The organism is Nocardia shimofusensis NBRC 100134 (assembly GCF_001613125.1).
Taxonomy (GTDB): domain Bacteria; phylum Actinomycetota; class Actinomycetes; order Mycobacteriales; family Mycobacteriaceae; genus Nocardia; species Nocardia shimofusensis.
In genome coordinates this window covers 1-115,343 of sequence record NZ_BDBT01000018.1, presented here as the reverse complement: position 1 = coordinate 115,343, position 115,343 = coordinate 1, and the positions used below count along the sequence as shown (strand labels likewise).

The 115,343-nt window shown below is 70.1% G+C and carries 84 protein-coding genes, 5 tRNA genes and 2 pseudogenes (1 of these 91 running past the window's edge); 32 read left to right on the top strand and 59 right to left on the bottom strand.

Annotation, left to right across the window (positions count from 1 at the left end; translation table 11 throughout):
• Positions 1 to 441: the beginning of an erythromycin esterase family protein gene (locus tag NS3_RS18440; protein ID WP_067861280.1), read on the bottom strand. The gene continues 720 nt to the left of window position 1, outside the view; 441 of the gene's 1,161 nt are visible here — the first part of the coding sequence; it begins with the start codon at positions 439 to 441; the stop codon falls past the left edge of the window.
• A gap of 82 nt (positions 442 to 523) precedes the next feature.
• Between NS3_RS18440 and NS3_RS18435 the strand changes: the two genes are divergently transcribed.
• Complete coding sequence (locus NS3_RS18435; protein ID WP_067861279.1) at positions 524 to 1,273, top strand: TioE family transcriptional regulator; 750 nt, start codon at positions 524 to 526, stop codon at positions 1,271 to 1,273.
• Between the two features lie 324 nt (positions 1,274 to 1,597).
• Here the strand turns inward: NS3_RS18435 and proB are convergent, their stop codons facing one another.
• The 9 genes from proB to NS3_RS18390 form a co-directional block, all read right to left on the bottom strand.
• Positions 1,598 to 2,698 carry a glutamate 5-kinase gene (gene proB / locus NS3_RS18430; protein ID WP_067861356.1) on the bottom strand — a complete coding sequence of 367 codons (1,101 nt, stop codon included), beginning with the start codon at positions 2,696 to 2,698 and terminating at the stop codon, positions 1,598 to 1,600.
• 155 nt (positions 2,699 to 2,853) lie between these two features.
• The gene (obgE, locus tag NS3_RS18425) at positions 2,854 to 4,314 is read right to left on the bottom strand and encodes a GTPase ObgE (protein ID WP_067861278.1); all 1,461 of its coding nucleotides are present in this window, start codon (positions 4,312 to 4,314) and stop codon (positions 2,854 to 2,856) included.
• A 156-nt stretch (positions 4,315 to 4,470) separates the two neighbouring features.
• Positions 4,471 to 4,752: a 50S ribosomal protein L27 gene (gene rpmA / locus NS3_RS18420; protein WP_067861277.1), complete on the bottom strand. Its 282-nt coding sequence runs from the start codon at positions 4,750 to 4,752 to the stop codon at positions 4,471 to 4,473.
• Positions 4,753 to 4,774: 22 nt separating this feature from the next.
• Positions 4,775 to 5,086 carry a 50S ribosomal protein L21 gene (gene rplU, locus NS3_RS18415; RefSeq protein ID WP_040795043.1) on the bottom strand — a complete coding sequence of 104 codons (312 nt, stop codon included), beginning with the start codon at positions 5,084 to 5,086 and terminating at the stop codon, positions 4,775 to 4,777.
• Between the two features lie 311 nt (positions 5,087 to 5,397).
• The gene (locus NS3_RS18410) at positions 5,398 to 8,823 is read right to left on the bottom strand and encodes a translation initiation factor IF-2 N-terminal domain-containing protein (protein ID WP_067861276.1); all 3,426 of its coding nucleotides are present in this window, start codon (positions 8,821 to 8,823) and stop codon (positions 5,398 to 5,400) included.
• 506 nt (positions 8,824 to 9,329) lie between these two features.
• A complete protein-coding gene (ndk, locus tag NS3_RS18405; protein ID WP_067861274.1) occupies positions 9,330 to 9,746 on the bottom strand; it encodes a nucleoside-diphosphate kinase in 417 nt (138 codons plus the stop codon).
• A 10-nt stretch (positions 9,747 to 9,756) separates the two neighbouring features.
• A complete protein-coding gene (locus tag NS3_RS18400) occupies positions 9,757 to 10,218 on the bottom strand; it encodes a DUF4233 domain-containing protein (protein WP_084495723.1) in 462 nt (153 codons plus the stop codon).
• Positions 10,215 to 11,585: a bifunctional tetrahydrofolate synthase/dihydrofolate synthase gene (folC, locus tag NS3_RS18395; protein WP_067861351.1), complete on the bottom strand. Its 1,371-nt coding sequence runs from the start codon at positions 11,583 to 11,585 to the stop codon at positions 10,215 to 10,217. Before folC ends, NS3_RS18400 begins: the two co-directional genes overlap by 4 nt.
• Before the next feature lie 104 nt (positions 11,586 to 11,689).
• Positions 11,690 to 14,371 (bottom strand): valine--tRNA ligase, encoded by a 2,682-nt coding sequence (locus tag NS3_RS18390; RefSeq protein WP_067861272.1) that lies wholly within the window; start codon positions 14,369 to 14,371, stop codon positions 11,690 to 11,692.
• A gap of 530 nt (positions 14,372 to 14,901) precedes the next feature.
• Here NS3_RS18390 and NS3_RS18385 point away from each other — a divergent pair.
• Positions 14,902 to 15,687, top strand: a complete 786-nt coding sequence (locus tag NS3_RS18385) for an AAA family ATPase (protein ID WP_245649681.1) — start codon at positions 14,902 to 14,904, stop codon at positions 15,685 to 15,687.
• A gap of 54 nt (positions 15,688 to 15,741) precedes the next feature.
• On the opposite strand, the gene NS3_RS18380 is transcribed toward NS3_RS18385, so the two are convergent.
• Both NS3_RS18380 and NS3_RS18375 read right to left on the bottom strand, forming a co-directional pair.
• Entirely contained in the window at positions 15,742 to 16,704 is a 963-nt protein-coding gene (locus tag NS3_RS18380; RefSeq protein ID WP_067861270.1) for a YegS/Rv2252/BmrU family lipid kinase, read from the bottom strand.
• Complete coding sequence (locus NS3_RS18375; protein ID WP_067861348.1) at positions 16,704 to 18,278, bottom strand: FAD-binding oxidoreductase; 1,575 nt, start codon at positions 18,276 to 18,278, stop codon at positions 16,704 to 16,706. Before NS3_RS18375 ends, NS3_RS18380 begins: the two co-directional genes overlap by 1 nt.
• A gap of 161 nt (positions 18,279 to 18,439) precedes the next feature.
• On the opposite strand from NS3_RS18375, the gene NS3_RS18370 reads away from it, so the two are divergent.
• Together NS3_RS18370 and NS3_RS18365 are read left to right on the top strand one after the other, a co-directional pair.
• Entirely contained in the window at positions 18,440 to 19,057 is a 618-nt protein-coding gene (locus tag NS3_RS18370) for a TetR/AcrR family transcriptional regulator (protein WP_245649680.1), read from the top strand.
• Positions 19,058 to 19,145: 88 nt separating this feature from the next.
• On the top strand, positions 19,146 to 20,708 hold the full coding sequence (locus tag NS3_RS18365) for a glycerol-3-phosphate dehydrogenase/oxidase (RefSeq protein ID WP_067861268.1): 1,563 nt from the start codon (positions 19,146 to 19,148) through the stop codon (positions 20,706 to 20,708).
• Between the two features lie 16 nt (positions 20,709 to 20,724).
• Here the strand turns inward: NS3_RS18365 and NS3_RS18360 are convergent, their stop codons facing one another.
• Entirely contained in the window at positions 20,725 to 21,249 is a 525-nt protein-coding gene (locus NS3_RS18360; RefSeq protein ID WP_067861266.1) for a GNAT family N-acetyltransferase, read from the bottom strand.
• A 298-nt stretch (positions 21,250 to 21,547) separates the two neighbouring features.
• Between NS3_RS18360 and NS3_RS18355 the strand changes: the two genes are divergently transcribed.
• From NS3_RS18355 to fdhD, 3 genes are all read left to right on the top strand, one after another.
• Positions 21,548 to 23,959: an FHA domain-containing protein gene (locus NS3_RS18355; protein ID WP_157101411.1), complete on the top strand. Its 2,412-nt coding sequence runs from the start codon at positions 21,548 to 21,550 to the stop codon at positions 23,957 to 23,959.
• An 86-nt stretch (positions 23,960 to 24,045) separates the two neighbouring features.
• Positions 24,046 to 26,364 carry an FdhF/YdeP family oxidoreductase gene (locus NS3_RS18350; protein WP_373865320.1) on the top strand — a complete coding sequence of 773 codons (2,319 nt, stop codon included), beginning with the start codon at positions 24,046 to 24,048 and terminating at the stop codon, positions 26,362 to 26,364.
• Positions 26,361 to 27,200: a formate dehydrogenase accessory sulfurtransferase FdhD gene (gene fdhD, locus NS3_RS18345; protein ID WP_084495721.1), complete on the top strand. Its 840-nt coding sequence runs from the start codon at positions 26,361 to 26,363 to the stop codon at positions 27,198 to 27,200. Before NS3_RS18350 ends, fdhD begins: the two co-directional genes overlap by 4 nt.
• 109 nt (positions 27,201 to 27,309) lie before the next feature.
• On the opposite strand, the gene mihF is transcribed toward fdhD, so the two are convergent.
• From mihF to NS3_RS18315, 6 genes are all read right to left on the bottom strand, one after another.
• Complete coding sequence (gene mihF, locus NS3_RS18340; protein ID WP_040794996.1) at positions 27,310 to 27,624, bottom strand: integration host factor, actinobacterial type; 315 nt, start codon at positions 27,622 to 27,624, stop codon at positions 27,310 to 27,312.
• A gap of 500 nt (positions 27,625 to 28,124) precedes the next feature.
• Complete coding sequence (gene clpX, locus NS3_RS18335; protein WP_067861260.1) at positions 28,125 to 29,405, bottom strand: ATP-dependent Clp protease ATP-binding subunit ClpX; 1,281 nt, start codon at positions 29,403 to 29,405, stop codon at positions 28,125 to 28,127.
• A gap of 324 nt (positions 29,406 to 29,729) precedes the next feature.
• Positions 29,730 to 30,392 carry an ATP-dependent Clp protease proteolytic subunit gene (locus tag NS3_RS18330; protein WP_067861258.1) on the bottom strand — a complete coding sequence of 221 codons (663 nt, stop codon included), beginning with the start codon at positions 30,390 to 30,392 and terminating at the stop codon, positions 29,730 to 29,732.
• Positions 30,393 to 30,462: 70 nt separating this feature from the next.
• A complete protein-coding gene (locus NS3_RS18325; protein WP_067861256.1) occupies positions 30,463 to 31,050 on the bottom strand; it encodes an ATP-dependent Clp protease proteolytic subunit in 588 nt (195 codons plus the stop codon).
• 279 nt (positions 31,051 to 31,329) lie between these two features.
• Positions 31,330 to 32,730, bottom strand: a complete 1,401-nt coding sequence (tig, locus tag NS3_RS18320) for a trigger factor (protein WP_067861345.1) — start codon at positions 32,728 to 32,730, stop codon at positions 31,330 to 31,332.
• A gap of 144 nt (positions 32,731 to 32,874) precedes the next feature.
• Entirely contained in the window at positions 32,875 to 33,450 is a 576-nt protein-coding gene (locus NS3_RS18315; protein ID WP_067861255.1) for an FKBP-type peptidyl-prolyl cis-trans isomerase, read from the bottom strand.
• Between the two features lie 225 nt (positions 33,451 to 33,675).
• Between NS3_RS18315 and NS3_RS18310 the strand changes: the two genes are divergently transcribed.
• Positions 33,676 to 36,183, top strand: a complete 2,508-nt coding sequence (locus NS3_RS18310; protein ID WP_084495720.1) for a phosphoketolase family protein — start codon at positions 33,676 to 33,678, stop codon at positions 36,181 to 36,183.
• A 90-nt stretch (positions 36,184 to 36,273) separates the two neighbouring features.
• On the opposite strand, the gene NS3_RS18305 is transcribed toward NS3_RS18310, so the two are convergent.
• Both NS3_RS18305 and NS3_RS18300 read right to left on the bottom strand, forming a co-directional pair.
• Positions 36,274 to 36,350, bottom strand: a tRNA-Pro gene (locus NS3_RS18305).
• Positions 36,351 to 36,395: 45 nt separating this feature from the next.
• Positions 36,396 to 36,466 (bottom strand) — tRNA-Gly (locus NS3_RS18300).
• Between the two features lie 468 nt (positions 36,467 to 36,934).
• On the opposite strand from NS3_RS18300, the gene NS3_RS18295 reads away from it, so the two are divergent.
• Positions 36,935 to 37,891 carry a GGDEF domain-containing protein gene (locus NS3_RS18295; RefSeq protein WP_067861254.1) on the top strand — a complete coding sequence of 319 codons (957 nt, stop codon included), beginning with the start codon at positions 36,935 to 36,937 and terminating at the stop codon, positions 37,889 to 37,891.
• 64 nt (positions 37,892 to 37,955) lie between these two features.
• Here the strand turns inward: NS3_RS18295 and NS3_RS18290 are convergent, their stop codons facing one another.
• Positions 37,956 to 38,753, bottom strand: a complete 798-nt coding sequence (locus NS3_RS18290; RefSeq protein ID WP_067861252.1) for an Fpg/Nei family DNA glycosylase — start codon at positions 38,751 to 38,753, stop codon at positions 37,956 to 37,958.
• 25 nt (positions 38,754 to 38,778) lie between these two features.
• Complete coding sequence (locus NS3_RS18285; RefSeq protein ID WP_040794989.1) at positions 38,779 to 39,252, bottom strand: ribose-5-phosphate isomerase; 474 nt, start codon at positions 39,250 to 39,252, stop codon at positions 38,779 to 38,781.
• A gap of 68 nt (positions 39,253 to 39,320) precedes the next feature.
• Here NS3_RS18285 and NS3_RS18280 point away from each other — a divergent pair, with 68 nt between their 5' ends.
• Positions 39,321 to 40,403, top strand: coding sequence for a M48 family metallopeptidase (locus NS3_RS18280; RefSeq protein WP_067861251.1), 1,083 nt, complete (start codon positions 39,321 to 39,323; stop codon positions 40,401 to 40,403).
• 50 nt (positions 40,404 to 40,453) lie between these two features.
• On the opposite strand, the gene NS3_RS18275 is transcribed toward NS3_RS18280, so the two are convergent.
• Positions 40,454 to 41,149 carry a mycothiol-dependent nitroreductase Rv2466c family protein gene (locus tag NS3_RS18275; protein WP_067861250.1) on the bottom strand — a complete coding sequence of 232 codons (696 nt, stop codon included), beginning with the start codon at positions 41,147 to 41,149 and terminating at the stop codon, positions 40,454 to 40,456.
• A 153-nt stretch (positions 41,150 to 41,302) separates the two neighbouring features.
• Here NS3_RS18275 and NS3_RS18270 point away from each other — a divergent pair, with 153 nt between their 5' ends.
• Positions 41,303 to 42,526: an NAD(P)/FAD-dependent oxidoreductase gene (locus NS3_RS18270; RefSeq protein ID WP_067861248.1), complete on the top strand. Its 1,224-nt coding sequence runs from the start codon at positions 41,303 to 41,305 to the stop codon at positions 42,524 to 42,526.
• A 241-nt stretch (positions 42,527 to 42,767) separates the two neighbouring features.
• Here NS3_RS18270 and NS3_RS18265 read toward each other — a convergent pair whose 3' ends face one another.
• Positions 42,768 to 43,979, bottom strand: coding sequence for a cytochrome P450 (locus NS3_RS18265; protein WP_067861246.1), 1,212 nt, complete (start codon positions 43,977 to 43,979; stop codon positions 42,768 to 42,770).
• A 109-nt stretch (positions 43,980 to 44,088) separates the two neighbouring features.
• Here NS3_RS18265 and NS3_RS18260 point away from each other — a divergent pair, with 109 nt between their 5' ends.
• The 4 genes from NS3_RS18260 to NS3_RS18245 all read left to right on the top strand — a co-directional run bounded on the left by NS3_RS18260 (position 44,089) and on the right by NS3_RS18245 (position 48,388).
• Positions 44,089 to 45,117 carry a 3-oxoacyl-ACP synthase III family protein gene (locus NS3_RS18260; protein ID WP_067861244.1) on the top strand — a complete coding sequence of 343 codons (1,029 nt, stop codon included), beginning with the start codon at positions 44,089 to 44,091 and terminating at the stop codon, positions 45,115 to 45,117.
• A gap of 57 nt (positions 45,118 to 45,174) precedes the next feature.
• Entirely contained in the window at positions 45,175 to 45,990 is an 816-nt protein-coding gene (locus tag NS3_RS18255; protein ID WP_245649678.1) for a hypothetical protein, read from the top strand.
• An 81-nt stretch (positions 45,991 to 46,071) separates the two neighbouring features.
• Positions 46,072 to 46,809, top strand: a complete 738-nt coding sequence (locus NS3_RS18250) for a glycosyltransferase family 2 protein (RefSeq protein ID WP_245649677.1) — start codon at positions 46,072 to 46,074, stop codon at positions 46,807 to 46,809.
• A gap of 64 nt (positions 46,810 to 46,873) precedes the next feature.
• Positions 46,874 to 48,388 (top strand): class I adenylate-forming enzyme family protein, encoded by a 1,515-nt coding sequence (locus NS3_RS18245; protein ID WP_067861241.1) that lies wholly within the window; start codon positions 46,874 to 46,876, stop codon positions 48,386 to 48,388.
• Positions 48,389 to 48,414: 26 nt separating this feature from the next.
• Here the strand turns inward: NS3_RS18245 and NS3_RS18240 are convergent, their stop codons facing one another.
• The 9 genes from NS3_RS18240 to NS3_RS18200 form a co-directional block, all read right to left on the bottom strand.
• Positions 48,415 to 49,716, bottom strand: coding sequence for a phthiocerol/phthiodiolone dimycocerosyl transferase family protein (locus NS3_RS18240; protein WP_373865321.1), 1,302 nt, complete (start codon positions 49,714 to 49,716; stop codon positions 48,415 to 48,417).
• A gap of 96 nt (positions 49,717 to 49,812) precedes the next feature.
• Positions 49,813 to 51,279 (bottom strand): beta-ketoacyl [acyl carrier protein] synthase domain-containing protein, encoded by a 1,467-nt coding sequence (locus NS3_RS18235; RefSeq protein WP_067861239.1) that lies wholly within the window; start codon positions 51,277 to 51,279, stop codon positions 49,813 to 49,815.
• A gap of 15 nt (positions 51,280 to 51,294) precedes the next feature.
• Entirely contained in the window at positions 51,295 to 58,008 is a 6,714-nt protein-coding gene (locus NS3_RS18230; protein WP_067861237.1) for a type I polyketide synthase, read from the bottom strand.
• The gene (locus NS3_RS18225) at positions 58,005 to 59,453 is read right to left on the bottom strand and encodes an NAD(P)/FAD-dependent oxidoreductase (protein ID WP_067861235.1); all 1,449 of its coding nucleotides are present in this window, start codon (positions 59,451 to 59,453) and stop codon (positions 58,005 to 58,007) included. Before NS3_RS18225 ends, NS3_RS18230 begins: the two co-directional genes overlap by 4 nt.
• Positions 59,431 to 60,378, bottom strand: a complete 948-nt coding sequence (locus tag NS3_RS18220; RefSeq protein ID WP_084495718.1) for a class I SAM-dependent methyltransferase — start codon at positions 60,376 to 60,378, stop codon at positions 59,431 to 59,433. Before NS3_RS18220 ends, NS3_RS18225 begins: the two co-directional genes overlap by 23 nt.
• The gene (locus tag NS3_RS18215) at positions 60,375 to 60,956 is read right to left on the bottom strand and encodes a hypothetical protein (protein WP_157101409.1); all 582 of its coding nucleotides are present in this window, start codon (positions 60,954 to 60,956) and stop codon (positions 60,375 to 60,377) included. Before NS3_RS18215 ends, NS3_RS18220 begins: the two co-directional genes overlap by 4 nt.
• On the bottom strand, positions 60,953 to 61,183 hold the full coding sequence (locus NS3_RS18210) for a hypothetical protein (RefSeq protein ID WP_067861229.1): 231 nt from the start codon (positions 61,181 to 61,183) through the stop codon (positions 60,953 to 60,955). Before NS3_RS18210 ends, NS3_RS18215 begins: the two co-directional genes overlap by 4 nt.
• A complete protein-coding gene (locus NS3_RS18205; RefSeq protein WP_067861228.1) occupies positions 61,180 to 62,121 on the bottom strand; it encodes a metallophosphoesterase family protein in 942 nt (313 codons plus the stop codon). Before NS3_RS18205 ends, NS3_RS18210 begins: the two co-directional genes overlap by 4 nt.
• Positions 62,118 to 68,660, bottom strand: a complete 6,543-nt coding sequence (locus tag NS3_RS18200) for a type I polyketide synthase (protein ID WP_084495717.1) — start codon at positions 68,658 to 68,660, stop codon at positions 62,118 to 62,120. Before NS3_RS18200 ends, NS3_RS18205 begins: the two co-directional genes overlap by 4 nt.
• 394 nt (positions 68,661 to 69,054) lie before the next feature.
• On the opposite strand from NS3_RS18200, the gene NS3_RS18195 reads away from it, so the two are divergent.
• From NS3_RS18195 to NS3_RS18180, 4 genes are all read left to right on the top strand, one after another.
• Positions 69,055 to 69,495, top strand: a complete 441-nt coding sequence (locus NS3_RS18195) for a type II toxin-antitoxin system Rv0910 family toxin (RefSeq protein ID WP_067861226.1) — start codon at positions 69,055 to 69,057, stop codon at positions 69,493 to 69,495.
• A gap of 15 nt (positions 69,496 to 69,510) precedes the next feature.
• Positions 69,511 to 70,266, top strand: a complete 756-nt coding sequence (locus tag NS3_RS18190) for an ABC transporter ATP-binding protein (RefSeq protein WP_084495716.1) — start codon at positions 69,511 to 69,513, stop codon at positions 70,264 to 70,266.
• Entirely contained in the window at positions 70,254 to 72,749 is a 2,496-nt protein-coding gene (locus tag NS3_RS18185) for an FtsX-like permease family protein (protein WP_067861225.1), read from the top strand. Before NS3_RS18190 ends, NS3_RS18185 begins: the two co-directional genes overlap by 13 nt.
• 148 nt (positions 72,750 to 72,897) lie before the next feature.
• The gene (locus NS3_RS18180) at positions 72,898 to 73,404 is read left to right on the top strand and encodes a WKL family lipoprotein (RefSeq protein WP_067861224.1); all 507 of its coding nucleotides are present in this window, start codon (positions 72,898 to 72,900) and stop codon (positions 73,402 to 73,404) included.
• Positions 73,405 to 73,573: 169 nt separating this feature from the next.
• Here NS3_RS18180 and NS3_RS18175 read toward each other — a convergent pair whose 3' ends face one another.
• Together NS3_RS18175 and NS3_RS18170 are read right to left on the bottom strand one after the other, a co-directional pair.
• Positions 73,574 to 75,235 carry an outer membrane protein assembly factor BamB family protein gene (locus NS3_RS18175; RefSeq protein WP_067861223.1) on the bottom strand — a complete coding sequence of 554 codons (1,662 nt, stop codon included), beginning with the start codon at positions 75,233 to 75,235 and terminating at the stop codon, positions 73,574 to 73,576.
• A gap of 139 nt (positions 75,236 to 75,374) precedes the next feature.
• Positions 75,375 to 76,199 (bottom strand): phosphoribosylaminoimidazolesuccinocarboxamide synthase, encoded by an 825-nt coding sequence (locus tag NS3_RS18170; RefSeq protein ID WP_067861336.1) that lies wholly within the window; start codon positions 76,197 to 76,199, stop codon positions 75,375 to 75,377.
• A 279-nt stretch (positions 76,200 to 76,478) separates the two neighbouring features.
• Here NS3_RS18170 and pepN point away from each other — a divergent pair, with 279 nt between their 5' ends.
• Entirely contained in the window at positions 76,479 to 79,052 is a 2,574-nt protein-coding gene (gene pepN, locus NS3_RS18165) for an aminopeptidase N (RefSeq protein WP_067861221.1), read from the top strand.
• A 106-nt stretch (positions 79,053 to 79,158) separates the two neighbouring features.
• Here pepN and NS3_RS18160 read toward each other — a convergent pair whose 3' ends face one another.
• From NS3_RS18160 to NS3_RS18145, 4 genes are all read right to left on the bottom strand, one after another.
• Complete coding sequence (locus NS3_RS18160) at positions 79,159 to 79,623, bottom strand: DUF5130 domain-containing protein (RefSeq protein ID WP_067861219.1); 465 nt, start codon at positions 79,621 to 79,623, stop codon at positions 79,159 to 79,161.
• Positions 79,610 to 79,882: an aa3-type cytochrome oxidase subunit CtaJ gene (gene ctaJ, locus NS3_RS18155; RefSeq protein WP_067861217.1), complete on the bottom strand. Its 273-nt coding sequence runs from the start codon at positions 79,880 to 79,882 to the stop codon at positions 79,610 to 79,612. The genes NS3_RS18160 and ctaJ overlap by 14 nt, the downstream gene beginning before the upstream one ends.
• Positions 79,883 to 80,017: 135 nt before the next feature.
• A complete protein-coding gene (locus tag NS3_RS18150) occupies positions 80,018 to 81,646 on the bottom strand; it encodes a glycoside hydrolase family 13 protein (protein ID WP_067861215.1) in 1,629 nt (542 codons plus the stop codon).
• Positions 81,647 to 81,705: 59 nt separating this feature from the next.
• The gene (locus NS3_RS18145; RefSeq protein ID WP_067861213.1) at positions 81,706 to 82,110 is read right to left on the bottom strand and encodes a globin; all 405 of its coding nucleotides are present in this window, start codon (positions 82,108 to 82,110) and stop codon (positions 81,706 to 81,708) included.
• A gap of 213 nt (positions 82,111 to 82,323) precedes the next feature.
• On the opposite strand from NS3_RS18145, the gene NS3_RS18140 reads away from it, so the two are divergent.
• The gene (locus NS3_RS18140; protein ID WP_174550487.1) at positions 82,324 to 83,049 is read left to right on the top strand and encodes an HNH endonuclease; all 726 of its coding nucleotides are present in this window, start codon (positions 82,324 to 82,326) and stop codon (positions 83,047 to 83,049) included.
• A 22-nt stretch (positions 83,050 to 83,071) separates the two neighbouring features.
• On the opposite strand, the gene NS3_RS18135 is transcribed toward NS3_RS18140, so the two are convergent.
• Entirely contained in the window at positions 83,072 to 83,605 is a 534-nt protein-coding gene (locus tag NS3_RS18135) for a helix-turn-helix domain-containing protein (protein ID WP_067861335.1), read from the bottom strand.
• Between the two features lie 219 nt (positions 83,606 to 83,824).
• On the opposite strand from NS3_RS18135, the pseudogene NS3_RS18130 reads away from it, so the two are divergent.
• Positions 83,825 to 84,469 (top strand): annotated as a pseudogene (locus tag NS3_RS18130) (AzlC family ABC transporter permease); the annotation flags it as partial.
• A 311-nt stretch (positions 84,470 to 84,780) separates the two neighbouring features.
• Positions 84,781 to 85,092, top strand: a complete 312-nt coding sequence (locus NS3_RS18125) for an AzlD domain-containing protein (RefSeq protein ID WP_067861209.1) — start codon at positions 84,781 to 84,783, stop codon at positions 85,090 to 85,092.
• Positions 85,093 to 85,364: 272 nt separating this feature from the next.
• Here the strand turns inward: NS3_RS18125 and NS3_RS18120 are convergent, their stop codons facing one another.
• The 11 genes from NS3_RS18120 to NS3_RS18070 form a co-directional block, all read right to left on the bottom strand.
• Entirely contained in the window at positions 85,365 to 86,030 is a 666-nt protein-coding gene (locus NS3_RS18120) for a DUF8185 domain-containing protein (RefSeq protein ID WP_067861207.1), read from the bottom strand.
• The gene (locus NS3_RS18115; RefSeq protein WP_245649685.1) at positions 86,027 to 86,401 is read right to left on the bottom strand and encodes an acyl-CoA thioesterase; all 375 of its coding nucleotides are present in this window, start codon (positions 86,399 to 86,401) and stop codon (positions 86,027 to 86,029) included. The genes NS3_RS18120 and NS3_RS18115 overlap by 4 nt, the downstream gene beginning before the upstream one ends.
• Positions 86,402 to 86,639: 238 nt before the next feature.
• A complete protein-coding gene (locus NS3_RS18110) occupies positions 86,640 to 91,583 on the bottom strand; it encodes an NAD-glutamate dehydrogenase (RefSeq protein ID WP_067861206.1) in 4,944 nt (1,647 codons plus the stop codon).
• Between the two features lie 383 nt (positions 91,584 to 91,966).
• Positions 91,967 to 93,643: an energy-dependent translational throttle protein EttA gene (gene ettA, locus NS3_RS18105; protein ID WP_067861204.1), complete on the bottom strand. Its 1,677-nt coding sequence runs from the start codon at positions 93,641 to 93,643 to the stop codon at positions 91,967 to 91,969.
• Between the two features lie 126 nt (positions 93,644 to 93,769).
• The gene (locus NS3_RS18100; RefSeq protein WP_067861202.1) at positions 93,770 to 94,732 is read right to left on the bottom strand and encodes a serine/threonine dehydratase; all 963 of its coding nucleotides are present in this window, start codon (positions 94,730 to 94,732) and stop codon (positions 93,770 to 93,772) included.
• Positions 94,729 to 96,804, bottom strand: coding sequence for a bifunctional copper resistance protein CopD/cytochrome c oxidase assembly protein (locus tag NS3_RS18095; protein ID WP_067861200.1), 2,076 nt, complete (start codon positions 96,802 to 96,804; stop codon positions 94,729 to 94,731). The genes NS3_RS18100 and NS3_RS18095 overlap by 4 nt, the downstream gene beginning before the upstream one ends.
• 145 nt (positions 96,805 to 96,949) lie before the next feature.
• Positions 96,950 to 97,023 (bottom strand) — tRNA-Arg (locus NS3_RS18090).
• A gap of 128 nt (positions 97,024 to 97,151) precedes the next feature.
• The gene (locus NS3_RS18085) at positions 97,152 to 97,550 is read right to left on the bottom strand and encodes an NUDIX hydrolase (protein ID WP_067861198.1); all 399 of its coding nucleotides are present in this window, start codon (positions 97,548 to 97,550) and stop codon (positions 97,152 to 97,154) included.
• A 120-nt stretch (positions 97,551 to 97,670) separates the two neighbouring features.
• Positions 97,671 to 98,165 (bottom strand): Dps family protein, encoded by a 495-nt coding sequence (locus tag NS3_RS18080; RefSeq protein WP_067861196.1) that lies wholly within the window; start codon positions 98,163 to 98,165, stop codon positions 97,671 to 97,673.
• A 116-nt stretch (positions 98,166 to 98,281) separates the two neighbouring features.
• On the bottom strand, positions 98,282 to 99,538 hold the full coding sequence (gene ectB / locus NS3_RS18075) for a diaminobutyrate--2-oxoglutarate transaminase (RefSeq protein WP_067861194.1): 1,257 nt from the start codon (positions 99,536 to 99,538) through the stop codon (positions 98,282 to 98,284).
• Between the two features lie 190 nt (positions 99,539 to 99,728).
• Complete coding sequence (locus NS3_RS18070) at positions 99,729 to 100,049, bottom strand: hypothetical protein (protein WP_067861192.1); 321 nt, start codon at positions 100,047 to 100,049, stop codon at positions 99,729 to 99,731.
• A 258-nt stretch (positions 100,050 to 100,307) separates the two neighbouring features.
• Between NS3_RS18070 and NS3_RS18065 the strand changes: the two genes are divergently transcribed.
• The gene (locus tag NS3_RS18065) at positions 100,308 to 100,838 is read left to right on the top strand and encodes a DUF4254 domain-containing protein (protein ID WP_067861190.1); all 531 of its coding nucleotides are present in this window, start codon (positions 100,308 to 100,310) and stop codon (positions 100,836 to 100,838) included.
• A 69-nt stretch (positions 100,839 to 100,907) separates the two neighbouring features.
• Here NS3_RS18065 and NS3_RS30110 read toward each other — a convergent pair whose 3' ends face one another.
• The 3 genes from NS3_RS30110 to NS3_RS18050 are packed head-to-tail and all read right to left on the bottom strand — an operon-like array spanning position 100,908 to position 103,518.
• Positions 100,908 to 101,255, bottom strand: a complete 348-nt coding sequence (locus NS3_RS30110; RefSeq protein WP_067861188.1) for a hypothetical protein — start codon at positions 101,253 to 101,255, stop codon at positions 100,908 to 100,910.
• Positions 101,252 to 102,403, bottom strand: a complete 1,152-nt coding sequence (locus tag NS3_RS18055) for a fatty acid desaturase family protein (RefSeq protein WP_067861186.1) — start codon at positions 102,401 to 102,403, stop codon at positions 101,252 to 101,254. The genes NS3_RS30110 and NS3_RS18055 overlap by 4 nt, the downstream gene beginning before the upstream one ends.
• Positions 102,404 to 102,459: 56 nt before the next feature.
• Complete coding sequence (locus NS3_RS18050) at positions 102,460 to 103,518, bottom strand: ferredoxin reductase (protein ID WP_067861185.1); 1,059 nt, start codon at positions 103,516 to 103,518, stop codon at positions 102,460 to 102,462.
• A 210-nt stretch (positions 103,519 to 103,728) separates the two neighbouring features.
• Here NS3_RS18050 and NS3_RS18045 point away from each other — a divergent pair, with 210 nt between their 5' ends.
• Entirely contained in the window at positions 103,729 to 104,352 is a 624-nt protein-coding gene (locus tag NS3_RS18045; RefSeq protein ID WP_084495726.1) for a TetR family transcriptional regulator, read from the top strand.
• A gap of 15 nt (positions 104,353 to 104,367) precedes the next feature.
• Here NS3_RS18045 and NS3_RS18040 read toward each other — a convergent pair whose 3' ends face one another.
• Positions 104,368 to 105,726 (bottom strand): MFS transporter, encoded by a 1,359-nt coding sequence (locus NS3_RS18040; RefSeq protein ID WP_067861183.1) that lies wholly within the window; start codon positions 105,724 to 105,726, stop codon positions 104,368 to 104,370.
• Between the two features lie 95 nt (positions 105,727 to 105,821).
• On the opposite strand from NS3_RS18040, the gene NS3_RS18035 reads away from it, so the two are divergent.
• From NS3_RS18035 to cmrA, 3 genes are all read left to right on the top strand, one after another.
• Positions 105,822 to 106,355 (top strand): PadR family transcriptional regulator, encoded by a 534-nt coding sequence (locus tag NS3_RS18035; RefSeq protein WP_067861179.1) that lies wholly within the window; start codon positions 105,822 to 105,824, stop codon positions 106,353 to 106,355.
• A gap of 84 nt (positions 106,356 to 106,439) precedes the next feature.
• Positions 106,440 to 108,470 (top strand): NADPH-dependent 2,4-dienoyl-CoA reductase, encoded by a 2,031-nt coding sequence (locus tag NS3_RS18030; protein ID WP_067861177.1) that lies wholly within the window; start codon positions 106,440 to 106,442, stop codon positions 108,468 to 108,470.
• A gap of 37 nt (positions 108,471 to 108,507) precedes the next feature.
• A complete protein-coding gene (gene cmrA / locus NS3_RS18025; protein WP_067861175.1) occupies positions 108,508 to 109,311 on the top strand; it encodes a mycolate reductase in 804 nt (267 codons plus the stop codon).
• A 384-nt stretch (positions 109,312 to 109,695) separates the two neighbouring features.
• Here cmrA and NS3_RS18020 read toward each other — a convergent pair whose 3' ends face one another.
• A complete protein-coding gene (locus tag NS3_RS18020; RefSeq protein ID WP_067861173.1) occupies positions 109,696 to 111,423 on the bottom strand; it encodes a helicase HerA-like domain-containing protein in 1,728 nt (575 codons plus the stop codon).
• Positions 111,424 to 111,643: 220 nt separating this feature from the next.
• On the opposite strand from NS3_RS18020, the gene orn reads away from it, so the two are divergent.
• Both orn and NS3_RS18010 read left to right on the top strand, forming a co-directional pair.
• A complete protein-coding gene (gene orn / locus NS3_RS18015) occupies positions 111,644 to 112,306 on the top strand; it encodes an oligoribonuclease (RefSeq protein ID WP_067861164.1) in 663 nt (220 codons plus the stop codon).
• 54 nt (positions 112,307 to 112,360) lie between these two features.
• Positions 112,361 to 112,433: transfer RNA gene (locus NS3_RS18010), tRNA-His, on the top strand.
• 75 nt (positions 112,434 to 112,508) lie between these two features.
• On the opposite strand, the gene NS3_RS18005 is transcribed toward NS3_RS18010, so the two are convergent.
• Both NS3_RS18005 and NS3_RS18000 read right to left on the bottom strand, forming a co-directional pair.
• A complete protein-coding gene (locus NS3_RS18005) occupies positions 112,509 to 112,724 on the bottom strand; it encodes a hypothetical protein (protein WP_067861163.1) in 216 nt (71 codons plus the stop codon).
• 81 nt (positions 112,725 to 112,805) lie between these two features.
• Positions 112,806 to 114,035: a L,D-transpeptidase gene (locus tag NS3_RS18000; protein ID WP_067861333.1), complete on the bottom strand. Its 1,230-nt coding sequence runs from the start codon at positions 114,033 to 114,035 to the stop codon at positions 112,806 to 112,808.
• Positions 114,036 to 114,424: 389 nt separating this feature from the next.
• Here NS3_RS18000 and NS3_RS17995 point away from each other — a divergent pair.
• Both NS3_RS17995 and NS3_RS17990 read left to right on the top strand, forming a co-directional pair.
• A tRNA-Lys gene (locus NS3_RS17995) sits at positions 114,425 to 114,497 on the top strand.
• 620 nt (positions 114,498 to 115,117) lie between these two features.
• Positions 115,118 to 115,343 (top strand): annotated as a pseudogene (locus NS3_RS17990) (transglycosylase SLT domain-containing protein); the annotation flags it as partial.

Sequence of the window (115,343 nt, the reverse complement as noted above, 5' to 3'; positions counted from 1 at the left end):
GCCGAGCAGGCCGGCGATGTCGACGTCGTAGTCCAGGTAGGCGCGGGCGAATTCGAGGTAGCGGCGCGGGCTGGGCGCGCTCATGGTCTCCAGCGGGGCGTCGAAGCCGTGGAAGGCGAGGCGGCGCTGCGGAGGCAGGTTCTCGTTGTGGTCGCGCATCCAACTCACCAGTTGCCGGTTGGCGGGAAACGCTCCGAAGCCGTGGGAGAAGCCCTCGCGCATGACGGTGTCGAGATCGCCCACGCCGCGACGGACGTAGTCGTCGACCAGGCGCGCGGCCACCCGATCGGTTTCGAGGGCGATGGAGGCGAACCCGTGATCGGCCAGTCCGGCCAGCAGTTCGTTACGGAGCCAGGCGATCGAGGGCTCGAGGTGGGTGGGTTCGCCCACAGCGAGCACGGTGCAGGACGGCGTCAGGAATTCACGAATATCTCGACTCATGTGTCTCAATCGTATCTCTGAAAGCACGGTTGAGACTCTCGGCGAGATTCTCCCAGGAACACCTGCCGCTACTCTCAAACAGGTGAAAAGCCTGCGCCCCGCCGATCTGGCGCGCGAGCACGGACTGTCGACGCAAGCCGTGCGCAACTACGAGAGCGACGGGTTCCTCCCCGCCGCCGGACGCACGGCCTCCGGCTACCGGATCTACACCGAACGGCACGCGGCTGCGCTGCGCGCCTACCTCGCCTTGGTCGCCGCTTTCGGATACGCGACAGCGGGCGCCATCATGCGGGCGCTGCATCGCGACGACCTCGACACCGCGCTTGGCACCGTCGACCGCGGCCACGTCCAACTGGTACGCGACCGGGAGACGCTCGACCAGGTCCGCGGCGCGATCGGCCCTCTCGCGACCGAGACGCCGGATCCGGCGGAGGTCAGCGGCGTCCGAACCATCGGCGAACTGGCCCGCCTGCTCCGGTTGTCACCGGCCACCCTGCGCGCCTGGGAACGAGCAGGCGTTCTCGTCCCCGCCCGCGACCCCCGCACCGGCTACCGTGTCTACCGCCCCGCCGACATCCGCGACGCCCGCCTCGGCCACCTGCTACGACGCGGCGGCTATCCCCCGGCCCACATCGCCACCGTCGTCGACCACCTCCGCACCGCGGGCAGCGCCGACACCCTGACCGATTCCCTGGCCCGGTGGCAGTCGAAACTCACCGCCCACGGCCTCGCCATGCTCGACGCCACGGCCCTCCTCGGCGCCTACATCCGCATGCTCGACCTTCCCGCACCGGACCAGCGCATCACCTCCGGCCCCGCCACTTCGAGTTGACCGGCCGGACACCGGGTTTCGGCTTCGACACCCCGTGCGGTTCGCGCAACGGCTGCGGCCGCGAGGCGCGATCCCGGCTGGTACCGGATGCAGCCGCCGTTCGCCGAGCATCTGCGAACCGACCCGCTCGGGTCTCCTCGTTCTCTCGCGCTCGATCCTCCTGGTCCAGCCGGGCGAAGACGAGATGCTGCCGACCGTAAGGCCACAGGTTGTTGCCGCCCCCGAAAGGACTGGACATCGCCGGCACCGAAGACATAGTTCGCAGTCACGGCATCGGCCTGTGGCGATACGCCGAGTTGCCCCGCGGAGAACGGAGCGGAACGTCTAGACCTTGACCAGGTCGTCGGCGTGGATGACGGGGCGCTGCATGGTGTCGGGGAGTTCGGTGGTGGATCGGCCGAGCATGGTCGACAGTTCGGTGCTGTCGTATTCGACGACGCCGCGGGCGACCAGGCGATGATCGGCGGCGAGCAGGTCGACGACGTCGCCGCCGTGGAAGCGGCCGCGCACGCCGATGATGCCCGCGGCGAGCAGGGAGCGGCGGGCGACGGCGACGGCGTGCACGGCGCCGTCGTCGAGGACCAGCGCGCCGCGGCTGTCGGCGGCGTGGCGGACCCAGAATTTCCGGGCGGACAGTCGGGTGGCGCGGGCGGCGAAGGCGGTGCCGACGGTGCCCTCGGACAGTGCGATGCCCGCCTGTTCCGCGGCGGCCAGCAGAACCGGCACGCCCGCGTCGGCAGCCAGCCGCGCGGCGGAGAGCTTGGAGGCCATGCCGCCGGTGCCGAGCACGCCACCGCTGCCGGCGATCACGCCGTCGAGGTCGGCGCTGCTGCGGACTTCCGGGATGAACGAGGCCGCGCCTTTACGGGGATCGCCGTCGTAGAGACCTTCGACGTCGGAGAGCAGCACGAGCGCGTCGGCGCCGACCAGGTGGGCGACGAGCGCGGCGAGGCGATCGTTGTCGCCGAAGCGGATCTCCTCGGTCGCGACGGTGTCGTTCTCGTTGACCACCGCGACCGCGCCGAGCGAGCGCAGCCGATCCAACGTGCGCTGGGCATTGCGATGGTGCTCACGACGAGCGAAGTCGTCTGCGCTGAGCAGGACCTGGCCGACGGTGCGACCGTAGCGGGTGAAGGAAGTGCCCCAGGCGTGCGCGAGGGCGAGCTGGCCGACGCTGGCGGCGGCCTGTTTGGTTGCCAGATCGCGCGGGCGGCGAGTCAACCCGAGGGGGGCCAGGCCCGCGCCGATCGCGCCGGAGGACACCACGACCACGTCGGAACCGGCGCGCATCCGTGCCTCCACCGCGTCGGCGAGCCGGTCCAGCCGGACGGTGTCGAGCCCGCCTTTCAAGCTGGTCAGCGCCGACGAACCGATCTTCACCACCACGCTGCGCGCCGAGGCGATGGCCTGCCTGGCCTCGCTCAGCTCCCGCTCCTGCGCACCGAGTGAATTCACCTGTGTCACAACAACACTCCTACCGCACACCCGCGCGGACCGACGCCCCGGCGGCGCGGTGGGCGCGGGCGGATCTCACCGCTGTTCTCCGTCCCCCACCGAGCCACGCGTCCCGGGCAACTCGGTCACTGCTCGTCCTCGTCCCCGTCGACCAGACCGCGGCGCACCCGGGACGCGTGCTTGCGCTCGGCGGCGCCGATGCGCTCGGACTGTTCGAGCCTGGCGTCGGTGCCGCGGCCGGTGCGCACCATGTCGACACCCGCGGTGATCTGCGGCTCCCATTCGAAGCAGACGTCGCCGATGGTCACCGGGGCGCCCGGCTCGGCGCCTTGGCGCACCAGTTCCTCCTCGACGCCGAGGCGAGCCAGCCGGTCGGCGAGGTAGCCGACGGCCTCGTCGTTGTCGAAGGCGGTCTGGCGCACCCAGCGCTCCGGGCGCGCGCCGCGGACGATGAAACCGCCGGGCTCGGACGGGTCGGCGTACACGCTGAAACCGGACTCGTCGGCCGCGATCGGACGGATGACCGGACGCTTGGGCGCGGCCTTCGGGTGCGCCTCCCGGTATTCGCGGACCAGGTCGGCCAGCGCGAAGGTCAACGGTCGCAACCCGGCGCGCGAGACGGCCGAGATCTGGAAGACCGGCCAGCCGCGCGCGGTGAACTCCGGGGTCACCATCTCGGCGAGTTCGGCGGCGTCGGGCACGTCGGTCTTGTTGAGGATCACCACGCGCGGCCGGTCGGCCAGATCGCCCAGGCTCGCGTCGGCCGACAGCGCGGGCTTGTAGGCGGCGAGCTCGGCTTCGAGGGCGTCCACGTCGGAGATCGGGTCGCGCCCGGGTTCGAGGGTCGCGCAGTCGACCACGTGGGCGAGCACCGCGCAGCGTTCGAGATGCCGCAGGAAGTCCAGGCCGAGGCCGCGGCCCTCGCTGGCGCCCGGGATCAGGCCGGGGACGTCGGCGACGGTGAACGTGGTGTCGCCACTGGCGACCACGCCGAGGTTCGGCACCAGGGTGGTGAAGGGGTAGTCGGCGATCTTCGGCTTGGCCGCCGAGAGCACCGACACCAGCGAGGATTTGCCCGCCGAGGGGAAGCCGACCAAGCCGACATCGGCGACGGACTTGAGTTCCAGGACGAGTTCGTGTTCCTCGCCCTCCTCGCCGAGCAGCGCGAAGCCGGGGGCCTTGCGCGCCTTGGACGACAGCGCCGCGTTGCCGAGCCCGCCGCGACCGCCGCGCGCGGCGACGAACCGGTTGCCCGGTCCGACCAGGTCGATCAGGATCTCGCCGTCGCGGTCGAGGACGACGGTTCCGTCGGGCACCTTCAGCACCAGATCGGCGCCCATCTTGCCGTCCCGGTTGCCGCCCTCGCCCGGCTTGCCGTTGCCGGCCTTGGCATGCGGATGGAAGTGGAAGTCGAGCAGGGTGTGCACATTCGGGTCGACTTCGAGGACGACATCGCCGCCGTTGCCGCCGTTGCCTCCGTCCGGACCGCCGAGCGGCTTGAACTTCTCGCGGTGCACCGACGCGCAGCCGTGACCGCCCTTGCCTGCGCGCACATGCAGCACGACACGGTCGATGAATTTCGACATGGTCGAATCATCCTCCTTCTGGGCTGGTCGACGAACGTGGCGTCGCTCGCACCCTGCTATGGCACGACGACTTGTGCGCACCCGGTCGGGAACGCGAAAAGCGGGTCAGGGTTGGCACCCTGACCCGCTCGGCTCGAGTCCGGATCGGCTCGGCGGTCAGGCCTGAACCGGCTCCGGGACCGCGATCTCGGAAGCAACGATGTTCACGGTCTTGCGGCCACGCTTGGTGCCGAACTCCACCGCGCCCGCCGACAGGGCGAACAGGGTGTCGTCGCCGCCACGGCCGACGTTCACGCCGGGGTGGAAGTGGGTGCCGCGCTGACGGACCAGGATCTCGCCTGCCTTGACGGTCTGACCGCCGAAGCGCTTGACGCCGAGTCGCTGGGCGTTGGAATCGCGTCCGTTCCGGGAGCTGGACGCGCCCTTCTTGTGTGCCATAGCTCTGTCTCCTCGGGGTGTCTTACTTGATGCCGGTGACCTTCAGGACCGTCAGCGGCTGACGGTGACCCTGGCGCTTGTGGTAGCCGGTCTTGTTCTTGAACTTGTGAATGCGGATCTTGGGGCCCTTGGTCTGCTCGACCAGTTCCGCGGTCACCGAACGGCCGGCCAGAGCGGCCGCGTCGGTGGTCAGTTCGGCGCCGTCCACCACGAGGACGGGCGAGAGCTCGACGGCGGCGCCGGGCGCGCCTTCGATCTTTTCGACCTTCACCAGGTCACCGACCGCGACCTTGTACTGCTTTCCGCCGGTCTTGACGATCGCGTACGTTGCCATCGGTCGGCTTCCTCCACTCGATGTATGTCTTAATCGTGCTCATCGCGCCACAGGTTGCGACGCGACTTGTCTTGGCTGGTTGCTGCACGGGGCGCTTGCTCCGCCGACCGCTCGTGTCTTCTCCGATGTCTGTCTTCCCCATCGGATAGCACTTCGGGCGCGTCGGCATCATGCGCATCGCCAGGCAGCGACTGGTCAAGGCTAGCAGAAGGGCTCCCGACTACCCAATTCGCGGTACCGGCAACCCCTCGGCCACCCTGCCGCCGGACCGGTGGCGGCGCGCCCGCAGGCCCACCGCCACCGGGACGGACTCAGTTCGGCGCGTCCACCGGCGGGCCGGCAGGACGGCCCACCGCACGGCGCCGCGGCCGTTCCCGGGGCAGCACGACCGGCTCGGGACCGTCGTCGAGGACCGGCGCCGCGGGCGCTTCGCTGCCGGAGACCACGAACACGGCGGGCCCGCTGTCGGTCGAGAGCGCGCCCTTGGTCCGGGCAACCCGACGGCGACGGGGCTGCGATGCCTGTTCGGTCGCCGTCTCGGCCACCGCGGCGGGTGCCACGGCCACGGGAGCCTCGGCCGCCGCGGCGGGTGCGACGCCCGGCTCGGACTCGGCAGCGGTCGCCGGTTCGCCCGTTGCGGCCGATTCGGCGGCGAGGCTGCCCTCGTCGGTCGATTCGGCGGCGGTGTCCGCCCCGACGAGAGCGGCGGCCGGAGTCTGCTCGACCTCGACCTCCTCGACCTCCGCAGTCTCGACGTCGGGCACGGTCGTCATCGCATCGGCACCGGACTCGACGGATGCCGCCGTCTCCGCCGCTTCGGCTTCCGCCTGCTCGGCAGCGATCACGGCCTCGGCCTCGGCCGCCGCGGCACGAGCCGCCTCACCGCGCCGCGACCGCCGCCGCGACCGGCTCGGCTTCTGCCCCGCCTGCTCGGCGCCATCCGCGGCAGACGCGGTCTCCTGCGCCACAGCGGTCTCGGTCGACACCACGGCATCGACGTGCTCGGCGCCATCCGCCGGGGACGCGGCCTCGCCGGGCTCATCCGACTGATGCGCAGCCATCGCCAGCGCGACCGGATGCGCGCGCCTGACCGCGGCCTCCTCCACGGGCTCGGCGAGATGCGGGACGACGCCGTTGGTCGCGGCAGCGGCGGGCGCGGCCTTGTCCCGGCCGCGCCGACGCCGGGTGCCGCTCTCCCTGCGGCCGGCGGCGTCCTCGGACTGCGCCAGCTCCACCGGGTAGTTGTGCACGATGAGGCCGCGGCCGTGGCAGTGCTCGCAGGTGGTCGAGAAGGCCTCCACCAGCCCGGTGCCCAGCTTCTTGCGGGTCATCTGGACCAGGCCGAGTGAGGTCACCTCGGAGACCTGGTGGCGGGTGCGGTCGCGGCCCAATGCCTCGGTGAGCCTGCGCAGCACCAGATCCCGGTTGGACTCGAGCACCATGTCGATGAAGTCGACGACGATCATGCCGCCGATATCGCGCAACCGCATCTGGCGCACGATCTCCTCGGCCGCCTCCAGGTTGTTCCTGGTGACGGTCTCCTCCAGATTGCTGCCCCCGGAGCCGGTGAACTTGCCGGTGTTGACGTCGATGACGGTCATGGCCTCGGTGCGATCGATCACCAGGGTGCCGCCGGAGGGCAGCCACACCTTGCGATCCAGTGCCTTGGCCAGCTGCTCGTCGATGCGATACGCCTCGAAGACGTCGACACCGTTGTTGCCCGGGCCGTCGTTCTCGTGCCGCGACACCCGCGCCAGCAGGTCGGGGGCGACGGTGCGGATGTAGTTCTCCACCGTCGTCCAGGCGCGGTCGCCCTCGATGACCAGCTTGGAGAAGTCCTCGTTGAACAGGTCACGGATGACCTTCACCAGGAGGTCGGGCTCCTCGTAGAGGGTCTTCGGCCCGCCGCCGTCCTTCTTGGACTGCTCCTCGATGGCACGCCAGGCGGTCTGCAGCCGTTCGACGTCACGGGCCAGTTCGGCCTCACTGACGCCCTCGGAGGCGGTACGGATGATGACGCCCGCGTCGGCGGGAACGATCTCGCGCAGGATCTCCTTGAGCCGCTTGCGCTCGGTGTCGGGCAGCTTGCGGCTGATGCCGGTGGAGGTGCCGCCGGGCACGTAGACCAGGAAGCGTCCTGCCAGGCTGATCTGGGTGGTCAGGCGCGCGCCTTTGTGTCCCACCGGGTCCTTGGACACCTGCACCAGGACCTGGTCGCCGGGCTTGAGCGCCTGCTCGATCTTGCGTTCCTTGCCGCCCAGGCCGGCGGCCTCCCAGTTCACCTCACCGGCGTAGAGCACGCCGTTGCGGCCGCGGCCGATGTCGACGAAGGCCGCCTCCATGCTCGGCAGCACGTTCTGCACCTTGCCGAGGTAGACATTGCCCACCATCGACGGCGCACCGGTGTCGGTGACGAAGTGCTCGACGAGGATGTTGTCCTCGAGCACCGCTACCTGGGTGATGTTCGGATTGTCGGGGAAGTTCTTCTCCCGGACGACCATGACCCGGTCCACTGCCTCCCGGCGGGCCAGGAACTCCGACTCGGTCAGGATCGGCGGACGCCGCCGTCCGGCTTCGCGCCCGTCGCGGCGACGCTGGCGCTTGGCCTCCAGCCGGGTCGAACCGGTGATGCCCTGCACCTCGTCGATGCTCGCGCGGCCGCGCGACTTGTTGCGCGGTTCGCGCTCGTGCACGACGGTGTTCGGCGGATCGTCGTCGGCGAGCTCGGGCTCACCGTCCCCGCCGACCTTGCGGCGCCTGCGACGGCGCCTGCGACGAGTGGACCCCTCGGCCGTGTCGTCGGAATCCTCGGACGCCTCGGCGGTGTCGCCCTCGTCGCCGGATTCGTCGGCGTCGGCCTCGTGATCGGCGTCGGTGCTCGCCTGATGGGCATCGTCGGCGATGTCGGCGTCGGATTCCTCACCGTCGGTGTCCCGACCGTCGCGGTCCTGGTCGTCGCCGTCGTGCTCGTCGGTCTGATCGCCGTCGTTCTGCTGCTCACCGCGGCCACGACCCCGGCCGCGACGACCGCGACGGCGCCTGCGCGGCTGACCGTCGGCGTCATCGTGCTGCTCGGCATCGCGGCGCTGGTCCTGCTCGGTGTCGTCGGTCTCGGGCGCGGAGGGCACCGCCTCGGTCTCGACACCGATCTCGGCGGCGGGTTCGGCAGCCTCCCGCTCGGCGCGACGACTGTCCCGCTCGGCGCGGCGCTTCTTGCGCAACTGCTCGGCGGCCGTGGCGTCCGGCGGCAGGAACAGCGGGGCGGCCACTTCGGCGGGCGGCTGGAAGGCCACCGGCTCAGCGGCGGGCTGCGGCGCGGGCGCGTGCGTGAACAGTTGCGCGCCGCCGGAGCGGTGCTCACTCGGGGTGTCGGTGCGTTGCGCCGGCTCGGGCGCGGAGAACAGCAGACCCGGTTGCGCGGGTGCTGCCCGTTCCGGCTCCGCCTGCGGTGCGGCGGCCGCACCGGTCCCGGCCTCGCCCGCCGCGGCTCCCGTCGCCGTCGGCGCGGCGGCCTCGGCTTCGGCGTCGCCGGCGACCAGCGCGTCACGCACGGATTCGGCAACCGCGCGGTCCACATTGGACTGCACGCTGCGCGCCTCTGCGCCCAACTCGCTGAGCTTGGCGAGGATGCGTTTGCTGGTCACTCCCAGCCGTTTGGCAAGTGCGTGAACTCGGATTCGCTCCGGCAATTGATCGGCATCCTGTGATGTTGTGTCCAGCGGCTCTTGATCGGCCACGAAGTCTCCTCGGACCCCCGGGCGCGTTCCAGTCCACGACTGTGACGCGGCCGACGCGGGGGCACTGTCCGTACACCTCGCGTCGTCGACGCGAGGTCCAATGGTCTCGCCCCGCGTGCCCGGTTGTCACCTGGTTCTTCGTCGTTCGGGCTAACTGGTCACGCGGCGCCTGGCTGTTGGCTGAACTCCACGGAACGAGCGCTCATCCAGCGTGCCGACGCGGACTCCCGCACCCTCGAGCTATCGGGTGTGAGCGTCCGTGGCAGCGATGATCGGCATCGAACCGTGGTGTCATCCGGTCACCGTCGTCACCCACCGCTCGCGCATCCGCGCGAACCGTCGGTATCGACGACGACCACTACCAGTATCCCATACACCGCGCTCGTACCCTGCCATCGGCGCACAGACGAACGAATGCCCGGAGGTTGCCGCCTGGTCCGGCGGCCGGGAATACGCTCGTGGCGGCGGGGTTTCCCCGCCGCCACGAGTACCTACGACGGTCGGAATCAGATCGGGAACGAAGGGAACCAGAGGCCGATCTCGCGCTTGGCCGACTCGGGCGAGTCCGAGCCGTGCACCAGGTTGTACTGGGTCTCCAGGCCGAAATCGCCCCGGATGGTGCCCGGGGTGGCCTTCTCCACCGGGTCGGTGCCGCCGGCCAGCTGACGGAAGGCCGCGATGGCGCGCGGGCCCTCGAGCACGGCCGCGACGACCGGGCCGGAGGTGATGAACTCGATCAGGGAACCGAAGAACGGCTTGTCGGCGTGCTCGTCGTAGTGTTCGCGAGCCAGTTCCTCGGACACCTGCTTCAGTTCGAGGGCGGCGATCGTCAGGCCTTTGCGCTCGGCCCGGGCCAGCACCTCGCCGACCAGGCCGCGCGACACGCCGTCCGGCTTGATGAGTACCAACGTCTGCTCAGTCACGGCGCACAGCCTAACGACCCGCTTCGCCGAGCCGCTGACTGGGCAGTAACCCCTGGTCCATCCGGCGCTTCACCTCGCCGCGCAGGATCAGGACGAACGCCCATACCAGCAGGAACAGCACGCCGATGACCAGGATCGACAGGTGGAACAGACCGCCGATCAGCACGAGCACCTGCAGGCCGAGGTTGTAGGCCAGCGCCCAGGATCGCCCCTGCAGCCCGGCGCCGAGGATCATCGCCAGCGCTACGCCGACCAGGTAGGTGCCCGACACCCAGGTGATCCCGCCGCCGAGATCCGCCACGATCGGCAGCGCGAGCAGCACCACGATGGATTCCAGGACCAACGTGCCCGCCATGACGCCGCGCAGGCCCTTCCACGGGTCCGGTGGCGCCGGCACGTCGGCGGGACGGCCGGGCTGGTCGGGTCGGTCGGGCTGGTCGGGCTGGTCGGGCTGGTGCTCTGCCGAGCTCATGCCGGCTCCTTTCCGAACAGGGCGCGGGCGGCTCCTGCGGTGACCACCGAACCGGTGACCACCACCCCCGCTCCGGAGACCATCTCACCGCTGTCCGCGACGTCCTCGGCGAGGGCGATGGCGGTCTCCAGCGCGTCCGGCAGGGTCGGCGCGACGACGACCCGCTCGTCACCGAAGCGCTGGACCGCCAGATCGGCCAGGATGTCGAGATCCAACGCACGCGGGGAACCGTTGCTGGTCACCACGATCTCGTCGAACACCGGTTCCAGCGCTTCCAGGATGCCTGCGGCGTCCTTGTCGCCGAGCACCGCGATCACCCCGACGAGTTTGCGGAAGTCGAACTCGGTGCCGATCGTCTCGGCCAGCGCCCGCGCCCCCGCCGGATTGTGCGCGGCGTCGATGAAGATGGTCGGCGCGCTGCGCATCCGTTCCATCCGCCCTGGGCCGGCCACCGAGGCGAAGCCCGCGCGCACGGCCTCCAGGTCGAGTTGGCGTTGGGCGCCCGCCCCGAAGAACGCCTCCACCGCGGCGAGGGCGAGCGAGGCGTTGCGGGCCTGATGCTCACCGTGCAGGGGCAGGAAGATCTCGTCGTACACACCGCCGAGGCCCTGCAGCGTCAGCTGCTGACCGCCGACGGCGACCCGCCTGGCGAGCACCGTGAACTCCGAGCCCTCGCGTGCGACGGCCGCGTCCACCTCGACGGCACGACGCAGCAGCACGTCCATGGCCTCGGGTTCCTGCCGGGCGATCACCGCGACGGTGTCGTGCGGGACCAGGCTCTCCTCGGCGCGCTTGATGATGCCCGCCTTCTCCCCCGCGATGGAGGCGAGGTCGGGGCCGAGATAGTCGGTGTGGTCCAAGCCGATCGGCGTGATCACCGCGACTTGGCCGTCGATCACGTTGGTCGCGTCCCAGGTGCCGCCCATCCCGGTCTCCACCACCGCGACATCGACCGGCGCTTCGGCGAAGGCCGCGAACGCCATGCCGGTGAGCACCTCGAACTTGCTCATCGCGGGTCCGCCCGCCGCAGCGGATTGCTGGTCGATCATCTCGACGTACGGCTGGATCTCGCGATAGATCTCGACGTACCTGGCCGGGCTGATCGGCGCGTTGTCGATGCTGATCCGCTCGGTGGCGAGCTGCAGGTGCGGGCTGGTGATCCGGCCGGTGCGCCGGTGCAGCGCGGTGAGCAGCGCGTCGATCATCCGGGTGACCGAGGTCTTGCCGTTGGTGCCCGCGATGTGGATGGCCGGGTAGGACTGCTGCGGCGAACCGAGCAGATCCATCAGCGTGGAGATCCGGGCGAGCGAGGGCTCGATCTTGGTCTCCGGCCAACGCCGATCCAGTTCGGCCTCGACCAGCGCCATCTCGGCGAGATCGACAGGCGAGGGACCCGAGCCCAGACGGGTGGCCCCGGACTCGTCGTGGTACTGCGGCTCCGGTTCCGGGTTCGCGCCCGTGTCGTCGTCGCTCACTTGGCCCCCAACTCGGTGAGCCTGGCACCGATCCGCTCGACCTCGGCGGCGGCGACGTCGCGGCGCCCCTTGATCTTGTCCACGACCGCTTCGGGGGCCTTCGCCAGGAATGCCTCGTTGCCGAGTTTGGCCTCGGTGGTCGCGAGTTCCTTCTGCGCGGCGGCCAGGTCCTTCTCGAGGCGCTTGCGTTCGGCCTCGAGGTCGACCGTGCCCGAGGTGTCGACCTGCACGGTGACCGTCGCGCCGCTCAGGCGCACCTCCACCTCGGCGGTGGCCGAGAAATCCGGGCCGGGTTCGGTGAGCCGGGCGAGGTTGGCGACGGCGGGGGCCAGCGCGAGAAGGTCGGCCTCGGCCAAGCCGATCAGGGTGGCGGCGACCTTCTGCTTGTCCGCCAGGCCCTGATCGCTGCGGAAGCGGCGGATCTCGGTAATCAGGCGCTGGGCGTCGGCGATCCGGCGCGCGGCCACAGGATCGGCGGTCTCGGTGCCGCGCCGCGGCCACGCCGACACCACCACCGACTCGCCGCCGGTCAACGCCTGCCACAGCGATTCGGTGACGAACGGGATCACCGGATGCAGCAGGCGCAGCACCGCGTCGAGGACATTGCCGAGCACCGTTCGGGTGGTCGTGGCGCGCGCACCCTCCTCGGCGAACTGGACCTTCGCCAACTCCAGGTACCAGTCGCACAGTTCGTCCCACGCGAAGTGGTAGAGCGCCTCGCAAGCCTTGCCGAACTCGTAGGCGTCGAAGGCCGTGTCGACCTCGGCGAGCACCTCGTCGAGCCGGTCCAGGATCCAGCGGTCGGCATCGGTGAGGCTCGCGTGACTCGGCAGCTCACCCGGCGCGGCGCCGTTGAGCAGCGCGAACTTGGTGGCGTTGAACAGCTTGGTGACAAAGCTGCGCGAGGCCAGCGCATGCGATTCGCCGACCGAGAGATCACCGCCCGGCTGCGCGCCCCTGGCCAGGGTGAAGCGCAGCGCGTCGGCGCCGTAGGAGCGGATCCAGTCCAGCGGGTCGATGCCGTTGCCCCGCGACTTGGACATCTTCTTGCCGTGCTGGTCGCGGATCAGACCGTGCAGGAAGACGTCCTGGAACGGCACCTGCGGCACGCCCGGGGCCTTGCCCGCGGTGAGCGCGGCGTCCTCGGAGACGTACATGCCGAACATCATCATCCGGGCCACCCAGAAGAACAGGATGTCGTAGCCGGTCACCAGCACGCTGGTCGGATAGAACTTCGCCAGCTCCGGGGTGGCCTCGGGCCAGCCCATCGTGGAGAACGGCCACAGGCCGGAGGAGAACCAGGTGTCGAGGACGTCGGGGTCCTGGATCCAGCCCTCGGGCGCGGTCTCGTCGGGGCCGACGCACACCACTTCGCCCTCGGGTCCGTACCAGATCGGAATCCGGTGGCCCCACCACAGCTGGCGCGAAATGGTCCAGTCGTGCATGTTGTCGACCCACTCGAACCAGCGCGGCTCCTGGCTCGCCGGATGGATGGCGACCTGACCGTTGCGCACGGCGTCGCCCGCGGCCTTGGCCAGCGACTCCACCCTGACCCACCACTGCATCGACAGGCGGGGCTCGATCGCCTCGCCGGAGCGCTCGGAGTGCCCGACGCTGTGGATGTAGGGACGCTTCTCGGCGACCACGCGGCCTTCCTCGGCCAGCCGCTCGCGCACCTTGACCCTGGCTTCGAAACGGTCCATGCCGTCGAATTCGGTGCCGGTGCCCGCGATCCGGCCGCGCTCGTCCATGATCGTCGGCATCGGCAGCTGGTGCCGCACACCGATCTCGAAGTCGTTGGGGTCGTGCGCGGGAGTGATCTTCACTGCGCCGGAACCGAACTCGGGATCGACGTAATCGTCGGCCACGATCGGGATCTGCCGTCCGGTGATCGGATGCTCGAGCGTGGTGCCGATCAGCTTCTGATAGCGCGGGTCCTCGGGGTGCACCGCCACGGCGGTGTCACCGAGCATGGTCTCCACGCGGGTGGTGGCCACCACGACGTGCGGTTCGTCGTCGTTCAAGGAGCCGTAGCGCAGGGAGACGAGCTCGCCCTCCACGTCCTCGTGTTTGACCTCGATGTCGGAGATGGCGGTGCGCAGTTCCGGCGACCAGTTCACCAGGCGCTCGGCGCGATAGATCAGGCCGTCGTCGTAGAGGCGCTTGAAGATGGTCTGGACGGCGCGCGAGAGGCCGTCGTCCATGGTGAAGCGGTCGCGGCTCCAGTCGACGCTGTCGCCGAGGGCGCGCATCTGCCATTGGATCGAGCCGCCGGATTCGTGCTTCCAGTCCCACACCTTCTGCACGAACAGCTCGCGACCGAAGTCCTCTTTGGTCTTGCCGTCGGCGGCGAGCTGCTTTTCCACCACGTTCTGGGTGGCGATGCCCGCGTGGTCCATGCCGGGCAGCCACAGCACCTCGTAACCCTGCATCCGCTTGCGGCGGGCCAGGGTGTCCATCAGCGTGTGGTCGAGGGCGTGGCCCATGTGCAGGGTGCCGGTGACATTCGGCGGCGGCAGCACGATCGAGTACGCGGGCTTGCCGGAGCCTGGGTCGGCGGTGAAATAGCCCGCGCCTACCCAGCGCTCGTACATCTCGGCCTCGACGACGCCGGGATCCCAGCTCTTGGGGAGGGCGGCGGCACGATCATGCGAGTTGTCAGGGGCTGCGCTGGTCACCCCGTGATCCTATCGGGGGCGTGCCAGGCGATTATCCGACCCTCTCGCGCCGGGAGGACCGGGCGGGTGCGGACAGGAAGAGGGCGGAGTCTTCGGTGGATGAGGGACACCGAAGACTCCGCCTCTGTGGCCTAGTTTAGCGCTTCTACCGGCCGGTAGTCTCCTTCCATAAGCAATTCTCAGGTTCGCGGCCCAAGGCCTCTATCGGCTGGTTTCGCCACCAGCGGCGTCGGCGCCCGATCGTGACCGATCACACCTTTCCGAGGGCTCGCGGTGTCATCGCGTCGGCGCGGGCAGGAGCGCGGAACACCCGGCTCCCTCCGCTCGTCGCCGACCGGAAGCACCCGCGCAGGCACCGCCCGCCCGCCCGGGGCGCGTCGCTAAAGGGCACGAATGCCGTTGCCGCCCTTGCCTACCTGCTCGGATCGAGGCGAAAACCATTACTCCCACGCACGTCGGGGGCGAATCACACTGGCGAATCAGGGTTTTCCCGGTTGCCGAAACGGCCGGGACACAGGAATCTGGAAGAGGTGAACCCCCCGCTCGACGCGACACCCCTGCATGCCCCCGCCCCGCGAGCCACGCTCGTCGGACCGGCGGCGCTGGCTCCCTTCGCCGTCCACGACCTGCGCGCCGCCGCCCCCCACCGGGAGGACGCGCGCGGTGGTGATCTCGGGAGTCGCGGGCCTGGCATCGGCGAACCCGGCGGGCGCGAGCCGATCGCGGACGACCTCCACGACGCGATCGCCCGGTTGCGGTATCCCCGGACGGCCGCCCTGGTGTTCGCCGGAGTGCCCGGCGCGGGCAAGAGCACGGCGCTGCTGCGGTTCTTCGGCTCGGGCGCGACCGAGCTGCACCCCCCGACCGGTCCGGACGGCCGGGTCGTCATCGACTCCCAGCACGCACGCAATCGCTGGACCAGACGACTGCACCGGCTGCCGTATCCGCTGTGGCGGCCGGTGGTGCAGATCGCGCACTTCGCGACCATCCGCCGGGCGCTGCGCTCCGCGACCGGGCCGGTGATCATCCACGACTGCGGGACGTTCCGCTGGAGCAGGCGGCTGATCTCCCGCTGGGCGAGCGCGCACCGCCGCAGCCTGCACATCGTCATGATCGATGTCGCGCCACCGGTGGCCAGGGCGAGTCAGGCGCGGCGCGGCCGTCGCAGCAGCGGCCTGTTCTTCGACCTGCACTGCCGACGATGGGCCGAACTGGTCGGCGCGGTCACCGACTCCGCGCCCGCGAGAGCGGCCTCGGTGATCATCGCCGATCGCACGGCGATCAACCGGCTCACGGCGATCACCTTCGACCTCTGAACCGGACCGGCCACGCGAGCCGGCCCGGTCCGCCGGATCAGGCCGTCCGCCGGATCAGGGCACCAGCACGGTCAACGCCCGCGGTACCGCGCGCAGCGTCACCGGCAGGGTTCCCGCGGGCTCGCCGTCGACGGTGGCCGGCGCCCCCGGTGAGGCCACCGTGACGGCGGCGGCGCGGTACTGGGTGACAGCGGGGTGGTCGACCCGCTTGCCCGCCGAGAGCGCGGGCAGCAGCCGCAGCATCGACAACCGCGAGACCGCGCCGACGACGGTGACGTCGAGATAGCCGTCGTCCATCTCGGCGTCCGGGCAGATCAGCATGCCGCCGCCGTAGGTGCGGGTGTTACCGACGGCGACCATGACCGCATCGGTCTCGATCACCGTGTCGCCGGAGGGATTGTCCAGCGCGCCCACGGCGACGCCGGACAATTCGATCCGATACGGCAAGCCGATGCCCTTGGTGATCTCGGCCAAGGCCGCGAAGGTATAGCGCAACGGACCCTTCGGCCACCGCATTCTGTTGGCGTGCAGGGTGACTCGCGCGTCGAACCCGGTTCCCGCCACAGTGGCGAACCACATCGGCGAGCCCGACGCGCCGACCGGGGCGATCTGCCCGAGGTCCATGACCCGGGTGCGTCCGCCCAGCACCACGCCGACCGCGGCGGCAGTGTCGCCGACGGGTACGCCGAGTTCGCGAGCCAGGTCGTTGCCGGTGCCGCTGGGCACCAGGCCGAGCGGGACGCCGGATTGCGCGAGCGCTTCGAGCAAGGCGCAGGCCAAGCCGTCGCCGCCGACGCTGACCACCACGTCCGGGCGGGTCGTCGATTCGCTCAGCGCCGCGCGCACCTGTCGCACCGCGTCCGCCGCCGACCGCGCGTGGACCTCGGCGACCTCGACGCCGCCTGTGGCGAGCCCGGCGAGCGCGGCATCGGCGGCGTCGTGTCCCCTGCCGTGACCGGCTTGCCGGTTGGCCACGACCAGCACCGATCGCGGCGCCGGGTAGTCGCGAGCGCTCATCAGATCAGCTTGCCGGGGTTGAGGATGCCGACGGGGTCGACTTCACGCTTGATCGCGGTGAGCACCCGGACGCCGAGCTCACCGATCTCCTCGGGCAGCCAGGCCCGGTGGTCGGCACCGACGGCGTGATGGTGGGTGATGGTGCCGCCCACCCGGACGATGGCTTCGCTCGCGGCGCTCTTGGCCTTCGTCCACTGCTCGATCGGCGTGCCGAGCGCCTTGGCGACGACGGTGAAGTACAGCGACGCGCCGGTCGGATAGGTGTGCGAGATATGGCACATGACCACCGGCGGCGTGCCCTGGCCGCCGAGGGATTCGGTGAGCGCGCCGGTCACCGCGGATTTCAGCTCGGCGACGTTCGACCAGGTGGTCGCGGTCTCGAGCGTCTCGCACAGCACCCCGACGTCGAGCAGCGCGTCCCGCAGATACGGCGCGGCGAAACGACCGTGCTCCCACTGCCGCGCGGGCTCCTGGCCCAGGTCGCGTCCGCCGGCCGCGCGCAGCATCTCCTCGGCCAAGGTCCGGCGGGCGGCCACCGCCGCGGCGCTGCCCTCGAACACGGTGATCGCCAGGCAGCCGTGCACCGGTTCGCCACCGATGTCGCCGGACCGGGCCAGGTTCAGCCCGGTTTCGACCTCGTCGGACAGGCGGAGCACGGTCGGCGCCATGCCGGACTGCACGACGGTGCGCAGGGCGAGCGCGCCTGCGGCGAAATCCGGGAACGACCACGCCTGATGCACAACGGTTTCCGGCACCGGATGCACCCGCACGGTGACCTCGGTGATGACGCCGAGCACCCCTTCCGAACCGAGGAAGACCTCACGCAGATCGGGTCCGGCGGCAGAGGCGGGGGCCCGGCCGAGATCCAGTTCGCCGCTCGGCGTGGCGATCCGCAGCCGCTGCACCATGTCGTCGAAGCGCCCGTAGCCCGCCGACGCCTGACCCGAGGACCGGGTGGCGGCGAATCCGCCGATGCTGGCGTATTCGAAGCTCTGCGGGAAGTGTCCGAGCGAGAAGCCGTGCGCGGCGAGCAATTCCTCGGCGCGCGGACCGGTGAGCCCCGGACCCAGCGTCGCGGTGCCGCTGAGGGCATCGAGGGCGAGCAGTTCGTCGAGCCGGCGCAGGTCCAGCGCCACGACCACCCGGAAGCGTCCACGCACCGGGTCCAGACCGCCGACCACGCTCGTCCCGCCGCCGAAGGGCACCACCGCGATGCCGTGCTCGGCGCAGTGCGCCAGCACCGCGAGAACCTCGTCGTGATCGGCGGGGAAGACGACCGCGTCGGGGGCGTCCTGCGGACCTTCGGTGCGGCGGCGCAGCAGATCGAGCGCACTCTTGCCACCCGCGTGCCGAAGCCGGTCGCGGTGGTCGACGCTGACCCGGTCAGCACCTACCACCGCGGCCAGGCCGCTGTGGTCGTCGGCGGTCAGCGCCGACGGACGCAGTGGCACCTCGCCCTCATCGCGTCGCGCCACCGCGTCGCCGGAGATCCCGAACACCTGCCGCAGCAGGCCGCGGATCTGCTCCGACAGCGGCTTGTGCCCCGCCGGATCGCCCCAGGCGTCCCACACCATACTCGTCGCCCGTGCGGGCGCGCCGGAATTCGCGACCCGGATCGGGTCCTCGCCTGTGTCGTAAGTCTCGGCCATGCGTTACAGTCTTACATAGAATGTCAAGCAGTAACTGAGCAAGTAGTAGCAAGTAGTAACTGAGCGACCTCCGGTGGTGACCGCCTGTGCCCGATGCCGATCTGTCCGATCTCTCCGACCCGTCCGGCCTGTCCGCGATCGACCTGGCGATCTTCGACGCGGCGCGAGCCTGCGTGTCCGAGTTCGGGGTCCGGCGCACCACCCTGACCGAGGTGGCACGCCGAGCGGGCGTGAGCAGGCCGACGGTCTACCGTCGCTGGCCCGACACCGGGTCACTGGTGGCCGAACTGCTCGTACGCGAACTGCGCGAGATCCTGATCTCGACCACCCCGGACGGCGGCGACGCCCGGGCCAGACTGGTCGGCTCGGTGGTGTCCGGCGCGGCGACGGTGCGCTCGAATCCGTTGTTCGCCAAGATCTTCCGCACCGACACCGACCTCATGCTCACTTACGTCTTCGGCAGGCTCGGCCGCAATCAGCGCGCGTTGGTCGAGTTGTTCGCGGACGGTATCCGCGACGGTCAGCGCGACGGCTCCATCCGCGCGGGGGAACCGATCCAGCTGGCGGCGATGCTGCTGCTCATCGCCCAGTCGGCGGTGCAGTCGGCCGGGATGGTCGCGAGCCTGCTCCCGCCCGCCGAACTCGACGCCGAGCTGCGGCGGGCTCTGGACAGCTACCTGCGCCCCCTCCCGAGCGGCGCGTGATCTCCGCGCCGGGCCGGACCTGCCCGCAGCGGCTTTCGCTCGGCAACACGATCGAACGGCCGCGAGCGTCGTTCAGAAAGGCAGTGCGATGACGAACACAGGGCACTCCCACGGTGATTCGGCGCTGAATGCCGAGCGGCGGACGCGGGAACTGCGCGAGCTCGGCGATCTCGGCACGGTCGATGTGCTCGTGGTCGGTGGCGGGGTGACCGGCGCGGGCGCGGCCCTGGACGCGGCGTCGCGCGGCTTGCGAACGGTGCTGGTGGAACGGCGGGATCTGGCGTTCGGCACCAGCCGGTGGAGTTCCAAACTGGTGCACGGCGGTCTGCGATATCTGGCGAGCGGCAAGATCGGGATCGCACGCGAAAGCGCCGTGGAGCGCGGAATCCTGATCGAATCGGTGGCGCCGCACCTGGTGCGGCCCTTGCCGCAACTGGTGCCGTTGCTGCCGGGGCTGGGGCGGCCCCAGGAGGCGCTGATCCGAGCCGGGTTCGTGGCCGGCGACGCCTTGCGCCGTAGCGCGGGCACGTCGGTGGCGACGTTGCCGCGGTCTCGACGGGTGGCGGCCGCCGAGGCGCTGCGGCTGGCGCCGACCGTGCGACGGGCGGGGCTGCGCGGCGGCCTGCAGGCATGGGACGGGCAGCTGGTGGACGACGCGCGACTGGTGGTCGCGCTGGCCCGGACCGCCGCTGCCCACGGAGCGCTGGTGCTCACCCGGGTGGCCGCCGAGTCGATCTCCGGCGACGGCGCCGTCCTCACCGACACGCTCACCGGTGAATCGCTCACCGTGCGAGCGAAGGCCGTGATCAACGCGACCGGCGTGTGGGCCGATCAACTCGACCCGAGCATCGAGCTGCGGCCCAGTCGCGGCACCCACCTGGTCTTCGACGCCGCGGCCTTCGGCGGGCTGAGCGCCGCGCTGACGGTGCCCGTGCCCGGCAGCATCGGGCGGTTCGTCTTCGCGCTGCCCGCCGCGCACGGCCGCGTCTACCTCGGTCTCACCGACGAGGACGCGCCGGGCCCGGTGCCGGACGAGCCCGAGCCCACCGAAGCCGAGATCGACTTCCTGCTCGACACCGTCAACCCGGCGCTGCGCGCGCCGCTGACCCGCGCCGACATCCGGGGCAGGTTCGCGGGCCTGCGGCCGCTGCTGCGCACCGACGACGGCAGCACCGCCGACATCTCCCGCGAGCACGCCGTCCTGCGCTCGCCGACCGGGGTGTTCACGGTGGTCGGCGGCAAGCTCACCACCTACCGCCGAATGGCCGAGGACGTCGTCGACGCCGCCGTCACCGCGACCTCGCTGCCCGCCGCGCCCTGCCGGACCAGGACATTGCCGCTCACCGGTGCGGTCGCCGGGGCGGCCCGCGACCGTATCGCCGCCCCGCCGATCCTCATCGAGCGCTACGGCTCCGAGGCCGCCACCGTGCTCGCCCTGGCCGAGAGCGACCCCGCCCTCGGCTCACCCGTCGCCCCGGGAACGGACGTGCTCGCCGCGGAATTCGCCTTCGCCCGCACGCACGAACTCGCCCTCACCGCCGACGACCTGCTCGATCGCCGCAGCAGGATCGGGCTGGTCGCCGACGACCGTACCGCCGCCCTCGCCGCCGCCGAATCGGCACTCGGCGAACGCCGCACCGCCGGAGGCTGATCCTGCGCGCGTGAGGTCACCCGGCGATCCAGGACGCGACCTCGGCGCGCATGCAGGTGCGCGGCCAACGCTGCAGACCGTGCGCGGCTTCGGCGGCGCACACGGCCCGCAGGCCGGGGGTCTGTTCCTCGGCCGGAACCGCGCGGAAGCCGAGCCTGGCGTAATACGGCCCGTTCCAGGGGACTTCGGTGAAGGTGGTGAGCGTGACCGCGGGCAGGCCGCGCTCGCGTGCCCAGTCGACGAGATGGTCGATCAACTGCTTGCCGAGCCGGCGGCCCCGCTGCTCGGGACGCACCGACACCTGGTCGATATGGGCGTTGCCGTCGACGATGTCGGCGACCAGATAGGCGACGGGCCGGTCGATGTCGTCGATCACCCAGGCCCGGCCCGCCCGGACATAGGACTGCAATGTCTCCGGGCTGGGTGGTTCGTCTTCGGCGATCTCGGTCATTCCCAGCCGGGCGAACGGTTCTCCGGCGTCACGCTCGATTTCCCGGAGATCCGGAATATCGGCCTCGACTGCCTCTCTGACACATGCCACCGGTCCAGTGTCGTCGGTGGCCGGTCCTCACCCAACCGGATAGCCGACGAATATTCCCGTGGCCATCGACTTCGGCCGCGGCAACCGGTGACCGGGAACATATCCGCGATCGGCAGCGGTAGGCGGATGCTATCGCCGCCTCGGGTGAAATCCCCTGCGCTGTCCATGATTTCCGGGGCATACGGTTCGCTGTGTGACTATTGGGGTCCGGTATGACCGATCTTCTCCGCCGGGCGGCCCGGTGCCGCGAAATTCACTATCCTGGACCGCGTTGAGGCGCGGAAAAGGAGGTTGCCGGGTGGGTAAGACCCCGTCGACGGTTGGCATCGCACCTGGTGCGGGACTGGTCGCACGCTTCGGGACGGCGGTGGTGTATCTGGCCGAAACGGATTCCGCGGAACTGGTTCTCGATGCGGTCGAAGCCGAAGCCGACGGCGAGCACCCCGGCGCCGCGATCGCCCGGCGACTGGCGGGCGTGGTCTTCGGCGGCGGCGCGGAACCACCGGCCTTCGGTGTGGTCGCCCCCACCGAGGACGGCACCGTCGTCCTCCTGCGTGGCAAGGTCTTCGCCCAGATCCTCGGCGCCGAAGGCCCGCGCTCGCTGTCCGGCGCCCGGGCGTTCACCTGGGTCGACGAGATCGTCCGCGAACCGGTGCGCCGGATCCGCGTCGGTGACGACAACGGCGAACCGCTGCCCGTGCACCCGGCCACCGACCTGCGCGCGGGCATCGTCACCGGCTCCGGGTTCGAACTCCGCGTCGGCATCCGCCGGACGGAAGCGACCCGCGATCGCAGCGAAGCGGCAGGCGCCTCCGCCTCTCCCCCGTCGAACTCCCCTGTGGACGGCGGTGGCCCGGCTTCCGCCGTTCCCGTGCCGACGCCCTCGAGCGCCGCGGTCTCCTCGACCGGGCCCGCCGCGGCATCGGCGGCCTCGCGCCGTGCCGCCGCGCCGAACGAGTCGGCGGCCCCGGCTCCCTCGTCCGAGGTTCCGGCATCCGGAGTGGCGCCAGCTCCCGGGTCTCCGGTTCCCGCCTCGGCACCTGCGTCGGCAACGCCCGGGGCCTCGGCCACCTCCTCCGAGACGTCGGTTCCGGCATCGCCCGCTTCGGCACCCACAGCATCGGCACCGGCACCGGCACCGGTGGTCACCGAGGCAACCGACGTCCCGTCGTCGAGGTCCTCGACGCCCGCAGCGAAATCCACCGCGTCGACGTCGCCGGAGTCGGAGAACCCGGCTGCGACCGCAGAGGAAGCCTCGACGGCGAAGCCTGATTCCGCGGAGTCGTCTTCCGGCGAAGCGAAGGCCGGGCAGCCGAAGACCACCACCGCATCGACGGCCTCGGCATCAACGGCCTCGACATCGACGGTCACGACATCAACGGTCACGGCATCGACGGTCACGGATGAAGCGGTCGCGAAGAAGACGGTCGCGGAAGGCAAGTCGCCCACCGCGACCTCGGCCGATTCCGCCACGCCGCGTTCCTTGCGCGCCTTCGGAGCGGCCACCGGCGCGCGAAGTTCCGCAGCACCGGGCATGTCGGCCGCCACCTCGACGCGGCCCGCACCGACGTCGGACCCCTCGGCGTGGCTGACCACCCCCGATTCCGCCGACGGTGCCGCTACGTCCGTCGACTCGCGGACGGTGACGGGGGCGCGGACGGCGGCGGAGAAGCAGGAAACCGAACCCGACGCGGCCTCCGACGCCGACACCGCCGGCCTCGGCGCGCGCGCTGTCGTCCCGGGCCGCTCGACCTCCGCGTCGAACACCGGCTCCCGGCCGATCGCCGCGCCCGCGGTCGGTGGCGCACAGCCGACCGGACCCGGCTCGCGTCCGGCAGCGGCATCGACCGGCTCGGGTGCCCGCCCGAGTTCGCTCTCGGCGACCAGCAGCTCCGGGCCCACCGTCACCGACTCCCGTTGGTCCCTGGCGCGCGATTCGGATTCCTCGGCGAAGGACCAGGTGTCCGGACGATCCGGCGGCGCCGGTGAATCCGCGGCCTCGAACACCGAGGATCGCCCGGTCGCTGCGACGACGCCGTCGGAACCGGGGACTGCCGAACCGACCGGCCCCCGCACCGCCGACCTTCCGGCTACCGCCCCCGCGGGTTTCGACGCACTCGCCGGCGATAACGGCCGTGGCCGCGACACCGCCCGCCGCCCGGTCACCGCTTCGCCGACGGCCTGGTCGGAGACAGAGGATCCCGCGCGCCCGGACTTCTTCGCCGCGCACCCCGGCACGCACCAGACCCCCGCGAGCGCCCCGGGACCGAACTACACCGGCTCGCATCCCTCCGGCCCGAACCAGTGGGGGCGGGTCGTTCCGCTGCGGCCGCAGACCCCGCCGGAGCCGCCGGGCGCGCTGGTCTTCGAGGATGTCATCTACCCGCTGGACCGCGCGTATGTGGTCGGCCGCAACCCCTCCGGCGACGAAGCCGTCCGTTCCGGCACGGCCGCGCCGCTGACCCTGCCGCGTGACCGGCACGTCTCCCGCGTGCACGCATACGTCACCCTCGAGGGCGGCGTGGTCTACGTCCGGGATGCGGGCACCTCCGGCGGCACCTATATCGCCGCACCGGGCACCGAGCAGTGGACACGGGTCGGCGACACGGCGGTAGAGCTGGCGCCGGGCTGGCGGATGCGGCTGGGCCAGAAAATCCTCACCCACCGGCCGCCCACCCGTCCACTTGCGGCCTACCCACGGCGCTACTGAGACCTGGCTCACAACCGAGCGCGGAACCCGGTCCTACGATGCATCGAACGGGCGTCGCCGAGCGCCCCGCCGAGGCGGAGAGGACAATGAGGGCCATGCATCGCCAGGGACCCACCGAGGACATCGACGAGTCCGAGCTGACAGTCTCGTCGCCGAAGACCCAGGCAGCGGGCCTCACCGCGGTGGCGGTGGCGCTGAAACGCTCGGTCGAGGAGATGGGTGTGGTGCGCACCGCCCGGACCCTGGCCCGGGTGAACCAGGTGCACGGTTTCGACTGTCCCGGCTGCGCCTGGCCGGAGCCCACCGGCCACCGCAGACCCGCCGAGTTCTGTGAGAACGGCGCGAAGGCCGTGGCCGAGGAGGCCACCCTGCGCACCGTGACCCCGGAGTTCTTCGCCGCGCACCCGGTCGCCGAACTGGCGGAGAAGTCCGGATACTGGCTCGGTCAGCAGGGCAGGCTGACCCACCCGATGGTCCTGCGCCCCGGCAACACCCATTACCACCCGATCCGGTGGGAGGAGGCCTACCGCCTCATCGCCGACGAGCTGCGCGCTCTCGATTCCCCGGACGAGGCCCTGTTCTACACCTCCGGTCGCACCGCCAACGAGACCGCGTTCCTCTACCAGCTGCTCGTACGCAGTTTCGGGACGAACAATCTGCCCGACTGCAGCAATATGTGCCACGAATCCTCGGGCACCGCGCTGATCTCCTCCATCGGGATCGGCAAGGGCTCGGTCACCATCGACGATTTCGGTGCTGCCGATCTCATCATCGTCGCGGGCCAGAATCCGGGCACCAATCATCCACGGATGCTCAGCGCGCTGGCAGGCGCGAAGGCCGCCGGCGCGCGGATCGTCGCGGTCAATCCGCTGCCGGAGACCGGTCTGTTCGGTTTCCGCGACCCGCAGTCCGCCCGCGGCCTCACCACCGGTGTCGACCTGGCCGACGACTTCCTGCAGATCCGTCTAGGCGGCGACCTGGCGCTGTTCCAGGGCTTGGGCAGACTGCTGTTCGAGGCCGAGGACCGCGCGCCGGGCACCGTCGTCGATCGCGCGTTCGTCGACGCCAGTTGCGCGAGCTTCGAGGAGTACGAGGCCCACGCCCGCACGGTCGACCTGGACGTGGTGCAGGTCGCGACCGGTCTCACCCTGGAGCAGCTGCGCCACGCCGCCGACCTGGTCGCGCGGTCCCAGCGCATCATCGTGTGCTGGGCGATGGGCCTGACCCAGCACAAGCACGCCGTCGCCACCATCGAGGAAGCCGCCAATGTGCTGCTCATGCGCGGCATGATCGGCAAGCCGGGGGCGGGGCTGTGCCCGGTGCGCGGGCACTCCAATGTGCAGGGCGACCGCACGATGGGCATCTGGGAGAAGGCGCCTGACGCCTTCCTCGACGCCCTCGACCGCGAATTCGGCATCACCAGTCCCCGCGAGCACGGCTTCGACACCGTCGAGGCGATCAGGGCGATGCGCGACGGTAGGGCGAAGGTGTTCGTCGGGATGGGCGGCAATTTCGTCTCCGCCACCCCGGACACCGAGATCACCGAGGCGGCGCTGCGCAGTTGCTCGCTCACCGTGCAGATCTCCACCAAGCTCAACCGCAGCCACGTCGTGCACGGGCGCACCGCACTGATCCTGCCCACTCTCGGCCGCACCGACGAGGACGTGCACAACGGGGTGCGCCGCTCGGTGTCGGTGGAGGACTCGATGTCGATGGTGCACCTGTCGACCGGGCGGCTGAAGCCGGTCAGCGATCAGCTGCGCAGCGAGGTCGCCATCGTGTGCGATCTGGCGACGGCATTGCTCGGCTCCGATCACCCGGTGCCCTGGGCGCGGTTCCGCGAGGACTACGACGCCATCCGCGACGCCATCTCCCACGTCGTCCCCGGCTGCGACGACTTCAACACCCGGGTCAGGCAGCGCAACGGCTTCGTGCTGCCCCATCCCCCGCGCGACAGCCGCGAGTTCTTCACCACCACCGGCAAAGCCAACTTCGCGGTCAACGAGATCGCCTGGATTCCGGTGCCCGAGGGCAGGCTGGTGCTGCAGACCCTGCGCAGCCACGACCAGTACAACACCACCATCTACGGCCTCGATGATCGCTACCGCGGTGTGCGCGGCGGACGCAAGGTGGTGCTGATGCACCCCGACGACATCACGGGTCTCGGTTTCGCCGACGGCGACCTGGTGGACCTGGTCACCGAGTGGACCGACGGCATCGAACGGCGGGTGCGCGGCTTCCGCATCGTCGCCTTCTCGACCCCGCGCGGCAATGCCGCGGCCTACTACCCCGAGACCAATCCGCTGGTGCCGCTCGACCACGTCGCCGAGCGCTCCAACACCCCCGTCTCCAAGGCCGTGGTGATCCGGCTGGAAGCCCATCTACCCGACGGAGAGGGCGCGTGAGCGGACGGGTCACCGCCCGGCGGCGGATGCTGCGCCTGTCCCCCACCGGCGAAATCCGGCGTCAGGACACGCTGGCGGTGGAGGAGCCACTGGAGATCCGGGTGGGCGGGCAGCCGCTGACGGTCACGATGCGCACTCCGGGCAACGACATCGACCTCGTGCACGGTCTGCTGCTGAGCGAGAACATGATCGGCTCGCCCGAGGATGTGGTCAGCGCCCGCTATTGCGCCGGCACCGACGAGCAGGGCCGCAACACCTACAACGTTCTCGATGTCGAGCTGCGGGTGCCCGCGCGAGTGCACACCCGGCACCTGCTGACCACCGGCGCGTGCGGGCTGTGCGGCAAGACCGCGCTCGACGAGGTCCGCTCGAACAGCCGCTTCCCGCAGCCGGATCCGGGCCCGTCCGTCACCCCCGAAGTGCTCGCGCGGATGCCGCTCACCCTGCGGGAGAACCAGTCGGTGTTCGACGCGACCGGCGGGCTGCACGCGGCGGGCCTGTTCACCGCCGACGGCACGCTGCTGGCCGTGCGGGAGGACATCGGCAGGCACAATGCCGTCGACAAGGTCATCGGCTGGGCCGTGCGGGAGAACCGGGTACCCGCCGCGGATCTGGTGCTCATCGTCAGCGGTCGGGCATCCTTCGAGCTGGCGCAGAAGGCGGTGATGGCGGGAATCCCGCTGCTGGGCGCTGTGTCGGCGCCCAGCTCGCTGGCAGTCGATCTGGCCGTGGAAACCGGCCTCACCCTGGTGGCCTTCCTGCGCGGGGAGACCATGAACATCTACAGCGCCGCACACCGGGTGCGCGTCACCGCCGCCGACACCAGGTCGGCGTGAACTCTTCCGGGTAACTCGCCCGGCCCGCATTCCCCGCCGGGCCGGGCGAATCCGTCGCGGCCCCCACCCGAGGGGGTCGCGAGGGGTGTGCCGAATCAGGCGTTCGGCATCAGACGTTCAGCGCCTCGAGCAGCGCCGCGCGCTGACGGGCGCCGAGGCCGCCGATGCGCCGATCCTCGGGGATCTCCGCCTGGTCCAGCAGCTTGGCGGCCTTGACCGGCCCGACACCGGGCAGCGCCTTGATCACGGCCGCCACCTTCGTCTTCTTGACCAGGTCGTCGGAATCCGCTTTCGCGAGCAGGTCCGCGACGGAGACCTTGCCGGCCTTGACCTTGCCGATCAGTTCCGAGCGCGCCTTACGAACCGCGGCCGCTTTGGCCAACGCCTCGGTGCGTTGTTCGGCGGTCATCGTGGGCAGTGCCATTTCTCCTCCGCTTTCACTCGTCACTCGAACCTCTGGTTTGACCGCACCGAGTAAACAGCACGCCACCGACAGACCGACGCAGACACACCGGTCGGCTCGGCAGCGGAGTTTCCCAGGTCGGCCGCGTCATTGCCCGCGCGAGTGGCGTGCGGCCACCGAAGCGGCCGACACGTAACGCCACACATGTGAGGGACGACACACTTGACAGCAGTACCCCGCAGGGCCAGGTTCAACGGAGAACCACCAGGGCCGCATTCGGGACCGACGATGTTCCCCCAGCCCGGACCGAGCGCCGTACTGCCCTGCGTCACAGTGTCCGGTTCACAGCGTTCGGAGTTCGCCTCCACGTCTTCGGAGTTCGCGGGTATGCCTGCCCGGCGGCATTTCCGCACAACAGGCTCTGCCGCCGCCCTCGAAACCGCCGCCCTCGAAAAAGCGCCGACGCCGTACCGGAGGCTCTCCGGTACGGCGTCGGTTCGTTCGTCGTGGCCCGCCTGAACTCAGGCGGACTTGTCGCGGCGCTCGGTGCGTTGCTGCTTGCGCGGCACGATGGTCGGCAGCACGTTGTCGTTGACGGTGTCGGCGGTGACGACCACCTTGGCGACGTCGTCGCGGCTGGGGATGTCGTACATCACCGGCAGCAGGACCTCTTCCATGATGGCGCGCAGGCCGCGAGCGCCGGTGCCACGGAGGATGGCCTGATCGGCGATCGCCTCCAGCGCGTCCTGGGAGAACTCCAGCTCCACGCCATCCATGTCGAACAGCCGGATGTACTGCTTGACCAGCGCGTTCTTCGGCTCGGAGAGGATCTTGACCAGCGATTCCTTGTCCAGGTTGGTCACCGAGGCGACCACCGGCAGGCGGCCGATGAACTCGGGGATCAGACCGAACTTGATGAGGTCCTCGGGCATGACCTCGGCGAAGTGGTCGGTGGTGTCGATCTCGGCCTTGGAACGCACTTCGGCGCCGAAGCCGATGCCGCGGTGGCCGGTGCGGTCGGAGATGATCTTCTCCAGGCCCGCGAACGCGCCCGCCACGATGAACAGCACGTTCGTGGTGTCGATCTGGATGAACTCCTGGTGTGGGTGCTTGCGACCGCCCTGCGGCGGCACGCTGGCCTGGGTGCCCTCCAGGATCTTCAGCAGCGCCTGCTGCACGCCCTCGCCGGAGACATCGCGGGTGATCGAGGGGTTCTCGCTCTTGCGGGCGATCTTGTCGACCTCGTCGATGTAGATGATGCCGGTTTCGGCGCGCTTGACATCGTAGTCGGCGGCCTGGATCAGCTTCAGCAGGATGTTCTCGACGTCCTCGCCGACATAGCCCGCCTCGGTCAGCGCGGTGGCGTCGGCGATGGCGAACGGCACGTTCAGCATCTTCGCCAGCGTCTGCGCCAGATAGGTCTTGCCGCAGCCGGTCGGGCCGAGCATGAGGATGTTGGACTTGGTCAGCTCGACCGCTTCACCCCGGCTGTCGCGGCTCTTGTCGCCGGCCTGGATGCGCTTGTAGTGGTTGTAGACCGCGACGGCGAGTGTGCGCTTGGCCGCGTCCTGGCCGATCACGTAGTTCTCCAGGAACTCTCTGATCTCGGCGGGCTTGGGCAATTCGTCGAGTTTGACTTCGCTCGATTCGGCGAGTTCTTCCTCGATGATCTCGTTGCACAGATCGATGCACTCGTCGCAGATGTACACGCCTGGCCCCGCGATGAGCTTCTTGACCTGCTTTTGACTCTTTCCGCAGAACGAGCACTTCAGCAGATCGCCGCCGTCTCCGATGCGCGCCATCTCGTGGGTCCCTACTTCCTTGTCCGCGTGCAACCATCCGTCCGGGCCGCCCCGGCCGGCCGCCCGGCCCGGTGTATCACGAACACTGCGAGCATTTCCGGCGGGGCGAATATTCCGTCGTCCCAGAGCAAAGGTCCTAGCTCGACCGTACCCGGTGAGCACGACGGAGGTCGACAACTCGAGCATGTTTCTCGCCGGGGTTGTGCGAGTTCTCACGGTAGCGGCGAAATTCCACCGTTCGCAGGCCGTTTTCGCTACCGGCCGAACGACGCGCCATGCGGCGTGTCGTTCGGCCGGTAGGAGAGACGACGCGGATTCCCGGCCTCAGGACTGCGCGCTGAGCTTCCGGTAACCGAAAACGTGATCGACGATGCCGTATTCCTTTGCCTGCTCGGCGGTCAGGTAACGGTCGCGATCGGTGTCCTTGCGGATCTCCTCGGCGGACTTGCCGGTGTGCCGTGAGAGGGTCTGCTCCATCGCGGTGCGCATGCGCTCGATCTCCGCCGCGGCGATCTCCAGGTCGGAGACCTGACCGCGGATACCGCCCGCGGACGGCTGATGGATGAGCACGCTGGCGTTCGGCAGGCAGGCACGCTTGCCGGGGGTGCCCGCGGCGAGCAGCACGGCGGCGGCCGAGGCGGCCTGGCCCAGGCAGACGGTCGCGACATCGGCGCGCACGTACTGCATGGTGTCGTAGATGGCCATCAGCGAGGTGAACGAGCCACCGGGGGAATTGATGTACATCGTGATGTCACGGTCGGGGTCCTGCGATTCGAGCACCAGCAGCTGAGCCATCACGTCGTTGGCGGAGGTGTCGTCGACCTGGGCGCCGAGGAAGATGATGCGCTCGTCGAACAGCTTGGCGTAGGGGTTCCACTGGCGGGTTCCGGTGGCGGTCTGCTCGATGTACTCGGGCAGGATGTAGCGCGCCTGAGGCGAGGACGGCGCGATGCCGGACAGCCCGGCGCGGGGGTCGATCAGAGCCATTTCGTCTCCAAAGTCTGTGTGATCAATCGACGGCTGCAACGGTGAGGCCGGCCCGGGGGCCGGCGTTCGTTCAGCTGCCTACGCCGCTGGCCTGGTTCGCGTGGCTGACCACGTGATCGATGAAGCCGTACTCCAGGGCCTGCTGCGCGGTGAACCAGCGGTCGCGATCGGCGTCGAGCTCGATCTGCTCGACCGTCTGGCCGGTGTGCTGAGCCTGGAGCTTGTTGAGCTCCTGCTTGTTCTCCGCGAAAAGCTTTGCCTGGATGGCGATGTCGGCGGCGGTGCCACCGATGCCCGCGGAGGGCTGGTGCATCATGATCCGCGCGTGCGGCAGGGCGTAGCGCTTGCCCTTGGTACCCGCGGTGAGCAGGAACTGCCCCATCGAGGCCGCCAGACCCATTCCCACGGTGCGGATGTCGCAGTCGGCGAACTGCATGGTGTCGTAGATCGCCATACCCGCGGTCACCGAGCCGCCCGGCGAGTTGATGTAGAGGGAGATGTCGCGGGTCGGATCCTCGGCCGAGAGCAGCAGGATCTGCGCGCACAGCTTGTTGGCGATGTCGTCGTCGACCTGGGTGCCGAGGAAGATGATGCGCTCGCGGAGCAGGCGCTCGTACACCGAATCACTGAGGTTGAGACCAGCAGTCGCGGATGTCATGACCCCTGCCTGGTTCTTTGTCACGGATACCTGCCTTCTCTTCTCACCGGCTCGTTGCCGAGTGCTGTGCTTCGGCGACCGCGGAGCCTCGCAGCTCTACAGCCACCCTCGCCTACAGCCATCAACACTGGTTCGTCGTCACACACATTAACGAAGCGGGGCGGCACCGAACTCCCGGTACCGCCCCTCTTCGCTCACAGCGGAACGAGGTGCGCGTTCGCGCGCAACACTAGGTCATCGCGAGCCGGCTCGTCGTGAACCGGCTCGGTGCGACAAGGTTCATTCCGAATCGGCGGCAACCTTGTCCTGCTCGGCCGCGGCTGCCTGCTCGGTGTCGGCCTCGGCCTCGGTCTCGGTCGCGGGCTCGCCGAACATCTCGGCGGTGTCGACCACATTGCCTTCGGAGTCGGTCACCTTGGCCTGGCCGACCACACCGGCCAGCGCCTTGCCGCGGCGCACATCGGCGAACACCGCCCCGAGCTGACCGGCCTGCTGCACCTGCTGGATGAACTGCTCGGGGGCCATGCCGTAGCGCTGGGCCTGGAACAGGATCCGCTCGGTCAGCTCTTCCTGGCCGACCTGGGTGTTCTCGGCCTCGGCGATGGCGTCCAGCAGGAGCTGGGTCTTCACCGACTTCTCGGCCGCTTCCTTGGTGTCGGTGTCGAACTCCTCGCGGCTGGAGCCCTGCGCCTCGAGCGCCTCGGCCAGCTTGGCCTCGTCGTGGTCGAAGCCGTGCACCGCGTCGTGCAGGACCGCGTCGATCTCGGCCTGGACGACCTTCTCCGGCAGCGGGACCTCGGTCTTCTCCAGCAGCGCCTCGAGCACCTTGTCGCGGATCGCGCCTGCCTGCTCGACCTTCTTCACCCGCTCCACGCGAGCGCGCAGGTCGGTCTTCAGCTCTTCGATGGTGTCGAATTCCGAAGCCAGCTGGGCGAATTCGTCGTCGGCCTCGGGCAGCTCGCGCTCCTTGACCGACTGCACGGTCACCGTGATGACCGCGTCCTTGCCCGCGTGCTCACCGGCGACCAGGGTCGAGGTGAATTCCTTGGACTCGCCCGCCGACAGTCCCACCAGAGCCTCGTCCAGACCCTCGATCAGCTGGCCGGAACCGACCTCGTGGGACAGGCCGGTGGTGGCCGCCTCGGGCACCTCCACGCCGTCCACGGTGGCCGACAGGTCGATGGAGACGAAGTCGCCGTCCTGCACCGGGCGCTCCACGCCGGCCAGGGTGCCGAAGCGCTGACGCAGCGAGTTCAGCTGCTCCTCGATGTCCTCGTCACCGATGGTGAAGGCATCGACGGTGACCTCGAGCTCGGAGAAGTCCGGCAGCGCGATCTCCGGACGCACGTCGACCTCGGCGCTGAAGGCCAGCTCCTGGCCGTCCTCGATCTTGGTGATCTCGATCTCGGGCTGACCGATCACCTTGACCTCGGCGGTGGTGACGGCCTCGCTGTAGCGCCCGGGCAGCACGTCGTTGACGACCTGCTCGAGGATCGCGCCGCGGCCGAGACGGGCCTCGAGGAGCTTGGCCGGGGCCTTGCCGGGACGGAAGCCCGGAATGCGCACCTGCTTGGCCAGGGCCTTGTAGGCGCGATCGAAGTCCGGCTTCAGTTCCTCGAAGGGCACCTCGACATTGATCCGGACCCGGGTCGGGCTCAGCTGCTCGACGGTGCTCTTCACGGACATGCTCCTTGGTTCGTTGTTCGTTCGGACTCGGGGGCGCGACTCCAGGCCGGGGCGCGCGTGACGCATCCCGACCAGGGTAGTTGACCGACGTCCGGGGACTGCAATCGCCTGCCGGGGGCGGTGGCCCGCCCGGGACTGCTACTTGCCGACGCCTACCGCGTCGGTGACGAAGACCAGCGTCTCGTTCGGCTTGATGCCGTTGCCGCCCGCGCCGTAGCCGAGGTCCGGCGGGATGATCAGCAGCCGGCGCGCGCCTTCCTGGACGCCCTCGAGGCCCTGCTCCCAGCCGGGAATGACCTGACCCGCGCCGAGGGTGAGCCCGAACGGCTCGCCGCGGTCGAAGGAGCTGTCCAGCTTCTCCCCGTCCGACCAGGCGACCAGCGAGTAGTTCATGGTCAGGTCCTGGCCGGGCGCGGCCCCCGGCCCGCTGCCGGGGACCAGGTCCTCGACGATCAGCCGGCTGGGGGCGTCACAGTCGTCGGGCAGGGTGATCGTAGGGTTCTCGCCGAAGCCACCGGTCACCTCGATGTCGGCGGCGGTGCATTCGCGTCCGTGCGACTGCGGGGCGGCGGGGGTCGCGGCCGAGCGCGATGTCGCGGCGGTGGCGGAGGTCGCGCTGGTGGCGGTGGCGGAGTCGTCGGAACCGCAGGCGGTCAGCGCGAACGCGGCGGCGGCGACAGTGCCGATCCCGATGATCCTGGCGAGATTCTGCATGCGGCGGACCCTAGACCACCGCCGCCCGCGGGCCGAATCCGACTGCCCGCCCGGCACGCCCGCCGAGCGGTCGTCGCCCTGCCGGATGCCGTGGCGGTGCGTAGGCTGGCCGGAGCGTGCGCCGCCCCGACCCGGCGGTGTTCGGCCAAGCCGGGCGACCGGTGACCACGACCGCGGCGTCCCGGCCGGGATCGCCGTCAGAAGCGTTCGCGAGGAGAAATCCACATGACGCAGCGGCCAGGCACGATCACAACCACGACCAGCTCTGCTGCCGGTGAGAACACCGGCGCGGACCTCCCCGCCACGGCGCCGGGCGCGCGGGTCGGCGACACGATCGCCCCGCGCCCCTACGAACTCGGCGACGCGCCCGGCCCGCTGAGCCCGGCCGAGCTCGCCGCTATCGACGCCTGGTGGCGCGCGGCCAACTATCTGGCGGTCGGGCAGATCTATCTGCGCGGCAACCCGTTGCTGACCGAGCCCTTGCGTCCCGAACACATCAAGGCGCGCCTGCTCGGTCATTTCGGCACCGTGCCCGGATTGAATCTGGTGTGGACGCACGGCAATCGGATGATCCGCGAGCACGACCTCGACGCGGTGTTCGTCGCCGGGCCCGGTCACGGCGGGCCCGGCCCCAATGCCTGCGCCTGGCTGGAGGGCGCCTACTCCGAGCTCTACAGCGACATTCCGCGCGACGCCGCCGGGATGGCGGCGCTGTTCGCGCAGTTCTCCTTCCCCGGCGGCGTGCCGAGTCACTGCGCGCCGGAGACGCCGGGGTCCTTCCACGAGGGCGGCGAACTGGGCTACTCGCTGTTGCACGCCTTCGGCGCCGCCCTGGACAACCCGGATCTGACGGTGTTCTGTGTGGTCGGCGACGGCGAGGCCGAGACCGGTCCGCTGGCGGCGAGCTGGCACGCGAACAAGTTCCTCGATCCCGGTCGGGACGGCGCGGTGCTGCCGATCCTGGCGCTCAACGAATACAAGATCGCCAACCCGACCCTGCTCGCCCGCATCCCGGAGCGCGAGCTGATCAGCCTGTTCGAGGGCTACGGCTACCAGCCCTTCCTCGTCTCCGGCGACGACCCCGCGGCGGTGCACCAGGCCATGGCCGCCGCCATGGACACCTGCGTGGGTCTGATCCGCGACGTCCAGCGGGCCGCGCGTTCCGGCGACGACTACTCCCGCCCGGCCTGGCCCATGATCATCCTGCGCACGCCCAAGGGCTGGACCTGTCCCCCGATCGTCGACGGCGAGCGTGTCGAGGGCACCTTCCGCGCACACCAGGTGCCGCTGCCCACCGCCCGCGACGACGACGCCCATCGCGCGGTGCTCGAGCAGTGGCTGCGCTCCTACCGGCCCGAGAAGCTGTTCGACGCCGAGGGCAGGCCGATTCCGGAACTGCTCGCGCAGGTGCCCGAGGGCAACCGCCGGATGAGCGCCAACCCGGTCGCCAACGGCGGCGCCCTGATCCGTGATCTGCGCCTGCCGGACTGGCGGGACTTCGGCGTCGAGGTCCAAGCGCCGGGTGCGGTGAAGGTCGAGGCGACCCGGGTGCTCGGCGGCTGGCTGCGTGAGGTCACCCGGCACAACCCGGACAACTTCCTCACCTTCGCCCCCGACGAGCTGGCCAGCAACCGGTTGCAGGACATCCTCGAGGTGACCGGCCGGAAGTGGCTGGGCGAGATCGGCGCGAACGACGTCGGGCTCGACCGCGCGGGCCGGGTGATCGAGGTGCTCTCCGAACATCTGTGCCAGGGCCTGCTGGAGGGCTACCTGCTCACCGGCAGGCACGGGGTCTTCACCTGCTACGAGGCGTTCATCCACATCGTCGACGCCATGTTCAACCAGCACGCCAAGTGGCTCGACGCCAGCGCCGCGGTGCCGTGGCGGCGTCCCCTGCCGAGTCTGAACTACCTGCTCTCCTCGCACGTGTGGCGTCAGGACCACAACGGCTTCACCCATCAGGACCCGGGCTTCCTGGACGTGGTGCTGAACAAGAAGCCCGAGATCGTGCGCGTCTATCTGCCGCCGGACGCCAACACCCTGCTCTCGACCTACGATCACTGCCTGCGCTCGCGCCACTTCGTCAACGTGGTGGTGGCGGGCAAGCAGCCGCAGGAAGCCTGGCTGCCGGTACCGGAGGCGGCCGCGCACTGCGCGCGCGGACTGGGCATCTGGGAGTGGGCGGGCAACAACGACATCGCGGGGCAGACACCCGACGTGGTGCTGGCCTGCGCGGGCGATGTTCCGACCCTGGAGACCTTGGCCGCCGCCGCGATCCTGCGAAATCGCCTGCCCGACTTGCGGATTCGAGTGATCAACATCGTCGACCTGATGCGCCTGACACCGGCCGAGGAGCATCCGCACGGCCTGCCCGACCGCGAGTTCGACACCCTGTTCACCACCGACCGCCCGGTGATCTTCGCCTTCCACGGCTACCCCTGGCTGATCCACCGCCTCACCTACCGCCGCACCAATCACGACAACCTGCACGTGCGCGGCTACAAGGAGGAGGGCACCACCACGACGCCCTTCGACATGGTCATGCTCAATGATCTGGACCGCTTCCACCTGGTCATGGATGTCGTCGACCGGGTGCCCTCGCTGCGGGAGAAGGCGGCGGGACTGCGTCAGGAGATGATCGACGCCCGCTGGGCGGCGCGTGCCTGGACCCGCGAACACGGCACCGACATCCCCGCCGTGGCGGAATGGTCCTGGCCGGAAGTGAGCCTGTGAACACCGGATCGTGAAAGCCCGACGGGTTGGGAAAGCCCGTCGGGCCGGGAACCCCGCGCCCCGGCTCCGGGGCGGCCGATCCTCGAACGATGGTCGGGGTGACAGGATTTGAACCTGCGACCCTCCGCTCCCAAAGCGGATGCGCTACCAAGCTGCGCTACACCCCGTGGCCTCGCGGCGGCAGGCAACCGACGAGGATGAATCGTGCGTTGAGCGGGCGACGGGAATCGAACCCGCACCATCAGCTTGGAAGGCTGAGGTTCTACCATTGAACTACGCCCGCAGGCATACGACATCGATGGGATCGCCACGATGTCGTGTGCGCACCGACTGTACCGAATGACCGTCGCGTGCGCCAATCGCCCCCCGAATCGCCGCCACGTCCGGCCCCCGAGAACAGGTTTCAGTTCCGGTGCGACCCACGGACCCGCGCGGTGAGGGAAACGGCGTCTCCGGTGTCCTCCGTTCGGTGGACGGAGCCGGCCGCCGGGAACAACACATCCACGGCGTGTCCGCGGCGACTCTCCAGCGAATCCGAATTCGTGGGTAACGCCGTCGCTGTTGAGACGATCACACACCGGATCGTCGCGCCCGGCGAGGGAAAACTCGTTGTAGAACGCCGTTTTTCAGAGGCGTACACCTTGCTACGATCCATGTGCCGGACGGGGGTATCTGGAAAGGGGGCGGTGACCGTGCACCTGACGAGGTGGGCACTACCGCGTAGCAGTACCGGACGGGGCCGGTGGGTGCGATGACGACCGACATCGAACCTCCCGTAGCCGCGATGTGCCGTGCCTGGGCGCGGGCGGTCTGCTCCGAACCGGGCTCGCACACCACACCGCAGCAGCTCGAACCCGTCCTCGTCGAGATCGTCGAACAATTGCTCCATCTGGCCAGGTACGAGCCCTTTCCGGTGCCTGCCGCGCGGATGCTCGGCGCCCGCATGGCCGAGCCGCCGTTCGAACGGACCAGGATGCTGGCCCAGGCCAGTCGCTGGCTGCTCGGGTTCCCGTCCGGGCGGCCGGGTTCGCTGGTGGCGACCCGCTGGCCGTTCGTGGCCAGTCAGGCCATCGACAGCTATGCCCAGGCGCTGCAGGAGCGCGCACTCGCCCAGCAGGAGCAGAGTCTGTCGGCCAAGGTGTCGCGGCGGGTGCAGGAGATCGCCGCACTCCAGCACCGCCTGCGTCACGAGGCCACCCACGACGCGCTGACCGATCTGGCCAATCGCACCCTGTTGCAGGACCGGGTCCGCCAGATGGCCGAGGATCCGGCCAGCTGCGTCGGCCTGCTGCTCATCGACCTGGACCGCTTCAAACAGATCAACGACTCCTACGGCCACGCCGTCGGCGACGAGGTGCTGGTGGAGCTGGCCAACCGGCTGCGCGAGGTCTGTCCGCCCGACACGGTGATCTGTCGTTACGGCGGTGACGAATTCGTGCTCGCGGTCAATCGCGACGGTGACGCGCTGGCCGAGATCGCGCACCGGATCGTGGCCACCCTGCGCGATCCGGTGTGGTCGTCGGCGGGGCCGGTCCCGGTGTCGGCCAGTGTCGGCACCGCGTTCGACGCGCCGGGCACCCGATCGGATTTCACCGATCTGCTGCGCCGCGCCGACCGCGCGATGTACTCGGCCAAGACGGCGGGCGGGCGGCGATTCGTGTTCGCGGGCGCCGACGAACCGGGTATCGGCGCGGCGGTCGCGGGCTGAAGCGGAGTGTCGCGCGGCGTGGCGAAAACCCACCCGGCGCCTCGGGACCGCCGGAGGTGAGCGGTCAGCGCGGCTGGCACTCCGGGCACCAGAACAGATTCCGGCCTTCGAGCACCGCGTGGGCAACCGGTGAGCCGCACACCCGGCAGCCGGCTCCCGGCCTGCGGTAGACGTAGGTGCGCGGGCGGTCCGGGGCGTAGGACGGTTCGCCGTGATCGTGTTCGGGGCGCACCACGTGCATGCGCCCGGTCGCCACGCCGATCGGCATGAGCTCCACCAGATCCGCCCAGATCGCCTTCCATTCCTCGGCGTCGATGTCCACGCCGGGACGGTAGGGCGAAATGCCGTGCCGGAACAGAACTTCGGCGCGATAGACGTTGCCGACGCCCGCGAGCACCTTCTGATCCATCAGCAACGCCCCGATCGGCCTGCGCGAGCGATTGATTCGCCGCCAGGCCTGCTCGGGATCGGCGTCGGCGCGCAGCGGGTCCGGGCCGAGCCGGGCCAGCAACGCATCCACCTGCGGGGGCAGCAGCACCTCGCAAGCGGCCGGGCCGCGCAGGTCGGTGCCGTGCTCGCGGCCGGTCAGCCGCATCCGCACCGCGCCGACCGGCGGGCCCATCGGCAGCGGCGCATCGTGGAACGCGCCGTAGAGGCCGAGGTGCACGTGCACGGTCAGGCCGTTGTCGTAGTGGTGCAACAGGTGTTTGCCGTGCGCCGTGCTGTCGTCGAGCGTCCGCCCGTCGACCAGCGCGGCGCCCTCGGCGAAACGGCCCTGCGGGCTCGACACCCGCACCGGGCCGCCCGCGAAGCGACGGCGGTGCTGATCGGCGAGCCGGTGCAGGGTGTGCCCTTCCGGCATGGTGGTCCCCGAGGATCGAGCGAACTCAGTACGCGGGCACCGCGGGGGCTTCGCCGGTCTTCTCGTAGTCGGCGAGGATGTCGATGCGGCGCTGATGGCGCGGCTCCTCCGACCAGGCGGTCGAGACGAAGGCGTCGACGATGGCCAGCGCCTCCTCGGTGGAGTGCATGCGTCCGCCGATGCCGATCAGCTGGGCGTTGTTGTGCTCGCGGGCGAGCTTGGCGGTCTCGACGCTCCAGGCCAGCGCGCAGCGGGCGCCGGGCACCTTGTTGGCGGCGATCTGCTCGCCGTTGCCGGAGCCGCCGAACACCAGGCCGAGGCTGCCCGGATCGGCGACGGTGCGGCGCGCGGCCTCGATGCAGAAGGCCGGGTAGTCGTCGAGGGCGTCGTATTCCAGCGCGCCGCAGTCCACGACGTCGTGGCCCGCCTGCTCGAGGTGAGCCTTCACGTGATTCTTCAGTTCGAAGCCGGCATGGTCGGCACCAAGGTAAACGCGCATGGCTGCGATTGTCGCAGGTCGTTCCACGCCTGCGCCGAGGGGGGACCGCCCCGCATAGGCTGCGTTTCATGCACTCGCCCGAACCGGCACCGCAGCCACAACCGCACAACCCGGCCCCCGAGTACGGCGGCCACGTCGATCTGTACGGACACTCGACCGGGTGGGGGCACCCGTCGTCCGGCGGATCCACCGCCTCGTATCCGTCCCCTTCGCCGGCAGACCGCGGGCGACCGGCGCAACTGCCGCCCGAGCGTGGACCGCGCGGACTGGCGCCGTGGGGTATGCCCGCGCGGCACAGCTGGGAGATCCCGCTGCTGGTGATCGTCGTGCTGTGCACCGCGCTGGCGTATGTGGTCGCGCTCGGGCTGTTCGCCGTCGCGATCCTGGAGGGCATCACCCCGGGCGACTACCTGCTGTTGCTGGTCTTCGCGCCGATGCTGGTCTGGGCGGGGCGCGGGTTCACCTACGCCTCCCAGCGAGTCGGCGGGGTGAAGATGTCGCCGACGCAGTTTCCCGAGGGCTACCGCATGGTGGCCGAGGCCGCGCAGCGCTTCGGAATGCGCCAGGCGCCCGACGCCTACGTCGTCCTCGGCAACGGCCAGATCAACGCCTTCGCCTCCGGCCACGGCTTCCGGCGGTTCGTGGTGGTCTACAGCGATCTGTTCGAGGTCGGCGGGCAGGCGCGCGAGCCCGACGCGCTGGCATTCATCATCGGGCACGAGGTCGGGCACATCGCGGCCGGGCACGTCTCGTACTGGCGGCAGCTGGGCATGTTCCTGGTGCCGTTCCTGCCGATCCTGGGTTCATCGCTGAGCCGCTCGCAGGAGTACACCGCCGACAACTACGGTTACTGCCACCGCGCGAGCGGCGCGGCGGCGGCGATGGGCACGCTGGCCGCGGGCAAATACCTCAACACCACGGTCGGTTTCGACGAGATGGCCGACCGGGCCGCGACGGAGAAGGGCGCGTTCGTCTGGCTGGTCAACGCGTTGTCCAGTCATCCGGTGCTGACCTGGCGGATGTCGGCGCTGCGGGATCGCAGCAGGCACGGCAAGGTGTTCTGGCGGCCCGCCCCGCGGCCGGCCGGATTCGGCGTGGGCGCGCCGCCCTACGGCGAGGTGCCGAGCCTGCCGCCGAAACCCGTTGCCTGAGTGCCGGATTCCCCGAGCGGGTAGGCGCGCCCGCTCGGGAACCGAGTGGCTCAGTCGAAGATCGGGCCTTCGGTGCGGGTGCGCTTGAGCTCGTAGAAGTACGGGTAGGACGCCAGGGCGACGACGCCGTCCCAGATCTTGCCCGCGTCCTCGCCGCGCGGGATGCGCGAGAGCACCGGCCCGAAGAAGGCGATGCCGTTGACGTGGATGGTCGGGGTGCCGACGTCCGGGCCGACCGCGTCCATGCCCGCGTGATGACTGGCGCGCAGGGCCTCGTCGTAGTCGGTGCTGTCGGCGGCGGCGACGAGGTCGGCGGGCAGGCCGACCTCGGCGAGCGCGTCGACGACCACCGCGCGCAGCGACTCCGCGCGATCCTCGCGCTCGTAGGAGCCCTTGCGCTCGTGGATACGGGTGCCCATCGCGGTGTAGAGCGGCGCGAGCACCTTGTCGCCGTGCTGCTGGGCGGCGGCGATGGCGACCCGGACCGGACCCCACGCGCTCTTCATCAACTCGACATAGTTCTCCGGCAGCTCGCGGCCCTCGTTCAGCACGGCCAGGCTCATGACGTGGAAGCGCGCCTCGATGTCACGGACCTTCTCGACTTCCAGAATCCAGCGCGAGGTGATCCAGCACCAGGGGCACAGCGGATCGAACCAGAAATCGGCGACATCTTTCTCGGTGCCCGTCTCGGTCACGTGTCGTTCCTCTCGATCAGTCGGCGGACGCGGCGGTGACGCACGCGTCATTCCTGCCAACCATCCCGGCCGTCGATTCGTTCCCGCTCCCGGCATCGCGATCCGGCCCCGGTTCCGGCCGGTAGATCGCGAACCGACCTCGCAAACACCCTGGTGACAGTAGGGTCGGGGGCGACGAGTCCCTCGGCACCGAAGGAGTTCGCGATGACCTCGGATCGGCGTTTCGTGATCGTGGGCGGCGGCCTCGCCGCGGCAGGACTGGCCAGGGCGCTACGCGCCGCGGACTTCGACGGCTCGCTCACCCTCATCGGCAGCGAGGAACATCTGCCCTACGAGCGGCCGCCGTTGTCCAAGGAGTTCCTGCTCGGCAAGAAGCAGTTGCCGGACTTCACCGTGGAGGCGGCCCAGTGGTATCGCGACCACCACGTCGAGGTCATGCGCGGCACCACCGTGACCGGTGTCGACCCCGCGGCGAAAACGGTCACGCTGCCGGATGGTTCGACGCTGCCCTACGACAAACTCGCGCTGGCCACCGGTTCCTCCGCGCGCTGGCTGCCGATCGCCGGCGCCGACGCCCCGAACGTCCACACCCTGCGCTCCATCGACGACGCCCGCACGCTGTCGGAACTGCTGGAGCGGCACGCCCGGCTGGCGATCATCGGCGCGGGCTGGATCGGCCTGGAGGTCGCGGCCGCCGCGCGGACCCGCGGGTGCGAGGTGACGGTGGTCGAGACCGCCGCCCAGCCCCTGATCGGTTCGCTGGGCCGGGAGATGGGCACCGTCTTCGCCGAACTGCATCGCGGGCACGGCGTCGATCTGCGGCTGGGGGTGCAGGTCAGCGAGATCACCACCGACGACGACGGCGTCGCGACCGGGTTGAGCCTGGCCGACGGCGCCTCGGCGCCCGCCGAAGCGGTACTGATCGCGATCGGCGCGGATCCGGATCTCGACCTGGCACGGCAGGCGGGCCTGGCGATCCACAGCGGCGTGCTGGTCGACGCGGGACTGCGCACCAGCGACCCCGACATCGTGGCCGTCGGCGACATCGCCGAACAGGATCATCCGAGCCTGGGCACGCGGGTACGGGTCGAGCACTGGGCGAACGCGCTGAATCAGCCCGAAGTGGCGGCGGCGACCATGCTCGGCCGCGACGCCACCTACGACCGGCTGCCCTACTTCTTCACCGACCAGTACGACCTCGGCATGGAGTACACCGGCTTCGTCGCGCCCGGCGCCGACGCGCGGGTGGTGGTGCGCGGCGACGTGACGAGCCGGGAGTTCGTGGCGTTCTGGCTCGATCCGGCGAATCGGGTGCTGGCCGGGATGAACGTCAACGTCTGGGACGTGACCGACCGGATCAAGGAACTGATCACCGCGCGCGAGCCCGTCGACCCGGATCGCCTGACGGACACCTCCCGGCCGCTCTGAGGTCGCGGGTCGCCCGATGCCGATCACCCTCGGCCGGTTTCGGCGCGTAGTCGGGGCATCAGCGCGCGGCGGTCGGCGCTCGGTCCTGCCCGTTCGACGTCGGGCCGGTTGTGCCGAGGGCGGCCGGTGCGTCGGTTACTCCCGATCTCGGCGGACCGAGCCGGGCCTGGTGCTCCGGAATCGATTCGACACCGCGATGGGCACCCTCGTCGGTGGCCTCGCGTAGCCGGGGTCTTCGTGGTCAGCGCACCAGACGGATTCGCAGCTTTTCGTAGGTGGGAATGAAAACCTTTCGGCGGTAACGACGTTCGACGATCTCCCACGGCCGGCCGGCGGCGGTGAGCGCTTCGAGCAGCGCGGTGAGTTCGGAGTGGACGAGTTGCGCGCCGAGGCAGAGGTGGCGGCCACCGCCGAACCAGAGCTGGCGGGTCTCGGGGTTGTAGTCGCGGGCGATGCTGAACTCGCCCGCGGCGTTGTTGATGGTCCAGGTGAGAATCTTCACGTGCTCGCCCGCGCGCAGGTCACGATCGGCGATGCGGACGTCCGCGGTGACCGAGCGGCCGACGAGGTAGGCGGGGCTGGTGACGCGCAGAGTTTCGCGGACCGCGTCGGGGAGGCGGTCGGGGGTGGCTATCAGGGCGCGGTGCTGGCCGGTGTCGTGCATGATCGCGACCATTCTGGTCATGGCGCTGGCGAGAGTATCGGTACCCGCCACGGCCATGAGGATGGCCAGGCCGCCCGCGTGCTCGACGTCGAGGCCCAGTTCACGGCAGCGGCCGAGGGTGGTGTCGGGGTCGGCGCGCGCGTACGCGTCGGGGACACCGACGGCGAGCTGAGTGGCCAGTTCGCGAGCGCGGGCCAGGGCGACGGGGTCGAGGGTGGTCGAGGCCATGGTGCCGAAAGCTAGATTGACCAGCTCTTCGACATGATGGAACAACCGCAGGAACAGCGCGTCCTGTTCGTCGGTGCCGGCGCCACCGATAGCCGCTGCGATGTCTTCGGGGCGCATACCGACCAGGTCGGAGACGCTGCGGCCGACGAGAATCTGCGCTCGGGCGGCGATGTCGACGGTCTCCCCCGCGGCGAGCCGTTCGCGCAGGTCGCGCAGGTCTGGTCCGATCACCCGCTCGACCAGGGCATCGGTGTGGGTGAGGGTGAACAGGTCACGCACCTTGGTCCGCAGGTCGGTGTGCCCCGGCCCTTCGAACAGATCATCGACCCAGTCGCCGATCACCTGCGCCCACCAGTGCCCGGCCGCACCCTCGGAGACGATGCTGAAATGCGTACTGTCGTTGTAGATCTGGCGGGCCACCAGCGGATCCGCGACGAACCAGCCGAGTCCGGGGACCTTGCGAATCGGGCGCGCGAACCGTCCCGACAGCAACAATCCAGGCAACCAGGGCTGGCCGGCGGCGAGTAGCGCTAGTTCATGGCGTCGAGAAGTGCTCCACATCCCGGGACAATCTACTCGAGCCGACCCGTCCAGTGAAAGGTCTGTCGTTAAGATCGACGAGATGCGCTGCGTGTAGTGCGCATCACGCGATATCCGGAAGTGAACACCCATGGTGAGATCGACAATCGAAGCCGTCGGCGCGTATCTGCCGACCAGGGAAGTGACCACGGCGGAGTTGCTGGCCCAGCTGGCCGTCGACGCGCCGCCGGACCTGGAGAAGGTCAGCGGGGTGAAGGCGCGAAGGGTGCGCGGCGAATCCGAGGACTCCTTCACCATCGCCCTCGCCGCCGCCCGCGGCGCACTGGACAATTCCCGCTACGACGCCGCCGATCTGGACGTGATCATCTCCTGTTCGATCACCCGGACCCGCGGCGAGGACTTCTGCTTCGAGCCGTCGTTCGCCCTGATGCTGCGCACCGCGCTCGGGGCGAGGCGGGCGATCCACTTCGACGTCTCCAACGCGTGCGCCGGGATGATGACCGGAGTTCTGCTGCTGGACAGGATGATTCGATCCGGCGCTGCGCGTCGCGGCATGGTGGTGTCGGGGGAATGCATCACGCCGATCGCCGATACCGCGGTGCGTGAGATCTCGCAGAAGTACGACCCACAGTTCGCCTCGCTCACCGTCGGCGATGCCGGGGCGGCCGTGGTGCTCGACGGCACCGACGGACCGGGGCTCGACTATGTGGAGCTCAACACCAGTGCGGCGTTCGCCGAGCTGTGCCTCGGGATGCCGAGTGATCAGGGGCCGGGGGTCGCGCTCTATACCGACAATCGGTCGATGCACAACGAGTCCCGGTACCTGCTGTGGACCTCGCGACAGCTGGAGTTCCTGGCCGCCCGCGGTTCCAGCTTCGCCGACGAGCGCTACGACTACCTGATCCATCACCAATTCAGCGGTCCGGCAGTGGAATTGATCGGCAAGATCGCCGAGCGCGAATTCGATTCACCCATGCCGCGAGCGCTCGCGGTACTGGACAGGTATGGCAACACCGCGTCGACCTCACATTTCGTGGTGTTGCACGACGCGCTGCGGCGAGGGCTGATCGCGCCGGGGTCGAAGGTACTGATGGTACCGGCGGCTTCCGGGGTGGTCGCCGGATTCTTGTCGGTGACAATCGGCGATCTGCGGGTGTAGGACAGTATGGGAATCATCATTTCTTCGGCAGTGACCCGCAGCGGCGGAGTCAGCTCGGTGGGACAGGCGGCCGATGCCGCGCGCGATGCGTTGGCAGGCGCCGGTTGTCGGCCTGAGCAGGTCGACGCTCTGATCAACGTGGGGGTCTATCGCGATGCGAACCTCGTGGAACCGGCGATCGCGGCGCTGATTCAGCAGGCAGCGGGGATCGGGCTGGAATATCGACGCGGTGATGTGCCGTGTCTGTCGTTCGATCTGATGAACGGGGCATGTGGGTTGGTGAACGCTGTGGGGGTGGCCACTTCACTGCTGGCCGATCTGCCCGCTGGGCGCGTGGTCGTCGTGTCGGGGGACGCGCATCCGTCGGAGCGGGCTGATGCGCAGTTCGCGTTCGAGCCGGTGGGGGCGGCGTTCGTGCTCGAGAATCACGATGACGCGATGGGATTCGGTCGGGTGCATGTGAGCGCGGGGGAACAGTTGCCTGATCCCCAGGGGTATGTGCGGTTGTCCGCGATGGGGGCGCACGGGCGGTCTGCATTGACAGTGGAATTACGTTCGGGGACAGCGGAACTCGTCGAGCATGCAGCTGTCGCGGCGCGAGAAGCGCTGGCTGCGGACGGTATCGACGCGGGGCGGGTGGTGCTGTTGTGTGGTAAGCCGACTTCGGCTTTCGCCGGGGAATTGGCAACCGAGCTCGGCGTCGGCTCGGTGGTGACCGATGAATTCGACGGGGACGCGCACACTTCCGCGTTGACCGCCGCCTTCGTGGCGGCGCGTGCGGCGGGGCTGGTCGATCGGCCGTTGTTGTTCGTCGCCGCCGACGGCGGACCCACCGCGGCGGCCGTGACCTATCGAGGAGTTGGTGTGCGGTGACAGTTGGTGTGCGGTGACAGTTGGTGTGCGGTGACACAGCCGCGTCCGTTGGTGAGCAATCGCGAATCGGACGCTCTCTGGGTGGTTATTCCCGCCTTCGACGAAGAACGTGGCATCGGCAAGACCCTGGACGCCATCGCCGCGCAGCAGGACACAGATTTCACGGTTGTCGTGGTCGACAACAACTCGACCGACCGCACCGTCGAGGTGGTCCGGGAATTCGCTTCGGCGCATCCGCTGCCGCGCATCGTCGTGATCGGCGAGCGGCAGAAGGGCACCGGCGCCGCCGCCGATACCGGTATGCGCTATGCGATCGCGCATGGCGCGACCTACCTCGCGCGCACCGATGCCGACTGCCTGCCCGCCCCCGACTGGACGCGGCGGGTCAAAGACGGGTTCGACTCCGGGCTGCGGTTGGTGAGCGGTCAGCTGATTCCACGCACCGACGAAGGTGTCTCGTGGATGGATCGCACGATCATTCGCGTGGCGTTGGAAGTGGCGTCGGCCTTCGGCAAGGTGCGCGCGGGCAATCGGGATCCGAAGTATCTCGGACCGTATGTGATGACGCCGGGGTGCAATATGGCGATCACCGCTGAACTGTATGTCGCCGCTGGCGGATTCCCGCGGACCGCTATCGAGGATCTGCACGAGGATCGGGCGCTGGTCAACGCGGTGCGCACGATCACCACCGACTATGGGTTGCGCCGTGATGTGCGGGTGTACGGCTCGAATCGGCGGGTGCGCGCCTGGGGTATTCGCAAGACTCTCGCTTGGTACGCCGATCATCGCTATCGGCCCGAGGTGGTCGATATTCGGTGAGCGTGGCGTGCGAGCACGATCGAAAGTGCCCGACCGGCGTGGTCGACTGTCGAGGGGAGCACCGATGACCGATTTTCTCGAAAGGCTCGCCGCGCAGGCCGAACGGATTCCGGATGCGTCGGCACTCGGCACTGTCGGCAAGCGTGCGCTCACCTATCGGGAACTGCAGGAAACCGTCGGTCGAGTGGCGCACAATCTCGGCGAGGCGGGGTTCGCGCCGGGTGATCGGATGCTGTTCTCGATCCGGCCGAGCGTGCCATCGGTGATGGTGATCTTCGGGGTGATCGCGGCGGGCGGGACGATCGTGTTCGTCGACCCCGGTGTCGGGCCGGAGCTCTTCGCCGCACGGGTCGGCCTGGTCGAACCGACGTGGGCGGCGACGGAATCACTGCTGTATGCCGTGAGCGGCCCACTCGCCGGGTTCGGGCGCGCGAAGGGACTGGAACTGCCGCGGTTCGGCGCCCTCGATGTTCGCCACATCCACAGTGGTGTGTGGCTGCCGGGAACGCCGTTCGGGTCGATCCCGTTGCGGCGGTTCACCGGTGATGCGCGCGAGAGCACTCCGCCGCCCGCGGATCCCGACGCCGCGGCGTTGATCGTGTTCACCTCGGGAACCACTGACGAGCCCAAAGCCGTTGTGCACACGCGTGCCTCGCTGAGCGCCGGGTTGAGTGCGATGGGCGGACGAACCAGTCTCGCGCCTGGCGCGTTCCTGCACACCGAGCAGCTCATGATGGGATTGCCCGCGTTGATGGCGGGGGCGCGGTGGGCTTTGCCGCGATATCCGCGCTTCGGCACACACATCGACCCGGTCCGATTCACACGGAATCTAGGGAGCGCGACGCACGCGTTCTACACCCCGGCCGATCTCGCCGCCGCCCTGGACGCGCTCGATGCCGGGATTGTCCCGGCGCCGTCCCACCTGCGGCAGGTGGCGCTCGGTGGTGCCCCGGTCACCTCCGCGCTCCTGCGCCGGGCTCAGCAGCTGTTGCCCGACACCGGGTTTCTCGCGATCTACGGGATGACGGAGATCCTGCCGGTGGCGGTCGCGACCGGCGCCGCGAAACTCGCGCACGACGGGGATCTGCTCGGCGCTCCGGTGCGGGGTGTGCAGGCGCGGATCGCCGACGACGGCGAGCTCGTGTTGTCCGGCCCGAACCTGTGCCGCGGGTATCTGGGTGCGGCGCCGCTGACCGAGATCGCCACCGGCGACCTCGCGCGCTGGGACGGCGAGGAGTTGGTCCTCACCGGGCGCAAGAAGGACATGATGATCCGTGGGAAGACGAATATCTACCCCGGGTTGTACGAGCCGGTGATCACCGCGATCGACGGGGTGCGGGAAGCGATCATGGTGGGCCTACCGGACGAGGTCGGCGATGAACGAATCGTGCTCGCCATTGTCGGCGAACCGGGGGCCGGGGACGTCGTCGAGCTAGTTCGCAAGCGATTGCCCCAGGTCATCGACACCACCGCCGTGCCCGACGACATCGTGGTGGTGGATCGGATTCCGGTCAGCGGCCGGACGAACAAGCCGGACCGGGCCGCGCTGCGGGAAATCGTGCGGGGCCTGCTCACCTGAGCGGAATCGTCGCTGTAGCCACCGGGTCAGCCAGTGACAGACCGGATGGTGCGATCGGCCAGGGATTCGATGGTTGTCCGCGCGAGCATGGTGTCGACGTAGCAGAAGGTGATCGACATCGTGGTGCCGAGAGTGGCCACGGCGACGGTGAGCGCGCTGGCGCAGGAGTTCGTTCCCGCGACCGTCAGCGCGGTGACATCGAGGGGCTTCACCGCTGTGGGCGGGGTGAGTTTGCCGAGGTTGCTGAGGGTGACGTTCCAGGGGGCACGACGGTCGATGAGTTCTATGGCGCGCCTGCCGGATTCGAGAGAGCGTGGGCAGCCGTAGCGGATGGCGGCCAGCGCGGTGAGGTCGTTGTTCCGCGCCAGCCGCTGGGCCAGTTGCGTTTTCGCTGCGCGGGCGACGTCCCAGAGGGAGTGGGTCGGGCCGTAGGGGACGAAGGTGGGGACTACCGCGGTGAACATGCCGGGCTCGTCGTCGGCCGGGGGCGGGTCCAGGCGGGAGCGGACGTCTACCGGGACGCCGATGCCCGCTACTCCCGATCGGCGGGGGGCGAGTTCGCCGAGTGCGTGGGCCAGGGCGGCGCTCATGGCGGCGTTGATGGTGACGTCGTGCTGGTGGCAGCGGGTGCCGAGCGCCGTGAGTGCTTCGCCCTCGATGGTGCGTATCACGCTGCGCGTGCGGCGAATCGGCAGCGGCGGCGGGGTGCCGGGGAGGTTGGTCGCGCGGCGGGCCATGGCGGTGAGTTGGCCGGTGATGTTGGTGCGCAGGCAGCGCAGGAGGCGGGTGTGCGCGGGTGGGATGAGGTCGTCGGGGGCCGGGATCGGTGGGCGGGTGGCGGTGCGGATCGGAGATCCGGCGGTGTAGGCGAGAATTCGCCACAGCAGCGACACCAGCGAGCGGCCGTCGAGTAGGACATGGGACAGGACCAGGATCAGGTCGTGGTGTTCGTCGCAAGCGCCTGGCCGCCAGGCTAGATCGATGAGTCGGCCGGGGGCCGTCGCGAGGTCGATGGGTTCGGCCAGTTGTTCGTCGAAGATTGTGCGCCACTGGTCGGGGTCGGTGACGATGCGGTGCAGGACCGGCAGGTGCGGGTCGGCCGACGGCGCGAAGTCCGGGCCATCGACGACTGTTGTGCGCAGCAGCGGGAATTCCGCGACCAGCGCGTCCGCGGCCTCTTCGAGGCGGTAGGCGCCGATCGGGCCGCGCACCCGCACTCGGGCGACGCAATTGGCCGGCGACAACTGATCGATGAGCCAGAACCACCGTTCCGATGACGACAGCGGGCGAATCACCTCACCGTTGCGCACCTGCACGGCCCCTTTCATCGACAAGCCGAGTCCTCGCGAGCGTAGTTCTCGACAGGCCGAGACGGGCCTGGTGCTCCGGAACCGAGCTCGACAGGCGGTCGGGGTTCGGCGAGGTCAGGGCGAATCAACCGGTGGCGGATCGCCGAGAAAGGCGGGGTAGCAGGGGATTCGCCGCCAGGGCGGGCGAACCCGCGGGTGCGGTGGGGGCGCGCCGGGGGCCGGGCCGAGGATCGCGTGCGCGTTGGTGCCGACGATGCCGAAGGAGCTGATGCCCGCCAGCGGGCCGCTGTCGGTGTCGGACCAGCCGGTGGCCTCGGCGGCGAGCTGGATTCCGGTGCCGGACAGGTCGATGCGCGGGTTCGGGGTCCGGAAGTGCACCAGCGGCGCGATGGCGCGTTCGCGCAGGCAGAGCAAGGCTTTCAGCAGACCGGCGATGCCGGAGGCGGCTTCGAGATGGCCGAGATTGGTCTTGACCGAGCCCACGTGCAGCGTGCGGCCGTCGTTGCGGGTGCCGAGCGCGGCGACGATGCCCGCCATCTCGATGGGGTCGCCGAGGGCGGTGCCGGTGCCGTGGGCCTCCACGTAGCCGATGTCGGCGGGCGTGCGGCCCGCGTCGGCGAGAGCCGCGGCGATCACGCGGCGCTGGGCTTCGGCGTTCGGGGCTGTGAAACCGGAGGAACGGCCGTCCTGGTTGACCGCGGTCCCGAGGACCACCCCGAGCATCGGATCGGTGTCGCGCTCGGCGTCGGCGAGGCGTTTCAGCACGACCATCGCGGCGCCCTCGCCGCGCACGTAGCCGTTGGCGCGGGCGTCGAACGTCTTGCAGATGCCATCGGGGGCCAGCGATTTCGTCTGCTCGATGGCTCGGGTGGAGCCGGGGGCCAGAATCAGGTTGACCCCGCCCGCCACCGCGAGGTCGATCTCGCCGCGCCGGAGTGCGCCGACGGCCTGATGCACGGCGACCAGCGAGGAGGAGCAGGCCGAGTCGACCGCGACGGCCGGCCCGGTGAACCCGAAGGTGTAGGCGATGCGGCCGGGGGCGAAGCTGTGGCCGTTGCCGGTGGCCCAGAAGGCGTCGACGTGGTTGCCCGCCCAATCGGCGTAGTCCTGACGCCCGGTGATGCCGACGTAGACGCCGACCCGCTGATCGCGCAGCCGGTCGTGCTCGAGCCCGGCGTGCGCGATCGCCTCCCAGGTGACTTCGAGCAGGAGCCGGTGCTGGGGGTCGATGGCGCGGGCGGCCCGCGGGGTGATGCCGAAGAAGCCGGGATCGAAGTCGAGGGCATCGGCCAGGAAGCTGCCGCGAGTGGGCAGTTGTGACCATTGGTCGTCGAAGGGCCAGCGGCGGTGGCCGGGCATGCGAGTGACCAGGTCACGACCCGCACGCAGCGCGGTCCCATAGCTGTCGAGATCCCCGATGCCGCCTGCCAGCCGCAGTCCGGCGCCGAGGACGGCGATCGGGCCGGGTGTCCGGGCGGTTTCGGCGGCGGCCAGGTCGGCGCGGAGGCGCTGGATGGTCCTGGTCGCGCGGCGGAGGGCGGTGTCCTCGGTGCTGATCGGCATCGGTTCGGCCTGCTGCATGGCTGCCTCCTGAGGTCACGCCGGCTCGGCGGCGAGTCGTTCGTCGATGGCCGTCGCCAGCGCGGCGGTGGTGCCGTAGGTCCACAGCAGGGTCGCCGAAAGACGCAGGGCGAAGGCTGTTTCGAGCTGATTGCGCAGTTCGAGGCCGAGCAGGGAGTCCAGGCCGAGCGCTCGCAACGGGGCGGAGGCGTCGAGATCGGTGGCGGGCAATCGCAGGACTCGGGCGGCCAGTGCGGTGACCTCGGCCTGGATCAGCGCTCGCCGTTCGTCCACGCTCACGTCCGCCAGGGTGGTGCGAAGCCGTCCGCCCGGCCCCGGTGCGGCCGCGGGGGTGTCGCCGGCGTCGTACAGCGGCGACCAGCAGGCCTGACCCGCGCAGTCGGGGTAGGCGTCGAACCAGCGGCGGCGGTCGAAACCGAAGTAGCCGGTGAGCACGGTGTGCTCGGTGAGGAAGGTGCCCAACGCGTGCCAGGCCTCGTCGGCGGCGATCCCGGTCAATCCGCGATCGGCGAGGCGAGCGCCGCGGTCGGCGCGAGCCGCGGCCAGGCCGATGTCGTCGAACGGACCCCACTGCACGCTCAGGCCGGGGCGTCCGTCGTGCCTGCGAGCCAGGGCGAGCGCGTCGAGGTAGGCGTTGGCGGCCGCGTAGGCGGCTTGGCCGGGGTTCCCGACCAGCGCGGCGGCAGAGGAGAACAGGACGAACACGTCGAGGGGATCCTCGGCGGTGAGCTCGTGCAGGTGGCGCGCGCCGTCGATCTTGGGACGCAGTACGCGTTCGATCCGGTCGGCGCGCAGGCTGAGCACGGTGGCGTCGTCGAGCACTCCCGCCGCGTGGACGATGCCGTGGATGGGGGGCAGATCGGCGCGGATCGCGGCCAATGCCGCGGCCAGCGCGGCGCGATCGGCGACTTCGGCGCGGTAGCCGTGAATCCGCGGGTCCTCCGGTGGAGAGTGGGCGCCCCTGCTGACGAGGGCGACCGCGCCCGCGCCGTGGTCGAGCAGGTACGTGGCGAGGCTGCGGCCCAGAGCGCCGTGGCCGCCGGTGATGACGTAGGTGGCTGCGGCGCGGAATCGGCCGTGCGGCAACGGTTCCGGGACGACCTCGGCGACGGTGTCCGGACCGGTGAGCACGATCTTGCCGATCCGCGCGTCCTCGGTGAGCGCGGCCAGCGCGGCGGGTGCGTCGGTGAAGTCGTGGACGGTGAGCGGCAGGTCGGCGACGATGCCGTCGAGTACGGTCTGCCAGGCTTCGCCGAGCAGGGCGGCGTAGCGGTGCGGTCGGCGAGTCATCATGCCGCCGAGATCGACGGCGGCGAGGGTGAGACCTTTCGCGAAGGCGCGCAGGCCGATGCGGCGATCGGCGTAGATGTCGCGCTTGCCGATCTCGACGAACCGGCCGTCTTCGGCGAGCACCTCGATGCCGTGGTCGACGGCCGCGCCCGCCAAGGAGTTGAGGACCACGTCGACGCCGCGGCCTCCGGTCGCCGATCGCACCTGCTGGGGCCAGTCGGCGGCCCGGGAGTCGAACACATCGGTGATGCCGAGGGCCCGCAGGTACGCCCGGCGGGGCTCGCTGCCCGCGGTGGCCAGCACTCGCCCGCCCAGGTGCCGGGCGATCGCGACCGCCGCCGCGCCCACCCCGCCCGCCGCGGAGTGGATCAGCACCGTCTCCCCCGGCTCGACGCGGGCGCCCCTGGCCAGTGCCTGCCAGGCAGTGGCGACCACCAGCGGCAGGGCGGCTGCCGTGGTGCTCGGCATCCCCGCCGGGACCGGCGCGGTGTGACCGGCGCGGACGGTGAGGTGGGATGCCAGCGCCCCGAATGCGCAGGCGACGACCCGTTGCCCCGGCACCCGGTCACGTACTCCGGGACCGACCGCCTCGATCACGCCCGCACAGTCGACGCCGAGCAGATCGACGCCCTGCGAGTCGTCGGGATAGGAGCCCGTCGCCTTCATGAGGTCGATGAAGTTGATCGCCGACGCCTCGACGCGCAGCAGCACCTCGCCCGCTTCGGGGGCGCGCGGGGCGAGGGGACGGAACTCGATGTCCTCGATCCGGCGATTCGGCCCCGCGCCGAGCCGGAAAGGACGGCGCCCCCCGCGCCACGGCGCGCGGACCCGTTCCGCGGGAACATCATTCGTGATACGCCCGACGAGACGATTCCCGGCACGCAGGAGCACCTGGTCCTCGGTGCCCGCGGCGGCCAACTCGGCGGCGCAGGCGGCGAGGCGGTCGGTGGCCGCGGCGGCCGGATCGAGATCGAGCAGCACGGCCGCCAGTTCCGGATGCTCGCGGCGCAGGACACGACCGAAGCCCCAGTACAGCGCCGCGCCGGGGTCGGGACGTTCCTGCGGGTTCGCCGCCTGTGCGCCGGTCGTCACCACGACCAGCCGCAGGGGCGCTTCCACACCCGAGTACGCACGTACCGAGTCGGCGAGGTCGGCCAAGCCCTTTCGCTGTTCGGTGAGTCCGGTTTCACCAGAACCGGATCGGCGATGGTGTCCGCCGTCCCCGCCCGGATCGAGCACCGGGACCCCCTCGCCCGCAGGCGCGAGGAAGACGATCGTCGTGGGCTGTCCCGGCGGGATCTCGCGTCCGACGCGCAGACCGAGCCGACGCAGCTCGGCGCCGAGCAGCGCGCATCCGGGCTCGTCGCCCGTCAGCACGAAAAGGTCGTTGTCCGAGCGCGATCCGGAGTCGCCCCGATGGCGCGGTACCGGAGCGAACGCGACGTGGAACTCCCGGTCACGGCGGCGCGGCTCGGCGACCGCCGTGTCGATCTCGGCCAACTGGAGACCGAGGAGCTGCGCCAGCGGGCGGCCTTCGTCGTCACGGAGGTGGATGTCGGCGCGGTACGGGCCGGTGCGGACGGCGTGTGCCCATACCCAGTCCACGAATCCGGCCGGGGCGGGAAAGGTCCGATATTCGGCGAGCGCCGCGGGGACCAGGGTCGGTACTCGGGTCGCGGTGGGCACAGCGGGCACCGGGATCGCAGCAGACCCCGTGGGCGCAGCAGACCCCGTGGGCGCAGCAGACCCCGTGGGCGCAGCAGACCCGGTGGACGCAGTGTGCCCGGTGGACGCAGTGTGCCCGGTCAGCGCAGGGCGCACAGCAGACGCGGCAGGCGCGTCGAAGGCAGCAGACGCGGCGAGGACAGTGGATTCACCGACGGCAGGGGGTTCAGCGATGACAGTCGGCTCGGTACGCGGGTCCGTTCCCTCGAGGTCATCGAAGAGGGCCAGCGCGGTTTGCGCGGCGGCGTCGAGCACGGTGACGTGCAATTCCCCGGCGGCTGCGCGCGCTCGGGCGAGCGGACCCGCTTCGATCCGTGCCAGGGCCGAACGGCCGGTCGGGGTCGTGGTCACCCGGAGTTCGCGGATACCGCGGAACTCGGGGCCGTAGCGCAGTCCGCGCCGCTCGCACCGCCGGTAGAAATCCTCGGGGTCGATGTCGGTCGTCACCCGTGCCGGGTCAGTCGGAGTATCGGTGCGGTGATCGCCCGCACCGCGAGCAGGCTTCTCGCCGACGGGATCAGCGACGGACACCGAACTGCCGCGGGCGTGGAGTGTGCCGCTGTCCGATCCGGTCGCGCTGGTGCGGAATTCCAGTACCCCGGTTCCGGCGAGCCCTGGGCGGAGGAGAACTTCCACACGCTGAGTGCGGGAAGCCGTCGCGGCCACGTCGAGAGGGAGGGGGTTCAGGAAACGGATGTCGCGCAGGCGGCGCGGGGTGGTGGGGTCGGGGTCGGTGCGGGCGGCGAGGGTGAGGAAGAAGACGGCGGGGGCGATCACGGCCTCGCCGACCCGATGGTCGCCTAGCCAGTCGAGGTCGTGGCGGGTGAGTGCGACGGTGGCGTGCTGGACGGCCGGATCGACGGGGCTGGGGCGCAGGACCGGCGGCGCGGCGGCGGGCTCGGTGGGCGCGCCGGGCGCGAGCCAGTACCGGCTGCGGCGCATCACCGTGCGCGGCAGCGGGTTTCGGGCAGGCGGCGGGATGTCGGCGACCGGGCGGAGTCCGGCCAGGAAGGCCAGGGCTCGGCTGCGGGCGAGTTCGCGCAGCGGATCGCGGTCGCGGGCGAGGGAGGACAGGACGACGGGCGGGTCGGGACGGGTGGCGGCGAGTTGTTCCACGGCGGGGGTCAGCACCGGATGCGGGGCGACCTCGACGACATGGGTGACGCCCGCGTCGAACACGGCGGTCATCGCATCGGCGAAACGCACCGGACGGCGCAGATTGTCCGCCCAGTAGTCCGGATCGAGGGCGGTGAGCGGACGCGCGGTGACCGTCGACATCATGTCGATCGCGTCGCGCGGTGACCGGCCGGACTCGGCGGCGGCCCCGGTGTCGGCGAGTTCGGTACGCAAAGCGGCGGCGAGGCTGTCCATGTGCGGGCTGTGGGAGGCGTAGTCGACGTTCACCGGCCTGCAGTAGATGCCTTCGGCGGTGAGGATTTCGGCGAGGGCGTCGACGGCGTCGGTGTCGCCGGACAGGACGCAGGAGCGGGGCCCGTTGTGGACGGCCAGGCTGACCAGGTCCTCGAAACCCGCTATGGCGTCGGGTATCTCGTCGGCGGGCAGGTCGACGGCCAGCATGCGGCCGGTGCCTGCCACCGTGCGCAGGGCAGCGCTGCGGCGGGCGACGATGCGGGCCGCGGCGCTCGGATCGAGCAGGCCGGCCAGGGTCGCCGCGGCGATCTCGCCTTGGCTGTGGCCGATCACCACATCGGGGTGCACGCCCATGGCACGCCACTGCGCCGCGAGGGCGAGCGAATACGCCCACAGCACCGGCTGCACCTGATCGACACGAGCCAGCCAGCCCGGCCCCGCCACGCCGGTCAGCACAGCACGGGTGTCCCAGTCCACGTGCGGGGCGAGGGCGGCCGCGCAGTCGTCGACGACCTCGGTGAACGCCGGTTCGCGGCCGTAGAGACCGGCGGCCGGGCTGTGCCACTGCGAGCCCTGGCCGGGAAACACGAAAGCCACCCGGCCGACCGGGCGGGCGCGTCCGGACACCACCGTGGGCGAATCGGCGCCCCCGTCCCGGAACGCGCCGAGCGCGGGCACCGCGTCCGCGCGGTCGCCGACGAGGAAGGCCGCGCGCCGGGGTAAGGCGGGCGGGAAAGCCGCCAGGGCCGCACTCATCTCGTCGACGGTGGTGGCGCCCGATGTCAGCAGATCGGCCAGTGCCCCACAGCGCTCGCGGAGCGCCGCGCCGTCCTGCGCCGAGACCATCAGCACACCGGATGCTCCCGACGCTCCGCCGACATCGGGGCCTCCGAGAACTCCCGGCTCCCCCGGCACACCGGCGGCTCCGGGCACTGCGGTCACATCCCGGCATCCGGGAGTCTCCGGCAGGTGCGGCGCTCCGGATGCGCGAGGCATACCGCGGGCCACGGACACTCCGGCGGCGCTGAGCCGAGACTCGGAGGCGTCCGGAATGCCGGGGCCCCAGGGGGCGGGCCCGACGACGATGTGGGCATTCGTGCCGCCCCAGCCGAAGGAGTTGACGCCGACGAGTGTCTCGGGGCCGACCGCCAGCGCTACCGGAGCGCGCAGCACCCGCACCCCGAGGTCGTCGAAGTCGATGTCCGGGTTGAGGGTGGCGGCGTGCAGCGTGGCGGGCAGGTGGCGATGTTCCAGGCAGAGCACAGCTTTGATCAGGCCGGCGACGCCCGCGGCGGCTTCCAGGTGGCCGATGGCGGATTTGATCGAGCCGATCGGCAGCGGGCCTGCGTCCGGTGGGCGGCGGCGCCCGAGGATCGCCCCCAGCGCGCCTGCTTCGACGGGGTCGCCGCGGCCGGTGCCGGTGCCGTGTGCTTCGAGATACCCGAGCCGAGCCGGATCCAGACCGGTGTGGAGATAGGCGCGGCGCAGCAGGTCGCGCTGACCCGCGGGGCTGGGCGTGACGAGGCTGTCGCCTCCGCCGTCGTTGTTCACCACCGTCTCGACGATGCTCGCGCGGATCGGGTCGCCGTCGCGCCGGGCGGCCGACAGCGTCTTCAGGTAGAGCACGGCCACGCCTTCACCGCGCACGAAACCGTTCGCGCCCGCGCCGAATGCCGCGCAGCGCCCGTCCGGGGACAGCGCGCCGAAGTGGGCGAGACCGGCGGTGACCTCCGGACCGAGGATCAGATTCACGCCTCCGACCAGCGCTGCCTCGATGTCACCGGAGCGCAGCGCGCGGACGGCCAGGTCGACGGCGACCGAGGCCGACGAGCAACCGGTTTCGACGGTCATGCTCGGACCGGTGATCCCGAGGGTGTAGGAGACGCGGGTCGCGATCATGTCCAGCGCCGAACCGACCACGCTGTGCGGGGTCGGCGGCGCCGCGATGCGCGAGCGCAGGGTGGCGTAGTCGTGCCAGGAGGCGCCCGCGTAGACGCCGGTCCGTGTGCCGCGCAGCCGGTCGGCGGGTATGTTCGCGTCTTCGAGTGCCCGCCAGGCGGTTTCGAGGAACAGGCGCTGCTGCGGATCGATGTCGGCGGCTTCGCGCGGGGAGATGCCGAACAGGGTGGCGTCGAAGCCCGCCACGTCGTCGAGGAAGCCGCCCGCCGTGGGGACGCGGACGTCGCCGCCGGACGCCGGTGCGATGTCCCGGCCCACGGGCGGGGCAGCGCGGACGGCGTCGGTGCCCGCGCACAGCAGACGCCACAGGTCCGCGACGCTGTCCGCGCCGGGAAACCGGCCTGCCATACCGATGATCGCGATCGGCTCGCCCGGACCGGTCATCGGCGTCCCCCGGTCAGCACCGAACGCTCCCGGTCGGTCAGCGGCGGCGTGGTCAGGTGCGGCGCACCGCCGTCGAGAGCGGCGGCCAGCGCCACCATGGGGTGCCCGACACTGCGCACCGCGGGCGCGGCCAGGAACATCGCGTCGATGAGGCGGGCGCCGACCGCCGGCCGGGATTGGGCGGCCCGCATCACCCGGTCGGCGTAGCCGTGCGCGAGCCGGTCGATCCGGCCGACGGCGGGACCGATGGTGTGGGGGAAGCGCCGGTCCTGACGGGTGGACACCTCCCAGGCCAGCAGCGCCGACCGGGCGACGGCGCGTTGCAACCGCCGGGTGACCGGTTCGCCCGCGGCCAGCGTCGCCCGCAATGCCGTCGCGCCGCGCGCGGCCACGGTGAGGCCCTGCCCGTAGACCGGGTTCAGCGCGGTCGCCGCGTCGCCGAGGACGAGGAACCCGCGCGGCCAGCCGGGGACCCGGTCGAAGCGATGCCTGCGGTTGAAGGTGCTGCGGGAGCGGAGGACAGCGGTGACCGGTTCGGCGTCGGCGAGCATGTCGGCCAGCAGCGGGGTGCCGAGCGCGTGGCGGGCGTAGCCGAGGTAGTCGTCCTCGCTGTCGGGGACCGCGGCCCCGCGCAGCCCGCCGAGGGTGACGATCCACAAACCGTCCTCGATGGGCAGCAGCGCACCGTTGCCGGAGGGCCTGCCCGGCCCGGTCTCGGCTTGGATCAGCACCAGCGGGGTGCTCCGCTCGGCGCCGGGGCGGGCCCGATAGACCCGGGAGGAATACGAGTGCCCGGCGTCGACCACCTGGAGGGGCGCCTCGCCCACCCCCAGGCCGGCCAGCAACGCCGAGGCGCGGGAGGCGCGGCCGGTGGCGTCGACCACGAGATCGGCGGGCAATGAACAGGTCTCGGCCGGTCCGCGAGCGCCCGGCGTCCTGCCCTCGTGGTCCCGCAGATCCCGATAGGTCACGCCGGTGACCGCGCGTGCGTCGCCGAGCAGTCCGGTGGGCAGGCAGCCGCCCCGGAAGCCGACATTGCCGAACTGCCTGACCCGTTCGCGCAGCACGTGATCGAGCAGGGATCGGCTACACGCCACGCCGAATCGCTCGGTCCGGTATCGCGGTAGCCAACCGCCCGCGCTGAGGTAGAGCAGCATGTCCTCGGTGGTGCGGATGCGCCGGGCGCCTGCCGCCCACAACGCGGTGTGCACGCCGGGAAGCAGGGCCTCGATCAACTCGGCGCCGCCGGGCCCGAGGAAATGCGGATGGCGGTCCTGCGGGACGCCACGCCGCCGCTGCGGCGCGACGTGCGGCTCGTCGCGGTCGAGCACCGTGACCGTTTCCGCGTACGGGGCGAGCGCGCCCGCCGCGAGGATCCCGGCGAAACCGCCGCCGAGGACCACCGCGTGCCCGAGCGTGCGGTCACCCGCGGGAATGGTGTTCATGCCGATCCTGTTCCTCCGTGCGGCGCAGGCGCACCGTCGCACACCAGACGCGCGATGTCTCCGGTCGCCCGAGCAGTCCCCGGTCGGGCAGCAGCGCCCACGGCGCGAACGGCAGCGGGGCGCGGCGCAGACGGGCGGCGGCACGGAAGATCGCCTGCGCGCTGTCGAGTGTCCAGCCGTCGAAGTAGGTCAGCGGGGCGGCGAACCGCCAGCTCGCCGAGCCCAGGACGCCGCCGAGCAGGATGTTGACCGCGCGCAGCATCAGCGGCGACCAGTGGTCGAACACCCACCAGTGCACAGGTGCGGCGCGCACGGCGGCGAGGAGATCACGGACCTGCGGCTCGGACAGGTACGGCAGCAGCCCCTCGGTGAGCACCAGGGGGCGGGTCGCGCCCGCGGTGGCCTCGGCGAGGAAGTCGTCCAGCGCGGGGCGATCGGTCACGTCCAGAGCGCGACCGATCCGGTGGCAGTGCGGCGTGCGCCCGGCGAGCACACGCTCCTTGCCTGCCACCACATCGGGCAGATCGACCTCGTACCAGCGCATGTCGGCGGGCAGCGGCAGCCGGTAGGGCCTGGTGTCCAGGCCGGCGGCCAGGTTGACGACCCGATCGCAGCCTTCGGTGATCGAGCGCAGCAGCAGGTCGTCGATGAGCCGGGTGCGCACCACGGTGGGCCAGTGGTCACGGGCGCCGGGGGGCAGCAGGCGCGGATCGGCCAGATCCGCGCCGTCCGCGCCGACGAGTTCGGCGGCCAGCGGGTCGTGGAACAGGGCATCGGGACGCAGGGATTCCCGTGCCCGGTGGACGGCCACCCAGCGCGCGGTGTCGGAGACGTCGCCGATAGCGCTCGTGCCGCGCCTGCCGGGCATGAGTGGGACGCCTCCGGGGTGGCGCTCGGCTCGCGCCGCTCGCAGCCGACCGTTCATGATCGGCCCCTCTTGGCGAAAGCGGTCAGCCGATCGCCCAGGCGGCGCGGGACAGGCGCGGCGGGCACCTGCGGTTCGGGTGCGGGGGTGGCCAACTGAGCCGTCATGTAGTCCACGAACAGGTCGGCCGTGGCGAAATCCTGGCGGCGCAGCAGTTCGGCCATCACCTCGCCGACGACCTCACCGGAGCTCAGGTGCGCGGCGCGGCCGATGGCCGCGGGGTCGATGAACGGCGCGGCGTCGGCGATCACCGTGGGATCGATCGAATTCAGCGACCGCGCGGCCGATTCCAGGCCGTGTTCGTCGGTCAGCGCGGCGGTGATGACGCGACCGAGCAGACGCGGCGGCAACAGGCGTACCGCGAAGGGCACCGCACGCCGCTGCGGAAACCGGCGGCCGAGCCGGTAGAGGCGCCGGTAGCGGGCGGCGTAGCGGACGTGCAGGCGGGCCAGTACCCGGTCGGTGAGTACGGCCAGGTCCTCGGCGCCGAGCACGGCGAGGTGGTCGAGCCGCTCGACCGGCACGTGCAGCGCCGCGGACAGCCGGGCGAGCTGGCGAGCGGTGGCGCGATCGGTCATCGCCACCGCCCCAGGAAGACTCGGCGCACAGCGGGACGGCACACGCGCGGCAGGGTGTCGATGCTGTCGCGCAGTTGCGGCTCGCAGCATTCGAGGTCGCGGTCGGGGGCCTGTTCCAGCAGGCCGAGCAGGTCCGCGCACTGCTCCTCGGACAGCGTGTCGAGGGCGGCCAGGTCGCCGCCCAGTTCCCCGGCCAGCCGGGAGCGGGCGGTGGTGGTGTCGGTCATCGTGTGGTTCTCCCTCGGCGGCCGGACATCGGATCGGACAGCGCGCTCGCCGCGCGCAAGGCCCCGCCGACCGCGCGGCGGGTCAGCGCGTTCCCCGCCCGCGCCGATCGTGAAGGGCCGGGCAGGATTTCCCGCAACAGCGGGTCGGGCAGGCCGCGGCGGCGCCATTCGCGTGGATAGCCGAGCGAGACCTCTTCGAAGCGCACTCCGTCGAAGTGGTCGGTGCGCCGGATGTGCAGGTGCCCGTAGACGACGCAGCGCACGTTGTAGCTGCGGTGCCACTCGGCGGTCAGCTCGGTGCCGCACCACAGCGCGAACTCCGAGCGCCACAGCATCCTGGTCTGTTCCCGCAGCAGGGGGAAGTGGTTGATCAACACCAGCGGCTGCGACGGATCGAGGCGGTCGAGCCGCTCACGGGTCAGCTCCACCCGCGCCCGGCACCACTGCTCGCGCGATTCGTAGGGTTCGTGGGCGAGCAGCATCTCGTCGGTGGCGACCGTGCCCTTGGCCGCCGCGATCGCCAGCCCTTCGGCTTTGGTGCGGGCCCCGCGCGGCAGGAAGGTGTAGTCGTAGAGCAGGAACATCGGCACCAGCGTCACCGGACCGCCCGGCCCCTCCCACACCGGATACGGATCCTCCGGGGTGAGCACGCCGAGAGCCCGGCACTCGGCGACCAGCCGCTGGTACCGGCCCTCCCCGCGCCGGGTCACCGGATCGGTTGCGGTGCTCCACAATTCATGGTTGCCGGGCACCCAGATCACCTTCGCGAACCGTTTGCGCAGCGCGGCGAGCACGCCGCGGACGTGCTCGATCCGCTCCCCCACGTCGCCGGCGACGATCAGCCAGTCCTCCGGCGAGGTGGGCCGGATCAGGTCGACCACGTCCCGGTTGCCGGGGTGACCGACGTGCAGGTCGGAGACCGCGAGCACCCGGTTCACGACCGGACTCCGTCGACGGCGGCCACCTCCCCGCCGCGCAACCGGCCCATCGAGCCGGTCAGCCGCTCGAGCAGGGGCTCCGGTATCCGGCCGTCCTCGTGGATGGCGGCCAGGCGTTCGAGCAGCATCTCGACCTCGGACACGATCGGGTCGGCGAGTTCGGCGTCCTGCGGGGTGATCTGGTCGAGCACATGCCGGGCCAGCAGGTTGACCGTCGGGTACTGGAAGATCACCGAATTGGCGAGTTTGACGCCGGTCATGGCGCGCAGGTGGGTGCCCAGTTCGATGGAGCTGAGCGAGTCGATGCCCATCTCGGTGAATTCCCGGTCCGGTGCCACCGCGTCCGGGGACGAGTAGCCGAGCACCATCGATATCGGGGTCTTGAGCAGATCGACCACCACCGCGTGCTGTTCGGCCGGGCTGAGGCCGGACAGCCGCTTGGCCAGTTGCGAGGCGTCGCCGGTCTGCCCGGTGGCGCGCGGGCGCGAGTGCAGCAGCGCGCGGAAGAACGGCGGCAGTTCGGCGACCGAGGAAGCCACTCGCAGCAGCGACAGGTCCATGCCGACCGGCACCACATACGGCCTGCCGGTGGCCAGTGCGGCGTCGAAGAGTTCCAGCGCCTGCCCGGTCTCGATCGGGGTCACGCCCATCCGGGTCAGCCGGGCGCGGTCCTTGTCGTCGAGCGAGCCGGTGTTGGAGGTGTCCTCGGCCCACCAGCCCCACGCCATCGAGGTCGCGGGCAGCCCTTCGTGATAGCGGCGGCGGGCCAGCGCGTCCAGGAAGACGTTGGCGGCGGCGTAGTTCGCCTGTCCCGGCGCGCCGAACGTGCCTGCGGCCGAGGAGAACAGCACGAACATCGACAGGTCCTCGTCGCGGGTGAGCTCGTGCAGATGCCAGGCGCCGTCGGCCTTGGCGCCGAGCACCGCGGCCACCTGGTCGGGGGTGATCCGGTCGAAGGTGGCGTCGGCGAGGGCGGCCGCCAGGTGCACCACCCCGCCCAGCCGGTGTTCGGCGGGCACACTCGCGAGCACCGCGGCGAGTGCGTCGCGATCCGCGGCGTCACAGGCCTCGACCCGCACCTGCGCACCGGCCTGCGTGAGTTCGGCGACCAAGTCGCCGACCCCCTCGGCGGCCGGGCCGCTGCGGCTGGTGAGCAGCAGATGCCTGGCCCCGTAGGCGTGCACCAGATGCCGGGCGATGATGCCGCCGATCTTGCCGGTGCCACCGGTGACCAGCACGGTGCGCTCGGGGTCGAAAGCCGGCGGCCAGGTGAGCACGACCTTGCCGATGTGACGGGCCTCGCCGAGATGGCGCAGCGCGGCGTCGGCCTGCCGGATGTCGAAGCGGGTCAGCGGCAGCGCCGGGACGGCTCCGCCGGCGGCCAGCGCGGCGACGTCGGCGAGCAGGCCGGCGAGGGTGGCGCGGTCCAGCGCTCCCAGCTCGAAGGTGTGGTATTCGACGCCGTGTCCGGCGCGCACCTGTCCGGGGTCGCGCACCCCGCCGCGGGCGATGTCGACGAATCGGCCCTCGCCGTCGAGCAGTCCGAGGGAGGCGTCGGTGAATTCGGCGGGCAGCAGGTCGAGCACGATGTCGATGCCGCGCCCGGCGAAGCGGGTGGCGAATTCCGCCGAGCGGGAATCGGCGAGATGATCCTCGGCGAAACCCATGCCGCGCAACACATCCTGCTTGCCCGCACTCGCGGTCGCGTAGACCTCGAGGCCCAGGTGGGCGGCCAGGTGGAGGGCGGCGGTGCCGACGCCGCCGGTGGCCGAGTGCACCAGCACCCGTTCACCTGGCCGCGCGGCGGCGGTCTCACGCAAGGCGTAGAGGGCGGTGAGGTAGGCGACCGGCGCGGCCGCCGCCTGCGCGAGCGACCACCCGGCGGGCACGTGCGCCAGCATCCCGATGTTGCCGGTGTCCGTGCCGAGGCCGGCATCTGTCCGTACGCCCGTGGCGTCAGCGGTCGCGGAGGCAGTCGCGGAGGCGGTGTCGATGTCGGCGACGTCGGCCACGTCAGCCACGTCAGCGACGGCAGCGACGGCAGCGACGGCAGCGATGTCGACGGTGTCGGCGATCTCGTCGACCAGGCCGAAGACCTCGTCGCCGGGCGCGAACGCGGTCACTCCGGCACCGACGGCGCGCACCACGCCCGCGGCCTCGTGTACCAGCCGCTGCGGCCTGCCCGCGACGGCGTCGAGTCCGGTGAGGGCGACCGGGAAGGACAGACCGGCCGCGCGCAGTTCGACCCGCACGCAGCCCGGTGCGGGCCCGGTGGCGACGGGGGTCCGCTCGGCGAGGGCGACGTCGTCGAGATTGCCCGAGGACGGGACGTCCAAGCGCCACGGCCCGCTCAGCCGCCTGCCCGCCGCCGCGGCGGCATCGAGACCGGACCGGATGCGCCTGCCGTGGAACACGCCCCGGCGCAGGACCAGTTCGGGTTCCTCGAGACTCAGGGCGGTGGCCAGCTGGTCGAGGGTGACACCCGCGTCGTCGTGGTCGAGCTGGACGATGCGGTCCTGGTGCTCCGACTGCGCGCTGCGCACCAGGCCCCAGACCGCGGCGCCTGCCGGATCCGCCACCGACTCGGCCAGGTCGGCCGTCTGCACGCCGCCGCTGATCAGCACCAGCGTGGTCTCGGTGAACCGCTCGTCGGCCAGCCAGGTCTGCAACCGGGTCAGCGTGCGCACCAGATCCTCGCGGACCGACTCGGTGGGGTCCGACTCCCGCCAGGCGCCCGCCGCGTCCCGGGGCGCGAGCACCACTTTCGGCACGGGCGTGCCCGCGGCGACGGCGGCGTAGAGCGCGTCCGGATCGGGGTAGACGGTCAGCCCCGCGGTGTCCGGCACGCCCGGTGGCAGTTCGCCGAGCACGGCCCACTCCCCCGGCCGCGCGGTGTAGCGGGCGCGTTGCGCGGGCAGCGACAACCAGTCGACGCCGAACAGCGAATCCTGCTTGCCCGACAGGCCGCGCTGGGCGAGGGTGCCCATCGAGATCGACCGCACCTGCAGGGTGCCGACGGCCACCGTGCGACCGTTGTTGTCGCCCAGCACCCAGCGCACCCGGTCCGGCCCGGCCGGAGTCAGCTTGGCGCGCAGCGCTTTCGCGCCGACGGCGTGCAACTCGACCCGCTCCCAGGCGAACGGCAGCCGGATCGCGCCGGGCTCGGTGGGCATCATCGAGGCCACCGCGGCCACGGTCTGCATGGCCGAGTCGAGCAGTGCCGGATGCAGGCCGTACTTGTCGGCGTCGGCCACCGAGTCCGGCAGCGCCACCTCGGCGAAGATGTCCTCGCCGCGCCGCCACACCGCCCGCATACCCTGGAAGATCGGGCCGTAGTGGTAGCCGAGCGCGGCCAGCGTCTCGTAGGCGCGTTCGGGTTCGAGCGCCTGCTCGGCCCCGACCGGCGGCCACAGTTCCAGGCTCTGCTGATCGGCGTCCTCGGCGCGGCCCGGGGCGGTGAGCACGCCGTCGGCGTGCAGGCTCCACAGGTTCTCCCCCGCCGCGGCGTCCTCGTTCTCCTGGCGGGAGTAGATCGCGATGGCGCGTTTGCCCGCCTTCGCCTCGCCGATCACCAGCTGCACCTGCACCGCGCCTTGGGCGGGCAGCGTCACGGGGGTGTACATGGTCAGCTTCTCCACGCGGGGGCTGGCGACCTTGTCCCCGGCGTGCAGGGCGAGCTCGAGCAGCATCGCGCCAGGAACCAGGACGTTGCCGTGCAGGGCGTGATCGCTGATCCAGCCGTGCGTGGCCACCGACAGCCGGGTGCTGAACTGGAACCGGTCGGCGCCGGGCAGCTCGGCCATCGCACCGAGCAGCGGGTGGCCGGGATCGGCCAGCCCGAGCCCGCTGGGCTTGCCGCCGTTGGCGTTGTGCACAGACGCCAGCCAGTAGGTCTGGCGCTGGAACGGATAGGTCGGCAGCGACACCGCCTCGTGGCGGGCCGGATCGTAGATCGTGCGCCAGTCCGGCGAGACACCGTGCACATGCGCTGTGCCCACCGAGGCGAGGAACCGCCGCAGGCCCGCGTTCTCGCGCTCGATCGAGCCCACGATCAGGCAACTGTCGGCGAACGAGCCGAACTGGTCGAGGGATTCGTGCATGGCGGAGGTGAGCACCGGATGGGCGCTCATCTCCAGGAAGGCGTTGTAGCCGGACTGGAAGGCGGCCTGGAAGCCGTCGTCGAAATTCACGGTCCGGCGCAGATTCGCGAACCAGTAGTCGGGCCCGAGATTCTCGGTTTCGAGCACGTCACCGGTGACGGTGGAGAAGAACACGATCTCGCTGGGCCGCGGGGTGATCGGCGCCAGGGCCTCGCGGGTCTCCTCCGCGATGGCCTCCATGTGCGCGGTGTGCGAGGCCACGTCCACCTGGATGCGCCGGGCGCGCAGCCCCTCGCGCTCGCACACCTCGAGAACGCGGTCGACGCCGGTCCGGGAACCGGCCACCACGGTGGTCGACGGCGAATTGACCGCGGCCACTTCCACTTCGGGGATGTCGGCGAGCAGCTCGCGCACCCGTCCGGCGGAGGCGTTGATCGAGGCCATCGCCCCGGTGCCGTCGAGCCTGCTCAGCGCCCGGCTGCGCAGTGCCACCACCCGCGCGGCGTCGCGCAGCGACAGCGCTCCGGCGACATAGGCGGCGGCCACCTCGCCCTGGGAATGGCCGATGACGCCTGCCGGCTCGATGCCCAGCGCACGCCACAGCCGCGCAAGCGAGACCATGGTCGTGAACAGGGCCGGTTGCAGCACGTCGATGCGGTCGAGGGTGGGCGCGCCGTCGGCTTCGCGCAGCACATCGGCGACGGAGAAGTCGACGAATTCGGCGAAGGCGGCGTCGCACTCGGCGACGGAGGCGGCGAATTCGGCCGATTCGGCCAGCAGTTGCCCGGCCATGCCCTGGTACTGCCCGCCCTGGCCGGGGAAGACGAATACGACACCGCGGTCGGCGAGTGCTTGACCGCGGATGGGGCCGACCGGCTGCTGCGCGGCCACGGCGGCCAGGCCGGCCAGCAACTCCGCACGGTCGGCTCCGACGACCACCGCGCGATGATCGAAGGTGGCCCGCGTGGTGGCCAGCGCGAAGCCGATGTCGGCGTCGCGATACTCCGGATGGGCGGTGGCGTGCTCGGCCAGGGCGGTGGCCTGCGCCGCCAGCGCCTCCGGCGTCTTCGCCGAGATCGGCCAGAGCACCACCGCCGGCCGCGGGCCGTCGGCCGGACGGACGGGGGCGTCGAGCAGTGGCGGTTCTTCGACGATGACGTGCGCGTTGGTGCCGCTGATGCCGAAGGAGGAGACGCCCGCGCGGCGCGGGCGCCCTCCGGCCGGCCACGGCGTGGTCTCGGTGACCACCTCGACCGCGCCCGTGGACCAGTCGACCGCACCGGTCGGTTCGGTGACGCCCAGCGAGGGCGGCACCGCCTCGTGGCGCATGGCCTCGATCATCTTGATCACGCCCGCCAGGCCCGCCGCGGCCTGGGTGTGCCCGAAATTGCCCTTCACCGAGCCCAATCGCAGCGGCTGCCCGTCGGGACGGTCGCTGCCATAGGTGGCCAGCAGCGCCTCCAGCTCGATCGGGTCGCCCACCGGAGTACCGGTGCCGTGCCCCTCCACCACGTCGACATCGGCGAAGCCGAGGCCCGCGTCGTCCAGCGCCGCCTCGATGACCTTGCGCTGCGCGTCGGTGCTCGGCACCGTCAGGCCTTTGGTCGCGCCGTCCTGGTTCACCGCCGCGCCACGGAGCAGGGCGAAGACCTGGTGTCCGTGACGCCTGGCGTCGGAGAGCCGTTCCAGCACCAGCACGGCCGCGCCCTCGGACATGCAGAACCCGTCCGCGTCGGCCGAATACGGTTTGCTGCGGCCCTCTTTCGAGATCGCCCCGTGCTGGCCGAGCGCGTAGAACCCGGTGAGCGTGGACATGATCGACACACCCGCGGCCAGCGCCAGCGAGCATTCACCCGCCTTCAGCGCCCGTGCGGCCAGGTGCAGCGCGACCAGCGAGGACGAGCAGGCGGTGTCGATGCTCATGGTCGGGCCCTGCAGGCCAAGGGCATAGGAGATGCGCCCGGACAGCACGCTCTGACTCACGCCCGTCGCGACGTAGCCGGGGTCGAGATCCTTCTGACCGGGAATGAGGTAGGCGTAGTCGCCGCCCATCGCCCCGACGTAGACGCCGGTATCACTGTCGTGCAACCCGTTCGGGTCGATCCGCGCGTCCTCGAGCGCCTGCCAGGTCAGCTCGAGGACGATGCGCTGCTGCGGGTCCATCGCCTTGGCCTCGCGCGGGCTGATGCCGAAGAACTCCGGATCGAATTCCCCCGGCTCGTCGATGAACCCGCCCATCGGCGCCATCGCGGCCACCACCTCCGGGGCGGCGATATCGGCCAGCTCGGTCATCGACCGGTCCGCCGGAAATTTGCTGGATGTGTGTTTTCCGTTGATCACGAAGTGCCACAACGATTCCGGGGTGTCGATCTGCCCAGGGAATCTGCACGCCATTCCGACGACAGCGATGGGGTCGACTGCGGTTACGTCATCCTGCATGACGGCTCCCGGCCTTTCGGAGAAGTGATGGAGAAGAAACGGCGCCGGCTCATTTTCCGCACGGCGGATAATGGCTTCGCGTCAGCTTGGATAGGAATTCGGGAAGGATTCGGCCACTGTGTCGTCGAGCATCGCGGCCCGCCGGAACCGCGCCGAGCGACGGTGGCGGGGATGCCTCGTGCCGGTCAACGTACAGCAGTGTTCACCGAACTGCAACGGGTTGCAGCCAGGTTGGGGAAAGCGATATCCGTAACCCCCGGTCACTTGCACAGGTTCGGTGAATCATGGACGCTCGCAACTACGTTCGCGCTGCCACCACCGACAATCGGTCTCCGGTGCCCATGGTTTCCTGGGCACGCCGACGCCCTCGGCAGGCGAACATCAGGGAGGATTCATGGCCGGCTTCGAGGTCAGCAGAGCACTGGACGCGTCCCCGGCGCAGATCTACACGATTATCGCCGACACGACTACGTGGGACGATTGGTTCATGCTCCACGAGAGTTTCGCGGAGGCGCCACCGGAGAACATCACAGTGAATTCCCGGATGGTGCAGAACATTCGCATGCTCGGTATGTCACAACGCATAGAATTGACCGTCACCGCGTTCAAGCCGCCGATGCAGCTGATCATCGCCGGCCGCAGCCCGGCCGGCGTCACCTGCGAGTTCAGCTTCGCGATCGAACGCAAGCCAGGAGGTTGCCAGCTGACCATCGCCGGGGCTTTCACCGGCGCGATGCTCACCGGCCCGCTGGAACAATCGGTGCAGCAGGAAGCACAGGCACAGTTGGTGGCCTCGATCGGCAAACTCGCCGCACTCTCCGACGTGAACGCCTGACCGGGACGCCGACCGATGCCACCGATCATCGAATTGTCCGAGGTCTCCAAGCATTACCGCATCGGCGGCCAGACCGTCACGGCCCTTGACGGCGTCGATTTCGCCGTCGCGCCGGGACAGTTCGTCTCGGTGGTGGGCCCCTCCGGCGCGGGCAAGTCCACGATGCTGCACCTGCTCGGCGCACTCGACCGTCCCGACACCGGCTCGATCCGCTTCGGCGACCGTGAGATCGGCGGCCTCGGTGACGACGAGCAATCCGAATTTCGCAGGCACAGTGTGGGTTTCGTGTTCCAGTTCTTCAATCTGCTGCCCACCTTGTCCGCCTGGGAGAACGTCGCGGTGCCCCGCCTGCTCGACGGCGGCGCGCTGCGTTCGGCGCGCGAGCGGGCGGGTGAACTGCTCGAACTGGTCGGGCTCGGCAGCCGCGCCGAGCACCGCCCCGCCGAACTGTCCGGCGGACAGATGCAGCGGGTGGCGGTGGCACGGGCGTTGATCATGGATCCGCCACTGGTGCTCGCCGACGAGCCCACCGGCAATCTCGACTCCGCGACCGGAGCGGAGATCATGACGCTGCTCGCCGAGATCGCGGGCAGCGCAACGGGATCCCGCTCGGTGGTGATGGTGACCCACGACCCCGAGGCGGCGGCCAGGACCGATCGCGTCGTCACCCTCGGCGACGGGCGCATCGTCGCCGACGAGCCGACGGCCGCGGGCGCCGCGACCACCGGCGCCGCGACCGCCGGTCCCGTGGAGCCGCCGTGCGCGCGCTGATCGACCGCTGGCGGCTGTTCAGCCTGCGCGAATTCGCCGTGCACCGCGGCCGGACGCTGGCCTCGATCACGGTGATGGCGGTCTCGGCCGCGTTCCTGGTCGCCGTGTTCGGCATGTTCGGCTCGCTCACCGGATCGGTGCACCGGCTGGTCGACGGCCTGGCGGGCGAGGCGAGCCTCGAGGTTTCCGGGATCACCGACTCCGGGTTCCCCGGCACGCTGCACGCCGAGGTGGCAGCCGTACCCGGGGTGCGCGCGGCCGTGCCGATGGTGCGCACGGTGGCGCCCACCTCGGCCGGCTCGGCGCTGGTGCTCGGCACCGACGCGAGCGCGACCGCCTTGGGCAGCGTGCTGCAACCGGCCATCGAGTCACAGCTGAGCGCGCTGGTCTCGGTGCCGGACGGTGTGCTCGTCGGACCTGGCCTCGGTGTGGCCGAGGGCGAGCGCCTGCGGGTCGGGCGGACCGATGTGACCGTCGCGGGCGTGCTCGACGGCGGACAGCTCGGCAGGCTCAACGAAGGCCACTACGTCCTCACCTCGCTGCCGGTGGCGCAACGGGCACTCGGACGCACCGATCACCTGGACTCCATCCTCCTCGTCACCGAACCGGGCGCGGATACGGCGGATGTCCGCGCCGGCGTCGAGCAGCGGATCGACGGACGGGCGATCGTGGCCGAGCCGACCCTGCGCGCGGTGCGCACCGGCAACGGCCTGCGCATCCTGCAGTACATGACCCTGATGGGCGCGGCGCTGGCGTTCATCGTCGCCGCGTTCCTCATCTACACCGCCATGTCGATGGCGATCGCGCAGCGCCGCCGGACGCTGTCGATGCTGCGCGCCGTCGGTGGCCGCAGGCGCACCCTGGCCGCCGACCTGCTCACCGAGGCAGCGGTCATCGGCCTGGCGGGTGGCGTGCTGGGCACAGTGCTCGGCATCGTCTACGGGCGTACGACGGTCGACGCGCTGCCCGTGGCGCTGCTCCAGTCCGTCGAGGCCAGGACGGTGTATTCGGTTCCGGTGTACGCCATTCCGATCGCGTTGGCCGCCGCCGTGGGCACCAGTGTCGCGGCGGCGGCGGTGGCGGCGCACCAGGTCTACAAGGTGTCGCCGGTGGAAGCGCTTGCCCCGGTGGGGGTCTCGGTCGCCGACCGGGTGCCGCTCTGGATGCGCCTGGGCTCGGGGTGTATCGCGGCCGGGGCCATGGGACTGGCCGTCGTGCTGGTCGCACTGCGGCTGGGGGAGCTGGTCTGGTCGGGTCTGGCGCTGTCGATGTTCTTCGGCGCGGGGCTGTTCGCCTGCTGGGCGGTCACCGGCACGCTGGTCTCGGCAGCGGCGGCGGTGGCGCGGCGGTGCGGCACCGCGGGCGAGCTCGCGGCGGCCACGGTGCGGCGGGCGCCGCGCAGGGTGTGGGCGACCATGATGACGGTGTTCATCGCCGTGGCCATGACAGTCACCATCACCGGCGCCAACAGTGACATGCTCAGCGCGGTGCGCGGCTCGATCGGCGCGGTCGACGAGGTCGATCTGCTGGTCGCCGCCAGACCGGCCGACCAGATGCCCACCGACCCGGCGCTGCCCACCGACGCCGCCTCCCGGATCGCCGCGCTGCCGGAGGTCGAGCGGGTCGTCGAAGGTCAGCTCGCCTATGCCACTCTCGGTGAGGAACGCATCATCCTGTACGGGCTGGCGCCCGGCGCGATCAGTCCCCTGTACGCCGATCTGGCACCGGCCGCCAGGGAGGCGGTGATCAGCGGGCACGGCATCGTGCTCTCGCGTGACCTGAGCCGGACCCTCGGTGTGGCCGAGGGCGATTCGCTGACCATGCGCACCCCGTCCGGGCAGCGGCAACTGCCCGTGGTCGGGGTGGTCTCCTACTTCTCCGCGCTCACCGGAAACGCCGCCATCGGACTCGACCAGATGCGCGACTGGTTCGACCGGCCGGGGTCCACCGTGCTGCAGATCGACGGCCGCGACGGAATCGGCTCCGAACAATTGCGCGCGGCCGTGCGCGCGGTGGTCCCCGCCGACACCCACGTCTTCACCGGGAGGGAGTCGCTGGCCGGAGTGGACAGCGCGATTCGCCAGGGTGCGGGGGTGGCGAACGCGGTGTGGGTGATCGTGGTGCTCATCGCCGCCGTGGCACTGCTCAACACGCTGGGACTGTCGGTCCTCGAACGCAGACGCGAACTCGGCGTGCTGCGCGCGATGGGCGCGACCCGGCGCATGGTGCTGCGCACGGTGCTGGCCGAGGCGGTCGGCATCGGCGTCGTGGGCGGGGTGCTCGGCCTCGGCTTCGGTGCGCTGAGCCAGTTCTTCTTCGACCGGATCACCCCCGACATCATGAATCTCGAGGTCGCCTACCGGCCGGGGCCCATGATGCCGGTCTTCGCACTCGGCGCGATCGCGTTGAGCCTGCTCGGCTCCATTCCCCCCGCCGTCCGCGCCGCGCGCCTGGACATCATCGAGGCCGTCGGCACCGAATGAGCCCCGTCCCGCCCGTCCACCGCGACAACGACTGCGCGCCCGCCGCACTCACTCCCACCGCACTCACTCCCACCGCACTCACTCCGACCGCACTCACTCCGACCGCGCTCACTCCGACGAAAATCACGCCGCCGACGAGAGGACCCCGATGAACCGTCCCAGGCCACGCCCCTCCCGCGCCACCCTCGCCGCCTGTCTCGTTCTGGGCGCGGTGTTCGCCGCGGGCTGCGGCGGGTCCGAATCCGCCGAGGCCACCGAATCCACGACCGCCCCGGCAACGGGCGCGCAGCAACCGCCGGTGCCGCTGCCCAGCCCCGCGGACCTGAACGCCGGCTTCCAGCTCGCGCTCGACCCGGACACCCCCGCCACCCTGAAAACCGGCGCCGTGCAGGGCGCCGACGCCGACCCGGCCCTGATCGACAAGCTGGCCCAGGCCTCACAGGCCAACGGGATCACCTTGACGATCGTCTCGGTGGAATACCAGGGCGAGGCGGTCCTGCAGGCGACCGCGGACATGACCCTCGACGGCAAACCGGTGCAGGGCCCCACCCTCATCCCGTTCGTCGCCGAGGACGGGCGCTGGAAACTGCAACTGGCCTGGGCGTGTCAGATGCTGGCCAACACCCAGACCACCTCCCCGGCCTGCGCGGCCTGACGCACGGCGACCCCGCGGGGTTCAGCCCCGGGCACGACCGGTGATGCGCTCGTAGGCCCCGGTACTCGCTTCGGGCGGCCTCGACGATGTCTGCCGATCTCCTGGCCGGGCGGCGCCCCGGACAGCCCGGCCGACACCACTCGTCGGTACTGATACTCGGACAGCCGGGTCACGGGCGGGCGACGGCCTGCAACGGCCGGTACGGCGCACTGCCGTCGCTGCCGAGCACGAGATAGACCTCGGGCAGGGCGACGACCTGCAGCGACGTGCCCACCCGCTCGACGACGGCCACCCCGGCGTGGGATTCGGCGCCGGTGCGCAGGTCGAAGGCGCCCAGGCCGAGCACACGAAGGTTGTCGACGACCACCACCACGCGATCCCCGTCGGCGACCAGGGCGTCGGGATCGTCCTCCAGCAGTTCTCCGGTCCACTGTCTGACGCCGGTGAGGAGGTCGTGGGCGACGAGCCGGTAGCCGCTCTCGCTCTCGGCGCGCGCGACGGCCACGAGCGTGTTTCCGGTGACGACCGTCCTGGTGACCGGGGCTGCGTCGAATCCGCTGATGTCGAAGGTCCGCAGGGGCAGCAGCTCCGATTCCGCGGTGTCGGCGGCGACGCCGGTCTCGATGGTGGCGGTGACCGCGCCGGAGTCGTCGAAGGCGACGAAAGCGGAACGGCCGCGTCTGCCGTTCTCGGTGACGTGCACGACCAGCGGCTCGGAGGCGATGCGGGTCACCCGCCGGGCGCCTTCGAAGGGGACGGGCACGGTCCAGGCCACCGCACCGGTGGCGGGGTCCAGCGCCCACAGCTCGGGCCCGCCGTCGTCACCGGCCGCGAGGCCGGTGCAGCGTTCCACCGCGACGACCACATAGCGCCCGGCGGCCAGCCACGAATCGCCGCATGTCGATTCCGGCAACCGGAACTGCCAGCGGGGGGCGCCGTCCCGCAGGGCGAATCCGCGCACGGAGTCCTCGCCGAGTACCACGGCGGTGTCGCCGGTGACGGCGAGTATGTCGGGGCCGTCGGAGAGCCCGCCCGGCGCGGTGGATTCCCAGAGGATGCGCCCGGTCGCGAGATCCACCGCACCGAAATCCGCGCAGGGGGTGTTCTCGTCGTGCCGGGCGATCAGCCCGATCCCCTCCGAAGCGGTCCGGCTCATCGCGCACAGCACATCGCGGTCCGGGAAGACCGCCGACCAGCGTGGCGTGCCCGAGGCGACGTCGAATGCCGTCAGCCCGTCGAAGGCGATACGGACGACGGTGCCCGCGTCCCCGTCGATGTGCCATATCCCGCCGGTCTCACCGTCGTCCGTGCGATCCGAGGGCGCGGCCCAGGCCAGTTCCCAGGTGTCACCGTGCAGATGGCCGAAGACGGCCGCCGCCGGATAGACGGCGAGCGCCGCGGCGACCACGCCGACCAGCGCGCCCGCCAGCCGAGTGCGGATCAGGGCGAACAGGAGCAGCGGGATGAACGCCATCAGCCCGAACAGCGAGACGACGAAGATGGTGCCCCAGTACCGGGGACAGTCGCCGTAGCTGATCCCCCTGCTGGTACCGCACGAGCCGCCGGACTCGCGGTAGATGGCGATCCAGTCGAGCACCTGCAAGGTCACCATGAATCCGACCACCGACGCGGCGAGCGTCCCGATCAGCAGCCACGCCCCGGTATTCCACCCACGCGAGGTCTTCCGATCGGCGCCGCCCTGTCCGGACTTCCCCGGCGTCGATTGCCCGGCCTTGCCCGCACTCCTCGGGCCCGCGCCCCCCTTGCCGAACTTCGCCGGCTTCGGCCCGCGCTGTCGTGGTGTGCCCGGACCGGTGCCTGCGCGCGTCATCTCTCGCCTCCCTGTCGCGCGGCCCCGCCAGCCGTGGACACCGGGAGTATCGCACCGCCGAGGGCCACCTGTCAGCGCGAATCGGGTTGCCGCCGACCGGAGAATCGACCCCCGCGGCCGTGTCCGGACCGCTCGGCGATCAGCCCCAGACGCGACCGGTGATGAGCTCGTAGGCCTCCTGGTACTTGCGCCGGGTGGCCTCGACGATGTCGGCCGGGATCTCCGGGCCGGGCGGTTCCTTGTCCCAGCCGGTGGAGGTCGCCCAGTCGCGCACGAACTGCTTGTCGAAGGAGGGCTGGGCGCGGCCGGGCTCCCACTGGTCGGCGGGCCAGAACCGCGAGGAGTCCGAGGTGAGGACCTCGTCGCCGAGGGTGAGCACGTCACCGTCCCAGCCGAATTCGACCTTGGTGTCGGCGATGATCACGCCGTTGCCCGCGGCGTGCTCGGTGCCGCGCCGATAGATCTCCAGGGTGCGCTCACGCAGCGCCTCGGCGACCTCGCGGCCCTCCTGGTTCACCACGTCGGCGAAGGTGATGGGCTCGTCGTGGCCTTCCGAGGCCTTGCTGGTGGGGGTGAAGATCGGTTCGGGCAGCTTGTCCCCGTCGCGCAGTCCGGACGGCAGCCTCACCCCGGAGACCGTGCCGGTGGCCTGGTACTCCTTCAGGCCCGAGCCGGTCAGGTAGCCGCGGGCGATGCACTCCACGTGCAGCATCCGCAGCGGCTTGACCCGTACGGCGCGGCCGCTGAACTCCTCGGGCAGATCCACGGTCGAGACGATGTGGTTGGGGATGTCGGTGAAGAAGTCGAACCACCAGTTCGACAGCTGGGTCAGCAGCGCGCCCTTGCCGGGGATCGGCGTGGGCAGCACCACGTCGTACACCGAGACCCGATCGGAGGCGACCAGCAGCAGGGTGTCGCCGTCCTCGTACAGGTCACGCACCTTCCCGGCGTGCACATGCTTCACCTCGAGCCTCCGCATCCGTGGGTTGTCGCCCGGCTGTCGGGCAGGCAAACAATACCGCCCGCCCTCCCCGTCCCCCGTGGCCGCCGGGTCCACGCAGTGCGCGCCCGCCCCACCACCGCGCCCCGGTGCGACGGGGGTGCGCGTGGGTCATGGGGCAGCGCCCGCGCCGGACCGGCCGATAGGGTTGGGCGACAGTCCGCGTGAACGACGTCGGCAGGTCGGCGCCGTCGCGTCGCGGACGACATTCGTGCCGTGTTCGTCGAAGAGCGAAGGAGTTCCATGTCCGCCCCGAATCTCACCCGCGACCAGGCGATCGAGCGCGCCGCCACGGTCGGCGTCGAGAACTACCGCATCGAACTCGACCTCACCGACCAGAGCGAAGGGGCGAGCACCTTCGGGTCGCGCACCACCGTCACGTTCACCGCGAAGCCGGGCGCGAGCACCTTCGTCGACATCGTCGCCGCGCGGGTCCGCTCGGCCGTGCTCAACGGCGTCGAGCTCGACGTGAACTCCTACGACGAGTCGACCGGCATCACACTGCCGGATCTGGCCGAACGCAACGAACTCGTCGTCGAGGCCGACTGCGAGTACTCGCACACCGGCGAGGGCCTGCACCGGATGGTCGATCCCACCGACAACGGCGTCTACCTGTACTCGCAGTTCGAGACCGCCGACGCCAAGCGGATGTTCGCCTGCTTCGACCAGCCCGATCTCAAGGCCACCTTCGACATCACCGCCACCGCGCCGCTCGACTGGCAGGTCGTCTCCAACGGGGCGGGCGAGCGCACCGACGACGGCACCGTCGCCACGCACACCTTCGCCACCACCCCGGCGATGAGCACCTACCTGGTCGCCATGATCGCCGGCCCCTACGCCAAGTGGACCGACACCTACCGCGACGAGCACGGCGAGATCCCGCTCGGTCTGTACTGCCGCGCCTCGCTGGCCGAGCACATGGACGCCGAACGGCTGTTCACCGAGACCAAGCAGGGCTTCGGCTTCTACCACCGCAACTTCGGTGTGCCCTACGCCTTCGGCAAGTACGACCAGCTGTTCGTCCCGGAGTTCAACGCGGGCGCGATGGAGAACGCGGGCGCGGTCACCTTCCTCGAGGACTACGTGTTCCGGTCCAAGGTCACCCGCGCCTCCTACGAGCGGCGCGCCGAGACGGTGCTGCACGAGATGGCGCACATGTGGTTCGGCGACCTGGTCACCATGAAGTGGTGGGACGACCTGTGGCTCAACGAGTCGTTCGCGACCTTCGCCTCGGTGCTGTGCCAGGCCGAGGCCACCGAATACACCAGCGCCTGGACCACGTTCGCGAACGTCGAGAAGTCCTGGGCCTACCGGCAGGACCAACTGCCCTCCACCCACCCGATCGCCGCCGACATCCCGGACCTGGCCGCGGTCGAGGTCAATTTCGACGGCATCACCTACGCCAAGGGCGCCAGCGTGCTCAAGCAGCTGGTCGCCTACGTCGGGTTGGAGCCGTTCCTGGCCGGTCTGCGCGCCTACTTCGCCGAGCACGCCTACGGCAACGCCACCTTCGACGATCTGCTCGGCGCGCTGGAGAAGTCCTCCGGACGCGACCTGTCCGGCTGGGGCGCGCAATGGCTCAAGACCACCGGCCTGAACATCCTGCGCCCGGAGTTCGAGGTCGCCGCGGACGGCACGTTCAGCTCGTTCACGGTGGTGCAGGAGGGTGCGCAGCCGGGCGCCGGTGAACAGCGCGTGCACCGGCTGGCGATCGGCGTCTACGACGACGAGGGCGGCAAGCTGGTCCGCACGCACCGGCTGGAGCTGGATCTCGATGCCGCCGAGCGCACCGAGGTGCCGGAGCTGACCGGCGTCGCGCGGGGCAAGTTCGTGCTGGTCAACGACGACGACCTCACCTACTGCTCGGTGCGCCTGGACCCGGAGTCGCTGGAAGTGCTGATCAACCGCATCGGCGACATCGCCGAACCGCTGCCGCGCACGCTGGCCTGGTCGGCGGCCTGGGAGATGACCCGGCAGGCCGAGTTGCGCGCCCGCGATTTCGTCGCACTGGTGCAGCGCGGCATCGGCGCGGAGACCGAGATCGGCGTGGTCCAGCGACTGCTCATGCAGGCGCACACCGCGCTGGGCAGCTACGCCGATCCCGCCTGGGCCGAGGGTGTCGGCTGGACCGAGTTCGGCGACCGGCTGCTGGAACTGGCGCGCGAGGCCGAGGCGGGCTCGGATCACCAGCTGGCCTTCGTCAACGCGCTGCTGGGCGCGCGCCTGGAGGCCAGGCACACCGAGGTGCTGCGCGAACTGCTCGACTCCGATCCGGCGACTGTCGGTCTGCCCGGTCTGGTGGTGGACACCGACCTGCGCTGGCGGGTCATCGGCGCGCTGGCCGCCGCGGGCGAGATCGACGCCGATGGTCTCGCGACTCCGGTCATCGACGCGGAGCTGGCCGCCGACCCGACCGCGACCGGCAAGCGTCAGGCCGCCACCGCGGCGACCGCGCGCCCGCAGGCCGAGGTCAAGGCCGATGCCTGGCAGAAGGTCATGCACGACGACTCGATCCCCAATATCACCACCCGCGCCATCGTGGGCGGATTCGCGCCCGTGGGCCAGGGAGAGCTGCTGAAGGACTACGTGGGCACGTACTTCGAGGAGATCCCGGCGGTGTGGGAGCGCCGCTCCAGCGAGGTCGCCCAGACCGTGGTCGTCGGGCTGTATCCGGCGTGGGAGATCAGCGAGCAGGCCGTGGCCGCCGCGGACGAGTTCCTGGCAGGCGATCACCCGCCCGCGCTGCTGCGGCTGGTGTCCGAGGGCAAGGCCGGCGTCGAGCGCTCGCTGCGGGCACGCGCCTTCGACGCGAAGTAGCGTCCGGAGACGACAACGGCGCGCTCACCCGAAAGGGTGAGCGCGCCGTTTCGCGTACTGATGTCGCTGCCGCGAACCCGGATTCGCGAAGAGCCGCGAGCGGGTCTCAGCGACCGATCGCGGCGGCCATCACGCGCACCGCGGAGACCAGTCCGTCGATCAGCTTGCCCTGCCGGATCGAGCTGAGCGCGGCGGTGACGCCGAGCTGGCAGACCCGATCGTTGGCGCGGTCGGCGATCTCGCGGCCGGAGCGGACCTCGATCACCTTGTCGTTGGGCGAGACGGCGATGAGCACCGAGCGGGACGCGTCCGGGGTGGTCGCGAACAGCTCGTCGACCGCGGCGGAGGCGTCACCGGCGAGATCGCCGATGTAGATGGTGAAGCGCACCTTGGTGGCCCTGGTCGCCTCGATCAGCGCGTTGTCGACGGCCAAGCGCTCGTCGTCGCTGAAGGGCGCCTCGACGAACACCGCGCCTGCCTCGTGCACGCCGGAGACCCGGCCGCTGCTGGTGAGGGCGTATCCGTGCGGAAGGTCGGCCTCGACCACCGCGGGCCACTTAGAACTTGCCACTTGCCCGGCCTCCGATCAGCTCCTGGGCGGATTCGATAGCCGCATGACTGCCATGCGGCGCGACGTCGTGGTGACCGTGCCCGATCACCTCGTCGGTGGCACTCCACAGCACCGGCTCGTGAGTCCACTTCTGTCCCAGGTCGAAGTGAACCGGCTTCTCGCCGGGCAGCGGCTTACCGAGATACGACAATCCGGCGATCGCCACGTAGATCACCAGCGGGATGCCGAGGAAGATCAGCACAGTCTCGAGAATGCTCACGGTTCAAAGGTAGACGATGCTGTGTAGTAGACGCGCGTCCGGGCGGGAACTACTACCTCGTGTCCAGCCGGATCAGTCTTTGCCGAACCGCTGGAAAGCAGCCTGGGCGGTGCGCCTCCGCTGTCGCGGTGGGACTCAGACGAGCCACGCCGCGGCGTTCGGCGCCAACCGCCCGTCCGCCGAGGGCGCGCTGGAGAGCAACAACTCCCCCGGCGGCAGCACGATCGCCTCGTCGGTGGTGTTGAGCACGCACACCAGGCCGCCGGGGCGCCGAAAGACCAGCACGCCGGGAGCGGCGGAATCGACCCATTCGACCGTATCGCCCGCGAATTCCGTTCGACTGCAGCGCAATTCGATGGCGGAGCGGCACAGGGACAGCATCGAGCCCGGGTCGCGAAGCTGGGACTCGACGGTCAGTCCGGCCCACTCCGGCGGGATCGGCAGCCACGAGTCCGGGCCGGCGGTGAAGCCGAACGGCGGGGTGGTCCCGCGCCACGGCATCGGCACGCGGCAGCCGTCGCGACCGCGTTCGGTGTGGCCCGATCGCTCCCAGACCGGATCCTGCAGCACGTCTTCGGGCAGGTCGTCGACATTGGGCAGGCCGAGTTCGGAGCCGTTGTAGAGGAAGACCGCGCCGGGCAGCGCCAGCTCGACCAGCAGCATCGCCCTGGCCCGCGCCTGCCCCGTCGCGCCGCCGCCGTAGCGGGTGACCTCGCGCTCGATGTCGTGGTTGGACAGCGTCCAGGTGGCCGGGGCGCCGACCTCGGCGACCGCCGCCAGCGAGTGGTGCACCGACTCGCGCACGGCCGCGGCGTCGAACGGCGTCTCGGCGAGCCGGAAGTTGAACGCCAGATGCAGTTCGTCCGGACGCACGTACTCGCCGAAGCGGACGTTGTCGTCGACCCACACCTCGCCGATGGCGACCGCGTGCGGGTACTCGTCGAGGACCTTGCGGATGCCGCGGTGGATGTCGTGCACGCCCGGATTGTTGAAGCGCGGGTCGCTGTCGTCGTGGATCAGCATCTTGGTGTTGACCTCCGCGAGGTCGGGCAGATCACCGGGCTTGGCCATGCCGTGCGCGACGTCGATGCGGAATCCGTCCACTCCGCGGTCCAGCCAGAACCGCAGGGTCTGCTCGAAGTCGGCGACGACCTCGAGATTGTCCCAGTTCAGATCGGGCTGTTCGGGGGCGAACAAGTGCAGGTACCACTGGCCGGGCCGCCCGTCGGGCTCGGTGACCCGGGTCCAGGCGGGGCCGCCGAAGATGCTCGGCCAGTTGTTGGGCGGCAGTTCGCCCTCGGCGCCGCGGCCGTCGCGGAAGATGTAGCGGGCGCGTTCCGGGCTGTCCGGCGCGGCCGCCAGCGCGGCGGCGAACCAGGGGTGCCGGTCGCTGGTGTGGTTGGGCACCAGGTCCATCGTGATCTTGATGCCGCGAGCGTGGGCTTCGGTGATGAGCGCGTTCATCGCGGACATGCCGCCGAAGAGCGGGTCGATATCGCGCGGATCGGACACGTCGTAGCCGCCGTCGGCCATCGGCGAACACATCACCGGGCAGATCCACAGGGCGTCGACGCCGAGGTCGGCGAGGTAGCCGAGCCGGTCGCGGACGCCGCCGAGGTCACCGACGCCGTCGTCGCCGGAGTCGGCGAACGAGCGCGGATAGACCTGATAGAAGACCGCGGAGCGCCACCACGTGCGGCTGCGATCGGCGGCGGGTTCGCTGTCGGGCGCTGGTGTCGATCCGTCGAGGCTCACTCGAGCCATGGTGCCGCACCCCGCGGCAGAACGCGCGACAGGCGTGCGGACGCTCACACCCGCACCGGTCAGATCGGCGAGTTCATCAGCGAGTTCGCGGCCATCTCGAAGTAGTCCAGCAGCGCCTTGCGGTGCTCGTCGTCGAGTACGTCCGGTTCGATCTCGGCGATGGCGATACGCATGCACCGCAGCCAGGCGTCACGCTGCAGCGGGCCCACCGTGAACGGCATGTGCCGCATCCGCAGCCGGGGATGTCCGCGCTCGTCGGAGTAGGTGCGCGGGCCGCCCCAATACTGTTCGAGGAACATCCGCATTCGCCGTTCGGCGGGACCGAGGTCTGCTTCCGGATAGAGCGGGCGCAGGATCTCGTCGGCGGCCACCTCGCGGTAGAACACCGCGACGAGGCGGTGAAACGTCTCCGCACCGCCGACCGCGTCGTAGAACGAGGTCGCCGTCTGTTCGCCGGAACTCATCGGATCCTTTCGATCGCAGGTGTCGCCACCGCCCATTGTGCCCATCCGCGTCCGGGGCCGCGACCGGCGCAGGGCTCGCGGAGGTCGCCGGCGGGCCGCGCTTCGACTTCAGTTCACCGAACATTGTGCGAAATCACCGTGCAAACGCCCGGGGTTCATGGTCAGATTGTTGGCAGTCTTTCCACCTCGAGATGACCGAATCGGGGTCACCGAATGAAGCAGCGACACGGCCGATCACCGGAGGCCAGGACCCATCGACAACTGAAGCCCGCCGACGTCCACAATCGTGGGTCGGGGGCTACTCCGCTGCATATTCTGTCCGACTATCACCCGGGAGCGACCCACCCCGGTGACACGTCCCGCCGTGCCGAGCACGGCCATCTCGTTCCGGTGCCGGGCGGCGCCGATCCCCTTGCGCTCAGTTGGTCCAGGCGCCGGGTGTTGCTCCTCAACGCCACCTACGAGCCGCTGACCGCGCTCTCCGCCCGCCGGGCGATCGTCCTGCTCATCTGTGACAAGGCCGACACCGTCCACCACGATCCCGAAGGCTCCGTCGTGCATTCCGCGGGCGCCGAGCTGACCGTGCCCTCGGTGATCCGCCTGCGCACCTATGTCCGCGTGCCCTACCGCGCACGGGTGCCCATGACCAGGGCCGCGCTCATGCACCGCGACCGCTACCGGTGCGGTTACTGCGGCGGCAAGGCCGAGACCATCGACCACGTCGTGCCGCGCAGCCGCGGCGGCGAGCACTCCTGGGAGAACTGCGTCGCCAGTTGCGCGCCGTGCAACCACCGTAAAGCCGACAAGTTGCTCAGCGAGCTGGGCTGGACACTGCGCACGCCGCTGGTCTCCCCCAAGGGCCCGCACTGGCGGCTGCTGTCCACCACCGCCGAACTCGATCCGCTGTGGTTGCAGTACCTCGGTGAAGGGGCTGCCTGACGGCTCGAAGGCGCGACCGCTGTCAGGGGGTCTCGACGACCATCGTCGCCCAGGTCCCCGGTTCGAGCGCTTCGAAGACGTGCCCGGCGTCGCCCGGGTAGGAGATGTAGTCGCCCGCGCGGAGTTCGACCGGTTCGTCGGCCGGACCGACCAGCGCCCGACCGGCCGCGAGCAGGATGTGCTCGATCACGCCGGGCGTGTGCGGCTGGGAAGAGTGGGCCCGGCCGGGTTCGGCGGAGATGCGATAGACATCGCGGCGGGCATTCGACGGGCCCGCGCTGAGCAGGGTCGCACGGTAGTCCGAGCGTTCGGCGGCCACCGCAGGCCCTTCGCCTGCGCGGATGACCTGGACGGCCGGGCGGGGCGGGTCGAGCAGCCCGGAGAAGGGCATGTCCAGGGCCACGCACAGCGCCCACAGCGTCTCCAGACTGGGGTTGCCGTTGCCCGATTCCAATTGCGACAGCGTAGATTTCGCGATCCCCGCGCGCTGGGCGACTTCGCTCAGCGACAGCCCCGCCCGCGCCCGCTCCCGGCGCAGCGACCTCGCGATGACCATCTGTGGTGTCGCCGCCGGGACCTCACCCGCCGCCTTCGCCACGACGCCCGCTGCCTTCGACTCGCTCCGTGCCACTGCGCCCCCTTCCTCACCGAAGATCACCGCGATCACGCCGCGACACCTGCCTGGACGACTCCACCATCACACGGACGCCACCCGCTGGGCGAATACGCCGGGCACAGTTGACCGAACCAGCCCCGTGCGTTCACCATAAGAAACATGCGTTCGATATGGCGAACACTGGACCGGGACACCGTACTCGGTATCGCCGCGGTGTGCCTGGCCGTCGGCGTCATCGGCGTCTCCTACGGCACGACCGCTGTGGCCCAGGGCTTCCCCGCCTGGCTGCCCGTCGTGCTGGGCACCGTCGTCCTCGCCGGCGGCTCGGAATTCCTGTTCCTCGGCATCATCGCCGCGGGCGGCAGCCCGATCGCGGCCGTGCTGGCCGGACTGCTGGTCAATGCCAGGCACCTGCCCTACGGCCTGTCCATCCCCGACGCGGTCGGCACCGGCCCACGACGCCTGCTCGGCGTGCACGTGATGAACGACGAAGCCGTCGCGCTCGCCCTGGCTGAAGCCGACCCCATGCGGCGCAAGGCGGTGTACTGGGCCTGCGGCCTCGGCGTGCTCGCGGTCTGGCCGCTCGGCGCGGCACTGGGCGTCGGGCTGGGCACCCTGGTCCCCGACACCGCCGCCCTGGGCCTGGACGCGGTCTTTCCCGCCGTCCTGGTGGCCCTGGTGCTGCCCGCTCTGCGTGATCGCGCCACCTTCGGCGCCGTCGCGCTCGGCACCGCCGTCGCCCTGCTCAGCTCACCGTTCCTGCCCGCCGGACTCCCGGTGCTGCTCGCCCTCACCGGCCTCGTCTACGCCTGCCCGCGCCTGCGCCGCCAACCCGTTCCGGCCTCCGACGCCGATCACGCAAGGGGACAGGACAGCGCACGGGCGCCCGAGGGGCGGCCGGCACCAGAGCACCCACCGGTTCCGGAGATCAGACCATCCGCCGAGCATCCACCGGCGCGCGAACGCCCATCGGCGGCGCACAACCGACCGCTCTCCGATCCCCCGCCGACATCGGGAAACGCATCCGCACCGCACGACCGACCGCCCGCCGGACACCACCCGCGGGCATCCGGGGACGAGTCGGCGCGGGTGGCCCGATCCGCACGGGAGACGTCATGATGCTCGCCGCCGGTGTGGCCGCGCTCGCCGCGGGAACCTACGCCTTCCGCTGGGCCGGGCCCGCACTGCGCAGCCGGGTGCGCTTCCCCGACCGCGGTCGCCGACTGCTCGAGGTCGGCGCGGTCGTCCTGCTCGCGGCACTGGCCGCCGTCACGACCCTGCCGCTCGGCACCGGCGAGATCGGTATCGCCATGCCGGTCGGTGTCGCCGTCGCGGGCCTGCTCGCCTGGCGACGCAGCCCGCTGCTGGTCGTCGTCCTCGCCGCGGCCGGTACCACCGCCCTGCTTCGGCTCGCCGGCCTGCCCTGAGCAGGCACCGCTAATTCGTCCGGGCCGCCGAACTGCGGGAGACACAGCCGCGCGCCGACCATGCCGACCGCACCGACGCACTCCGGCTGCGCCTCATCTTCTCGGCGGAGCTCCCTGGGCTCGCCCGCTCCCGTGACTCGCCAGGCCCGCCGATTCCGAAATCCTCGCCCTGCGGAGGCGCTCCCCGGGGGCCATGCCGTCGACTCCACCTCGGCTGCGCAGATACCGTGGCTCGCCGTCCCGGTTCGGCGATGTGCCGATCCCGCGCGAAGTCAGTTCGGGAACAGCGCAATGCCCCCGCCGCGATGGCGGGCGACCGACCCGTAGCGGGCGTCGATGCGCAGCCAGCTGCCGGTCGCGCGGACCCGGACGATCTCGGTGGCGGCGATGCTCTGCGATTCGGCGCGGTCCCCGGAGTGCGGGATGAAATCCATCGCGATCAGGGCGAAGACGACGCGCATCGGGACCTCGACCTCGGTCTCCCCTGACGAGACCGTGAGGACGGTCTGATCCAGCAGACCCGCGGGCGGCCCGTGTTTGCTGCCGTGTTCCTTGGCCAGCGCGACGCCGCGTTCGGAGAGTTCGACCAGCGTGCGGGCCGGCAGGTCGTCGATGTGGACGAAGCCTTCGGCGGGCGGCAGCGCCCCGCGCCAGGCCGAGTCCATGGAGTAGCCGAGGTCGACCGCGTCGCCGGCGCGCAAACCGGCCTGGACCAGGTCGGCGCCGACGGTCGTGTCCGCGACGCCGAGGTCGCCGGCCACCGTGCGAACCGCGAGGGTTTCGAAGCCGGTCGTCACCCAGGCCGAGACATGCCGGTCGCCGCGGCGGCGCAGGCGCACCGGCGCCGCTTCGTCCAGTCGCAGGGCGTGGCCGAGGAAGGTCGCCAGGTTCTCGCGTTCGGCGGGATCGGCGATGTGCAGCACCGGCTGCCCGCTCACCGGTCCATCCACTCCGCCAGGTAGTCGCGTTCGGCAGGGGCGATCCGGCGCAGGCGCTGGGTCTCGATGTCGAAGGCGGCGATCTGGGTGGAGGCGACGACCGCGGCGGGCGAGTCGGGCGCGGCGCCCGCGGCGCGCACCTCGTAGCCGACGGTGAAGTCCACCGCGCGCAGCTGTTCGATCCACATGGCGATGTCGAGCGGGGTGTCCTCGTGGCGCAGCTGACCTCGATAGCGCACATGCAGGTCGACGAGCACGCAGCCCTGCCGCAACGGCGCGGTCGGCCTGCCGTCCTCGAACAACCAGGGGATGCGCGCCTCTTCCAGCAGGGTCACCATGCGCGCGTGGTTGACGTGCTGGAACACGTCCATATCCGACCAGCGGATATCCACCTTCGCGTGGAAACGCCTCGGCAGCAGCAGCGTCCCGCCGTTCGCGTGGGCACTGCCGTTCGACGCACTCGTCACCGTGGTACCTCCGTGGATAGCCCGATTCCGGCCCGCACTACGGACCGGGCCGGACCTGGGCATCAAGCGTAGGCCAGTCGCGCGTCGCGGCGCAGGTCCGGGGCGCGCGATTGTGACATATACCGACAGAAACCCCGCGGGCCTACGACTGGGCTCCCACCCCGCTCACCATGCTGCGGACCTGCCGCGCGGCCACCGAGAGACCGGCCAGATCGTGCGCCCCGGATTCGAAGATCTCGGCCAGCGCCGCCCGCGCGCGCCCCAGCCTGGACTGGTTCTTCGACTCCCAGTACTGGATTTTCTCCTCGGCGGTCTCCTCCGGATCACCGGCCGAGAGCACGTCGAGGGTCAGCGAGCGCAGCGAGGAGTACATGTCGTCACGCACCGCGAGCCGGGCCAGCGCGTGCCAGCGGTCGCCGCGCTCGAGATCGGAGATCGCCGCGAGCAGCCAGTCGATCTTGAGGTGGTCGTTGAGCGCGTAGTACATCGCGCCCACCTCGTCGCCGTCGCGGTCGGTGATGTCGGCGATGTCGAGAATGTCCAGCAGCGGGAACTGGTTCAGCAGGCCGTAGACGTCGATGGCCAGCTCACGCGGCGCCCCACGCCGGACGAGTTCGTCGGCCTGGTCGGTGAGGCCGATGATGTGGTGACCGCGCAACCAGGTGGACACCTTCGGCGCGAGTTCGCGCACGCCATCGCGATACCGGTTGACCTCCGCGCCGACCGCGATGGGCTGCGGACGGTTGTTGAGCAGCCAGCGCGAGGCCCGGTCCAGGGTGCGTTTGGTCTCGAGTTCCAGTTCGTCGCGCACCGCGACAGGGATATCGGCTGCGCGGATGCGTTCCCACACCTCGCGCAGGCCGAAGATCTCGACCGCCGCGGTGAACGCGCGCACGGCGTCGGTGGCGGACGCGCCGTTCTCCTCGTTGAGCCGGAAGGCGTAGCTGATGCCGCCGTAGTCCACCATCTCGTTGACCAGCACGGTGGTGACGATCTCGCGGCGCAGCCGGTGCCGTTTGATCGCCGCGCCGAACCGCTCGCGCATCGGCTCGGGGAAGTACTCCGGCAGCCGGGCGGCGAAATAGGCCTGATCGGGCAGATCGGAGTCGAGCAGGTCGGACTTGAGCGAGAGCTTCACGTGCGCCATCAGATTCGCCAGCTCCGGGGAGACCAGCCCCTCGCCGTTGGCCGCGCGACGCTTCATCTCCGCCGCCGAGGGCAGTGCCTCGAGCTCGCGGTCCAGGCCGCGACGCTCTTCGAGGTCGGTGATCAGCCGGGCGTTCACATTGGTCATCCGGAGCGCCTCGAACCGCGCCAGGCCCATCAGGAAGTTCTGGGAGACATTGTCGCGCAACACCATCCGGGCGACTTCGTCGGTCATCGAGGCCAGCAGCGGATTGCGCTCGGCCACCGGCAGCAGACCGGCGCTGACCACGCCGTCCAGCAGCACCTTGATGTTGACCTCGTGGTCGGAGCAGTCCACCCCGGCGGAGTTGTCCAGCGCGTCGGTGTTCATCTTGCCGCCCGCCCGGCAGAACTCGATGCGCCCGCGCGCGGTCGCGCCCAGGTTGCCGCCCTCGCCGATCACTGCGACACGCAGATCCCGGCCGTCGACCCGGACCGGATCGTTGGACTTGTCGCCGACCTCGGCATTGGTCTCGGTGGAGGCCTTGATGTAGGTGCCGATGCCGCCGTTCCACAGCAGTTGCACCGGCGCGAGCAGGATCGCGCGCACCAGTTCCGGCGGCGCGAGCGACGTCACGCCGTCGGGCAGTCCCAGCGCGACGCGCGCCTGTGGACTGATCGGCACCGATTTCACGGTGCGATCCCATACGCCGCCGCCGTCGCTGATCAGCGAGCGGTCGTAGTCGGCCCAACTCGAACGCGGCAGGGCGAACAGGCGCTGCCGTTCCCGATAGGACCGCGCCGCATCGGGATTCGGGTCGAGGAAGACGTGCCGGTGATCGAAGGCGGCGACCAGGCGGATGTGCTCGGACAGCAGCATGCCGTTGCCGAACACGTCACCGCTCATGTCGCCGACGCCGACCACGGTGAAGTCCTCGCTCTGGGTGTCGATCCCCATCTCGCGGAAGTGGCGTTTGACGCTCTCCCAGGCGCCGCGCGCGGTGATGCCCATCGCCTTGTGGTCGTAGCCGGCCGAGCCGCCGGAGGCGAAGGCGTCGCCCAGCCAGAAGCCGTAGTCGATCGCCACGGCATTGGCGATGTCGGAGAAACTGGCGGTGCCCTTGTCGGCGGCGACCACCAGGTAGGTGTCGTCGCCATCGTGACGCACCACGCGCGCGGGGGGCACCACCGCGCCGGTGGCCAGATCGACATTGTCGGTGAGATCGAGCAGGCCGGAGATGAAGGTGCGGTAGCACTCCACGCCCTCGGCGGTCAGCGCCTGACGATCGGCGCCCGGGTCACCGGTCGGCTGCGGCGGCTGCTTGACCACGAAGCCGCCCTTGGCGCCGACCGGGACGATGACGGCGTTCTTCACCGCCTGCGCCTTCACCAGACCCAGGATCTCGGTGCGGAAGTCCTCCAGCCGGTCCGACCAGCGCAGGCCGCCGCGCGCCACCGAGCCGAAGCGCAGATGCACGCCCTCCACCCGCGGGGAGTAGACGAAGATCTCGAACTGCGGTTTGGGCTTGGGCAATTCGGCGATCTCGCGCGGTTCGACCTTGATCGAGATGTATCCGCGCGGGGCGCCCTCGGTGTCGGTGGTGTAGAAGTTCGTACGCAGGGTGGCCTTGATCAGGCCGAGGATGGCGCGCAGGATGCGGTCGGCGTCCAGGCTGACCACCTCGTCGATGCGCCGGTGCAGCTGAGCCTCGCACTCGACGGCGCGCTCGGCCGAGCAGGTGCCGGGATCGAAGCGGGCGGCGAACAGATCGACCATCAGTGCGGCGATGTCCGGGTGGGCCAGCAGCACCCGCGCGATATTGGCCTGCGAATACGGGAACCCCGCCTGCTGCAGGTATTTCGCGTAGGCGCGCAGCATGGCGACCGCGCGCCACGGCAGCCGGGCACGCAACACCAGTTCGTTGAGCCCGTCGGCTTCGGCGCGGCCGTGCCACATCGCCGCCACGGCGTCGACGAACCGCTGCCGCAGCCCGCTGCCCTCGCCCGCGGCCGACTCCAGCAGCTCGGCGTCGAGATCGGTGTCGAGCGCGGTGCGCAGCAGTTCCTGGCGAGCCAGCACGCCGAAGTCGTAGATCCAGCGTTCCGGCTCCACCCGGACCCGGTAGGGCCGCTCGTCGACGACCTCGACCCCCAGGCTCTGCAGCACCGGAAGCACCTGGCTCAACGAGATTCCCGCACCGCACACCGCCAGCGCGAACCGCCACGCGCCGGGTTCGGCGTCGGGAATCCGGTAGAGGTGCTGGTCGATGGCGCCCTCGGTGAGCCGCTCCAGCCGGGCGATGTCGCGCAGCGCGCGGGCGGGGGTGAAGTCCTGCTTGTAGGACTCCGGAAAGGCGGTCGAATACTCCTGCACCACTTCGGCATCGAGCACCGACGTGGTGCTCACCAGCTCGATCAGGTGATCGGCCCAGGTGCGACTGGCCTCGGCGAGCAGACTCTCGATGCGCTTGCGATTCTCGTCGGAGGTGCGGGCCAGGATGGCCGCGCGGTCCGGGCCGCCGGTCTCCGCGCCGGGCATCCGGACGGTGAAATACACACTGGCCAAATCGCTTTCGCTGACGCGCGCGGAGTAGTCGATGGAATCGCCGCCCAGTTCGCGCACCAGGATCTTCTGCATGCTCAGGCGCACGTGGGTGGTGTAGCGGTCGCGGGGCAGGTACACCAGGCAGGCCACGAACCGGCCGTGGGTGTCCGCGCGCAGGAACAGCCGAACCTGTCTGCGCAGACCGACATTCAGCACCGCCTCGGCAGTGCGTCGCATGGTCTGCGCGTCGGAGGAGAACAGTTCGGTGCGGGGGAAGGACTGGATGACCTCGAGCATGGCCTGCCCGGAGTAGGACTCCAGGTCGAACCCGCTGCGCTCGATCGCGCTGCGGACCCGGTGCGAGATGACCGGGATGTCGAGCACGTTCTCGTGGACCGCGGTCACCGTGAACACGCCGATGAACAGGTGCTCGCCGACGACCGTGCCGGCGGCGTCGACATCGGCGACACCGACGAAGTACGGGTACACCGAGCGGTGCACGGTGGCCGGGACCAGCCCCTGGGTCAGCATCAGCAACGGCCGGTCCGAGCCGTTGACCGGCACCCGGAAATCGGTGCCGACATCGGGGCGGAGCACCCCGAGGCAGGTCCCGTCGACCAGATCGGTGACCGTGCGCCCGCCGACACTGTGCAGCCGGTAGCGCGCGTAGCCGAGCACGGTGAAGTAGCCGCCCCCCAGCCAGCGCAGCAGCGCCGCGGTGTCGGTGAGGTCCTGGGCCGGGAACGGGCCGCCGCCCGCCGCGGCGCGCCGGTCCAGTTCGTCGGCGAGCGCCTTCTGCGCCTGTTCGATGGCCCCGCGATCGGCGACCACCTGACGCACGTCGGCGATCACATTCCGCAATGTGTCCGCGAGTCCGTCGAGCACCGCGCGATCGGTCGAGGGATGCAACTGCACGTGGATCCACGACTCCCGGCGCAGGTCGGCGCCTTCGCGCGCCTCCAGTTCGGATCGTGCTTCGACCTCGTGCGCGACGGCGGCCAGCAGACGGCCCTCGCCGTCGCGTTCGACCTCGAAGATGGGGTGGATGACCTCGGTGATGCTCGCGCCGGCACGGCTCACCGCGGCGGTGATCGAGTCGACGAGCAACGGCATGTCGTCGGTGACCACCTGGACGGCCGCGCCGATACCCGAACTGTCCGCGCTGTCCGTGCCGGCCGTGCTGTCCGTGCTGCCTTCGGGGTGGTGGACCCGAACCAGTGCCCGGCCCACCGGACGCGTCGCCGCCAGCTCCAGATGTCGCTGGAAGATCAGCGACAAACCGGTGATCACACTGTCCACATCGTCCGCGTCGACGTGGCGGAAATACGCCCGCTCGAGATTTGCCAGCTCCTCGCGCAGCGAGTGTGGCAAACTCGCGGCCCAGGCCGCACCGGACAATTCGGACGAGACCGTCATTTTCTTCGCCAACTCCCTCGGATCGGACTTCCGCAACAAAGTGACGCAGTCCGAAGGGTAGCTGTGCCACACACGCACGGCAGCGGAATACCCTTCCGCCGCCGAAACGCCGGGGCTTCGCCTCTCGGTTCCGCTTCCGGCACAGCCTCCGATCGGACCCGGGTTACCTCACGTCGACGCGATCGCGATGAGGACTGTCGGGGCACCGGAACGCGCCTGCGCATGCACCCGGCCCACCTTAGCCACTTCCATCCGGGAATGTGTCTTACACGTGAAAACCGCAGGGGGCGAGACGGTTAACCGTCTCGCCCCCTGTACAAGAGCGTTCGAGCCGAGGCCGCTGCCCGCGTCGGGTCACCGCGCCGGGACAAGCCCGCCGAGGATCAGTCGCGGGTCAGCTTGCGGTGCGTCACCCGGTGCGGGCGCGCCGCCTCCGGGCCGAGCCGCTCGATCTTGTTCGCCTCGTATGCCTCGAAGTTGCCCTCGAACCAGAACCACTTGGCCTCGTTGTCGGAATCGCCCTCCCACGCGAGGATGTGGGTGCAGGTGCGGTCCAGGAACCAGCGGTCGTGGGAGATGACCACGGCGCAGCCGGGGAAGTTCTCCAGCGCGTTCTCCAGCGAACCCAGGGTCTCGACATCGAGGTCGTTGGTGGGCTCGTCGAGCAGGATCAGGTTGCCGCCCTGCTTGAGGGTCAGCGCCAGGTTCAGGCGGTTGCGCTCACCGCCGGAGAGCACACCCGCGGGCTTCTGCTGATCCGGCCCCTTGAAGCCGAACGCGGAAACGTAGGCGCGCGAGGGCATCTCCTGCTGACCGACCTCGATGTAGTCCAGGCCGTCGGAGACCACCTGCCACACCGTCTTCTTCGGGTCGATGCCCGCGCGGTTCTGGTCGACGTAGCTGAGCTTGACCGTGTCGCCGACCTTGACCGTGCCGCTGTCGGGCTGCTCGAGACCGACGATGGTCTTGAACAGTGTCGTCTTGCCGACGCCGTTGGGGCCGATGACGCCGACGATGCCGTTGCGCGGCAACGTGAACGACAGATCCTTGATCAGCTGACGATCACCGAAGCCCTTGTCCAGATGCTCGACCTCGACCACCACATTGCCCAGGCGCGGGCCCGTGGGGATCTGGATCTCCTCGAAGTCCAGCTTCCTGGTCTTCTCCGCCTCGGTCGCCATCTCCTCGTAGCGATCCAGGCGCGCCTTGTTCTTGGCCTGGCGGGCCTTGGCGCCGGAACGGACCCAGGCGAGCTCGTCCTTGAGCCGCTTCTGCAGCTTCTGGTCCTTCTTGCCCTGCACGGCCAGCCGCTCGGCCTTCTTCTCCAGGTAGGTGGAGTAGTTGCCCTCGTAGCCGATGGCCTTGCCCCGGTCGAGCTCCATGATCCAGCCGGCGACATTGTCGAGGAAGTACCGGTCGTGGGTCACCGCGAGCACGGCGCCGGGGTACTGGGCGAGGTGCTGCTCGAGCCAGAGCACCGACTCGGCGTCGAGGTGGTTGGTCGGCTCGTCGAGCAGCAGCAGGTCCGGCTTGCTCAGCAGCAGCTTGCACAGCGCGACACGACGGCGCTCGCCACCGGAGAGGTTGGTGACCGGCTCGTCCGGCGGCGGGCAGCGCAGCGCGTCCATGGCCTGCTCGAGCTGGGAGTCCACATCCCACGCGTCGGAGTGATCGAGGAACTCCTGGAGCTTGCCCATCTCCTCCATCAGTTCGTCGGAGTAGTCGGTGGCCATGAGTTCGGCGATCTCGTTGAACCGGTCCAGCTTGACCTTGACCTCGCCGAGGCCTTCCTCGACATTGCCGCGAACGGTCTTCTCCTCGTTCAGCGGCGGCTCCTGCTGGAGGATGCCGACGGTGGCGCCGGGCGCGAGGAACGCCTCACCGTTGTTCGGCTGGTCCAGTCCGGCCATGATCCTCAGCACGGTGGATTTACCCGCGCCGTTCGGACCGACGACGCCGATCTTGGCGCCGGGAAGGAAGTTCAAGGTGACATCGTCGAGCACGACTTTGTCGCCGTGCGCCTTCCGAACCTTCTTCATCTGATAAATGAACTCAGCCATATGCGCAAGCCTATCGGTCAGGGAACAGTGGTACTCGCCAGAGGCGGGCGGGGGGTCACAGCCGGGTCCGGGCGGGGGTCACAGCCCGGTCCGGGCAGGGGGTCACAGCCCGGTCCGGGCAGGGGGTCACAGCCCGGTCGTGTCGGTGTTCGCCCCGCAGAGCACCACGATCGGCCGTTCGCCGCCCGCCGGGACGTAGGCGCCGCTCTGCACGGCGGCCAGTGCGGCCGCACCCGCCGGTTCCACCACGATACGGAACTCGCGCCACAGGTACTCGCGCGCGGTGGCGATCGCGTCGTCGGTGACCAGCAGAGCGGGCACGTCGTAGCGGCGGGCCAGCCGCAATGCGAGGTGGCCGACGCGCCCCGCGCCGAGCGCGTCGCTGCCGGCGGGCGCGGGTCCGACCTCGACCGGCGCCTCGGCGGTCAAGGCGGCGCGCAACGCGGGCCTGCTCGCGGGCTCCACCCCGATCACGCGCTGCCTGCGCCCGTACGCCGCCGCCAGCCCCGCGACCAGGGCTCCGCCACCCACCGCCGCCAGTACCGGCGGCCTGCCGCGCACCTGCTCCTCGAGTTCGAGACCGAGCACGCCCGAGCCCGCGACCAGATCGGACTGGTCGTAGGCGTGCAGCAACAGCGCCCCGCGTGCGGCGGCCAATTCGCGAGCGTGCAGCTCGGCGTCCCGGTAGGTGGTGCCGAACCAGAGCACCTCCGCGCCGTGCGACCACATGGCCGCGACCTTGGTGTGCGGCGCCGATTCGGGCACCACCACCGTGCAGGTCTTGCCCAGCCAGGCCGCGGCCAGTGCGGCGGCGATGCCGGAATTACCGGACGAGGCGAGCGCGACGTGCTCGGTGGCGTCGGCGGCCAGCATCGCGTTCAGCGCTCCTCGCACCTTGAACGTGCCCGCGTGCTGCAGATATTCCAGTTTCAGGGTGACCGGGACCGGCCCGTTCGGACCGGCCACCGAGGTGTGCAGCACCGGGGTCTTCCTGATCCGGCCCGCCAGTCGGCGCCGGGCGGTGCGGATATCCGAACGCGTGAGCCGCTCGGAGGCACCGGAGTCCGGCGCGGCGTCGAGCTCGGTCAAGAGCCGGCCTCGCGCTTGCCCGTGGCATCCTGCCGGGCGAGCTCGGCGTACATCGCGTTGTAGGCGGCCAGCTCGGCGTCGTCGTCACGGTCGGCCGCGCGGTCGTAGCGTTTGGCCGCGCGCTGGTCGCTACGTGACCACTGGATGAGCAGCGCCAGCATGACCACCACCAGCGGCACCTCGCCACTGGCCCAGGCCAGGCTGCCGCCGGTGCGCTGATCGCCGAGCAGGTCGGTGTGCCAGTCCAGGCCGAGGCTGCGGAAGAACCAGCCACCCATCACCGTGGACATGCTCATCAGCGCCACACCGAAGAAGGCGTGGAAGGGCAGGGAGCCGAACACCATGCCCAGTTTGGTCAGCGGCTCCACCTGGCGCGGCTTGGGATCGATGCCGATCACCACCCAGTAGAAGAGATAGCCGCTGATCAGGAAGTGCAGATTCATGAACAGATGCGCGGCGTGCGAGTCGACGATCGAGTCGTAGATGCCGCCCATGTAGAGCGCGTAGAAGCCGACGACGAAGATCACCGAGGCCACGATCGGCTGGGTCAGCACCCGCGCCACCGGATTGTGCACCGCCTGCAGGACCCATTCGCGCGGCCCCGGCGGAGCGCCGCGGCCGGCAGGCGGCAGCGCCCGCAATGCCAGGGTCACCGCGCCGCCGAGAGCGAACAGGATCGGCGTCAGCATCGACAGCGACATGTGCTGCATCATGTGCACGCTGAACATGGCAGGCGCGTACCGGCCGACGCCCGAGGAGGTCGTGATCAGCAACAGCGCGCACGCCGACAGCCAGGCGAGAGTGCGTCCGACCGGCCACGCGTCCCCGCGCTTGCGCAACCGGCGCACCCCGAGCAGGTACAGCGCGGCGAGCACGATCGCGAGCGTGCCGAAAATCAGATCGAAGCGCCAGTCGAACAGCATCCTGGCCACCGTCGGCGGACCGGCGAGATCGTAGCCGAGTTCCACTTCCACCGGTGTCGGCACCGAGGTGGGCGGCGGAGGCGGGGTCCGGCCGAGACCGACAGCCAGCCCGATGGTGGCGGCGAAGATCAGGACTTCGACACCGGCGAACCGGATCAGCGCGCCGCGGTCCCGCGGATTCGCCTCCAGCGCGGGCAGGGCGGCGCGACGCTGAAACCAGCCGAGCACACCGAGCACGATCAGCGCCAGCGCCTTCACCAGGATCAGCCGCCCGTAGGTGCTGGTGAACAGTTCCGAGAACGGCAGCCGGACCCAGGAGTTGATCACGCCACTGACGGCGATCACCACGAACGCGATCGTGGCCGCCAGCGAGAAGCGCCGGGCCGCCAGCCCGGTGTACAGTCCGCCGCGCAGCGCGTAGGCCAGCACCGCGAACAGCCCGCCCACCCAGACCGCGACCGCGACCAGATGCAGGATCAGGCTGTTGGTGGCCACATCGTGGGAGCCGCCGGACGACGAATGCCCGGTCAGCGCCAGTGGCAGCATGGTCACGATCGAGACGCCCAGCAGGATCGGCATCCAGCCCCAGCGCAGGGCCAGCCGGGCGCCGATCGCCACGATCAACGCCAGCACCACCGTCGTGCGCCAAGCCTGCGCGACTTCGATCTGGCCGATGGCCCCCCAGAGTTCCGTCGGCCGCCAGATCTGGCCGACCGGCCTGCCGGTGGTCTCGGAGACGGTCAGCGGCGCCAGCAGCGCCGCGCAGCACGCCCACGCCAAGGCGAAGTTCGAGGCCATCCGGACAGCGCGATAGCCGCCCGTGTCCAACAGGCCGTTGCCCTGCGGCGGAACCAGGAACGCGGCGAACAGCAGCGAACCGACGGTGAGCGCGGCGGCCAGATCGGCCAGCGCACGCACCGCGGGCAACCCGTAGGTGGTCAGCGCGCCGGGATCGGGAATGCCGAGCAGCGTCAGCGCCTGGGCCGCCGAGAGCCCGACGACCAGTGCCGCCGTCACCGCGGCCACCGCGCCGCAGAACACCGCCACCGCACCGGAGAACACCGTCACAGCGGCGAAGCGCCCTGCCGCCGCGCTTCGCGTGACGTCCCGCGCAGCGGTGGCTTCGGCTGGCTCCGAGGGTGACGACATACGACTGAGCGTAGTTGGATGAGCGGGGCCACACCGTGCCGGGTTTGGCTGCCGTGGAGGGCAGCGGAAAAATCGGCGTTTGCGCAATGCGTACACCGGGTACGCACAGGGAGTCCGGTGCAGTGTGTGCACCGGCGCATCGTTGCGCCCCCGGCAGGAATCGAACCTGCGACCTAGGGATTAGAAGGCCCTTGCTCTATCCAACTGAGCTACGGAGGCAGTGCGTCCACCATGACCGACGCGCGGCCCTGCTGTCCACCGGGCGTAAGTATAACGATTGTCCAGATTTTCGGCCGTTCGCGTCCGACACGCCTGGCCCGGGCGGGCGATCCGCTCGCCGCGACGGCCTACCAGTCGATCAGGCCGAGGTCGAAAAGGCGCTGGAAGACCAGCAGCGATCCGGGTGCGACGTGCCGCATGGAGGCGTACTCGCCGACCGTGAAGTAGCGCAGTTCGGCGATCTCGCCGCTGGGCCGCGGGTCGCCGTCGAGTTCACCGGTGAAGCAGGTCATGTGCAGGCGCACCCCGGGCGCGTGCCCGAAGGCCTCGGCCTCGAAGACGCCCAGTTGCCGGTGGTCCACAACCGCGACGCCGAGTTCCTCCCGCACCTCCCGATGCAGGGCCTGATCGGGCGTCTCCCCCGCGTCGATCTTGCCGCCCGCCATGTAGAACACCTCTTTGCCGGCCGATCGCGTCTGCAACAGTCTGCGGTCGCGGACATGAGCGAGGGCGGCTGTGCGGATCACCGGCCCACTCTACGAGCGCCCGGCAGCCGACGGCGCGACAACCCTCCGGTCCTCGCGCCGTGCCCTGTCGACTGCGGCGCTGTCCCGATCGGTCGCCGCGCACCGGCTTCCGGGAAACACTCAGCTGTCGACGGTCTGCGCCTGGAACATCCAGCGCATCTTCTCCAGTTCGGCCGTGATCCCGATCAGCAGGTCCTGGGTCACCGGATCGGCGCTGTCGGTGGCCTCGACCCGCTCGCGCATCCGGCGGACCGCGATGTCCAGCGTGGCCACCATGGCCTCGACGACCTTGCGGTCGGTCACATAGCCTGCGGGGAATTCCGGCAGACCGCGCGCCCCGGCGACGGTGGCGGCCCGGCCGTCCGGCGAGATGCCCAGGGCGGCGCCGCGCTCGGCGATCGAATCGGCGAATCCGCGTGCGGCGTCGACCACTTCGTCGAGCTGCAGGTGCAGTTCGCGGAAGTGACGGCCGACGACGTTCCAATGCGCCTGCTTGCCGATCAGCGACAGGTCGATCATGTCGGCCAGCGCGTCCTGGACGACGATGCCGACGACCTTCTGCTCGGCGGCGCCCAGAGTGGTGGTGATCGGGGTGGCGGACAGCATGGCGGTCATGAGCTACTCCTCTCGATCAGAAAGCCCGTGGAACCGAAACCCGGCTCCGGAGCTTTTCTGGAATGACTCCAGTCTATCGAGAAAGATCGGTGACGGCCGGCGCCGGGGACATGACCTCAGCCACATACCGCGGCGACCGACTCGCCCAGCACGTCCAAGCCGCGCGCCAACTCGCCCTCGCCGATGGTCAGCGGCGGGATCAGCTTGACCACCTCGTCCACCGAGCCCGAGGTCTCCACCAGCAACCCGCGATCGAAGGCCGCGCGGCAGACCTTGGCCGCCCGGGAGGCATCGGCGAACACGAGACCCTGCACCAGCCCGCGGCCGCGTACCGAGATGCCGTCACACTCCCCCGCGATGCGCTCCAGCGCCGCCCACATCACGGCGGCCTTGACCGCCGTGGCCCGCTCCAGCGCGTCGTCGGACCAGTAGTGCTCGAGCGCGACCCGTGCGGTGACGAAGGCCGGATTGTTGCCGCGGAAGGTGCCGTTGTGCTCGCCGGGAGCCCACTGGTCCAGCTCGGGACGCATCAGTACCAGCGCCATCGGCAGGCCGTAGCCGCCGATCGCCTTCGACAGCGTCACGATGTCGGGAGTGATGCCCGCGATCTCGAAGGAGAAGAACGGCCCGGTCCGCCCGCAGCCCATCTGCACATCGTCGACGATCAGCAGGATGCCGCGGCTGCGGCACAGCTGCGCCAGGGTGCGCAGCCACTCGACCCCGGCGACATTGACCCCACCCTCGCCCTGGACGGTCTCCACGATCACCGCCGCGGGTTTGTCCAGCCCGGAGGACGCATCGTCGAGCATCCGGCACATCCAGCCCAGGCTGTCGCCGTCGCCGAGGAAGCCGTCGTAGGGCATCGGTGTGGCATGCGGCAGCGGCACCCCGGCGCCGGCGCGTTTGGCGGCGTTGCCGGTGACCGACAGCGCGCCCAGCGTCATGCCGTGGAAGGCATTGGTGAAATTGAGCACCGCCTGGCGGCCGGTCACCTTGCGAGCGAGCTTGAGCGCGGCCTCCACCGCGTTCGCGCCGGTCGGGCCGGGGAACTGCACCTTGTAGTCCAGCCCGCGCGGCCGCAGGATCAGCTCGCGCAGCGCCTCGAGCAGTTCACGCTTGGCCACCGTCGACATGTCCAGGCCGTGGGTGAGGCCGTCCCGGGCGATGTAGTCGATCAGCGCCCGCTTGAGCACCGGGTTGTTGTGCCCGTAGTTCAGCGCCCCCGCGCCGGCGAAGAAGTCCAGGTACTCACGGCCGCGCTCGTCACGCAGCACGGATCCGCTCGCGGTGTCGAAGATCGTCGGCCATGACCGGCAGTAGCCGCGGACGTTGGATTCCAGTTCTTCGAATACGCTCGTCTCGGCGACAGACATCGAGAATCCTTCCTGCCCCGCGCGAGCCCTTCCGCGCTTGTGAAGCGCCTGCGTTTCTAACACTGCGCATGGTCGCGCGCTGCGCTTTCGCCGAAATCGCCGAGCCCCAGTTCTCGCGCGGCGCGCCGTAGGAGAGGGCCGGTGCACGGCTGTACGCGAGGCCCGGTGGCCGCAGCGTTGCCCGGATCGCTCAGGCGGGCGTCTCGCCGTGCGCCGAGTAGAGGCTCACCTCACCGTCCTCGCCGAGGAAGGCGTTCACCAGCATCGTGCCGTTCGCGCGCAGCTCGTCGGCCTCCGGCGCGGCGGTGGTGATGTTGATCTGCGGAATGGTCGCCCAGTTCACCACGTAGCGCTCCGGTGGCCCGTCGTCGTCGGACAGCCGCGCCAAACGGAACACCGACACGGTTTTGCGAACGATGAGGGTGCGCACGACCTCGGCGATTCGCTCGGGGTCTTCCAGCGCGAACAGAAAGCCGAACGTCAGCTCCGGCGAGGACACATAGGCGGACACGAATACCGAGGTTAGCCGATCGGAGACCGACGCGAAGGCTACTGCGCCCAACAGGTTGCCCCGGGAATGCCGGAGCCCGAACCTCGCTCCGCGAGCGTGTATTCGCGGTGAAGTCGGTGTTGCACTCCATAACAATTCGCCCGCACATCGGCGAATTATGCGTGCAGCCGTTGCACGGAGATGGCGGTCACGCTTTTCTGAGTGTGGACCGATTACCGAATGCTGCACACGAAAACTGTCGACACAGGGGGCAACTGAATGCCGACCCATGCGGGATGGACCGAAACCGGTGCGCTGCCACCGCGTTCGGCGCTGCTACAAGCACTGCGCGACACCGCGGACCTGCCCGCGCGAGCCCACCCCGTCCTGGCGACCGCCCGCGCGCTGGCCGACTGTCACGAACGCAGGCAGCGCGCCCTGGCCCTCGCGCAGAGCTCCGACGGCGCCGGGGTGTCGGCGGCGATCGTCTCCGCCGCCGTGGTCGAGGACATCGACCGCGAACGCGCCACACTGGTGGACCGGATCAACGCCTGGGTCGCCACCCATGTGGTGCACCGGCACGGCGCGTCGCTGCACACCGAAACCCTCGGCGCGGTGATCGACCGGATGGCCGCCAAATGGGTGGCCGCTCAGGCCTGCATCGAACCGGACCTCCCCAGACAGCGCCGGGAACCGTTGTGCGGCACCGACGCTCACCTGCGGTGGACCCGGCTCGCCGAACTCGCCGACGGCTACCAGGATCTGGTCACCGAGGTGGTCCAGAATCGCAGGCGCCTGCCGGTCCACTGAGAGACCGGCAGGGCCGAGAGTCCGGCAGGCCGGGGGCGAGCGCCGCGCCGGACTCGGCGAGGCGAAGGATCAGCGCCGCTCGCGGAACTCCGGCTCGGCCGGATCGGATGCGACGACCTCGGCATCGAGCAGATCGAACGCGTCGCCCCCGACGGGACCGGCGTCAGCGGAATCGGCGTCAGCGACCGAGGTTCCCGCCGTCTGCGTGGCGGCGGCGGGCTCCGATTCCTTCGCGTCGCGGCGGGCGGCGCCTGCCGCCTCCTTCATCTCGATGGCGTCGGTGATCCACTCACCGACCTCGCGGGTCACGTCGGCGACCGTCGCGGTGATGATGGTCGCGATATTTCCGACGTGCCGCGCCCCCGAGGATGTCAATTCCTGAATCAGATCCTTGTTGGCTTCGAATTTTCCGATCATCGCGCGCCCACTTCGGTCGTCGTCTTCTGACGTACCACGATAACACCGGGAGCCTGTTCGGATTTGACCCAACGAGGCGGCAGGGCCAGCACGAAAATCTTGCGCCAGACATCCAGAAGTTGCGTGTGCAACGGACCGGTGTGATAGGGCAGCCCGTACTTCTCGCACAGCGCGCGCACCTCCGGCGCGATGTCCGGATACCGGTTCGCGGGCAGGTCCGGGAACAGGTGGTGCTCGATCTGGTGCGAGAGGTTGCCGCTCATGATGTGGAACAGCCTGCTGCCGCTGATGTTGGCCGAGCCGAGCATCTGCCGGACGTACCATTCGCCCTTGGTCTCCTCGGCCGTCTCCTCCTCGGTGAACGTCTGTACGCCGGAGGGGAAGTGCCCGCAGAAGATGATCGAGTAGGCCCAGACATTGCGCACCAGGTTGGCCGTGACATTGCCGGCCAGGGTGCTGAGCGCCAGCGGGCCGGTCAGCGCTGGGAAGATCACGTAGTCCTTGAGCGCCTGCTTGCCCGCCTTCCGCCACCAACCCTTCACCAGCGGTTTCAGATCCGACCAGGACCGCTTGCCCTTGACGATGTTGTCGGCCTCGGCGTCGTGCAGCATGACGCCCCACTCGAACAGCATCATCAAGGCGAAGGCGTAGATCGGATTGCCGAGGTAGTAGGGATTCCACTTCTGCCCGTCGTCCATCCGCAGGACGCCGTAGCCGATGTCGCGGTCTTTGCCGTGGATGTTGGTGAAGGTGTGGTGCAGGTAGTTGTGCGAGTGCTTCCACTGATCGGCCGGACACACGGTGTCCCACTCGAACTCGCGCGAGTTCAGATCGGGTTCGCGCATCCAGTCGTACTGGCCGTGCATCACGTTGTGCCCGATCTCCATGTTGTCCAGGATCTTGGACACGCTCAACGCGGCGACAGCGGCCAGCCACACCGGGGGCAGGAAGCCCAGGTACATCAGGCCGCGCCCGGCGAGTTCGAAACCGCGCTGCGCCTTGATGATCGAATAGATGTACTCGCGGTCGCGCTCGCCGAGATCGGCGACGATGCGCCGGCGCAACTCCTCGAGTTCCTCGCCGAGTTCCCGTACCTGCTCGGGGCTCAGGATCAGCGGGCCGTTCTCGGTCTCGGTCAGAATCGTCATGTCATCCCCTGAAGTCGATGTTCTCGGATGTATTGCCCATGTCGGTCGTCCGGTTCTCAGATGTCGATGTCGACATCGCCGACCGGCGCGCTCACGCACAGCTGGATCGGCTGGTCGGGGTCGGACCCGGTCTCGCCGGTGCGCAGATCGCGGGTGCACCCGGTACGGCGAACCGCCGTGCAGGAGAAGCAGATCCCCATCCGGCAGCCGTAGTCCGGCGTGAGCCCCGCGGATTCGGCCTGTTCCAGCAGCGCCGCCCCGGAGTTCGGGGCGCTCACACCGCTGGCGGTGAACCGCACGGTGCCGTGCGCCTGCGCGGGGTCGACCGGCGCGGCGACGAGGGTGAACTCCTCGCTGTGCAGCCGATCGCCGAGACATTCGGCCTCGTACACCGTGCGCACCGCCGCCATCAGCGCCGGCGGGCCGCACATGTAGGTCTGCGCGTCGGCGAACCACGGCGCGACCCGCTCGAGTTCGTCGTACCCGAAATGCGCGTCGCCACGCTCGGGGTAACGCATTTCCACCCGCAGGCGCGGATGCCGGCGCGCGAGCACTTCCAGTTCGGACCGGAACGGCACCTCCTCCGGCGAACGCGCGTAATGCAGGAAGGTGATCTCGCCCCAGTGCTGCTGCTCGACGAGCGTGCGCAGCATCGACAGCACCGGGGTGATCCCGCTGCCGCCGCTGATCAGCAGCACCCGGTCGGGCCGGCGATCCGGCATCCGGAACACGCCCTCGGCCTGGGAGAGATCCACGACGTCGCCCGTTCGCGCGTGGGCGTGCAGATGCTGGGAGACCAGCCCGCCGGGGTGGGCCTTGACGGTGAGCCGCAGGGTGCGACCGGTGGCATCCTCGGCGTCGATCGGCGAATAGCACCGGGTGTGGCGCACGCCGTCGATCACGACGCCGATGCGCACGTACTGGCCCGCCACGTGACCGCGCCAGCGCCGGGGCGTGCGCAGGGTCAGCGTCACCGAGCCGGGCACCGAGCGGTTCACCTCGATGATCTCGGCACGCAACTGCCGCACGGTGAGGGTGGGACGGACGAGTTCGAGATATCGGTCCACCGGATGCGGTGTGGTCAGGGTCTGCACCAGGTCGATGAGATCCACCATTGCGTTCTCCGTACTTGTCGTCACGGTCCGTGCTCGGGCGGGAGAGCCGGCGTCACGGGCGATCGGATGTAGCTGTTCACGATTTCAGTGCACGCTTGTACACTCCTCCAGTGTGACTGAACGACTGGTACCGGTGTCAACCGGCAAGAGCTGTGATGCGAGTAACAGCAATACCCCGAGGGCATGGTGAACGGACGTATGCTCACCGTGATGACCGAGCAAGCAGCAACCCGAACCGAACGCAAGGAGCGCACGCGTGCCGCGATCCTGGACGGCACTCTCGCGCTGGCCGCGGAGCGCGGCTTCGCGGCGCTGAGCCTGCGTGAGATCGCCCGCTCGGCCGGCATCGTGCCCACCGCCTTCTACCGGCACTTCGCCTCGCTCGACGACCTCGCCGCGGCCTTGGTGGACGAGGGCGTCACCGCACTACGGCTGGCGTTGCGTCAGGTGCGCAGGCGCACGGACACCGGCCTGGCCGACACCGTGCGCTTCGTCTTCGATCAGGCCGAGGCCAAGCACGCGCTGTTCGGATTCCTCACCCGCGAACGCCACGGCGGCTCGGCGGCGCTGCGCAGGAACATCGCCCACGAACTGCAGATGATCGTGCGCGAACTGGTCACCGACATGTCCCGGCTGCCCGCACTCGACGACTGGACCCCGCGCGACCTCGAGATCGCGGCCGAGCTGATCGTCGGCACCGTGGCCGACGGTGTCGCCGCCGACGTCGCGGCGCAGACCCCGCGCGAGCGGCTCGCGATCCGGGAAGCGACCGTGCAGAAGATCCGCTTGATAGCGCTCGGCATGGACAACTGGTGGTCGCCCGGGCAACGGTGAGCGCATCCCTGACATTCACACCACGGGCTCAGCCACAACGACTTCCCGCACCGGTTCGGGTCCACGCACCGGGAGCAACACCAGCAGGCCCGCGCCGAGCACGACGAGCAGGCCGACGATCCCGGCCCGATCCGCGCCGAATATCCATACCGAGAACCCGAACAGGGTCGGCGCGAGGAACGACGCCGCGCGGCCGGTCGTGGTGTACAGGCCGAACATCTGCCCCTCCCGCCCCGGCGGGGCCAGCCGGATCAGGAACGAGCGCGCCGAGGCCTGCGCCGGACCGACGAATACCGTCAGCAGCAGGCCGAACACCCAGAACATCGCCGGCCCCGACACCACGAGCAGGGCGAGGCCGCAGACCAGCATGCTCACCAGCGACACCACGATGACCACCTTGGGCCCGATCCGATCGTCGAAGCGCCCGGCCGCCACCGCGCCCAGCGCGGCCACCACATTGGCGGCGATACCGAACAGCAGCACATCGGAGTCGTCTATGCCGTACACCTTCACCGCCAGCACCGCGCCGAAGGTGAACACGCCGGCCAGCCCGTCCCGGAACACCGCGCTGGCCAGCAGGAACCACACCGTGCGCCGGTCGGCGCGCCAGAGCTCGCGCAGGTCGCGCCACAGCACCCGGTAGGCCCCGAAGAACCCGGCCCTGGCCGCGCCGGGATCGCCCGCCCTGTCCGGGCCGGGGCGCGGCATCTCCGGGATCGCGAACATGACCGGCAGCGCGAACGCCGCGAACCAGACCGCGGACACCAGCACCACCAGCCGGATGTTGAGCCCGTCGTCGGTGGGCACACCGAGCAGGCCGCGATTGTCGCCCTCGCCCGCGATGAACCCGAAATAGCAGATCAGCAGCAGGAAGATGCCGCCGAAATAGCCCATCGCCCAGCCGAATCCGGACACTCGCCCCACGGTCTGCGGGGTGGACACCTGACGCAGCATGGCGCTGTAGGGCACATTGGCCAGCTCGAAGGCCGCCGAGCCGATCGCCAGCAGCGTCAACCCCAGCCACAGGTCGCGGTAGTCGTCGTGCACGAAGAACATGGCCAGCATGGCCACGATGACCACCAGCGTCAGCACGCCGAGCGCCCGCTTGCGCCGGGCGACGGCGTCGAACCACTGGCCGCTGACCGGCGCCGTCAGCGCGACGACCAGACCCGCCAGCCCCAGCGACCAGCCGAGCCAGGTGCTGGCCGCGATATCGCCGGGCAGGTCGTCGCCGACCTTGTCGGTCAGGTAGACGGTGAACACGAACGCCACGATCACCGCGTTGAACGACGCCGAACCCCAGTCCCACAATCCCCACGCGAAGACTTTCCCCCGCCCGGCGGCGTGCCCGATCGACTCTCGCGCGTCCGTCATGCGCACAGGCTAACGGCCGGGAGTCCGCGCGGCAGGTTTTCCCCACGGTATGCACCCCGTTGCATATCACCCTCGGTCACGCCTACTCTGACCCCATGGCACTCGAGCACGCCCTGCTGGTATCGCTGAGCGAGCGCTCCGGTTCCGGCTACGAACTGGCGCGCCGCTTCGACAAGTCCATCGGCTTCTTCTGGACCGCCACCCATCAGCAGATCTACCGGGTGCTCAAGCGCATGGTCGAGGCGGCCTGGGTCGACTGCGAATCGGTGGCCCAGGAGGGCAAACCCGACAAGAAGGTCTACTCGGTCACCGAGGCGGGCACCGCCGAACTGGCCCGCTGGGTCGCCGAACCCCTGGATATCGAGATCCCGCGCAGCGACCTCGGCGTGAAGATCCGCGGCGCGAGCTTCAGCGGCGCGGAGGCCGTATGCACCGAGATCGTCCGGCACCGTGATTTCTACGCGCACCGCGTCGAGGTGCTGCGCGCGATCGAGAAGCGCGACTTCCCCGCGCCGGACCGGCTCACCGGCTCGGCCCTGCACCAGTACCTCGTGCTGCGCGGCGGCGTCCGCACCTGCAGCGCATACGTCGAATGGTGCGACGAGATGCTGACCACCCTGCGCCGCTGACCCCCTGCCGCCGAACACCTGCCGCCGAACACCCGCCGCCGAACACCCGCCGCCCGTCGCGGGCGCCGAAGGGAGACCGTCCCCATGAGTTCCTTCCCCCACCTGTTCGAGCCGCTGGATCTCGGCTTCACCACCCTGCGCAACCGCGTGGTGATGGGCTCGATGCACACCGGTCTCGAGGACCGCGCCTGGAACATCGACAAGCTCGCCGCCTACTTCGCCGAACGGGCCGCGGGCGGAGTCGGTCTCATCATCACCGGCGGCTACTCCCCCGACCGGGTCGGCAGGCTGCTGCCCTTCGGCGCGAAACTCACCACCACCACCGAGGCGCTGCGGCACCGGCGGGTGACCCGCGCGGTGCACGAACACGGCGCGGCGATCGCTGTGCAGATCCTGCACGCCGGCCGCTACTCCTACCAGCCCGGCAGCGCGTCGGCCTCCTCGATCAAGGCCCCCATCAACCCGTTCCGGCCGCGCAAGCTGACCCGGCGCGGTATCGAGCGGACCATCGAGGCCTACGTCCGCTGCGCGCGCCTGGCCAGGCTGGCCGGTTACGACGGCTGCGAGATCATGGGTGGCGAGGGCTATCTGATCAATCAGTTCCTCGCACCGCGTACCAACGCACGCACCGACGAGTGGGGCGGCTCGGCGGAGAATCGCCGCCGCTTCCCACTCGAGATCGTGCGCCGTATCCGTGCGGCGGTCGGCGCGGATTTCATCGTCGTCTTCCGGCTCTCGATGGCCGAACTCGTCGAAGACGGGCAGACCTTCGAAGAGATCGCCGGCCTTGCCGAGGAACTCGAACGCGCGGGCGTCACCATCATCAACACCGACATCGGCTGGCACGAGGCACGGGTGCCGACCATCGTCACCTCGGTTCCGCGCGCGGCGTTCGTGGAGTTCACCGCCAAGATCGCCGAACGGGTCTCGATCCCGGTCTGCGCGTCCAACCGCATCAACATGCCCGAGATCGCCGAGGAGATCCTGACCCGCGGCGACGCCCAGCTGATCTCGATGGCCCGGCCCCTGCTGGCCGACCCGCAGTGGGCGAACAAGGCCGCCGCCGATCGGGTGGCCGAGATCAACACCTGCATCGCCTGCAACCAGGCCTGCCTCGACCACGCCTTCGGCAACAAACGGGTGTCCTGCCTGCTCAACCCGCGTGCCGGGCACGAGACCGAGCTGGTGCTCGCGCCGACCCGCCGGGCCAAACGCATCGCCGTCGTCGGAGCAGGTCCGGCCGGGCTGGCGGCCGCGGTCAACCTGGCCGAGCGCGGCCACACCGTGGACCTCTACGAGGCTCAGGACCGCATCGGCGGCCAGTTCGACATCGCCCGCCGCATCCCCGGCAAGGAGGAATTCGACGAATCGCTGCGCTACTTCGACCGGATGATCCTCGCCACGGGGGTGAACCTGCGGCTGAACACCACGGCCACCGTCGAGGACCTGCTGGCCGAACGCTACGACGAGGTCGTCGTGGCGACCGGCGTGCGCCCGCGCGTGCCCGACATTCCCGGCATCGACCACCCGATGGTGCTCACCTACGCCGAACTGGTGCGCGAGGACAAGCCGGTGGGCGAGCGGGTCGCGGTGATCGGCGCGGGCGGAATCGGCTACGACATCAGCGAATTCCTCACCGTCGAGGGTCACCCGACGCTGAAGCTCGACGAGTGGAAGCAGGAGTGGGGCGTCGAGTCCGGCGACGAGCGCGTGCCCGGCCAGCTGCGCGCGCCCGAGCCCGCCCCGCCCGCGCGCGAGGTGGTGCTGCTGCAGCGCAAGACCACCCCGTTCGGCACGGGACTCGGCAAGACCACCGGCTGGGTCCATCGCGCGGCGCTGAAGGCCAAGGGCGTGGAGCACGTCGGCGGGGTGAACTACGAGCGCATCGACGACGAGGGCCTGCACATCAGCTTCGGCGACAAGCGCGAACGTCCCCGGCTGATCCGCTGCGACAACGTGGTGGTCTGCGCCGGCCAGGAATCGGTGCGCGAACTCGCCGAGCCGTTGCGCGCCGCCGGGGTGCGGGTGCATCTGATCGGCGGCGCCGAACTGGCCGCCGAGCTCGACGCCAAACGCGCCATCGACCAGGGCACCCGGCTGGCCGCACGCCTGTAGGGCCGCGGCGAACAGGGCGAACGTTAGGCTCCCAGGCGTGAGCCTGCCTTCTCCCACCACCGACAATCGCGCCGTTGTGACCGGCGCCTCCTCCGGCATCGGCACCGCGCTGGCCGCCGAACTGGCCGGACGCGGTTACTCGCTGATCCTGGTCGCACGCCGTGGCGAACTGCTGAACGAGCTCGCCCAGCGACTCACTCTCGCGCACGGCATCACCGCCGAGGTGCGCGCGGTCGACCTGGCCGACCGGGCCCAGCGGGCGCCGCTGGTCGAGGAACTCGCCGCCCGCGACATCGCCATCCTGTGCAACAACGCGGGCATCGCCACTTTCGGCGCCATCACCGAACTCGACCCCGCCTACGAGCGCGACCAGCTCGAACTCAACGCCGTTGCCGTGCACGACCTCTCACTCGCCGTGCTGCCCGGCATGCTCGAGCGCGGTGCGGGCGGCATCCTGATCAGCGGCTCGGCGGCGGGCAACATGCCCATCCCCAACAACACCACCTATGCCGCCAGCAAGGCCTTCGCCAACACCTTCGCCGAATCGCTGCGGGGCGAGCTCAAGGACACCGGGGTGCACGTCACCCTGCTCGCGCCCGGCCCGGTGCGCACCGAAACCCCCGATCCCGCAGAAGCGTCGATCGTCGATCGCATGGTCCCCGACTTCATGTGGGTCTCCTCCGAATACACCGCAAAGGTCTCCATCGACGCCCTCGCCCGCAACAAGATGCGCGTCGTCCCCGGCCTCATCAGCAAGGGCATGAGCGTGGCGGGCCAGTACAGCCCCCGCGCCCTGAGCGCGCCCATCGCGGGCGCCTTCTACCGAAAGCTCGGCGGCTGATAGCAATCCGCCGCATCGGTGACCCAGGTTACACATCCCCGGACCGATCCCCTAATCGCACTAGGGGATCGGCCGTCCAAACATCAAGGTACCGCGCACATTCCCGGTCAGAGGCATGTTTTTGCCCCGATTTGGTCATAGCCGTCGGCTGTGGTTAAAGTTCTCACCGGTCCAACCAAGCAATCAACGATGAAGGAGTTAGTCACATGCTGCTCGAATTCGTCTCGAACCTGCTCGGCGCGCTGCTCGGCCTGATCGGTCTCTGATACCTCGAGATCGACGACTCGCCCCGCCCCTCTCGAGGTGACAGCCCGGAGGGACGGGGCGAGTCCGCTTCACCCGCAACATTTCCCGATTGCGGATACCTGCTGAGCCGGGTTCGGCTCAGCGGCGGCGACGAGTGCCGAACAAGCTGCGAGTGATCTCGCGGCCGGCCACCGTCGCCGCCGACCGCAGGAAACCCTTGACCGCCGGATTGCGCATGATCCGGTCGGCCGCCGACTCGTTCCGCTGCTCGCCCGGCGAACGCCCCGGCGTCACAGGAACTTCCGGCTTCACCGGTTCCACCGCGGCCAGCTCGGCGGCCAGTATCTCCGAGGCCGACTCCCGGTCGATCGTCTGCCGGTACTTCGCCGAGAGCCCGCCCGCCAGCGCGCGCGAAGAGATCGCGGCCTCGCCGATGGTGTCCATCAGCGACCGCGGGGGCGCGATCCTGGTCCATGCCACCGGAGTCGGCGCTCCCCGCTCCGACAACACGGTCACCATCGCCTCGCCGGTACCCAGCGACGTCAATGCCCTCTCCAGGTCGTAGTGCTCGGTACGCGGATAGGTCCGGACCGTCTTCGACAACGCCTTCTGATCGTCCGGGGTGAACGCCCGCAGCGCGTGCTGAATCCGCGCACCCAGTTGCGAGAGCACCTGATTCGGTATGTCGGTGGGCAATTGCGTGCAGAAGAACACCCCGACGCCCTTGGATCGGATCAGCTTGACGGTCTGCTCCACCTGCTCCAGGAAGGCCTTGGAAGCACCGTCGAACAACAGGTGCGCCTCGTCGAAGATGAACACCAGCCTCGGCTTGTCGGCATCGCCGATCTCCGGCAGTGTCTGGAACAACTCGGCGAGCACCCACATCAGGAACGTCGAGAACATCACCGGCCGCGCCGCCTGAGCGCCGAGCTCGACCAGCGTGATCACGCCCTGTCCGCCTGCGGTCCGCACCAAGTCGGCCGGATCGAATTCCGGTTCACCGAAGAAGGTGTCGCCGCCCTCGGCCTCCAGATTCACCAGCGTGCGCAGGATCACCCCCGCGGTCTGGGCCGACACCCCGCCGATGCCCTTCAGATCCGCCTTGCCGTCCGGGCTGGTCAGATGAGTGATGACCGCGCGCAGATCCTTCAGATCCAGCAGCGCGAGTCCCTGCTGGTCGGCCCAGTGGAAGATCAGCCCGAGCGTCGACTCCTGGGTGGTGTTGAGCCCGAGCACCTTGCTCAGCAACACCGGGCCGAAGGCGGAGATGGTGGCGCGCACCGGCACGCCGATGCCGCCGGTGCCCAGCGAGAGGAATTCGGTCGGGAAGCTGCTCGGCGCCCAGTCCAGGACGCCGGTCTCCGCCGCCCTCGCGGCGATCTTCTCGTCCTGCCGTCCCGCTGCGCTGAGCCCGGACAGGTCGCCCTTGATGTCGGCGAGCACCACCGCCACGCCCGCGCGCGAGAGCTGCTCGGCGATGCCCTGCAAGGTCTTGGTCTTGCCGGTACCGGTCGCGCCGGCCACCAGACCGTGCCGGTTCATCGTCCGCAACGGGATGCGCACCCGGGCATCCGGATCCACCACACCGTCGACCACCACCGTGCCGAGGTCGATCGCAGGACCCTCGCTCGCGTAGCCCGCCGCGATCTCCCGAGCCGCCGACGTCGCGGCCTCGCTCGCCGCGGATTCCACGTGCTCCCCCTGCGCCCCTGGCCCCGACCGCGCCGACCGCTCCGCTTCCGCCGCCCGATGCGCGGCCAGTTCGCGTTCGGCCGATTCCGCCGCGGCGGCCGCTTCCGCCGCCACCTCGGCTGCCCGCTCCGCCGCTTTGCGCGCCTCGGCGGCCTTCTGCTCGGGGGTGGTCATCGCACGTCCTCCGTCTACTCGACTCGAAACCGCACAACCGGGCACGGGCACTGCGAGCCGGAACCGACCGGGGCCGGGTACTGCTGCATCGAAGGGATCGGATCGGTCCGACCGGAGACCCTGCCGAGACTGTATCCCCGCGACGAGCCGATGGGGCGCGAGGAATCGGTGGTGTCGCGAGCCGTTCGCCGGCCGCCCACAGCGCAGTAGTGTTGCGCGGGTGTCCGACAAATTAGTGGTGTGGATGGATTGCGAGATGACCGGGCTGCGCCTGGACAGCGACAAACTGATCGAGGTGTCGGCGCTGGTGACCGACAGCGATCTCAATGTGCTCGGCGAGGGCGTGGACATCGTCATCCACGCCGACGACGCCGCGCTGGCCGCGATGCCGCCGGTGGTCACCGAGATGCATGCCCGCTCCGGCCTGACCGAGGAGGTCCGCCGGTCCACCGTCACGGTGGCCGAAGCCGAAGAGCTGGTGCTCGACTACATCCGCCAGTACGTGCCCACCCCCCGCACCGTGCCGCTGGCAGGCAATTCGATCGCCACCGACCGCGCGTTCATCGCCAGGGACATGCCCGCCCTCGACGCGCACCTGCACTACCGCATGATCGACGTCAGCTCCATCAAGGAACTGTGCAGGCGCTGGTACCCGCGCATCTACTTCGGTCAGCCGGAGAAGGGCCTCACCCACCGCGCCCTGGCCGATATCCAGGAATCCATCCGCGAGCTCGAGTACTACCGTCGCACCGCCTTCGTGACCCCGCCCGGCCCGTCCACCGCCGAGATCGCGGCCGCCGTCGCCGAGATCGACGCCGCACGGGCAGCGGCCGCGAAGAACGCCGCAACGCCGCAGGTAGACGGCATGCCGGAAACCGATTAGGGATCTTCGGGGTAGACACGCTAGTATCTAGGCCGCCGGTTGTTACCGGTGATGGTGAGTGTAGTTCAGTTGGTAGAGCACCAGGTTGTGATCCTGGCTGTCGCGGGTTCGAGTCCCGTCACTCACCCCGAAGAGCGGGGCCGGAACGAAAGTTCCGGCCCCGCTGTCGTTCCCCCGGCGTTCCCGCATCGCCCCTCCCGCGCTAACCGGTCTCGTGGATGTAGTAGATCCACACGCCGTCATCCCCTTCGGCCGACAGCGGGAACCCTCCGTCGAAGCGGCGCCACGACAACGGTCCCCCGGCGTCGGCTTCGGCGAGCGCCTCGGCCTCCCCCAGCTCCACCGCATCCCCCAGCCGCTCGTCCTGCCGATCGCAGAACTCGCACTCGTGCACCTTGCGCACGTCGTAGCCGGCCATCCGACCTCACTCTCGCCGCCGAAACGACACGGTCGCCGCGACGATACGTCGCGGCGACCGTGAGAACCAGGACAGGTCCGGCTAGGACACGTCGGCGTTGCCCGCCTTCCACGTCTCCCAGGGGATGTTCCAGTCGCCCAAGCCGTCGGTACCCGAAAGCGTCCCGGCGACCGTGTTCTGGACGATGGCGATGTCACCGCGCTTGGCGTTCTCGTAGACCCACTGGGCGTTGGCCGGGCTGAGGTTCAGGCAACCGTGACTGGCGTTGTAGCTGCCCTGCGCGCCCAGCGACCACGGCGCCGAGTGGAAGAAGATGCCGCTGTAGGACATCCGGACCGCGTAGTCCACCGGGGTGCGGTAGCCGTCGGGGGAGTTCACCGCGACACCGTAGGTAGACGAGTCCATGACGAGCTTCTCATGTTTGTCGGCGATGATGTAGACGCCGTTGTCGGTGGGTGTGCCGTCCTTGCCCATCGATGTCGGCATGGTCTTGATCACCTCGCCATTGCGCGTGACGGTCACCATCTTGGTGTTGTCGTCGGCGGTGAAGATCACCGCGTCGCCCACCACGAAGTGCGAGGTGACGTTGTTCTGGCCGTACAGGCCGTCGCCCAGATCCACACCGTAGACGTTGATCTCGATATCGACGCGGGTGCCGGGAGCCCAGTAGTTCTGCGGCCGCCAGCGCACCTCACGGTTGTTCAGCCAGTAGAACGCGCCCTCGACCGGTGGCGTGGTGGTGATCTTGATGGCTTCCTGGGCCGCCCGGCGATCGGGGATGTTCTCGTCGAACTGGATCGCCACCGGCTGGCCGATACCGACCACCTCGCCCTCACCGGGGCTCAGGTACGGCTTGGTCTGGTTGTCCGGAGAACTGGTGGTGAAGCTCAGCGTCGCGGAATTCGCGCCGCCGAGACCCACGGCCTGGGCGGCGAGCCGATAGGTGCGGCCGTAACCGAGCACCTCGGTGGTCGACCAGCTGCGACCGTCCTGAGCGAGCGCGCCCTGCACCGCCTCGCCCTGCTCGTTGATCAGCTCGACCCCGGTGAAGCGGCCGTCCTGGACCTCGAAGGTCATCGGCATGCCCGGCGAGACGCCCTTGTCGCCGTCCTTGACCGGCGAGAGCAGCTTCGGCTTGATGAGTTCGGTGATCGGATTGCGATCGATGGCTATCGACGAACTGTCGTTCGCCGCGGTGGAACACGAGGTCAGCACGAGCGCGAGCAGGGCGAGCACGAGCGCGGGAAGACTCAGCACTCGTGATGTCCGGCGGGTTAGTCGCACTCGACGCCGACCATGACCAATGCTCATCATCAACCCCGTTTCACGTCCAGACGCCGCCCGACACGCCTGTACGACACGTGTTGACGACTCGATTTCAACCGATGCGGAACCTCAACCCACCGCACATCGACCCACCGCTCGGCAGGCCCGGTCGAGAACCTGACTGCCATTCTGCCAGCCGGGTTCGAGGTGTCCAATGACCGCGCTCACGCCGATGGTTCGCGCCGACGCGCGACGAGAGAAGCTCCCCGACTGTGCATCGCGCGCGAACCCGCGCCCGTTACCGCCGGCCGAGGGCTCCGACCGGCCGAGCCATACCCCCCACAATGGCCTTTGAACAATGGCCTTTGACCAGCCGATTTCACTTCTGCGCCCACCTGCTGTTAATGTTTGTCCCGCACCGGAACACGGAGCACGCGCCATTAGCTCAATTGGCAGAGCAGCTGACTCTTAATCAGCGGGTTCGGGGTTCGAGTCCCTGATGGCGCACCTCACGAAAGCCCGCTCGGCACGCGCCGGGCGGGCTTTCTTATGAACTCCCCGTCCCTCGTGAACCCACCGGCCTACCCCTCATCACGAGATCGCAGCGGACGGAACGGTCGAAATTTCGGGACCGAACCGTCATTCGGGCGTTATCGCGCCGAGATGTTCGAAACATTTCTGTGACCCTCGCCACGGAATGTTTGGCGGCAAATCCCCAGGAAGGGGCCCGATTACCCCGGCCCGGCATCGCCGATCCAAGATCGCCGAAGCTCGCCATTGGCTTGTCGTTCACCTTCCGTTAACCTTTCGTGACCATTCTGCAACCAGGTCACAGCGACCTGGGGTTCGGTTACCGACCAGCCGTGGCACGTTCCACCGCCCGGCGCCTCCCCGAGCCCCGTCGCTCCACCCGAAGTGGAGTTCCGCGCGACGCCCGCGGCCGCACTCGATGTCGAGTCGCCGCGACAGGCATGACGTCGTGTCCGCCGGACCGAAGTGTCCGTCACAACAGAACCGACAACAGCACACCGATTCCATCGGCTCGAGGCCTGCCGCCCCGCGCCGCCGGATCCGCGCTGCTCGAGTGCGATTCGGACCACGTCCCAGACCAAGGAACCGATTCAGCGATGCCCGACACCCGTCTGCTCAACCTCCGGCGCACCACCGTCCGCGAAGGCATGACCCTCGCGGTGGCCGCCGCGGCCGTCCTGGCGGTCACCACCTCCTCGGCGATCTCGGTCGCCGACGACCGCCCCGCCGCCCGCTACACGCTGGTCGCCGAGCAGCAGCCAGTCGCCGAAGGGGCCGCACCCGAGGCCGTGTCCGCCGAGCAGGCCGCGCCTGCCGCGCCTG

Coding starts and splice junctions, on each gene's coding strand:
- obgE (WP_067861278.1), bottom strand. CDS start 4,314: ATGTCGAAATTCATCGACCGTGTCGTGCTGCATGTGCGCGCAGGCAAG.
- rpmA (WP_067861277.1), bottom strand. CDS start 4,752: ATGGCACACAAGAAGGGCGCGTCCAGCTCCCGGAACGGACGCGATTCC.
- rplU (WP_040795043.1), bottom strand. CDS start 5,086: ATGGCAACGTACGCGATCGTCAAGACCGGCGGAAAGCAGTACAAGGTC.
- NS3_RS18400 (WP_084495723.1), bottom strand. CDS start 10,218: ATGAGCTCGGCAGAGCACCAGCCCGACCAGCCCGACCAGCCCGACCGA.
- folC (WP_067861351.1), bottom strand. CDS start 11,585: ATGGCGCTGGTCGAGGCCGAACTGGATCGGCGTTGGCCGGAGACCAAG.
- NS3_RS18380 (WP_067861270.1), bottom strand. CDS start 16,704: ATGAGCGCTCGCGACTACCCGGCGCCGCGATCGGTGCTGGTCGTGGCC.
- NS3_RS18375 (WP_067861348.1), bottom strand. CDS start 18,278: ATGGTGTGGGACGCCTGGGGCGATCCGGCGGGGCACAAGCCGCTGTCG.
- NS3_RS18365 (WP_067861268.1), top strand. CDS start 19,146: ATGACGAACACAGGGCACTCCCACGGTGATTCGGCGCTGAATGCCGAG.
- NS3_RS18350 (WP_373865320.1), top strand. CDS start 24,046: ATGAGGGCCATGCATCGCCAGGGACCCACCGAGGACATCGACGAGTCC.
- mihF (WP_040794996.1), bottom strand. CDS start 27,624: ATGGCACTGCCCACGATGACCGCCGAACAACGCACCGAGGCGTTGGCC.
- clpX (WP_067861260.1), bottom strand. CDS start 29,405: ATGGCGCGCATCGGAGACGGCGGCGATCTGCTGAAGTGCTCGTTCTGC.
- NS3_RS18330 (WP_067861258.1), bottom strand. CDS start 30,392: ATGGCTCTGATCGACCCCCGCGCCGGGCTGTCCGGCATCGCGCCGTCC.
- NS3_RS18325 (WP_067861256.1), bottom strand. CDS start 31,050: ATGACATCCGCGACTGCTGGTCTCAACCTCAGTGATTCGGTGTACGAG.
- NS3_RS18315 (WP_067861255.1), bottom strand. CDS start 33,450: ATGCAGAATCTCGCCAGGATCATCGGGATCGGCACTGTCGCCGCCGCC.
- NS3_RS18310 (WP_084495720.1), top strand. CDS start 33,676: ATGACGCAGCGGCCAGGCACGATCACAACCACGACCAGCTCTGCTGCC.
- NS3_RS18295 (WP_067861254.1), top strand. CDS start 36,935: ATGACGACCGACATCGAACCTCCCGTAGCCGCGATGTGCCGTGCCTGG.
- NS3_RS18290 (WP_067861252.1), bottom strand. CDS start 38,753: ATGCCGGAAGGGCACACCCTGCACCGGCTCGCCGATCAGCACCGCCGT.
- NS3_RS18285 (WP_040794989.1), bottom strand. CDS start 39,252: ATGCGCGTTTACCTTGGTGCCGACCATGCCGGCTTCGAACTGAAGAAT.
- NS3_RS18280 (WP_067861251.1), top strand. CDS start 39,321: ATGCACTCGCCCGAACCGGCACCGCAGCCACAACCGCACAACCCGGCC.
- NS3_RS18275 (WP_067861250.1), bottom strand. CDS start 41,149: ATGACGCGTGCGTCACCGCCGCGTCCGCCGACTGATCGAGAGGAACGA.
- NS3_RS18270 (WP_067861248.1), top strand. CDS start 41,303: ATGACCTCGGATCGGCGTTTCGTGATCGTGGGCGGCGGCCTCGCCGCG.
- NS3_RS18265 (WP_067861246.1), bottom strand. CDS start 43,979: ATGTGGAGCACTTCTCGACGCCATGAACTAGCGCTACTCGCCGCCGGC.
- NS3_RS18260 (WP_067861244.1), top strand. CDS start 44,089: ATGGTGAGATCGACAATCGAAGCCGTCGGCGCGTATCTGCCGACCAGG.
- NS3_RS18245 (WP_067861241.1), top strand. CDS start 46,874: ATGACCGATTTTCTCGAAAGGCTCGCCGCGCAGGCCGAACGGATTCCG.
- NS3_RS18240 (WP_373865321.1), bottom strand. CDS start 49,716: ATGAAAGGGGCCGTGCAGGTGCGCAACGGTGAGGTGATTCGCCCGCTG.
- NS3_RS18235 (WP_067861239.1), bottom strand. CDS start 51,279: ATGCAGCAGGCCGAACCGATGCCGATCAGCACCGAGGACACCGCCCTC.
- NS3_RS18230 (WP_067861237.1), bottom strand. CDS start 58,008: ATGACCGGTCCGGGCGAGCCGATCGCGATCATCGGTATGGCAGGCCGG.
- NS3_RS18225 (WP_067861235.1), bottom strand. CDS start 59,453: ATGAACACCATTCCCGCGGGTGACCGCACGCTCGGGCACGCGGTGGTC.
- NS3_RS18220 (WP_084495718.1), bottom strand. CDS start 60,378: ATGAACGGTCGGCTGCGAGCGGCGCGAGCCGAGCGCCACCCCGGAGGC.
- NS3_RS18215 (WP_157101409.1), bottom strand. CDS start 60,956: ATGACCGATCGCGCCACCGCTCGCCAGCTCGCCCGGCTGTCCGCGGCG.
- NS3_RS18210 (WP_067861229.1), bottom strand. CDS start 61,183: ATGACCGACACCACCACCGCCCGCTCCCGGCTGGCCGGGGAACTGGGC.
- NS3_RS18200 (WP_084495717.1), bottom strand. CDS start 68,660: ATGCAGGATGACGTAACCGCAGTCGACCCCATCGCTGTCGTCGGAATG.
- NS3_RS18195 (WP_067861226.1), top strand. CDS start 69,055: ATGGCCGGCTTCGAGGTCAGCAGAGCACTGGACGCGTCCCCGGCGCAG.
- NS3_RS18190 (WP_084495716.1), top strand. CDS start 69,511: ATGCCACCGATCATCGAATTGTCCGAGGTCTCCAAGCATTACCGCATC.
- NS3_RS18180 (WP_067861224.1), top strand. CDS start 72,898: ATGAACCGTCCCAGGCCACGCCCCTCCCGCGCCACCCTCGCCGCCTGT.
- NS3_RS18175 (WP_067861223.1), bottom strand. CDS start 75,235: ATGACGCGCGCAGGCACCGGTCCGGGCACACCACGACAGCGCGGGCCG.
- pepN (WP_067861221.1), top strand. CDS start 76,479: ATGTCCGCCCCGAATCTCACCCGCGACCAGGCGATCGAGCGCGCCGCC.
- NS3_RS18150 (WP_067861215.1), bottom strand. CDS start 81,646: ATGGCTCGAGTGAGCCTCGACGGATCGACACCAGCGCCCGACAGCGAA.
- NS3_RS18145 (WP_067861213.1), bottom strand. CDS start 82,110: ATGAGTTCCGGCGAACAGACGGCGACCTCGTTCTACGACGCGGTCGGC.
- NS3_RS18140 (WP_174550487.1), top strand. CDS start 82,324: ATGAAGCAGCGACACGGCCGATCACCGGAGGCCAGGACCCATCGACAA.
- NS3_RS18135 (WP_067861335.1), bottom strand. CDS start 83,605: ATGGTCATCGCGAGGTCGCTGCGCCGGGAGCGGGCGCGGGCGGGGCTG.
- NS3_RS18125 (WP_067861209.1), top strand. CDS start 84,781: ATGATGCTCGCCGCCGGTGTGGCCGCGCTCGCCGCGGGAACCTACGCC.
- NS3_RS18115 (WP_245649685.1), bottom strand. CDS start 86,401: ATGGACGTGTTCCAGCACGTCAACCACGCGCGCATGGTGACCCTGCTG.
- NS3_RS18110 (WP_067861206.1), bottom strand. CDS start 91,583: ATGACGGTCTCGTCCGAATTGTCCGGTGCGGCCTGGGCCGCGAGTTTG.
- ettA (WP_067861204.1), bottom strand. CDS start 93,643: ATGGCTGAGTTCATTTATCAGATGAAGAAGGTTCGGAAGGCGCACGGC.
- NS3_RS18095 (WP_067861200.1), bottom strand. CDS start 96,804: ATGTCGTCACCCTCGGAGCCAGCCGAAGCCACCGCTGCGCGGGACGTC.
- NS3_RS18080 (WP_067861196.1), bottom strand. CDS start 98,165: ATGACCGCCATGCTGTCCGCCACCCCGATCACCACCACTCTGGGCGCC.
- ectB (WP_067861194.1), bottom strand. CDS start 99,538: ATGTCTGTCGCCGAGACGAGCGTATTCGAAGAACTGGAATCCAACGTC.
- NS3_RS18065 (WP_067861190.1), top strand. CDS start 100,308: ATGCCGACCCATGCGGGATGGACCGAAACCGGTGCGCTGCCACCGCGT.
- NS3_RS30110 (WP_067861188.1), bottom strand. CDS start 101,255: ATGATCGGAAAATTCGAAGCCAACAAGGATCTGATTCAGGAATTGACA.
- NS3_RS18055 (WP_067861186.1), bottom strand. CDS start 102,403: ATGACGATTCTGACCGAGACCGAGAACGGCCCGCTGATCCTGAGCCCC.
- NS3_RS18050 (WP_067861185.1), bottom strand. CDS start 103,518: ATGGTGGATCTCATCGACCTGGTGCAGACCCTGACCACACCGCATCCG.
- NS3_RS18045 (WP_084495726.1), top strand. CDS start 103,729: ATGACCGAGCAAGCAGCAACCCGAACCGAACGCAAGGAGCGCACGCGT.
- NS3_RS18040 (WP_067861183.1), bottom strand. CDS start 105,726: ATGACGGACGCGCGAGAGTCGATCGGGCACGCCGCCGGGCGGGGGAAA.
- NS3_RS18035 (WP_067861179.1), top strand. CDS start 105,822: ATGGCACTCGAGCACGCCCTGCTGGTATCGCTGAGCGAGCGCTCCGGT.
- NS3_RS18030 (WP_067861177.1), top strand. CDS start 106,440: ATGAGTTCCTTCCCCCACCTGTTCGAGCCGCTGGATCTCGGCTTCACC.
- NS3_RS18020 (WP_067861173.1), bottom strand. CDS start 111,423: ATGACCACCCCCGAGCAGAAGGCCGCCGAGGCGCGCAAAGCGGCGGAG.
- NS3_RS18005 (WP_067861163.1), bottom strand. CDS start 112,724: ATGGCCGGCTACGACGTGCGCAAGGTGCACGAGTGCGAGTTCTGCGAT.
- NS3_RS18000 (WP_067861333.1), bottom strand. CDS start 114,035: ATGAGCATTGGTCATGGTCGGCGTCGAGTGCGACTAACCCGCCGGACA.